This is a genomic window from Aeriscardovia aeriphila (assembly GCF_002259595.1).
Classification (GTDB): Bacteria; Actinomycetota; Actinomycetes; order Actinomycetales; family Bifidobacteriaceae; genus Aeriscardovia; species Aeriscardovia aeriphila.
Window position 1 is genome coordinate 576,714 of the sequence record NZ_MWWU01000002.1, and the last position, 115,343, is coordinate 692,056.

At 54.6% G+C, this 115,343-nt stretch carries 86 protein-coding genes, 2 tRNA genes, 1 other RNA gene and 4 pseudogenes (2 of these 93 cut by a window edge); 26 read left to right on the plus strand and 67 right to left on the minus strand.

Annotated elements, in window-relative coordinates:
• Both AEAE_RS03505 and AEAE_RS07055 read left to right on the plus strand, forming a co-directional pair.
• Positions 1-707 carry the 3' portion of an aldose 1-epimerase family protein gene (locus AEAE_RS03505; protein ID WP_094689744.1) on the plus strand. 253 nt of this gene lie to the left of the window's left edge, so only the last 707 of its 960 coding nucleotides appear in the window; its start codon lies off the left edge, out of view; the stop codon is at positions 705-707.
• A gap of 75 nt (positions 708-782) precedes the next feature.
• On the plus strand, positions 783-857 hold the full coding sequence (locus AEAE_RS07055) for a 50S ribosomal protein bL37 (protein WP_420835605.1): 75 nt from the start codon (positions 783-785) through the stop codon (positions 855-857).
• 204 nt (positions 858-1,061) lie between these two features.
• Here the strand turns inward: AEAE_RS07055 and AEAE_RS03510 are convergent, their stop codons facing one another.
• The 4 genes from AEAE_RS03510 to AEAE_RS03525 are packed head-to-tail and all read right to left on the minus strand — an operon-like array spanning position 1,062 to position 7,166.
• Positions 1,062-1,394, minus strand: coding sequence for a hypothetical protein (locus AEAE_RS03510; protein ID WP_094689745.1), 333 nt, complete (start codon positions 1,392-1,394; stop codon positions 1,062-1,064).
• A gap of 15 nt (positions 1,395-1,409) precedes the next feature.
• Positions 1,410-2,048 (minus strand): sigma-70 family RNA polymerase sigma factor, encoded by a 639-nt coding sequence (locus tag AEAE_RS03515; RefSeq protein ID WP_244569608.1) that lies wholly within the window; start codon positions 2,046-2,048, stop codon positions 1,410-1,412.
• A gap of 25 nt (positions 2,049-2,073) precedes the next feature.
• Positions 2,074-5,712, minus strand: a complete 3,639-nt coding sequence (smc, locus tag AEAE_RS03520) for a chromosome segregation protein SMC (protein ID WP_158520485.1) — start codon at positions 5,710-5,712, stop codon at positions 2,074-2,076.
• Positions 5,713-5,741: 29 nt separating this feature from the next.
• Positions 5,742-7,166 carry a bifunctional folylpolyglutamate synthase/dihydrofolate synthase gene (locus AEAE_RS03525; RefSeq protein ID WP_094689748.1) on the minus strand — a complete coding sequence of 475 codons (1,425 nt, stop codon included), beginning with the start codon at positions 7,164-7,166 and terminating at the stop codon, positions 5,742-5,744.
• A gap of 318 nt (positions 7,167-7,484) precedes the next feature.
• On the opposite strand from AEAE_RS03525, the gene AEAE_RS03530 reads away from it, so the two are divergent.
• The 3 genes from AEAE_RS03530 to AEAE_RS03540 all read left to right on the plus strand — a co-directional run bounded on the left by AEAE_RS03530 (position 7,485) and on the right by AEAE_RS03540 (position 10,392).
• Positions 7,485-8,057: a GNAT family N-acetyltransferase gene (locus tag AEAE_RS03530; RefSeq protein ID WP_094689749.1), complete on the plus strand. Its 573-nt coding sequence runs from the start codon at positions 7,485-7,487 to the stop codon at positions 8,055-8,057.
• 168 nt (positions 8,058-8,225) lie between these two features.
• Entirely contained in the window at positions 8,226-9,782 is a 1,557-nt protein-coding gene (locus AEAE_RS03535; protein ID WP_094689750.1) for an aminopeptidase P family protein, read from the plus strand.
• Positions 9,783-9,882: 100 nt separating this feature from the next.
• The gene (locus AEAE_RS03540) at positions 9,883-10,392 is read left to right on the plus strand and encodes an NUDIX hydrolase (RefSeq protein WP_094689751.1); all 510 of its coding nucleotides are present in this window, start codon (positions 9,883-9,885) and stop codon (positions 10,390-10,392) included.
• 14 nt (positions 10,393-10,406) lie between these two features.
• Here the strand turns inward: AEAE_RS03540 and AEAE_RS03545 are convergent, their stop codons facing one another.
• Positions 10,407-11,657 (minus strand): ROK family protein, encoded by a 1,251-nt coding sequence (locus tag AEAE_RS03545; protein ID WP_094689752.1) that lies wholly within the window; start codon positions 11,655-11,657, stop codon positions 10,407-10,409.
• Positions 11,658-11,984: 327 nt separating this feature from the next.
• On the opposite strand from AEAE_RS03545, the gene AEAE_RS03550 reads away from it, so the two are divergent.
• Positions 11,985-13,562: a xylulokinase gene (locus tag AEAE_RS03550; RefSeq protein ID WP_094689753.1), complete on the plus strand. Its 1,578-nt coding sequence runs from the start codon at positions 11,985-11,987 to the stop codon at positions 13,560-13,562.
• 261 nt (positions 13,563-13,823) lie between these two features.
• On the opposite strand, the gene xylA is transcribed toward AEAE_RS03550, so the two are convergent.
• Positions 13,824-15,170: a xylose isomerase gene (gene xylA, locus AEAE_RS03555; RefSeq protein WP_094689754.1), complete on the minus strand. Its 1,347-nt coding sequence runs from the start codon at positions 15,168-15,170 to the stop codon at positions 13,824-13,826.
• Positions 15,171-15,712: 542 nt separating this feature from the next.
• On the opposite strand from xylA, the gene AEAE_RS03560 reads away from it, so the two are divergent.
• The 3 genes from AEAE_RS03560 to AEAE_RS03570 all read left to right on the plus strand — a co-directional run bounded on the left by AEAE_RS03560 (position 15,713) and on the right by AEAE_RS03570 (position 19,087).
• Positions 15,713-16,627 carry a carbohydrate kinase family protein gene (locus AEAE_RS03560; RefSeq protein WP_094689755.1) on the plus strand — a complete coding sequence of 305 codons (915 nt, stop codon included), beginning with the start codon at positions 15,713-15,715 and terminating at the stop codon, positions 16,625-16,627.
• Positions 16,628-17,054: 427 nt separating this feature from the next.
• Entirely contained in the window at positions 17,055-18,263 is a 1,209-nt protein-coding gene (locus AEAE_RS03565) for an Nramp family divalent metal transporter (RefSeq protein WP_094689756.1), read from the plus strand.
• 80 nt (positions 18,264-18,343) lie between these two features.
• Complete coding sequence (locus AEAE_RS03570) at positions 18,344-19,087, plus strand: SGNH/GDSL hydrolase family protein (protein WP_094689757.1); 744 nt, start codon at positions 18,344-18,346, stop codon at positions 19,085-19,087.
• A gap of 59 nt (positions 19,088-19,146) precedes the next feature.
• On the opposite strand, the gene AEAE_RS03575 is transcribed toward AEAE_RS03570, so the two are convergent.
• The 4 genes from AEAE_RS03575 to AEAE_RS03590 all read right to left on the minus strand — a co-directional run bounded on the left by AEAE_RS03575 (position 19,147) and on the right by AEAE_RS03590 (position 26,596).
• Positions 19,147-21,930, minus strand: a complete 2,784-nt coding sequence (locus AEAE_RS03575) for a DNA methyltransferase (RefSeq protein ID WP_094689758.1) — start codon at positions 21,928-21,930, stop codon at positions 19,147-19,149.
• Between the two features lie 170 nt (positions 21,931-22,100).
• Positions 22,101-22,814, minus strand: a complete 714-nt coding sequence (locus AEAE_RS03580; protein ID WP_094689759.1) for an MIP family channel protein — start codon at positions 22,812-22,814, stop codon at positions 22,101-22,103.
• 138 nt (positions 22,815-22,952) lie between these two features.
• The gene (locus AEAE_RS03585; protein ID WP_094689760.1) at positions 22,953-24,812 is read right to left on the minus strand and encodes a sulfatase-like hydrolase/transferase; all 1,860 of its coding nucleotides are present in this window, start codon (positions 24,810-24,812) and stop codon (positions 22,953-22,955) included.
• A gap of 260 nt (positions 24,813-25,072) precedes the next feature.
• The gene (locus tag AEAE_RS03590; RefSeq protein WP_094689761.1) at positions 25,073-26,596 is read right to left on the minus strand and encodes a THUMP-like domain-containing protein; all 1,524 of its coding nucleotides are present in this window, start codon (positions 26,594-26,596) and stop codon (positions 25,073-25,075) included.
• A gap of 213 nt (positions 26,597-26,809) precedes the next feature.
• Here AEAE_RS03590 and AEAE_RS03595 point away from each other — a divergent pair, with 213 nt between their 5' ends.
• A complete protein-coding gene (locus AEAE_RS03595) occupies positions 26,810-27,901 on the plus strand; it encodes a YeiH family protein (RefSeq protein ID WP_094689762.1) in 1,092 nt (363 codons plus the stop codon).
• 176 nt (positions 27,902-28,077) lie between these two features.
• On the opposite strand, the gene AEAE_RS03600 is transcribed toward AEAE_RS03595, so the two are convergent.
• From AEAE_RS03600 to ssrA, 3 genes are all read right to left on the minus strand, one after another.
• Positions 28,078-29,619 carry an amino acid permease gene (locus AEAE_RS03600; RefSeq protein WP_094689763.1) on the minus strand — a complete coding sequence of 514 codons (1,542 nt, stop codon included), beginning with the start codon at positions 29,617-29,619 and terminating at the stop codon, positions 28,078-28,080.
• A 1,043-nt stretch (positions 29,620-30,662) separates the two neighbouring features.
• On the minus strand, positions 30,663-30,914 hold the full coding sequence (locus tag AEAE_RS03615; protein ID WP_094689766.1) for a hypothetical protein: 252 nt from the start codon (positions 30,912-30,914) through the stop codon (positions 30,663-30,665).
• Positions 30,915-31,287: 373 nt separating this feature from the next.
• Positions 31,288-31,688, minus strand: a transfer-messenger RNA (tmRNA) gene (gene ssrA, locus AEAE_RS03620).
• Positions 31,689-31,771: 83 nt separating this feature from the next.
• Here ssrA and AEAE_RS03625 point away from each other — a divergent pair.
• From AEAE_RS03625 to AEAE_RS03635, 3 genes are all read left to right on the plus strand, one after another.
• On the plus strand, positions 31,772-32,776 hold the full coding sequence (locus AEAE_RS03625) for an ElyC/SanA/YdcF family protein (protein ID WP_094689767.1): 1,005 nt from the start codon (positions 31,772-31,774) through the stop codon (positions 32,774-32,776).
• Positions 32,777-33,052: 276 nt separating this feature from the next.
• The gene (locus AEAE_RS03630) at positions 33,053-33,991 is read left to right on the plus strand and encodes a DMT family transporter (RefSeq protein WP_094690099.1); all 939 of its coding nucleotides are present in this window, start codon (positions 33,053-33,055) and stop codon (positions 33,989-33,991) included.
• 176 nt (positions 33,992-34,167) lie between these two features.
• Positions 34,168-34,998: an aldo/keto reductase gene (locus AEAE_RS03635; protein ID WP_158520486.1), complete on the plus strand. Its 831-nt coding sequence runs from the start codon at positions 34,168-34,170 to the stop codon at positions 34,996-34,998.
• 180 nt (positions 34,999-35,178) lie between these two features.
• Here AEAE_RS03635 and AEAE_RS06710 read toward each other — a convergent pair whose 3' ends face one another.
• A complete protein-coding gene (locus AEAE_RS06710; RefSeq protein WP_158520487.1) occupies positions 35,179-36,360 on the minus strand; it encodes a DUF4190 domain-containing protein in 1,182 nt (393 codons plus the stop codon).
• Positions 36,361-36,476: 116 nt separating this feature from the next.
• On the opposite strand from AEAE_RS06710, the gene AEAE_RS03645 reads away from it, so the two are divergent.
• Positions 36,477-37,304, plus strand: coding sequence for a DUF4234 domain-containing protein (locus AEAE_RS03645; protein ID WP_244569609.1), 828 nt, complete (start codon positions 36,477-36,479; stop codon positions 37,302-37,304).
• A gap of 42 nt (positions 37,305-37,346) precedes the next feature.
• On the opposite strand, the gene AEAE_RS03650 is transcribed toward AEAE_RS03645, so the two are convergent.
• From AEAE_RS03650 to mraZ, 12 genes are all read right to left on the minus strand, one after another.
• Positions 37,347-38,417: a cell division protein FtsQ/DivIB gene (locus AEAE_RS03650; RefSeq protein ID WP_094689768.1), complete on the minus strand. Its 1,071-nt coding sequence runs from the start codon at positions 38,415-38,417 to the stop codon at positions 37,347-37,349.
• Positions 38,418-38,448: 31 nt separating this feature from the next.
• Positions 38,449-40,065, minus strand: a complete 1,617-nt coding sequence (locus AEAE_RS03655) for a UDP-N-acetylmuramate--L-alanine ligase (protein WP_094689769.1) — start codon at positions 40,063-40,065, stop codon at positions 38,449-38,451.
• A gap of 58 nt (positions 40,066-40,123) precedes the next feature.
• On the minus strand, positions 40,124-41,491 hold the full coding sequence (locus AEAE_RS03660; RefSeq protein ID WP_094689770.1) for a UDP-N-acetylglucosamine--N-acetylmuramyl-(pentapeptide) pyrophosphoryl-undecaprenol N-acetylglucosamine transferase: 1,368 nt from the start codon (positions 41,489-41,491) through the stop codon (positions 40,124-40,126).
• 109 nt (positions 41,492-41,600) lie between these two features.
• Complete coding sequence (locus AEAE_RS03665) at positions 41,601-43,217, minus strand: FtsW/RodA/SpoVE family cell cycle protein (protein WP_094689771.1); 1,617 nt, start codon at positions 43,215-43,217, stop codon at positions 41,601-41,603.
• A gap of 149 nt (positions 43,218-43,366) precedes the next feature.
• A complete protein-coding gene (murD, locus tag AEAE_RS03670) occupies positions 43,367-44,845 on the minus strand; it encodes a UDP-N-acetylmuramoyl-L-alanine--D-glutamate ligase (protein ID WP_244569610.1) in 1,479 nt (492 codons plus the stop codon).
• Positions 44,846-45,020: 175 nt separating this feature from the next.
• Entirely contained in the window at positions 45,021-46,124 is a 1,104-nt protein-coding gene (gene mraY, locus AEAE_RS03675) for a phospho-N-acetylmuramoyl-pentapeptide-transferase (RefSeq protein ID WP_094689772.1), read from the minus strand.
• A 10-nt stretch (positions 46,125-46,134) separates the two neighbouring features.
• Positions 46,135-47,775, minus strand: coding sequence for a UDP-N-acetylmuramoyl-tripeptide--D-alanyl-D-alanine ligase (locus tag AEAE_RS03680; RefSeq protein WP_094689773.1), 1,641 nt, complete (start codon positions 47,773-47,775; stop codon positions 46,135-46,137).
• 72 nt (positions 47,776-47,847) lie between these two features.
• Positions 47,848-48,690, minus strand: coding sequence for a hypothetical protein (locus AEAE_RS03685; RefSeq protein ID WP_094689774.1), 843 nt, complete (start codon positions 48,688-48,690; stop codon positions 47,848-47,850).
• Positions 48,691-48,715: 25 nt separating this feature from the next.
• Positions 48,716-50,518: a peptidoglycan D,D-transpeptidase FtsI family protein gene (locus AEAE_RS03690; protein ID WP_094689775.1), complete on the minus strand. Its 1,803-nt coding sequence runs from the start codon at positions 50,516-50,518 to the stop codon at positions 48,716-48,718.
• On the minus strand, positions 50,518-50,847 hold the full coding sequence (gene ftsL, locus AEAE_RS03695) for a cell division protein FtsL (RefSeq protein WP_094689776.1): 330 nt from the start codon (positions 50,845-50,847) through the stop codon (positions 50,518-50,520). The genes AEAE_RS03690 and ftsL overlap by 1 nt, the downstream gene beginning before the upstream one ends.
• On the minus strand, positions 50,844-52,082 hold the full coding sequence (rsmH, locus tag AEAE_RS03700; protein ID WP_244569611.1) for a 16S rRNA (cytosine(1402)-N(4))-methyltransferase RsmH: 1,239 nt from the start codon (positions 52,080-52,082) through the stop codon (positions 50,844-50,846). Before rsmH ends, ftsL begins: the two co-directional genes overlap by 4 nt.
• Positions 52,082-52,612, minus strand: a complete 531-nt coding sequence (gene mraZ / locus AEAE_RS03705) for a division/cell wall cluster transcriptional repressor MraZ (RefSeq protein ID WP_094690104.1) — start codon at positions 52,610-52,612, stop codon at positions 52,082-52,084. The genes rsmH and mraZ overlap by 1 nt, the downstream gene beginning before the upstream one ends.
• A 400-nt stretch (positions 52,613-53,012) precedes the next feature.
• Between mraZ and AEAE_RS03710 the strand changes: the two genes are divergently transcribed.
• On the plus strand, positions 53,013-55,295 hold the full coding sequence (locus tag AEAE_RS03710) for a HelD family protein (RefSeq protein WP_094689777.1): 2,283 nt from the start codon (positions 53,013-53,015) through the stop codon (positions 55,293-55,295).
• A 205-nt stretch (positions 55,296-55,500) separates the two neighbouring features.
• On the opposite strand, the pseudogene nrdR reads toward AEAE_RS03710, so the two are convergent.
• Positions 55,501-55,944 (minus strand): annotated as a pseudogene (nrdR, locus tag AEAE_RS03715) (transcriptional regulator NrdR); the annotation flags it as partial.
• 110 nt (positions 55,945-56,054) lie between these two features.
• A complete protein-coding gene (locus AEAE_RS03720; protein ID WP_158520488.1) occupies positions 56,055-56,393 on the minus strand; it encodes a LysM peptidoglycan-binding domain-containing protein in 339 nt (112 codons plus the stop codon).
• 159 nt (positions 56,394-56,552) lie between these two features.
• Here AEAE_RS03720 and lexA point away from each other — a divergent pair, with 159 nt between their 5' ends.
• Entirely contained in the window at positions 56,553-57,371 is an 819-nt protein-coding gene (lexA, locus tag AEAE_RS03725; RefSeq protein WP_094689779.1) for a transcriptional repressor LexA, read from the plus strand.
• A 33-nt stretch (positions 57,372-57,404) separates the two neighbouring features.
• Here the strand turns inward: lexA and fni are convergent, their stop codons facing one another.
• From fni to hflX, 6 genes are all read right to left on the minus strand, one after another.
• On the minus strand, positions 57,405-58,478 hold the full coding sequence (fni, locus tag AEAE_RS03730; RefSeq protein WP_094689780.1) for a type 2 isopentenyl-diphosphate Delta-isomerase: 1,074 nt from the start codon (positions 58,476-58,478) through the stop codon (positions 57,405-57,407).
• Positions 58,468-59,814 carry a GHMP family kinase ATP-binding protein gene (locus AEAE_RS03735; RefSeq protein ID WP_094689781.1) on the minus strand — a complete coding sequence of 449 codons (1,347 nt, stop codon included), beginning with the start codon at positions 59,812-59,814 and terminating at the stop codon, positions 58,468-58,470. The genes fni and AEAE_RS03735 overlap by 11 nt, the downstream gene beginning before the upstream one ends.
• A 23-nt stretch (positions 59,815-59,837) precedes the next feature.
• Positions 59,838-60,875 carry a diphosphomevalonate decarboxylase gene (gene mvaD, locus AEAE_RS03740; protein ID WP_094689782.1) on the minus strand — a complete coding sequence of 346 codons (1,038 nt, stop codon included), beginning with the start codon at positions 60,873-60,875 and terminating at the stop codon, positions 59,838-59,840.
• 8 nt (positions 60,876-60,883) lie between these two features.
• The gene (gene mvk / locus AEAE_RS03745) at positions 60,884-61,795 is read right to left on the minus strand and encodes a mevalonate kinase (RefSeq protein ID WP_094689783.1); all 912 of its coding nucleotides are present in this window, start codon (positions 61,793-61,795) and stop codon (positions 60,884-60,886) included.
• Positions 61,796-62,185: 390 nt separating this feature from the next.
• Positions 62,186-63,151 (minus strand): L-lactate dehydrogenase, encoded by a 966-nt coding sequence (locus AEAE_RS03750; RefSeq protein WP_094689784.1) that lies wholly within the window; start codon positions 63,149-63,151, stop codon positions 62,186-62,188.
• 136 nt (positions 63,152-63,287) lie between these two features.
• Positions 63,288-64,766, minus strand: coding sequence for a GTPase HflX (gene hflX, locus AEAE_RS03755; RefSeq protein ID WP_094689785.1), 1,479 nt, complete (start codon positions 64,764-64,766; stop codon positions 63,288-63,290).
• Positions 64,767-64,862: 96 nt separating this feature from the next.
• Here hflX and AEAE_RS03760 point away from each other — a divergent pair, with 96 nt between their 5' ends.
• Positions 64,863-65,588, plus strand: coding sequence for a class I SAM-dependent methyltransferase (locus AEAE_RS03760; RefSeq protein ID WP_094689786.1), 726 nt, complete (start codon positions 64,863-64,865; stop codon positions 65,586-65,588).
• Positions 65,589-65,764: 176 nt separating this feature from the next.
• On the plus strand, positions 65,765-66,493 hold the full coding sequence (locus tag AEAE_RS03765) for a deoxynucleoside kinase (protein ID WP_244569612.1): 729 nt from the start codon (positions 65,765-65,767) through the stop codon (positions 66,491-66,493).
• A gap of 158 nt (positions 66,494-66,651) precedes the next feature.
• On the opposite strand, the gene AEAE_RS03770 is transcribed toward AEAE_RS03765, so the two are convergent.
• Entirely contained in the window at positions 66,652-68,019 is a 1,368-nt protein-coding gene (locus AEAE_RS03770; protein ID WP_094689787.1) for a NupC/NupG family nucleoside CNT transporter, read from the minus strand.
• Between the two features lie 196 nt (positions 68,020-68,215).
• Between AEAE_RS03770 and AEAE_RS03775 the strand changes: the two genes are divergently transcribed.
• On the plus strand, positions 68,216-68,785 hold the full coding sequence (locus tag AEAE_RS03775) for a thymidine kinase (protein ID WP_094689788.1): 570 nt from the start codon (positions 68,216-68,218) through the stop codon (positions 68,783-68,785).
• 353 nt (positions 68,786-69,138) lie between these two features.
• On the opposite strand, the gene AEAE_RS03780 is transcribed toward AEAE_RS03775, so the two are convergent.
• A complete protein-coding gene (locus tag AEAE_RS03780; RefSeq protein WP_094689789.1) occupies positions 69,139-69,363 on the minus strand; it encodes a hypothetical protein in 225 nt (74 codons plus the stop codon).
• Positions 69,364-69,545: 182 nt separating this feature from the next.
• Between AEAE_RS03780 and AEAE_RS03785 the strand changes: the two genes are divergently transcribed.
• Both AEAE_RS03785 and AEAE_RS03790 read left to right on the plus strand, forming a co-directional pair.
• Positions 69,546-69,902, plus strand: coding sequence for a hypothetical protein (locus tag AEAE_RS03785; RefSeq protein ID WP_148139957.1), 357 nt, complete (start codon positions 69,546-69,548; stop codon positions 69,900-69,902).
• A 54-nt stretch (positions 69,903-69,956) separates the two neighbouring features.
• The gene (locus AEAE_RS03790; protein ID WP_094690107.1) at positions 69,957-74,048 is read left to right on the plus strand and encodes a DUF3418 domain-containing protein; all 4,092 of its coding nucleotides are present in this window, start codon (positions 69,957-69,959) and stop codon (positions 74,046-74,048) included.
• 202 nt (positions 74,049-74,250) lie between these two features.
• Here the strand turns inward: AEAE_RS03790 and glnA are convergent, their stop codons facing one another.
• The 16 genes from glnA to AEAE_RS03870 all read right to left on the minus strand — a co-directional run bounded on the left by glnA (position 74,251) and on the right by AEAE_RS03870 (position 95,288).
• Entirely contained in the window at positions 74,251-75,582 is a 1,332-nt protein-coding gene (gene glnA / locus AEAE_RS03795) for a type I glutamate--ammonia ligase (protein WP_094689791.1), read from the minus strand.
• Positions 75,583-75,729: 147 nt separating this feature from the next.
• Positions 75,730-76,386 carry a hypothetical protein gene (locus AEAE_RS03800; RefSeq protein WP_094689792.1) on the minus strand — a complete coding sequence of 219 codons (657 nt, stop codon included), beginning with the start codon at positions 76,384-76,386 and terminating at the stop codon, positions 75,730-75,732.
• A gap of 2 nt (positions 76,387-76,388) precedes the next feature.
• Positions 76,389-79,985, minus strand: a complete 3,597-nt coding sequence (gene dnaE / locus AEAE_RS03805) for a DNA polymerase III subunit alpha (protein ID WP_094689793.1) — start codon at positions 79,983-79,985, stop codon at positions 76,389-76,391.
• Between the two features lie 101 nt (positions 79,986-80,086).
• Positions 80,087-81,043: an RluA family pseudouridine synthase gene (locus tag AEAE_RS03810; protein ID WP_094689794.1), complete on the minus strand. Its 957-nt coding sequence runs from the start codon at positions 81,041-81,043 to the stop codon at positions 80,087-80,089.
• Complete coding sequence (locus tag AEAE_RS03815; protein WP_094689795.1) at positions 81,036-81,557, minus strand: signal peptidase II; 522 nt, start codon at positions 81,555-81,557, stop codon at positions 81,036-81,038. The genes AEAE_RS03810 and AEAE_RS03815 overlap by 8 nt, the downstream gene beginning before the upstream one ends.
• A 204-nt stretch (positions 81,558-81,761) precedes the next feature.
• Positions 81,762-83,075 carry a DivIVA domain-containing protein gene (locus tag AEAE_RS03820; RefSeq protein ID WP_094689796.1) on the minus strand — a complete coding sequence of 438 codons (1,314 nt, stop codon included), beginning with the start codon at positions 83,073-83,075 and terminating at the stop codon, positions 81,762-81,764.
• 138 nt (positions 83,076-83,213) lie between these two features.
• Positions 83,214-83,537 (minus strand): YggT family protein, encoded by a 324-nt coding sequence (locus tag AEAE_RS03825; RefSeq protein ID WP_094689797.1) that lies wholly within the window; start codon positions 83,535-83,537, stop codon positions 83,214-83,216.
• Between the two features lie 14 nt (positions 83,538-83,551).
• A complete protein-coding gene (locus AEAE_RS03830) occupies positions 83,552-84,037 on the minus strand; it encodes a cell division protein SepF (RefSeq protein ID WP_094689798.1) in 486 nt (161 codons plus the stop codon).
• 21 nt (positions 84,038-84,058) lie between these two features.
• Positions 84,059-85,372 (minus strand): cell division protein FtsZ, encoded by a 1,314-nt coding sequence (ftsZ, locus tag AEAE_RS03835; RefSeq protein ID WP_094689799.1) that lies wholly within the window; start codon positions 85,370-85,372, stop codon positions 84,059-84,061.
• Between the two features lie 135 nt (positions 85,373-85,507).
• On the minus strand, positions 85,508-86,686 hold the full coding sequence (dusB, locus tag AEAE_RS03840; protein WP_094690108.1) for a tRNA dihydrouridine synthase DusB: 1,179 nt from the start codon (positions 86,684-86,686) through the stop codon (positions 85,508-85,510).
• A 255-nt stretch (positions 86,687-86,941) separates the two neighbouring features.
• Positions 86,942-88,456: a glycine--tRNA ligase gene (locus AEAE_RS03845; RefSeq protein ID WP_094690109.1), complete on the minus strand. Its 1,515-nt coding sequence runs from the start codon at positions 88,454-88,456 to the stop codon at positions 86,942-86,944.
• Between the two features lie 205 nt (positions 88,457-88,661).
• Positions 88,662-90,221, minus strand: coding sequence for a S10 family peptidase (locus tag AEAE_RS03850; RefSeq protein WP_094689800.1), 1,560 nt, complete (start codon positions 90,219-90,221; stop codon positions 88,662-88,664).
• Between the two features lie 120 nt (positions 90,222-90,341).
• Positions 90,342-91,133 (minus strand): isoprenyl transferase, encoded by a 792-nt coding sequence (locus AEAE_RS03855; RefSeq protein WP_094689801.1) that lies wholly within the window; start codon positions 91,131-91,133, stop codon positions 90,342-90,344.
• Positions 91,123-91,866 (minus strand): DNA repair protein RecO, encoded by a 744-nt coding sequence (recO, locus tag AEAE_RS03860; protein WP_094689802.1) that lies wholly within the window; start codon positions 91,864-91,866, stop codon positions 91,123-91,125. Before recO ends, AEAE_RS03855 begins: the two co-directional genes overlap by 11 nt.
• Before the next feature lie 3 nt (positions 91,867-91,869).
• Complete coding sequence (locus AEAE_RS03865; RefSeq protein ID WP_158520489.1) at positions 91,870-93,699, minus strand: alpha/beta hydrolase family protein; 1,830 nt, start codon at positions 93,697-93,699, stop codon at positions 91,870-91,872.
• Between the two features lie 188 nt (positions 93,700-93,887).
• Positions 93,888-95,288, minus strand: coding sequence for a hypothetical protein (locus AEAE_RS03870; RefSeq protein ID WP_158520490.1), 1,401 nt, complete (start codon positions 95,286-95,288; stop codon positions 93,888-93,890).
• 263 nt (positions 95,289-95,551) lie between these two features.
• On the opposite strand from AEAE_RS03870, the gene AEAE_RS03875 reads away from it, so the two are divergent.
• Positions 95,552-95,624 (plus strand) — tRNA-Arg (locus AEAE_RS03875).
• Between the two features lie 108 nt (positions 95,625-95,732).
• Positions 95,733-95,819: transfer RNA gene (locus AEAE_RS03880), tRNA-Leu, on the plus strand.
• A gap of 105 nt (positions 95,820-95,924) precedes the next feature.
• On the opposite strand, the gene AEAE_RS03885 is transcribed toward AEAE_RS03880, so the two are convergent.
• The 12 genes and pseudogenes from AEAE_RS03885 to AEAE_RS03940 form a co-directional block, all read right to left on the minus strand.
• A complete protein-coding gene (locus AEAE_RS03885; protein ID WP_148139958.1) occupies positions 95,925-96,209 on the minus strand; it encodes a hypothetical protein in 285 nt (94 codons plus the stop codon).
• A gap of 89 nt (positions 96,210-96,298) precedes the next feature.
• Positions 96,299-97,006, minus strand: a complete 708-nt coding sequence (locus AEAE_RS03890; protein WP_094689806.1) for a PIN domain-containing protein — start codon at positions 97,004-97,006, stop codon at positions 96,299-96,301.
• A 71-nt stretch (positions 97,007-97,077) separates the two neighbouring features.
• Complete coding sequence (locus tag AEAE_RS03895) at positions 97,078-98,424, minus strand: pyridoxal phosphate-dependent aminotransferase (RefSeq protein WP_094689807.1); 1,347 nt, start codon at positions 98,422-98,424, stop codon at positions 97,078-97,080.
• Between the two features lie 395 nt (positions 98,425-98,819).
• Positions 98,820-99,566: pseudogene (gene ppgK, locus AEAE_RS03900) on the minus strand (polyphosphate--glucose phosphotransferase); the annotation flags it as partial.
• A gap of 126 nt (positions 99,567-99,692) precedes the next feature.
• The gene (locus AEAE_RS03905) at positions 99,693-100,811 is read right to left on the minus strand and encodes a glycosyltransferase (protein WP_244569613.1); all 1,119 of its coding nucleotides are present in this window, start codon (positions 100,809-100,811) and stop codon (positions 99,693-99,695) included.
• Between the two features lie 106 nt (positions 100,812-100,917).
• Positions 100,918-102,477, minus strand: a complete 1,560-nt coding sequence (locus tag AEAE_RS03910) for an MFS transporter (RefSeq protein WP_094689810.1) — start codon at positions 102,475-102,477, stop codon at positions 100,918-100,920.
• A 654-nt stretch (positions 102,478-103,131) separates the two neighbouring features.
• Positions 103,132-105,615: pseudogene (locus AEAE_RS03915) on the minus strand (ATP-dependent Clp protease ATP-binding subunit); the annotation flags it as partial.
• 230 nt (positions 105,616-105,845) lie between these two features.
• Positions 105,846-106,754 (minus strand): DUF3027 domain-containing protein, encoded by a 909-nt coding sequence (locus AEAE_RS03920; RefSeq protein WP_158520491.1) that lies wholly within the window; start codon positions 106,752-106,754, stop codon positions 105,846-105,848.
• Between the two features lie 62 nt (positions 106,755-106,816).
• Positions 106,817-107,206, minus strand: coding sequence for a cold-shock protein (locus tag AEAE_RS03925; protein WP_094690110.1), 390 nt, complete (start codon positions 107,204-107,206; stop codon positions 106,817-106,819).
• A gap of 64 nt (positions 107,207-107,270) precedes the next feature.
• Entirely contained in the window at positions 107,271-109,025 is a 1,755-nt protein-coding gene (locus AEAE_RS03930; protein WP_094689813.1) for a sensor histidine kinase, read from the minus strand.
• The gene (locus AEAE_RS03935) at positions 109,025-109,768 is read right to left on the minus strand and encodes a response regulator transcription factor (protein WP_094689814.1); all 744 of its coding nucleotides are present in this window, start codon (positions 109,766-109,768) and stop codon (positions 109,025-109,027) included. Before AEAE_RS03935 ends, AEAE_RS03930 begins: the two co-directional genes overlap by 1 nt.
• A 372-nt stretch (positions 109,769-110,140) precedes the next feature.
• Complete coding sequence (locus tag AEAE_RS03940) at positions 110,141-110,995, minus strand: TPM domain-containing protein (protein ID WP_094689815.1); 855 nt, start codon at positions 110,993-110,995, stop codon at positions 110,141-110,143.
• Between the two features lie 74 nt (positions 110,996-111,069).
• On the opposite strand from AEAE_RS03940, the gene AEAE_RS03945 reads away from it, so the two are divergent.
• The 3 genes and pseudogenes from AEAE_RS03945 (at position 111,070) to AEAE_RS03950 (ending at position 112,255) form a co-directional block, all read left to right on the plus strand.
• Complete coding sequence (locus AEAE_RS03945; protein ID WP_094689816.1) at positions 111,070-111,360, plus strand: WXG100 family type VII secretion target; 291 nt, start codon at positions 111,070-111,072, stop codon at positions 111,358-111,360.
• 208 nt (positions 111,361-111,568) lie between these two features.
• Positions 111,569-111,736: pseudogene (locus AEAE_RS07060) on the plus strand (transposase); the annotation flags it as partial.
• Between the two features lie 24 nt (positions 111,737-111,760).
• Entirely contained in the window at positions 111,761-112,255 is a 495-nt protein-coding gene (locus tag AEAE_RS03950; protein ID WP_244569614.1) for a hypothetical protein, read from the plus strand.
• 175 nt (positions 112,256-112,430) lie between these two features.
• Here AEAE_RS03950 and groL read toward each other — a convergent pair whose 3' ends face one another.
• The 3 genes from groL to AEAE_RS03965 form a co-directional block, all read right to left on the minus strand.
• Positions 112,431-114,047 carry a chaperonin GroEL gene (groL, locus tag AEAE_RS03955; RefSeq protein ID WP_094689818.1) on the minus strand — a complete coding sequence of 539 codons (1,617 nt, stop codon included), beginning with the start codon at positions 114,045-114,047 and terminating at the stop codon, positions 112,431-112,433.
• 275 nt (positions 114,048-114,322) lie between these two features.
• Positions 114,323-114,529: a cold-shock protein gene (locus AEAE_RS03960; protein ID WP_094689819.1), complete on the minus strand. Its 207-nt coding sequence runs from the start codon at positions 114,527-114,529 to the stop codon at positions 114,323-114,325.
• Positions 114,530-114,772: 243 nt separating this feature from the next.
• A protein-coding gene (locus tag AEAE_RS03965; RefSeq protein WP_094689820.1) for a LytR C-terminal domain-containing protein crosses the window boundary here: on the minus strand, positions 114,773-115,343 show its 3' portion. The gene runs 110 nt beyond the window's last position; 571 of the gene's 681 nt are visible here — the last part of the coding sequence; its start codon lies off the right edge, out of view; the stop codon is at positions 114,773-114,775.

Here is a 115,343-nt window from a genome sequence, read left to right on the forward strand (position 1 = left end):
TGACTCGCCACAATGCCATCCACGGCTTGGGCTATCGCTCGATGTGGAGCCTGGTTGCTCTGCGCGATGACGCTGTGGAGTTGGAGTGGCGTAACTCGGCTGCTCTGGAATCCTACCCATTCGCCGTGAGCGCAACGATAACCTACCGCATGAGCGACGAGGGATTGAGTTTGACGATGACCGTTCACAATAACGGTGATGTTGACGCTCCATGGGCTTTCGGCATCCACCCATGGATTTCCAACGGTAAGGACCTTTACGGTAACGATCCGATTATGGCTCAGGATGACTTGTGCTCGCTCAAGCTGGGTGCTCGCAAGCGCGTTCTGGTCAATGAAAACCTCATCCCCACCGGTGAGAGCGTGGATGTTGCTGGTAGCGAGTACGACTTCTTGGAGTTGACGAGCTTGAAGGGCAAGGTGTTGGATGACGCCTTTGAGGATGTGGTGCGTGATGAGCGCGGCCACTCTCAGGCTGTTTTCACTCGCCCTGACGGCATTTCTGTCACTCTCGACGGCGATGAGACTGTCACTTCCTGGCAGGTGTGCAATGGCTTCGGCTTCCCTGCAGATAAGCACCCATCTGGTGTGGCTATTGAGCCGATGACCGGTTATGCGAATGCTTTCAAGACGGGTAAGAACCTCGTGGTGGTGAAGCCTTCGGAGAGCTTTGCTACGACGATTACCTTCTCCGCCGAGCAAAACTGAAGCTGTGAGACTGGTCAGTCCCGGCCGAGTGGGATACTATGGACGTTTGGAGTTCCCAGAATAAAGGAGATGGACATGGGTAAGCGCGGTCGTATGCGTCGTGACGCTCGTAAGAAGAAGGCTAATCACGGCAAGAAGCCAACCGCATGAGTTGTGGTTGCTTGCTTGTAAGAGGTAAGGCCTGAACTTACTGATGACAAACGAGAGTGGGGACGGTACCTGCAGTTGCATGAAGCAGTGCAGATGCCGTCCCCACTTTGTATTTCCGTTTTGATTATCACCGCGGATTTTCATCGTCGATACTCGCCGCGGATACTCACCGTCTCTCGGTGAAAACGTTCAGCCTATAAAGCCTCAGGCTTCGCTTTCCTCCAAGCTCTTGAGGCAACGCGCCTTGAGAGATTGTGGGCAATGAACTTTCTGATATTCCGGGCGAACACGATCAGAGAGCATGCAGAAGCGAATCATGTTAATCATGTTCTTCTCTTGCTCATCACATAAAGCTTGGTCGAAGCATAAATCGGCGGAATACTGCGTTACTTCAGTATGTTCAGTAAAATCAACGCCGTAATGTTCCACGCTATACTCAGCTGTCATCGTGACAGTTTGGACGGTCGATCCAGCAATGAGTCCAGCACTCTGGCCAGCACACTCGCCTACACTCAGGCTGCTACCTTCTTCGTTCATTTCACACCCACTTCCTTACTTATCACGTTTATTAACACTGTGTGCATTCTTACTATTCCTGCCTGTGCTATAGGCGGAATGTCCATCCTGGCCACCTGAACTCGTGATATAGCCAGCCAGCTCCTTCTTCAGCTGTGTCCTCGCCCTATTCAACCGGCTCATCACAGTGCCAATCTTGATGCCCTCATCGGCTGCAATATCCTTGTAACTCTTGCCCTCAATAGCAGCAGCAACAAACACGCGACGGCGCTCCGGCGGCAGATTTTTCAGCGCAGTGATAATCTCTTGAGGCTGAAGCTGGTCGATATACGTCTCCTCGGCCGATTTCATGCCTTCGCCCGTATGGTCAGCAGCCTCGTACAAATCCCAATCGTTAAACTCGCCCGTCTCCTCATTAGCTCGCTGAGGACGACGCTTATTCTTGGCATACAGGTTGAAGTACGTGTTGCGCAAAATGGTGGAAAGCCAAGCAGAGATATTGGTTCCCGGCGTAAAACTATCAAAAGCTTTGTACCCTCGCTCAAAGGCGTCCTGAACGAGATCCTCAGCATCATCAGGGTTCCCCGTATACTTGAGCGCCTGGCGATACAAGCTGTCCAACACTGGCACAGCAATCTTGGAGAAAGCCTCGCGTTTCTCGGAATTTGTGCTCACAGTTGCCTCCCTTCTCCCCCTCATGCTAGTCCCCACTCGCTTCTGACACGAGTCGAGGGCTTAGGAACGCTCCAGGTTCACTGCTGTTTTCTCGCTGCCTGCTAATCTCCTCCAATGATTGGGAAATCACTGCCGTCACACCATCCGCGCGCATCGTCACACCGTAGAGGACGTCGGCGATGGACATGGTGCGTTGCTGGTGAGTGATAATCAGAAGCTGCGCCGACTCTCGCAAATGCTTCAACGCGGCCAGAAGACGCGTCAAGTTGAGGTCGTCGAGGGCTGCTTCCACCTCGTCCATAATGCAAAACGGGCTCGGGCGCGCTTCAAATATAGCCAAAAGCAAGGCCAAAGCAGTCAGCGACTTTTCACCGCCAGAAAGCAGGGACAAGGCCTTCACGCGCTTGCCAGCAGGGCTCGCCTCCACCACAACGCCCGTGGTGAGCGGGTGATCTGGGTCCTCCAAGCGAAGCCTGCCCGTGCCACCAGGGAAGAGTTCGGCGAAAATCTCGGTGAATTTGCGCGAAATATCAGTGAAAGCCTGCTGGAAGACGTCGACCATCGTCGAATCGAGATTTCCCACCACGCTATGAAGGTCCTTGACCGACTGAGCGACATCGTTGCGCTGAGTTTTCAGGTGGTCGAGACGCTCGTTGAGCGCGTCATACTCTTCTCGCGCGAGCGGGTTCACAGCACCCAAGCGCTGATACTTGCGCTGCAAAGCTTCGAGTTCTTCTTGTACGGCCGCGCGGTCGAAAGGCTGCTGGGCGGCTGACTGTTCCTGGGTGTTCTTGCGCAGCTGCTCGAGCGAATAGCCCAACTCTGAGCGCACCGAATCGCCAATATTTGTGAGCTGAATGCTCAAGCGCTCGCGAGCGAGATCAGCATCATGCTCGCTCTTCTCCAGCTGAGCAACCTGAGGTTCGAGTTCACGACGACGTGCACGCAGCTCGCTGACCTGATTGTCACGCTGTTGGGCAAGCTTACTGGCCTGCTCATGCTGAGATTGGACCGCAGCTAAACGGTGGGTGACAAAATCGGCAAGCGTTTGAACCTTCTCATGCGCCTGCTGCAGCAGCGACAAACGGTAAGTCAGAGTTGCGCGCTGGCGAGCAGTCTGTTGGGCTTGCTTATCGGCTTGAAGTGCCTGGTCGGTGAGCATTTGCGCTTGACGCTTCAAACTTTGCGTGCGCCTACCCTGCTCGGCAAGCTTTTGCGTGGCGATCATATGCTCGCGCTGGGCGTCGGTCACGCTCACTTCAAGCTCGCGCTCTTGCTTTTCCGCGTCCTCAATCGTGCTCATGCTCTGCGCAGCAAGCCTCGCCTGGTTGAGCGAATGCGTGAGCTCCTCCAGCTCACTCACACCCTGGGAAAGCTCGTGCTTTTCCTGCTCTTTCTGCTTTTCCAGCCGCTCGACCAAGCGCTCCTGTTCAGCAACCTGCTGATTGGCCTGCTTAAGCCGCTCTTGACGACGGCCTGCCTCCAGTTGGGCTTGATGAAGCTGCTCTTGCGCGTGGTTGAGTTGCTGGCGAAGACTTTCTTGCTGGCGACTCAGCTCGTCGGCGTGTTGCTCGAGATTGTCACGCTGCTGTTGCGCTTCCTTGGCTTGTGCACGCGCCTGGTTTCGTCGGGACACCAGTGCGAGGTCACTTGGGGCTTCGGTGGAGCGGGTGACACCGCCAAAGTGGGTGAGCAACTCCCCTGTTTTCACCATGACCGCGCGAAGAGTTGGTTCAACCTGCAGCAAGTGTTGCGCTTCGTCAATGGTTTCGGCTGCTGCAATGCCGTCCAGCGCACGGTGGACGTTCGCGAGAACGGCGGAAGCGTGGGCATCGTCGTGTGTCGAATCGGCGTGGACTTTGCTGGCAAGCAAGGTTACATCAGAGGAACCAGACCGCGCCGAACTAGACACTGCCGAACCACTGGCAACTGAGCTTGTGGAACGTGAACCGCTAGCGCTGGCCAGCAAGAAGGCTTGCTTCACACCCGAATGCTGCGCTGCCTGGTCAAGCGCCTCCCCCAAAGTCGAAGGATCAGCCAGCACGAGGGAATCGGCCCACTGGGCGAGTGCGCGGGACACCGCGTCCTCCCAGCCGGTGTCCACATTAATCCATTCGGCGAGTGCACCGAGAGTGGCAATCTTGGGAGCTGAAGAGCGAGAAGAAGTGTGGTGACGAGACGTGAGAGTGTCAGAAACGGCGTCGGCGCGCGCGGTGAAACGAATACGACGCGCTTCAGCCTCCTGCACCTGCTGCCCGGCCGCCTGAAGCGCATCAGAAAGCTCAGCCAAGGACGCCGAAAGCTGCTGCACCTGAGCAGCCAAAGCGTCACTCTGCTCCTGGCTCGCCTCCTCATCGATCTGCGACGCCGAAGTGTGAGCCTCGGAAAGCTTTACACGCGCCTGCACCAGCTGATCAGACAACTCCGTGAGTCTCGCCTGCGAGGCCTGATTCATCGCCTGACGGCCGGCAACCAGCTGAACGAGTTTGGTGAGCGCACCTTGTTTTCTGCGCGCCGACTCGCGCAATTCAGTTAAGGTTCGCCTCGTAGAAACCAGCTGCTTTTCCAGCTCCTCGCGATGGCTTCGGGCCGCTTCCACCTCTTCTTGGGCTTGCTTTTCCGCCTGCTCGCTGGCGGTTGCGTCACTTATTGTTTCTGCTGCACGAGCGCGCAGAATTCCCCCCGAATGGTTTTCTTCAGGAAGGCTTTCCAAGCGGCCAGTGAGCGCTCGCACACGTTCAGAAGTGAGCACATCCAAGGATTCGAGGCGAGAGCTGAGCTGCTGGTAGGAGTTCAGCGTTGCTGCCAGTTCGCGAATCTGAGGGTCAGAAGCTTGAGAAGTGAGCTCTTGAGCTTCTACCTCGCTTTTCACCTGTGCAAGCTCGCGGCGGAAGCTTTTTAGCTGAGTGCGAATAGTGGTGAGCTGCTCGAGGGTGGAATGGTAAGCCGTTTCCACGCTTCGCAACTGGTCGGCGAAAAGCAGCGCCTTGTGTTGGGCTATTGCCTCGCTGAGCTCTCCTGCTTTGCGCGCTGCTCGCGATTGGCGTTCGAGCGGTCCTAACTGTTTGCTCAGCTGGGCGATGATGTCATCCAAGCGTTGCAGATTGCGCTGGGTGGAATCGAGGCGGCGCAGCGAGCGTTCCTTGCGCTTTCTATGCTTGAGCACGCCGGCAGCTTCGTCGATGATGGCTCGATGGCCTTGAGGGTCGGCGTTGAGAATGCGCGAGAGCTGGCCTTGGCCGATGATGACGTGCATTTGCGAGCCTAAACCGGCGTCAGAGAGAAGGTCTTGCACGTCGAGAAGGCGGGCGGGCTGGCCGTTGATAGAATACTCGGAACCACCGTTGCGGTAAATTGTTCTCGAGATTGTCACCTCGGAGTACTCAATGTTGAGAGCATGGTCGGAATTGTCAATCGTCAGACTCACCTGTGCGCGGCCGAGGGATGACCTGGTTGCGGTGCCGGCGAAAATGACATCTTGCATGCTCGAACCGCGCAATTGCCTAGCCGCCTGCTCTCCCATCACCCAAGCAAGTGCGTCAACAATATTCGATTTGCCTGAACCATTCGGGCCCACCACTGCGGTGATTCCCGGTTGGAAGCGCAGTGTGGTGGGCAGGGCGAATGATTTGAAACCGCGCAGAGTCAGTTCTTTGAGATACACGAGGTAACCTACTTTGCTCAGTTACGAGCTCAGTTACGAGCGCGTTCACTCTTCGGCTTCAACAAGTCAGCATTCTGGCGAGGCTTCAATAGTTCTCGCGCATCGCCAACAGTGACGAAGGAGCCGGTGACGAGAACGCCATGGCCGTAACCCACACCGATTTCATCATGCGAATCAACCAGGTCAACAGCCTTTTGCAAAGCGTTAGTCATGAGAGGTTCGCGGTAGACGCGATCCTCGCCAAACACAGAGCAGGCCACATTATACAAGTCATCGACAGGCATCACTCTGTTAATCTCGGAGTTTTGAGTGACAACAATTTGGCTGAGCAATGGTTCCAAAATGCCCAACACGGTTTCGACTTGCTTGTCCTTCATCATCGAGACGACGCCGACGAGCTGAGTGAAGTCGAAGTTTTCTTCAATCGCCTTGCGCAATGCGGTGACGGCCTGCGGGTTGTGGCCTCCGTCGAGCATGATGGTTGGCGAATGCCTGATAATCTCCATGCGTCCAGGAATCGAGACGGTAGAGAAGGCTTGTTCCACCACTGAACCGTCCAAAGCGCCGTTGACCGGCAACACCACCTCGCATGCGGCGAGAGCGGCCAGCGCATTATGGGCCTGGTGCTCGCCAAACATTTTGATCGGAACGTCAGCATACGTGCCGTTGGGCGTTTCCAAAGTGGCGACCTGGCCACCGACGGCAGGAAGGCGGGAAATAACCTTCAGCTGCTCGCCATCCTCCAGCAAGCTTGCGCCAGGCTGGGAGGCTGCAGCGTTACGGATGATCTCGCGCACCGATTCCTTGGTTTGCGGGCCCATAATGGCCACCGAGCCGGGCTTGATGATGCCGGCCTTTTCGGTGGCGATTTTCTCGACGGTGTCACCCAGCCATTGCATGTGGTCCATGCCGACAGGGCCGATGATGCTGGCTGCTCCATCCATCACGTTGGTGGCATCCCACAGGCCACCCATACCCACTTCGATGACGGCGACGTCGACAGGAGCGTCGGCGAAGGCCCAGATCGCCATGATGGTCAGCACTTCGAAGAAGCTCATGCGAGCGCCAAATTCTTGCTTTTTCGACCATTCGTCGGTCATGTTGATGAAGTCGCGCACTTGCAGCCACAGGTCGACGAAGCGCTCGTCAGAGACTGGCTCGCCATCGATGCGGATGCGTTCGGTCACCTTTTCCAGGTGTGGGGAGGTGTACAAGCCAGTGCGCATGCCATAGGCACGAAGCAGTGCTTCAGCCAGTGCTGATGTGGAGCCTTTGCCATTGGTTCCGGTGATGTGGATGACGCGGAAGCTCTTTTCGGGGTTGCCCATGAGGTCGAGGCAGTAGCGCATGCGCTCGAGGCTGGGTTGTGGCTTGTGTTCTGGTGCTCGAGAAAGAATTTCTTCATAGACGTCACGAAGGGTGAGACCGTTGTTGCTCGGGTGTTCGAGTGACACTGTTGCTTTCTCCTGTCCCTAACACAGCGATAATAGAGTGCTGCTAAGTAAGTCTGCTGATAACTGCACTTATCTTACCTGTTGAGGCAGTCGAAGCAGGTTTTGCACTACTGGCGTGCCCAAGCCCGCGCTCCCGCCAGAGCCTAGCCGCGCGCTGCGGTGTACTGTATGAAGCGTATTCTGAATGTAACGTTCAGGCATGACACTGAAGCTTCACAAAAGCGCAGCGATAAACTGGAGACGTGCGCCAGGCAAGCACAAAAGTGCAGGCTGACAATTATAGCCGCCAGCTGCGTAACCGTTGAGGAAAGGACGACTATGACACTCGTGCCATCAGAACCACAACACGAAAAGTTCTCTGGCGTGCTCCGTCTCGTCGAAGTCAGCGACTCTCCTACCGACATCGAAAAGCTCCAAGAGATCAGCCGCGTCACTTTCCAAGACACTTTCGAGCGCATCACCGAGCCTGACGACATGGCCGCCTTCCTGCGCTCTGCCTACTCCACCGAGGAACTCACCCGCCAGCTCCACCTCATCGGCTCTCGCTTCTTCTTCCTCTACGCCGATGGCCAGCTCGCCGGCTATTTGAAGACCAATGTCGACGACGCGCAGTCGGATGATTCGATGGCGAAAAGCTCCTCCTTCGAGGTCGAGCGCCTCTACATTCTGCCTGCTTTCAAACATCGCGGCTTGGGTACCTACCTCATGGCGCAAGCTGAGAATATGGCTCGCGAAGCTGGTAAGACTTCGATGTGGTTGGGCGTGTGGGAAGGCAATAAGCCCGCTCAAGCCCTCTACAAAAAGCAGGGTTTCGAGTTCGTCGGCAAGCATGTGTACCCGGTCGGCTCTGACCCGCAAATTGACTTGTTGATGTCGCGCAAGCTCTCCTAAAGCTCGCACCTGCCGACCACAACACCGCTCGCACACATCAGATTATCAGCGCGATCCATCGCCTGCACAGTGCAGCCCTCACCTGCGCAACACTCCCGAGCAAGCTCGACGCTGAATTATTATCCCCTCTCGCTAGCATAGAGGCACAACTAGTAAGAAGGGATTGACATGGCCGAAAACACGTCCAAGGACAATCTGCCCGTTTCCGAAAGGGTGAACAATCGTTCTCTTCGCCCGAATTCGAGCACTTTCAAAGAGTTCATGACCCAAGGTTGGCAAGCTGAAACCCCTCAGGCCAGCCCTCTGGAGTCCAGCAAGTACACTCCAGCTCGTCTGCTCAAGCTCTCTCAGGCTTTCCCTGGCGAGCGACTGGTGATTCCTGCCGGCGTTGCCAAGGTTCGCAACAATGATTGCGACTTCCGCTTCCGCCCAGACACCACTTTTGCTTACTACACCGGTTTGGGTGAGGATTACGAGCCAGGCGCTGTTCTCGTGCTCGACCCTCAAGAGCAGGCCTCTTCCACCGGCATGCTTCACCAGCCAATCCTGTTTGTGCACGCCCGTTATGATTACCACACTCCAGAGTTCTTCCGCTCCGCTTCTTACGGCGAGTATTGGACGGGTGCACGCCCTGGCATCGCCGAATTCGGTGTGATGACCGGCCTGGAATCTCGCGACGTCAGGGAACTGGCAAGCCTGCTGGCAAAGAACGTTGGCAGCGAAGCTCATGACGTCAAGCTGCGCGTGGTGAAGGAAGCTGACCCTCAGGTCACCGAGCTTGTGGAAAGCATCCGCGTTCACGCTGGCTTCACCGACCATGCCACCAACCAGGCAGCTGATGACGAACTGCACCAGTTCGCTGCTGAGGCTCGTATGTTCAAGGACGAGTGGGAGATTTCCGAAATGGATTCTGCCATTCATGCCACCCGCCACGGTTTCGACAACATCCTTCGCCACCTCGACAAGGCTGAGGGCAAGGAAAACGGCGAGCGCATTTTGGAAGCTGCCTTCGACTCCATCTCTCGCATTGAGGGTAACGACGTCGGCTACGGCACCATCGTCGCTTCTGGCGATGACGCTCCAACCCTCCACTGGATGCGCAACACCCACGCCGTTCAAAGCCAGGACATGCTTCTCATCGACGCTGGCATTGAGTCCAAGGGCCTCTACACTGCTGATATCACTCGTACCTTCCCAGTCTCGGGTAAGTTCTCCCCTGTTCAGAGGAAGCTGTACGAAGCCGTTTACAAGGCTCAGCTCGCTGGCTTCGAAGCCGTTCACATCGGCGGCACTTACTCGGACATCCATCATGCTTGCATGCGCTCGCTGTGCGAGAGCTTGGCCGAGTGGGGTGTTCTGCCCGTTTCCGTTGAGGAAGCTTTGAGCCCTGAAGGCCAGCAGCATCGTCGTTGGCATGCCTGCGGTGTGGCTCACCACCTGGGTTTGGATGTGCATGATTGCGCTGAGGCTCGCTTCTCCGAGTACCAGGGTGGCACTTTTAAGCCAGGTATGATCTTCACCATCGAGCCAGGCCTTTACTTCCGTCGCAACGACCTTCTCGTTCCTGAAGAGTTCCGTGGCATTGGTATCCGCATTGAGGATGACGTTCTCATCACTGAGGATGGCCCGGTGTGGATGTCGAAGAAGTACCTGCCTTCCGCTCCTGATGATGTGGAAGCATGGATGGCTGAGCAGCGTAAGCTCGCTGGCCAGGATGTCGACTGACACTCGCTTCTTTTCACTACCTTAAGATTTTCACTGCGCGCTCGTCGAGGAATTTCCTGTCGGGCGCGCTTTTGTATACCCGCCCGTTCAGACTGAAAGTATGGCAACTCCACAATTTATTCTTGATTTACGCGAAAAAATCGGCCACGCTCCCCTGTGGCTGATGGGTATTACCGCTGTGGTGCGCGATGAGCAAGGCCGCTACCTTTTGGGCAGGCGTGCCGACACGGGTGAATGGGCTTTCACCTATGGCATTATTGAGCCGGCCGAAGAGCCTGCAATTACTGCCATTCGCGAAGTGAAGGAAGAGACCGGCCTCGACGTTGAGGTCACCGCGCTCGTGGCTGTCACCTCGTCTTCTCGTATGCTGACCTACGCCAATGGTGACAAGGCGCAATATATGGACCACATGTTTGAAGCTCGCCTCGCTCCTGGCTCCTCGCATCTGGCTTCCACACCTGATGGAGAAAACCTGAATTCGGGCTGGTTTGCGCAAGAGAGCTTCCCTGATAATCTTGCGGCATCGACCAAGGAAAGATTAGCACTTTACAAGCGCTGGCTTGCTCAAGGAGAAGACCTCTCCCACCGCCCGGCACTGTTCAGAAGCTGAAGGCAGGGCGGCAATTACTCAGCTTTGCGCTCGGCCTGCGGCAAGAACTGGCGAGGGTGATCAATAAACTGGCGCAAACCCACCTGGGCTGCACCCACCAGCGCCGAATGCTCCGGGACAGCCGAAGTGAGAACGCGAACCTTCACGCTCGCGCTGCCGATAATCTGGTCTTGAATGCCAGCTTGCAAGCGAGGGGCGAGGGAACCGGAAAGCTCGGACCACAAGCCGCCCAGAACAATCGTGTCAATGTCGACAACATTCACCACAGACGCGAGCACCGAAGTCAGCGCGTTGAGGCCTGCGTAGATGGCTGCCGCAGCCTGAGAATCTCCCTGCTGCCAGCGAGAAATGAGGTCGAGGGCGAAAGCGCGCTCCGCAGAATGCTCGTGCGTCGTGATGCCCGCAGCCTCTACCAGCGCGCGGCGGCCCGCAAGCGTTTCCAAGCAGCCGGTACGCCCACACGTGCAGTGAACGCCATGAGGGTCGACTTGCATGTGGCCAATCTCACCTGCGAAACCATGCTGGCCAGCTTCCAAATGCCCATCGCGAACCAGAGCGCCACCAATGCCAACGTCGGTTGAGATGAAAATAAACGAGTCACTCGGGCCGAGCTGGTCGGAGTCAGGGTCGTGAACCGTTGCAAAACCAGGGATTTGGGCGATGGCAGCAACATTAGCCTCGTTATAGGCGTGAGCGTGGAGGCGGCGGACCACGGCAAACTGGCTCAAGTCGAGGTCAGTCCAGCCGAGGTTGCGGGCAAAGAGAAGCTTGTTCTCCCCCTCCACCAAGCCAGGCAATGCCAAGCCTGCTCCACACAACTGATAGCCTTCGTCCTTGAGGAAGGCTTCGGCGGGGCGAACCATACGGTCAAGTTCGGCGAAGATGGTGGCCGGGTCAGTGTCGATCATGGCTTTGCTGATCCACTCGGAACGCACGATGGTGCCGGAAATGTCGAGAATCAGGTAGCCGTAACCGTCGGTGTTAATCTGAAGGCCAATTCCAGCCCAACGGTGAGGCACGAAGGCGAGAGGTGTTGCCGGGCGGCCGAAGCCACTATTGGGCTCGGAGGTGGGTGTCATTTGTTGCAACACTTGGGCTTGAATGAGCATGTCGGTCAGCAGCGACATGGCGGCTTTCGTCAGCCCGGTTTTTTGAGCGAGTTGAGCGCGCGAGAGTGGTGAGCCGTGGCCTAACAGGGTTTGCATCACAATCGAGAGATTATGTTCACGCAGGTTGTCCTGGTTAATCGTTTTCATCCGTGCCATATCTGCCCTACTCGTGTGTGGTTGGTTGCGTGCGTTACTCGCATTTCCGGTTGCTCGTGCCGCCGCTCGACTGGACTTAGTTCAGTGCTTTAACTATTATGGTATCAGCATGGAACCAAGGGTTCCACGCCATACAACTAGCTTTTAGCTCAAGTATAGGTGCGCATTTTAACTAAGTCGAATGCCTGTCAGTGCTGCTCGACAGGGTTGCCGAGCCCAGTGGTAGCGCAACGGTATTCCCAGTGAGGTATCGCTTCAGCGTTGACCTTCTGGGTGGGCTGAAGCGCTTGACTGGCAAGGCCAGCCTACTTGAGGGAAAGGATTGCTATGAGCAGTGAGAAAGTGCTCGTTGCGGGCGTAGATACGTCGACACAATCATGCAAGGTGCGCGTGAGCGATGCTGCTACCGGCGCTCTCGTACGCATGGGCGTTGCCAAGCATCCCGATGGAACATCGGTAAATCCGCAAGCATGGTGGGATGCCTACCAGGAGGCTGTAGCTCAGATTGGTGGGCTCGATGATGTTGCCGCTCTTTCGGTAGGCGGCCAGCAGCATGGCATGGTATTGCTCGATGACCATGGCCGTGTGATTCGTGATGCTCTGCTGTGGAATGACACTCGTTCGGCCGAACAGGCTGAAAAGCTCATCGTTGAGCTCGGTGAAGAGGCTCTGGCTACAGAAGGTAAGGCAGACGAAGCCCCAGCCGACTCCGACACCAACACCCCAGCCGACCCCGACGCTGTTCATGCTCGCGGCATCCGCGAATGGGTTCACGCCGTAGGCACCTCACTCATCGCCTCCATCACCATCACTAAGGTGCGCTGGGTAGCAGAAAACGAGCCAGAAAATGCTCGCCGTATCGCCGCCATCTGCCTGCCTCATGATTGGCTGACCTGGCGTATCGCTGGTTACGGCCCACAAGCAAGCGCTGAGGAAGGCTTGAAGGCGCTCTCTCACCTCACCACCGACCGTTCTGACGCTTCTGGCACCGGCTACTTTGACCCTGCTACCAATCAGTACCGTCGCGACTTGCTCGCTAAGGCACTTCTCGGCACGGTTGACGCGCAGAAGGTGATCCTTCCTGAAGTGATCTCCCCTGCTGGTATTGCTGGCACAGCCGATCCTGCTCAGGCGGGCAAGAACGTCGAGGGCGGCTGCGTGCTCGGCGCTGGCGGTGGCGATAACGCCATGGCAAGCTTCGGCCTGTCGATGGGCGCTGGCGATGTGAGCATTTCGCTGGGCACCTCTGGTGTTGCTGCAGCCGTGAGCCCAACGCCAGCCTATGATGACACGGGCGCCGTGAACGGTTTTGCTGACGCTTCCGGCCAGTTCCTGCCTCTGGCCTGCACGATCAACGCTTCTCGTATTACCAACGCTGGCTGCCAGATGCTGGGCACAAGCTTTGATGAGTTTGCTGAGCTCGCTTTTCAGGCTCAGCCTGGTGCTCAAGGTGTGACGCTGGTGCCGTTCTTCGATGGTGAGCGCACTCCGAACCGTCCGACGGCTTCTGCTCGTTTGGAGGGTATGAACCTTGCCAACACCACTCGTGAGAATATTGCTCGCGCCTTCGTGGAGGCCCTGCTGTGCACGCAGCGCGATTGCTTGGAGGATGTGCGCGCGCTGGGCGTTCCAGTTCGCCGTTTGCTCCTGATCGGTGGTGGCGCCCGTTCCGCTGCCGTTCGTAAGCTGGGCCCGTCGATTTTGGGTATGGAGGTTTCCGTTCCCCACACTGATGAGTACGTCGCTATTGGTGCTGCTCGTCAGGCTGCTTGGGCTCTGGCAACTTCTTCTGATCCCAAGGCTCAGGCTCCTGCTTGGCCAGTGGAAATCGACGAGGTCTACCCTGCTACTGATGTTGAGGTTGGCGAGAAGGTATATCGCCAGTACGTCTCTCATCGTGGCTAAGCGCTTAAGATTATCACTGCGCTGAACACTGTCCATACTGATAATCTCGTGCTACTTATTCCGCCCGGAGTTCCTCCGGGCTTTTTTGTTGCCACAAAGCTAGCGCTCGCCGAAGCGAAAGGCGCGATGGCTGTTGTAACACGGAAACTATTCCAGCGCAGTGAAAATCTGGGTATAAAAAAGCTCCCAACCCCTCGCACATAGGGTTGAGAGCTAAAGCCTAAGAATTTAGGCTTGGTATTTCAGGAGAAAGAGTAAAACTCAGGCTTCGCGAAGAGCATCGATCATGTAGTTATTGATCGTTGCCATCACGGACTCGAGGTGATCAGACTTGTTACCTGCAACAAGCTGCTCTTCAGTCATGTCGAGAACACGAGACTCGAGGGACTCCAAGGTCTCCTTGTGCTCTTCGATAGCCTTGCCTTCTGGAGTGTTCCACGAAGCATAGCGATCGTCGAGGAGGTTCTCGATGAAGTGATCCTGGTGCATCTTGTCAGCAACCAGCAGGCCAGCTGCGTAAGAATCCATACCAGCGATGTGAGAGCGGAACAGATCCTCTGGGTCGAAGGAGGTACGACGTGGCTTTGCATCGAAGTTCAGGCCACCCTTTGGACCGATGGAGCCAGCGCGCATAACCTCCCACATCACCTGAGTGGTGTCGTAGAGGTCAACGGGGAACTCATCCATATCCCAACCGACGAACTTGTTGCCCTGGTTGGCGTCGAGAGAGCCGAGCTTGTCAGCGTCGACGGCGGTACGAACTTCCTCACCATAGGAGTGGCGAGCGAGGTTGGCGTGGTTGCCCTCGATGTTCATACGGAAGAAGTCGAGGTCGTAAGTCTTGATGAAGTTGAGAGCCGCAGCCACATCCCAATCGTACTGGTGGGTGGTTGGCTCCTGTGGCTTTGGCTCGATCAGGAACTGAGCGTCCAGGCCGATCTTCTCAGCATATTCGTGGCACATGCGGAACCACTCAGCCATGTGGTCCTGCTCGCGCTTAACGTCGGTATTCCACAGGGATTCCCAACCTTCGCGGCCGCCCCAGAACACGTAGTTCTCAGCACCGAGGCGCTTAGCGATTTCGAGGGACTTACGCTGCTGGCCGGCAACATACTCGAAGATGTGACGGTTTGGAGCAGTGGAAGCGCCACGAACGAAGCGCTTGTCGGTGAAGGTATCGCAGGTGTTCCACAGCAGCTTGATGCCGGTGGCCTTCATGTTCTCTTCGATCTTGTCGATCACTGCGTCGAGGTTCTTGTCGGTCTCGCGCAGGGTATCGCCTTCTGGAGCAACGTTGCGATCATGGAAGCAGAAGTACTCAACGCCGAGCTTGCTCATAAACTCGAAGGCGTAATCAACGAGAGCCAAGGAAGCATCCAGTGGCTTGGAATAAGTGTTCTTATGCCATGGACGAATAGCGGTTGGGTCACCGAAGTTATCGTTGAGCTGAGCGTTGAAGGTGTGCCAGTACGCAACAGCGAAACGCAGCCAGTCCTTCATCTTCTTGCCGGCGACAACGCGCTCTGGGTCATAGTAATGGAAGCCGAGGCCTTCTGCTGGGTTCTCGGTGCCAACAAATGGAATCTTATCAACGTTCCACAGATCCATAATTCTGCCCTTCGTAGTGTTGGAGTCTGCTTTGACTTCAACAAGCTTTCCTGTGTGCTTCGCCTTGGAAGCTTGGACATCTCCTATTGTGGAGTCAGGCCTCGACTTTGTCAAGTGTTTTAACTTAATCACCTCTTCAGGCGTTTCCCTACCCAGATTTCCACTGCAATTACAAGCTTTCCCGACATAGTTAGTTGCTTGTACTATATGGCGGGATTATCACTGCGCACTCCTCGATCATTGCGTGCGAGGCCTTCGCCCGCCACTGCACGCAAGCCAGCGCGAGCGGGCAATGCTTAAGCTGCGCGTGACACAGCGTGACAATCTCGAGGTGTACAGAGCCCTACAAAAGGGGTGAGAAAGGAGAAACTTGGGCAAAAAGTGAGGTTTTCTGCGGTGTTTTGGGTTGAAAGTAAAAGTTTTGCGCGGAATAATGGGAAACGCCGATCCTTAAACCAGCTGATTGGGCGGTTGCGTCGTAAGGAGTCAGCGCCAGTGCACAAATGCTTGCAATAGGGCAAGCCTTTTATAGAGGAGATTCTATGAAACAGAAGCCGATTGTCCTCAGCGTTGGTGAGATCCTGTGGGATATGCTCCCAGCGGGTAAGAGGGCTGGCGGTGCGCCGACGAACTTCGTATACCACGCCACAATGAACGGTGGTGACGGCTATGCGATTTCCGCAGTCGGCAACGATCAGCTCGGCGATGAGCTCGCTGGTGAAGTCCACTCCCACCACATTTCCGCTATTTTGCAGCACAACTCCTACCCAACCGGCACCACTCATGCCAAGCTGGATAAGGAAGGCGTGCCACAGTGGAGCATCACCCAGAACGTAGCATGGGACCACATTCGCTTGAACCATGACCTCTCCGACATGGTGTCCGGCGCCGATGCCGTGTGCTTCGGCACTCTCGCACTGCGCAACCCAGAGAGCCGTGAGACTATCCTCTCCCTGCTGCACGATTGCAAGCCAAGCGCCATCCGCTACTTCGACATCAACATTCGTGAGCAGTACTACTCCAAGGAACTCATCCAGGAGCTTCTCGAGCTGTCCTCCGTCTTCAAGATCAACGACGACGAGCTTGAAATTCTTCGCCCAATGTTCAACCTGCCAGAGGGCGACGAGGAAGCTTGCAAGTGGTTCATCAACACCTACTCTCTCGACTATGTGATCCTGACCGCAGGTGCAAAGTACTCCATCGTCGCTTCCAAGACGGAGTTGAGCAAGTTCTACACTCCTAAGGTTCCTGTCGTCGACACCGTCGGCGCTGGCGATGCCTTCTCTGGCGTGTTCACCATGGGCATTTTGGAAGGCCGCTCCCTGCGTGAAGCTCACCGTGCTGCTGTCAACACTGCAGCTTACGTGTGCACCCAGAATGGCGCTTGGCCAGATTACCCAGAGGAGATTCCTGACTACGCTGCTTCCGTTCCTGAGAACGAGCTGCCACAGGAGTGAGGAGAAATAACTCCTTCCAAGTTTTCATTCGTTGTTGAATGAAGCAGAAATAGGGCTTTATCGCTGCACTGAGCGGCGGTGAAGCCCTTTCATTTACCTTTTATCAATTTATCTCTCATCTTTTTTGATTTATCTTTTCATTTCTATTTTCAGTAATCTTTTTGTAAGGTTTGCGTGAAGTGTGGAGGCCAGGAATGACACTCGCATGACCTGGCCTACACATGCTCTTAACACAGTCGGGTTAGCATCGGAGACTAAACAGTTAACCATGAAAGAAGAAACGACTAACCGACTTCCTCCCCCTGCTTCCGAGACACGTTGACATGACGCCGACCTCGCGCTATTACCGCGCGGATAGATGTGCCTCGGACGTGGGTGAAGTGCGCCTATTGGCACCTGAAGCCTGGCATGGTCGAATGAGGACAAGATGAGAACACTTCGCCGCATACTGCACAAACTCAGTTTCCTTGGCCCGAGCTTCGTCGCCGCAGTCGCCTACCTTGACCCCGGCAATTTCGCAACCAACTTCTCTGCCGGCTCAACCTACGGCTACATGCTTATCTGGGTGGTCGTCGTGGCCAACCTCATGGCCATGCTCATCCAATACCTCGCCGCCCGCATCGGTATTCTCACCGGCAAAACGCTCGCCGAACTCATCGCTGAACGCACGAGCCGGCCGATGCGCTTGCTCTACTGGCTACAAGCCCAGATTGTCACTATCGCAACCGACATGGCTGAAGTAGTGGGCGGTGCCGTAGCTCTCTACATTCTTTTCCGCATGCCCATCGTCATCGGTGCTCTCGTCACAGTGGCAATCTCCACGCTCATTTTGTTGCTGCAAAATAGGTCGTGGCAGCAGCTTTTCGAGTGGGCGATTATTGCGATGGTTCTCGCCATCACGGGACTCATTTTTTGGGATCTCGCCGCTTCCCACCCGCAAGCCCTCCCCTTGCTCGCCGGTTTGCAGCCGAAATTTGACGGTAAGGAAAGCCTCGTTTTGGCGGCAGGCATTCTGGGCGCTACCGTCATGCCCCACGCAATTTACGCCCACTCGGCTCTCGTTCGCGACCGTTTCGGCGTGATCGGTGAACACAAGCACAACGCGATGCTCAAAGCGACCGCTCTCGACATTGTTCTTTCCATGCTCATCGCAGGCGCGGTGAATGGTGCGATGGTGGTGATCGCTGCTGCCGCATTCCACGGCATGCCGGGCGGTGACACTTTGGAAGGTGCGCATCACCTCATCTCTTCGGTGCTCGGCGCTGGCCCTGCTCTCGCGTTTGCTTTGGCACTCTTCATTGCTGGCCTTGCTTCAACGACGGTCGGCTCCTACTCAGGCTCGGTGGTGATGAACGGCCTGCTGACCATTGAAGTCACGCCTTTGGTGTCCCGCTTGGTGACCGCGATTCCAGCGGTGGTGATTTTGGCGCTCGGCGTTGATCCAACCCGCACTTTGGTGATTTCACAGGTAGTGTTGAGCTTTGGCATTCCTTTTGTTCTGATCCCACTGCTCACTTTGACGGCTCGTCGCTCGGTGGTTGCACGCCCGTTGCCCAAGCTCGTCTACTGGCTGGCAGTGGTGTGCACTGCGCTCATCATTGCGTTGAACATTGCTCTGCTTATCTCCTTGGTTTGAGATTATCAGTGCTCACCACAGCCTTGCTAGTAAGCTTAAATTCATCTGCGCATGCTCGTGTGCGTCACGTTCAAGGAGGAATGATGAGTGTCATGGATGATAAAAATGCTGCATTACCAGGCAACGCTTCCGCGTATGATCTTGCAAACCTGCCTGCTGCTGAGCCTTCTGTACTCACCGGCAAACGCATTCTGTTCCTTGGCAGTTCCGTGACCTATGGAGCTGCTTCGCAAGGGCAATCTTTCGTTGACCTCTTCGCCGCTCTGGACAGTGTTCAGGCGACGAAAGAAGCGATTTCCGGTACAACATTAGTTGACCGGCCTTCTACTTGGGCTGAGCAGATGTTTGGTAACGGGGATAGTTACGTTACCCGCTTGCAAAAGTATGATTCTCACACGGATTTTGACGCTATTGTGTTCCAGCTTTCCACAAATGATGCCACCACGCATCAGCCGCTCGGCGAAATCAGCTCCTCATTCGACCCGTCAGATTTCGATGTGCTCACCATCACGGGTGCGCTCGAGTTTATAGCGAGCTATTGCGCTCACCACTGGGCTGCTCCCCTGGTTTTCTACACGGGTTCGTACTACGAGAGCCCCGAATATTCAGACATGGTGACGAGGCTTCGTGAGCTCGCCGAGAAATGGCATTTCGCTGTGATTGACCTCTTCAGCGACAGCGCCTTCAATGCCATTCCTCGCGCAGACTACACACTCTTCATGGCCGACCCCATCCACCCCACCAAAGCCGGCTACCTGCGCTGGTGGTACCCCGAGATGAAAGCACAATTGATCTCAACCTTGAGCACAGTTTCTCAGGCCTAGCAGCTCAATACACAAAATGGGTGAGAGGGATCTTGCTCCCCCTCACCCATTCATGATTATCACTTCTCGTTCTTGGTCATTTCTGCGTAGTTATTGAAGAGGATCTGCAATCGCTCTTCATTCGTTGCACACGGCTTTGATGCTCCAAAGGCGAGGTCCACCACCTTATCCAACGCAATGTGTGCTTTTCGCAGGTCAATAGGCATGTAGGCTGGATCATACAAGTCAGCCAGCGACTGCCCTTGATAATTAGCGCGAGCTTCCAATACAGCTTTGCCTGCTGCAATCACCTTTTGGCGAAGCTCCTCGGATACTTGCAGTAGTGGCAGATTATTCCACACCACAGTATTGGAAAAGCTACAACTGATTCCTAGTCTTCCACCAATAGCCTTTTGCCACGTCATAAACATTGATGATTCGATGATTGCAAAATTGAAACCGTAAGGATCAGAACATGTGTAGACCTTATCACCTGCGATAATACTCGGATCATAATAGTCACAAGTCGCATATTCACGTCTCTCGCTGAATACACGCGGAATGGCAAGATATGCGACACTAGGCTGATGATTTTCATCAAAAAGCCAAGCGGTGGCAGCTTTTTCTCTCGTCGGTTTTTTCTTACTAGAAAGTCTAAACTCACGTACGGCAGCAACACGATGTGATATGAAAGAAGATCGCCTCATCTCACCAGGCGTAGCATCTTGAAGCCACAGGCACCAGCGATCAGTGTTATTAATCAGTTCTTTTCCCATTCGGAATGGTCGAACATATTTTGATGCAACGGGATCAGCCATTGCCTCATCATATTCTTCGCGAGAATTGATGATCAAATGGCCACCATCTGTAGGCTTCGATCCAAACCTCGCTTCAGCAAGTCCTGGCAACGGCTTCATTCTCTTTTCAACGAAGACATTGGGAGCATCAATCAAATATCCGTTAATATTCTGGGCAGTTCTTCCTACTGGTTCACCCGTAATATCCGGATATTCAAAGAGAACAGGAGAAACAGCACCCTTACTCATACCGATAATCTCGACGTGAACATGAGCAATATCCGTGCTTTGCGCATTCCACGAAAAAGTCTGATGAGCAAACGAAATCTTCCAGCCCATACCAAACAACGGTTTGAACAGAGCAGGAACTGGCTGACCTTGAGTAATTGAGTTCGTAGAAACGAACGCGAACTGAGCGCCAGGAACTTCATTCAAATAATGCGCTGCCTTATAATGCCAGCCTGTGGAATAATCCAAGTAACCGTCATAATCCTTGCCCATGAGCTCTTGCAAGTCAGCCTTCTGGTCTCCGCTCTTCAAGTACTGACCCACAAACGGAGGGTTACCCATCACATAATTGCACTCAGAAGCAGGGAGCAATTCATTCCAGTCGTAGCGCAAAGCATTCGCTTGAACGATGTTGCCGGAATCATGCAAAGGCAGGTGTGGGAGAGCCTGACTAGCAATAATCTCCGTATCGTCGAGTGCCTGCTGCTCGGCAATCCACAGGGCAGTTTTCGCCACGGCCACTGCGAAGTCGTTAATCTCAATGCCATGCATCTGGTCAATAGAAACCTTGACCAGCGAGTTGTCACCACCCAAGTCAATGAAGCCTTGACCGTTCAGCATGTCAGCGAGAGCTTGGTTCTCGAGTTCACGCAACCTCAAGAAGGTTTCCGTCAGGAAGTTACCTGAGCCACAGGCAGGGTCAAGGAACTGAAGGCTAGCCAGTTTATCTTGATACGCTACCAGACGGTTCTTCCTCTTGATTTCTGTAAGGTGAGGATCATTCTCAATAGAAGCCAATTCAGCTTTCAAACGGTCCAAGAAGAGCGGGTCGATTACTCGGTGAATATTCTTCACCGTGGTGTAATGCATACCACCCTGTCGGCGTTGATCATGGCTCAACGTCTCTTCCATCAAAGAGCCGAAAATAACCGGAGAAATATCCTTCCAGGTGAAATTCTCACCGGCGTTGATCAGAGCGTCGCGAATTTCCTCACTAAACTGTGGGATCTCAATTTTCCCGCGGAAAAGGCCACCGTTGACGTACGGGAAATCTCGCAGGTCCCTCTCCAAATACGGGTCGCGCTCGCTCTCCTTCGTGTCCAGAACTTCGAAAAGTTCGACAATAGCGCGGCGCAAATGCTCAGCATCCGTTGCCTTCACATAGTTAGTGAAAGCGTTCGGCGTAAACAGGTTGGCATCCTCGGCATACAAGCAGAAGACGAAACGAACAGTCAACACTGCCAAAGCATGGTGGCTGGCTTCGTTATCAGGGTCAACATACTGTTTTGCCAAAGCATTATGAAGGTTCGCCACCAGCAAGCCAGCCTTCTCGGAGAGTTGCTGTTGGATAACAATACGCGAGTGGTTGGGAGAGAAAATCTGACGGAACGTATCCAAATGCTCAGGAAGCTCTGTAAGGTCAAACTCATCAACCGGTGTGCCTTGAGCTTGTGGGTCAGTTTCAAGGTCATAGAATCGGAAATGCTTGAAGTTGCAGGTGCAAATAACACTTGGCTTCTTACTGAAAGGCAGACCGGACACATAGCGCACCGCCTGTTGCGCAGGGGTAACAGGAGTCCCCTGGCGCATTTCTGGCTTATCCAAGTCAACAGAAGCGCTCTTTTGTTCAACCAGGAAACGAGCATCAGGGAAAAGCGCATCAATATAGCCATTTCCTGCGGTTCGCTCCTCGAAACTGACCTCAGCAGTGGGGTTTGGCCGGTGAAGAACATTCTCCAGCAAGTCGATCCAGAAGCATTGTGTTTCCTGCTTCTCATCGCCATGGCCTTCCCAGCGCTCAATGAAATCAAGCGTCGTCTGTTCCACCATCGATGCCATATGCCACTCCTCAACCTCGTACCCACATTCGTGAATTCTCTTAACAGTTTACAAGTTCATGCGCATCCAGCGGCTACGAGTTTTGGGCAACAAAAAAGCCGGCAGGAACTGCCGGCTAGTAAGCACAGAACATCAGAACGCTGAGAGATGAAGCGTGCTGATAATCTCAGTTAGGCCTCGAGAGCTGGACGAACCAGGAAACGATGCACGCAAGCGGCCAGAGCACCACCGACCAGTGGAGCCACAATAAACAGCCACACCTGCGACAAAGCTTCACCACCGGCCAGCAGAGCCGGACCCAAAGAACGAGCAGGGTTCACAGAAGTGCCCGTGAAAGGCAGGCCCGTGAGCACGATAGCCATCAAAGAGACGCCGATAACCAGGCCAGCAATCTTGGAGTACTCAGCCTTAGCAGTAACGCCCAAGATTACCAGAACGAAGAAGAAGGTGAGCACCGTCTCAACCAGGAAAGCCTGACCCATGCCAGTGTGCAGTGCGGAAGCGTCACCATAGCCGTTCGTACCCAGCGAAGCATTGGAACCAGTGAAGGCAACGAGCAGGCCAGCGGCAGCAGTTGCGCCGAGAACCTGAGCGACCACGTAGCCGACGAAATCAGCAACGCTCATGCGGCCATCAATGAGCATGGCCAGGGAAACTGCTGGGTTCAGGTGAGCACCAGAAACATTACCCACAGAGTAAGCAGCAATGATAATCGAGATGCCGAAGGCCAGAGCGATGATCACCGAGCTCACGGCCAGAGGCGAACCCTCAAGCTTCACCTGGCCGACCAGAGTGTTAGCACCCACAACGGTGCCGCAACCCAAAGTCACCAGGATCAGAGTGCCGACGAACTCTGCGACATACTTACGAAAGTTCATAGTCATCCTTTCTTCCTCTACACGTCATACGCTTGCTGGAGTGCGAACATACCAGCAAGCTGACGTCTCCCATTGTCCTTTGTTGAGGAACAGTTATCAAGTTTTCAGCGCTGAGGTTGACACCCGACGCAACTGTGTCGCGAACTACTCCGCAGAGTGAACCGTGCGGCCTGAAGCGTCGTGAGGAGCGTTCTTCATCTCCAGAATGTTCGTCGCATAGAACTTGGAGTAGTACGACAATTCCTCGTCCACATGAGCCAGACCATCCTTCTCGATCAAGGTCTTATGCGAGGAGGCGAGGTTCGTACCCAAGCCCAACCTCTCGCCTGGAATCTTGATTCCCAACGAGTTGACAATGGTTGGCATGTAGTCGAATGGAGCGTACTGACGGTTATGCGTCTTGAAGTCCTTATTGGTGAAGGCCGGGTTCAAGAACAGGTTGTACGTCGTGCGCTCGTAGTGAGGATCCCAATTCTTAAAGAAGTTCGGGTCCATGGACAGGTGGTCGCCAGTCACCACAATGGTCGTGTTCTGGTAGAACGGCTGGGCTTGAATCCAGCGGATGAAGTCATACACCTGCTTTTGCGAGTGGAAGATCACGTCAGCATACTGGTTGCCAAACAGACGCTGCGTCTCTGGCTCTAGGTAACCGTCTGGGAAGTGCGTATCCGCGTTTTCCATCACAAAGTGGAATGGCTTACCCAGAGTCGACAAGCGGGTGATCTCTTCCTTGGCGTAGTTGTACAGCTTGTTATCCTCAAAGCCCCACCACACCTTGTAGTTCTCAGGGATCAAGTGCTGAGCCTTCGCATACTTCCAATCGAAGATCTTCAGATGCCCATGCTCAGTGAACATAGTAGTCAAACCGCCGAAATCAGCGTCGGCGCCAAACATTACCGTCTGGTTGTAACCGCGCTTGGCGAGCAGGTCGATTGTTCCCGTAGCACCAGGCATGAAGTTTCCTTGCAAGCCATAGGAGTTTCCATCGGTAGGAACCTTCATCGGGATGCCGAAAGTCATGTTGACCATGCCAGCCACCGACCAGCTGGAACCATAGGTTTGGTGTGGGCCGCCCCAGGTGGAACGGTTCGAGAAGTGAACAGCGTCCTTCTCCTCGCTCAACTTCATCATGTCCGGGATGAGGTTGTGCTCCATATAGCCGCCATGAGCCTTATCCAAGTAAGAGTTTTCAAAGCTCTCAAAGTAAATATGAATGAGGTTGCGCTGCTTTTCAGGGTATTGCAAGCGTGCGGTCGCTGGATTCACATAGTTGTTGGCAATGAACTCAGACTTGACGGTGTAAGCCTTGATAATCTTGTCCAAATGGACTGTCGTGTAGGCGTACGTAGTGCCACCGATGAGCAAGAGAACACTCACCACCCAGGCAGCAATTTTCACTACCTTATTGTGCAGAACAATGCGACCTTGCTTCGACAGTGCCAATGGCATAAACATGATGAGCAGCAGAACAAAAATGATGCTCACTGCAAGGAAGACAGGGCGAGTTACGACATCAGTAATGCCATCGCCAACTGCTCCTGTCACCGGTGAGAAGAAGTTATAGATCATCTGCTCAGGCGTCATTCCTCCAAAGAAGGAATTAAACCACCATGCTGCACACCAAATAACCGTTCCCACCACAGCAAAGATGATCGCCACAACAGTGATGGTGATGGTTAGTGGTGTGAAATGGAACTTTTCCTTCTCCAGCTTGAGCTCTCCGTAAGCAAACGCCTTGAAGAAGGCGAATGCAACACCGAAGAGAAGAGCAAAGATGATGTACCGAACATCAAATCGTCCGTAATAAGCAGCAGGTTCGAAAATGTAAGCGCGATGCCTAATGAAGCGAATTGTCAACAGTGTCACAAGATTAACAACAGCGATATCCAGAAGTACCGTTGCTATACCGTTCCATACTGATTTCGGGCGACGTAAGAGGAGGTCAACTCCTCCTGTCAATAGGCCGACCAGCAGCCAGATTCCCACCATAACGACAGTTTGCATAGATTCCTACAATCTCTTTATTGATACTCCTGGTTGGGTGCTCGTCAGCTGAGTACTCATCAGTTGAGTACTCCGAATTGGGTACCCAAGTTCAGTACTGGGGTGAGGTGCACCTTTGCCACTCCTGAAGTGTACCGTGCCATATACACCTTAGATGACGTAACAAGCGCACGTGCGGTTATGTTAGCTTTTGTTTCATAATGTTTCGTATTGTGAGTTTCTTCTGCTCTACGACTACTCTCGTTATCAGACGCCTTACCTTAGCCCCATGGGATGTTCAGATTGTCACTGACCAAGGGCTCTGAACTCGCAATTCTTTTTGCGCGAATGAGCACATGTTCACCATGGGCATTTGTCGTCGCAAAAACAGTGATATCCGATCCATCCTTGAGTTTCAACTTTTTTCGTAAACTCACTGGGGTGAAGGGAGCATTGCGAACCACAATGTTGGCATGCGTCAGCTGGCTTGTCAGCTGGCGCAAGTCCTTCTTTGCAAAGCCACTCACCTGTTCAATAACAAAGCCCTTGGCTGGAATCGTGCTGGCAATCTCGAGGCGGCCGCCCACAAAAAGGTGCGAGTTCTCCTCCAACGCTTCCAAGCTAAAAGCCTGAGCAAAAGCTCCAAAACAGCCGGCCTTCATCACGCTGGCGTTTGGCTCCCAGAGCAACTGCCCCTCCAGATTATCAGTCTGCTTTCTCACTGGCGTAACTGTTTTCATCTGCGTCGATCCCTTCACCGTGAAAATGCGCGCAAAAGAGGAAGGACTGCCCGTCAGCGCGAAATCCGCCTTCTGGGCGAACTGCTGGCACGTACCACCTTCACGTGTCAGTGGCTGCTGGGATTGATCAGTGAGATCAGCGCACACGAGGCGGTCGAGGTGCTCGCGCTGATAATCATGAGTAGTACGGCGCATATCGAGCACCACAAGCAGCTCTTTACACTCGCCTTTCACCGAAACGATATGAACCTCAGTTGCGAAGGGCGCAAGATCATCGACAGTTTTGTGCCAGTCGAGCATGGGGGACAGCTTGAGAAGTACGAAATGGGCCTTCTGCGCCAAATTTTCCAGCAAGTTGAGAACATTGGGCTCGCAATCAGCGAGAGCATAGGTGCGGTTTCCGTGAGCGTCACGACGCGCTGGATCCAGCATGATGACGTCAACAGCGGGCATGGCGGCCAGGAAATCCTTCGCATTACGATGATGAACTTCAACGCGATCAGAAATGCCAAGCTGCTGGAGATTATGACTGACAATTGTGCACAGCTGCTCGTTGCGCTCGACATAATAAGCATGGTGGGCTTTCTGCGCGATAGTGGCGAAATCAACACCAAAACCGCCAGTGAGGTCAGCGAAAGTAAATGATTCGCTAGCATTTCTCGTATCAGTAGCATTTCTCGCATCGCTCAGTTGGCCAACAAGTGTGCATACCAGGTGGGCCTTGTATTCTGCGGCCTGTTGTGATGAGCATTGTTCCATAGGAACGCGAGAAGGATAGAGCAGGTGCGGGGTGGCTGCCCAGGAAGGAAGTTTGCGAGTGGCAATCTGACGTCCTGAAATTTGCTGGAGAACCCAGGCCAGGTCAGGACAACGAGGAGTTTTCACAGCAGCGTTGCTCTCCCCAGTGCCTTGCTTCCAAGGAAGTTTTGCATGCAATGCCAAGCTGTCAATGTCATCGTCAGCATGGTCGTCTAGGTACTTCCACACTGTCGAATTGACAATCACATTATCGACGATTGTGGCACCTGCTTTCAGGTGCTCACTCTTTGTGTTGTCAACATTCATACTCTGCCTCATTCTTCGCTTGTTTCCTGCATGCTCATCTCAGGCTGCTGGGGATTGCTGCGCTCGCCACAACTTTCCTGGCCTGTTTTCCTGGCCTGTTGCGTTTGCTCATCTCAGACCCATACTATTCTCACTGCACTGATAAGATTGAACGATTCTGTACAAGTTCACTGACGACTTGCTTGCGTCATGACGACCCAAGGAGAACAGACCATGAAACAGTTCATCAGCACTTGGTGGCAGCGTATCGCTACCCCATCGATGCTCGTGGCCGTAACCTTATGCCTGCTCGCATCACTGGCCGGCGCATACCTCAAACAACTTCCTGTACTCAACCTTTTCGGCGCGCTCATTATCGCACTCCTCATCGGAATGCTAGCGCAATGGCCAGTTCAGAAGCTATGGAGCAACACCTCAGAAGACAGGCGGAATGGACTTTCTAGCGCTGCTGGGCTCATTGCTAACAAGCTGTTGCGTTTGGGCATTATTTTGCTCGGCTTCAAGCTCAACCTCGAGCTTCTCTTTACTCAAGGTGTGAAAAGCCTGCCTCTTGCTGCCCTCGTCGTTACTCTGACGATTCTGGGTACCTATGCTTTAGCTCGCGCGCTCAAAGTTTCGCCTCATTTGGCAATGCTCACCGCAGGCGGTACGGGCATTTGTGGTGCAGCAGCCGTAATGGCAATCTCAGGCTCTATGAACTCCACAGACGCCGAGATTATCAGTGACGAAGAAAAGCAAGAACGCGCCAACAACGAGGTGATGGCTGTAGCAACCGTGGCTGTAATGGGAACGATTTTCGCTCTCATCGACATCGCGCTCTTACCTGCACTTCCTCTCAGCACAGCTCAACGAGGGATTGTTGCCGGTGCTTCTCTGCATGAGATTGCCCATGCCGTCGCTGCTGGTGACGCTCTCGGTGCTGTTGATGTTGCTACGATTATGAAGCTCTCCCGCGTCCTCATGCTCATCGTCGCTGCAGTCGTCATTGCAGTATGGTGGTCACGCAGAAATCAGAAGGCATCAGCCTCTGGTTCGACTGGCCCGAAGAAGCTCCCGATCCCCTGGTTCATGCTGGGCTTTATCGCAGCTTCTGTTCTCGGAACTATTGTCCCTGTTTTCCACGCTTGGGCACCACATTTGGTTGACGCTGGCTACATTTTCCTGGGCATGGCGATGGCAGCTTTAGGCCTGAACGTGAACTTTAAGGCGATGCTTTCTCACGGGCGCAACGCTGTTATTGCGAGCTTTATCGCTTCGGTGTGCTTGCTCGCGTTCAGCATTGGTGCTGCTGCCCTTTTCTTCTGAGGTTTACTTAAGATTATCAGCGTAAGATACCCCTCAGAAAATCTCTCTGCATCTACTTGGTAGCAACTGACCTTGAATGACACACTGAGAGTGAGTTACTGGTAGGGATTAATCAGGAGTGGCAATCTCACGATGTCAATTTCACGATGTCAACCTGGTAGTGGCAATCTGAAGGCCTACTCGCCAAGATTCGCTGACTCAGGCTTGACGGCTGGGGCGTGAGTGATGAGCTTATGCCCCCACCACAAAGCCAGGAAGAATGGAATACCAATAAAAGGTGACAGCACCTCAGAGATCGGCTCACCCTGGGTGAGAGGCTCATAAGCTTGGCCCACCATGATGAGAAAACAAGTCACAAGAGAGACTATCGAGCCAGCTGGGAAGAAGCGTGAGCGATACGGTAGCTTACTCAGAGGAATTCCTTGAGCCTTCAAAGCCTTACGGAACTTCCAATGGCACCACGCGATACCGGCCCAGGTAATGAAACCTGCCATCGCGGAGAGCGTGAGCAGGAATTCGTAAGCTTTACCATCACCAATCAGGGAGGTAATAAAGCCGGCCAAGCCTACCAAAGTCGTAGCAACGAGGGCGTTGAAAGGAACTTGATGGTGAGATAGCTTCTTCAGGATTCGAGGAGCTTGCCCGTTTTCAGCGAGAGCAAAGAGCATACGAGTAGAAGCGTAAAGCCCGGAAGTTCCAGCAGAGAGAACAGAGGTGAGAATGACGGCATTCATCAGCGATGCAGCCCCTAAAATTCCTGCCTTTTCAAAGACAAGAGTGAAAGGAGATATTGCGATATTCGTCTCCGAGGCGCGAAGAAGCGAAGGGTCAGTGTAAGGAATGAGGAAGCCGATCACTGCAATCGCACCAATATAGAAGAGCACAATGCGCCAGAAAATAGTACGAATTGCGCGAGGAATGGAGCGGGAAGGATCTTCAGCTTCGCCAGCTGCCGTACCGATCAACTCTGTGCCTTGGAAAGAGTACCCCGCGACGAGGAGGACGAGGATGACGCCTTTGTACCCTCCTACAAAAGGCGCTTGGCCTGCGGTCCAGTTTCTGGTACCAGGAGAGTCACCAAGAATTCCAGCGATCATTGCGATTCCCAGAATAAGAAATACGAGAACCGCTGCAACTTTGATAGCTGCAAACCAAAACTCACTTTCCCCGTAAGCCTTCGCGGAAAGAGCGTTAATGATGAACAAGATTGCCAGGAACAATGCTGACCATACGATTGAAGGCGTGTGAGGGAACCAATATTTCATCACGAGAGCTGCAGCAACAAGTTCAGCTGCAACCGTAATTGCCCAGTTAAACCAGTAATTCCACCCGATCGCGAAACCAAAGGACGGGGAAACAAAACGCGTTCCATATTCGCCAAAGCTGCCAGCAAGTGGCAGAAAAGCAGCCATTTCGCCGAGAGCTTGCATGATCAACCACACCATGATGCCAATGAGCGCATAAGCGACAAGCGCGCCACCAGGGCCGGCTTGAGCAATCGTTGCACCTGATGCGACAAACAGACCCGTGCCAATAGCGCCACCGATTGCGATCATGGTCAGGTGGCGTTGGCGCAAAGAGCGACGAAGAGTTGTTTGTGTTTGGGAAGGCTCGGCCGAGAGCTGTGACTGAGAGGAATCAGGAGCGTATACTTGCCGAGATTGTGGTTGGGAAGGCTTGCTGCTCGTTGAATCCAGTACTTTCTTATCTGTTTTCATAGTGCTCCTTCCTGTGAAACATTATCTCGTGACTGGTACCTACCTGTAGTTATTTGTCCGCTGCTCATCGACTCGTGTGCGTCTGCGCACGATTGTAGCGTGGCAACAGTCCTCGTGCCGTGCTGGTACAAATAATGCTCACCGGCAATCTTGAAGAATTGGGGGGTGCTTCATGGATTTCAGGCAGACCCCCGCACAGCTCTCAGACGCGTACAGACGGGCGAAGAGCGGCAGCGGTGATATTTTTAAGGACAGGTCAACACGGTAAGAGGCACATCCCACCGCGTAAAACACCCCCGAGCGTGCAGCAAAGAAAAAGCCCCGCCGCGTGAGCGGTAGGGCTTGCAGAATGGTCTTCACTTATTTTTACTCTGTCGGTCATCGTGCGACGGCTGCGAATGTGTTGGAGTCGTCCCCCAGTCATGACAGAAAGAGTAGACCGCGGCGATGGCCGCCGCCGGAATCGCTAGAGTACAGATCCCCTGTCCGAGACTTACAAGCCAGTGAGGCCCTCCCCACTGGTCGGCCGTCATCATGAAATAGAGCAAACCACCGAGAGCGATATAGTAGCCCATAAGATCACCCCTCACACGCATCATAATTGTGTGCTCTTTTAGCTTATTACGTTTTTGACGGTTGCGAGATGTTTCCGCAACATGGTGCCCCACCAATGGCCGGGCACCATGCAACGAAAAAGTCAGAAGTGTATACGATTAGGATACGTCATCCGGTACAGTCCAATGTTCGTAGTCAATCCACCGTGACTCAACCAAATTAGCACCAATAGTCCCCGTGAGCGCGGTCGCATAATAACAGTTCTTCATATTAAGGCCCTTTTCACATTCGTCAAAGCCGAAACAGATAATCAACGGAGCCGCGATGAGCGGCAACCCGGCGACAAATGCCAGAAAATCTCGCATCGCTCAGCCCACCAAACCGGAAGAGCCAGTAAGGTTTTCGGGTAAAACTGTGAGCCATGAGGGCATAAGAAAAGGGCGCTCACCATTGAACGCCCTCAAACAAATCGGTAGTTGTTATTAGTACTACTTTTCCCTATTTATTGCTAAATATTGCGAATACTCTTCACGATCCTCAGGTTCAAGAAGCGGGAAGAACTGAAGTGCATACTCATCACCCTTCTCGGTGATTGCATAATCCATAAGCATGAGAAAGGCTGAATACGGCTCATTTGCTTCCACATCATCTTCAACCCATTCCCGCGCCTCAGGTGGCATTACCGGCTTCAACAAGCTATACATCTGGTCGACCACCATATCAAGATCAAGCAGAGCCATTATTACTTCTCCATTCATCTGAGGAGAGCTTACGATAGCCACTGATTACTCGCCATAGTTTTTCCGGTAGGATGATTTTACCTCAACCAAAGCTCCTGCAATTCTTTTTCCCAGATACTTTAAGTTCCTCAAGGAACTTGGTAACTGTTCATCATCGGGATTGACAATCGTTTCCATTATGGCGTACTTGATTTAGATGTGGTTCGTGAGCGTTTGGATGGGCTTCTCCGTGCCCACACCGTGCCCACATTTTTTCAAAAACATAGTGAAAAAGACTAAAAAAGACTCAAACAGGATAAAGAAGTCGAGAGGCTGAAACGCTAGTATTGCAATAAAAAACCGGCTAGCGCTTGGTTTTGCGTTAGCCGGTGAAAAGTGGAGTCGCCGGGAATTGAACCCGGGTCCGATAACCGAACTCTCAGCCTTCTACGTGCGTAGTCATCATGCCCAAACGGGAATTTCTCAGCCCCAATGAATAGCGATGACGCCTCTTGCGGGCTCAGTTACAGTGGAAGTCCCTCACATCCCCTGCAACGCAGGCTGTAAGGCAAGCCTTCGTAATGACGCTCGACCATTCCGCGAAGGCGGCAGAATGGGGAACGGAGACGCATCTCGCGGATTAAACCCTGAGGCTAAACTCAGGCAGCGAGTGCGAACTCAGTGCTGTTATGTTTGGCACTTAATTCTTCGCGTGAGGACATTTACGTGTGGACCCACGCCTTCACGGCACGCTTCTCTGCGACGGACAGGTTACCGTCGAAACCGATCGACCCCTCTCTAGTTATCAAGCACGCTGAAAATCAGCATTCTTAAGATTAACACACAACACCAGTATTCCCAACTGATAATCTGAAAGCATGAAAATCTTGGGGCCACTCATCGTTTACTCGCCAAGCATCGCCTTGGCCATCGCCTTTGGTCTGTGCTATCGAAAAGAGCCGCGACAGTTCAAGAATGCTGTGCTGCTCGGCTTTTTCCTCATCACTTTCTTACCGACCCTTCTGATGAGCTTTGGCCACGTAAGCATGGTGGCGCCCCTGTTTTTCGCTATTTTGCTTGCTCCTGTTATTACCATCGCTTTCCTTTTCATGAATACCTTTGTTGTCGTCAGGCATGAAGGTTTTCACCTCTCCACCATCCTGCCCGCTCTCCTCGTGCTCGCCATCATTGGCTGGTTTAGCCTGTTTCCCGTGCTGATAATCTTGAGAGCTCCGGCTTGGCTGATGGGCATCGCCTCTCTGATTACTGCCGAAGGCTTGTGGTTTTTCTTCACTTTTGTGGCTCTCCTGCTTTACAGCACGCTCTACCGGCTTCTGCCTCGCAAGCGCGTGTACAACTACATCATTATTCACGGCGCCGGGCTGATCGACGGCAAGCCTACTCCCCTGTTGCGCGGGCGTATTGAGAAGGCGTATAGCCTGTGGCTGCACCAGAATAAGCAGGGCAAGTTTGTCGCTTCTGGCGGCCAGGGTAGCGATGAGGCAGTTTCTGAGGCGCAAGCTATTGCAACGTATTTGATGCGGGTTCGCGATGTTCCTGCTGAGCAGATCTTGCTGGAGGACAAGTCGACGACGACGTTTGAGAATCTCTCCTATTCCAGGGAGATTATCAGTGCGGATTGGTCGAGTGACGAACCCTACCGCACTGCGCTTGTCACCAGCGATTATCACGTTTTCCGCGCGAGCGAGTACGCCCACCAGTTGGGAATGAAGGCTGATGGCGTGGGTAGCCATACGCGCGCCTACTATTGGCCGACGGCGTTTATCCGCGAGTTCATCGCCATCACCAAAGCTCATTGGATGCCTTACCTTGTGATCGCCATTCTCTCTCTTATTCCAATGGCAATCTCGCTGATACGCTAGCTGCTGGGAAGACTAAACCTCACCACAAGCCTCTGGCCCAGTAATAATCTCGCTGATACGCTCGTTGCGGGGCGGGCGTGACGCGCCTCCGCTTTGTACCCTTCTGACATCAGATTGTCATTGCTGCAAAGTAGGCACAGGATAAGCACAAATTCTCCGGTGATTCTGAGCAAAAAAGCGTATAGAATCGCGCGGGTGAGAACAGTGAACCGTGTGGGATGGAAGAGTGCCTCCCCAGTTGACCCCCTTAGCTTAAACTCTGCCACACCAGTGGGCATGCTGGGAAATATGCCAGGGAAAAACCCACGACGTCGTCGAATTCGCCTGTTCGCACAAACCCCTCGAACCCTACTCATCGGCATGGGCGTCACCCTCCTGGGCGGCTGCTTGTGGGGTATGAATGCGACCGTGTCCAAAATTTTGATGAACACCTATCACGCAACCCCACTCTGGATTGCCAGTATTCGCGAAATCTTCGCCGGATTGCTTTTCCTCGCCTGCGCCGGTTTTTCGGAACCACGCCAGCTGCTCGGGGTAGTTAAGGATCTGAAGTTCTACCCCACGTATATCCTGGGTGCTTTCTTCTGCGTGATGGCAACGCAGGTGACCTACTTGCAGGCAATTGACTGGACGAATTCAGGAACGGCCACAGTTCTGCAAACGCTCAACTTGCTCTTCGTTCTCGCCATAGTGTGCATTCGCGACCGCCGAGCACCAGGTGTGAGAGAGTCGATCGGCATTCTTCTCGCTTTCTCGGGTACGTGCTTGATTGCCACGAATGGTGATTTCACTACCCTTACCCTTCCTTTGGCCGGACTGTTGTGGGGTTTGGCTGATGCTGCTTCTACCGCTTCTATGTCGGTGATTCCGGTGAAGGCCATGCAAAAATATGGCAATTTTGCGATCAACGGCATCATGTTCCTCATTTCTGGCATTGGCGTCTCCGCCTTCGTCCAGCCGTGGAAGAACCCTCCTCATTTCGATGCTCTGGGTATTTTCCTCATGTGCTTCACGGTGATTGGTGGCACTTTTGCCGCTTATTGGCTGTACATGTCGGGTGTGATGCGCATTGGTGCGATGCGAGCGACTATGCTGGGAACTTCGGAGCCGGTGATGGCCACGATTTCTGCCGTGTTCTTGACTGCCTCCGTGTTCACTCCTGTGGACTTGGTTGGCTTCGCTCTGATCCTTACCATGGTTTTTTTGGTGAAGTAGTCTTCTGGCCACCCTCCAAGCCGTGGGGCTCGCCCCTTTCGCCGGCCAGTCACCAGGACGCAGGGGCTCTCAGTCCTACTCTTCCTTGGTTTCGCTCTCAGAGTTGGAACTTTTTCACCAGCATGCCGTCTTTATACTGAAACTGTTGGAATAACAAGATCTTGCGAAGGAGCAGTATGATCACCAATCCTTTGATGATTCCGCTGAACAACGGCACGAGCATCCCGCAGGTTGGCCTGGGCGTTTACCAGACTCCTGACGGCGAGACCACGGTGAACGCCGTGCGCGCAGCTTTGCAGGCTGGCTATCGTCATATCGACACTGCAGCGCTGTATGGCAACGAGGTTTCCGTGGGCCAGGGTGTTCGCGAATCGGGTGTTGCTCGTGAGGACGTTTTCGTCACCACTAAGCTGTGGAATGACGACATTCGCGCTGGCAAGACGGCTGAGGCTTTCCAGGCCTCTTTGGATCGTTTGAACTTAGGTTATGTTGACCTGTACCTCATCCACTGGCCAGCTGAGGGTTGGCAGCAGGCTTGGCGCGACATGGAGAAGCTCTACCAGCAGGGTGTGGTCAAGGCTATCGGCGTCTCTAACTTCCAGCAGCATCATTTGGAGGAGCTGATGAGCTTCGCCACCGTAAAGCCTGTGGTTGACCAGATTGAGGAATCTCCTCGTTTTGCTAATCAGGAGCTGACCGACTTCTGCTTGAAGAACGATATTGCTGTTGAGGCATGGAGCCCTCTGGGTGGTACTGGCGGCAACTTGCTGCAAGACCCTGTTCTGGCTCAGGTCGCTGCTGAGGTGGGCAAGTCCCCTGCTCAGGTGGTGATTCGTTGGTTCATTCAGCGTGGCGTTGTCGTTTTGCCGAAGAGTACGCATAAGGAGCGCATCAAGCAGAACTTTGACGTGTTTGACTTTGAATTGAGCGATGAGCAGATGGCGAAGGTGAGCTCTTTGGAAACTGGCGTTCGCCCAGGCGCTGACCCTGATAACTTCAATTTCTAAAGATTATCAGCCTGCTTCCTCACCTGTGAAACGCTCTTCGCCTCCAATTCGTCCGTTCGCAGCAGAGAGCGGGTAGGTACGAATAAAGCCCAACAGTGCTTTCGCATTGTTGGGCTTTTTCTTTGTCGAGCTCTTCCGACCGCGGTCTTATAGATTACTGAAGTACATGAGCTACGGCAATTAGCTATCCGTACCAGAAGTGGTGTTGGTTATCATATCTTCCGCGATTTTGCTCAAAGTCTCATCCAAGGTCGAGCCTTCCGACATTCCCAAGCCTTGTGCGAGGTTGTTGAGTTCATCATCGCTCATATCAGAGTCACTACCCGGAATCTGGGTGGAAATATAGGTTTTGATCATCTTCTTGAGAAGTTGCTTCATCACCGGAACGTCCTTCTTCGTCAAGGACGAGCAGTAGACGTAATTTGTCGGAGAAGAGATACGCGAAGTGGTAATCTCATGCTCCTCTTCTTTCAAAGAGCAACCAAGAGAGAAGTTGATGCTGCCGTTTTGAATGGCCGAAGGGTCAGCGATGGCGATGACAGCGTAATGGTTGTTGCCGTCGTCAGCGAAATGGCGGGTCCACTTGCCTTTTTCCTGCATGGTGTACGAGCCGACATTCTCGCCATCAGTCCAGAAGATCATGGCCGGGTGTGTGGTTTTCACCTCAGCGCTGATGCTCTTGGTCGTATCCAAGAAGCTGTAAGGCTGGGTGAAGCGGGTGTCTGCGCCGGACAGGCTGGCAACGACCATAATGAGGAGCATCACGTCCATGCATGCGGCGAAAAAGATCGAGTAGGCGCCCAAAGCGACAGAAGTTCCTGCCATCTCACGGCCGCGCGGGAATGGTGGCCTACTGGTCTCTTGCATCGCCTGCTTGCCCAGAACGATGGCGATAATCGCGCAGATGATAGAGATGATGTTGAAGAGTGGCAGCCAGCAAATGAGCAGGGAGATAATCATCAGCACCAGCGCCGCAATGGCCTTGCTGGAGTGAGGAAGCGGCTGATAGGGCTGCCGGTATGGCTGTTGATTACCAGTGTACGGCTGCTGGTAAGTATTCTGGTACGGCTGTTGGTAACCCGGCTGATATTGCTGTTGGTAGCCCGCATACTGCTGCTGATACTGCTGCTGGTACTGAGCCTGATAGGGCTGCTGGTATTGGCCCTGATCAGTCTGTTGGTTTTGACCCTGATATGGGCCTTGATACTGACCTTGGTATTGTGCGCCGTATTGCTGCTGGTACGCTTGTTGCTGCTCATAGGCTTGAGGATGCTCGCCCAAGTTCTGCTGCTCGTTAGGGTTCTGCTGCTCGTTAGGGTTCGGCTGCTCGCTTGGGTTTGGCTGCGGATTAGGAGTGCTCATGGTAGCTCCTCTCAGAGCTTGTTCAGTAATTTCCTTCAGTTTACTCACTTCTCTATGCTGATGCACGAGATTGGCCATACAATTGAAGAAATTCGCTCAGAGGACGAAGGATGATTATGAGCACTCCAAACCCAACACCTCAAATGCCAGGGCCAAACGACCAGACTCCAGGCCCGCAGAACCCAACGCCTGCTCCTACAGGACAGCAAACTAACGCTCAGCAGCAGACTAACGCTCAGCAGACTAACGCTGAGGCAAATACTCAGCAGCAGCCTGCAGCTGACGCTACCCAGCCGAACTCCACGAACCCTGCTGGCACGTATGCCACGGCGAACGGGTACGCGAACGGCACGTATTTCAATGCGAGCTATACCAATACCAACGGGTATGCGAATGCGAGTTTCCAATCTGGCCCTGCCTACCAGCAAGGTACCAGCTATCAGCAAGGTACGTGCTACCAAACTGGCGCAGGCTACCCAAACTACCAGCAAGGCGCAGGCTTCCAGGCAGCACCACCCTACTCGAATAACGGTGGCCAAATTCGACGCTTCTTCAAGCAAGACCGCAGCTTCGTCGCCTGGTTCTTCTTGAACCTCATCACCGGTGGAATCTATGCCCTCGTCGTCATGTACTTCATCGTCGATGACGTCAACGAGATCTGCAGCCCGCGCGACGGCAAGAAAACCCACAGCTACCTGCTCATGGTATTCCTCTTCAGCTGGCTGACCCTGGGCATCTACCCTCTGGTGTGGTGGCATGGCTTCAGCAATCGCGTCGGTGATGCGTTGCAAAGCCGCGGCTACCCTCGCATGCTTTCCGCAGGCACTTTCTGGGGCTGGCACGTTTTGGGAAGCCTCATTCTCGTTGGCCCATGGATCTTCGACTACAAGATGCTTCAAGCCGTCAACACGCTGGCAGCCGATGCGAATAACAGAGGAATTTGAGCAGTAGTAATCTCATGAATTTCTTAAGATTACCAGCCAACTTTAGGACTTCAAAATGGGGCGATCGGGCGCTGACACATCGATGATAGTGTTGGTACCCATTGCCCCTTCGTTTCCCAGAAGGTGCTTTACTTCATCGATTTTCAGTGGCATTTGCGAAGCGTCACCCCACACAATGGTGAAGTTATCCTTCGTTTTCGTACTGATCGAATCGCGCGTAGCCGCACTCACTTCGCTCATAGTGGCGCGCAGTTCAGGGTTCATAGCCGACAGCACTTTCAACGTTTGCTGAATAGCATCCGTACGCAGCGCTTGGTTCACTTCGTTGACGCTGATCACTGGAGCGTTGCTCATCGGCTGCTTAACCTGGCCCATAATCACCGAGTTCTTGTCGACAACGGTGAGCTTGCCAGAAACATCCTTGAGCACAGCTTGCGGAGTGCGGGTCACCACATGAATAGTGATGTGGTGAGGCAAAGTGCGCTCAATTTTTACTTCATCAACCGTGCGAATCTGCTCAATCGGCTCTTTCAATTCCTTGTTCGGAATGAGAATCAGAGAACGGTCAAGACGGTCCTTAATGGCTGTGCGCACCTGCTGTTCGCTCACCCACTGGTTCGTTCCCCTCACCGTAACGTCTTTCATGCTCACCTGAAGTGCGGGGGAAAAGGCGAGAACCCACGCAATGAAAAGCAGGAGAACTGCTCCAGCAACCACGAGAGCCGCACGTTTGAAGGAGGTCTTTCGCCTCTCGATGGCCAACTGTTCGGCTTCACTGAGCTCCTCACGGTGTGCAGACGGGGTAAAAATCCCCGTTTTTCCGTGAGCTTGCTCGGCCAGGGTTTGCATAATGCCGTCAGAATGGGCGAGCTCGCGCGGGTCACCAAAGCCGGTGAGCGAACGGGAATGGCGCGATGCGGCGAATGCAGGAGCCGAATGCTCTTCCCCGTGCTGCGAAGCCGCACTCAGCCTGCGTGCCGAGGAGCTGATGCGGCCTGCAGCCTGAATGGAGTGCTCAGTGGTCTGATCCTCTTCGGTGATTGCAGAGCGTGCAGCAGGTGAAGACGTAATCTGCCTCTTCACTCCTGCATGACCTGTAATTTCCCGCGCCATGGGCACTCCTTCTCTTCAGCTGCTTTCGAGTCTATCGATCCAGTGTGTGCAAAGCGTCAAGAATAGTAGGATTCACCAAATTGATATCTCCTCCACCCACTGTGGAGAGAATATCGCCCGGGTGGCTTGCATGAGCCATGGCAATACCCGCTTCATACATGTCGTCAATGTAGTGGAACTTCGCATCAATACCGCGCTTCTTGGCTTCATCAATGAGCGTTTGCGTGCTAATCCCTGGGTAGTCGCTGGCCAGCTCGCGCGCTGCAAACAGATGCGAAAGGTACACGTCATCAGCAATATCGAGAGCATCCACCAACTCCTTGGTGAAAGTCTGCGTACGCGAATAGGTGTGCGGTTGGAAGAGCACGCGCAAAGTGGAGTGCGGGAAGCGACGGCGCGCAGCCTGCAAGAAGGTGGCAACTTCAGTAGGGTGATGGCCGTAATCGTTGTACAAGCTCACACCGTTAACCTCGCCTTGGAAGTCGAAGCGGCGGGCAGCACCCAAGAAGCTCTCCAAACCATGCACCACACCCGGAAGGCTCACTCCCGCCAGCAGAGCTGCGGTGAGAGCAGCGGTGGCGTTGCGCGCGTTATGAATGCCAGGCACGTGCAGGCCAATGCTCACCTGCGCTCCCCCATCAACCAAAGAGCTCGGGATGCGAACCGTGAGCGTTTCCTCGACTCCGCCATGCTCGGTTGGTTTGTCGGCAACCATTTCCTGCGAAGTGACAATCTGAACAAAATTCTTCTCACTCAAACCAGGCAAGCCGAGTTTCTCGAGATTATCAGTGGAATACACCCACACCTGCTGTTGAATGCGAGGCTCGAGTGAGTTATACACTTCGCGCGCGCCTTCGTCGTCGCCGCACAGCACGACGACACGCTGAATATGGCCAATGTAGGCTGCGAATGCGGAACGATAGTGGGCCACCGTGCCGTAGTGGTCAAGGTGGTCGCCCTCGGCATTCGTCACCACGCCGATGAGCGGACGATACTTTTCAAACGAGCCATCGGACTCATCTGCTTCAGCAACCATCCACGAGCCGGTGCCGACGTGGCCGCCAGGAATGGTGCCATGCGCGGTTTTCACCGAGCCGCCGATTGCGAAGCTCGGGTCAGCAAAAGCAGCATCTCCAGCTGCGCAAGCCTCACCAGCCGCTGCAGCATCCTCAGTCGCTGACACTTCACCAGCAGCATGCGCGTTAGCAAAAATCGTGGCGAGCATGGAGCTCGTCGTGGTCTTACCATGCGTACCAGCTACAGCGATCGAATTGCGCGTGCGCAGGAAGAGCGCCAAAATGTCGGAACGATGAGCGAGCAACAAACCTTGACGACGCGCCTCGAGCATCTCCGGAGCATCCGCGCTGATAGCCGAGCTCCACACCACGGTATCTACATCGTGAATATTCTCAGGCTTTTGGCCGATGGTGACAGGAATCCCAATGCTTTCCAAATGCTCAGTGTAATGGGAAGCGATACGGTCAGAACCAGAAACCGGAACTCCTGCTTCGTGCAACATTTGGGCGAGAACGGACATTCCCGAACCACCGATACCGATGAACCAGACGCGGCCCAAATCAGCAAAACTTTTCACCTGTGCCAAAGAATCATCCGCAGGAAGAGGACGTGCTTCAACCTCATCAACCATAATACCGTTCCTTGCTCGAAAACCGCTTGAAAACCGCTTATAAACCCGTCGAATCCGCTCACTTCGCTGCATTTGCTGAAGCGTGCAGCTGAGCGTAATGCTCATCGGCAATTGCTAAAATGGTCGACGCCATCACTTGGGCCGCATTGCGCACACCCCAGCTGGCAGCGGCCTGACGCATGCGCTGCAAACGCGCGGAATCAGCCAACAGTTCCATCAAATTCTTCGACACCCACTGCGAGGTGAAATCTTTATCGTCAACGAGCATGCCACCGCCCGCCTCAACAACAGGCTCGGCGTTGAACTTCTGCTCGCCGTTGCCAATTGGCAGCGGCACGTAGACGGCTGGGATTCCCAGTGCTGCAATCTCCGACACCGTACCCGCACCCGAGCGGCAGACCACGAGATCAGCGCACAGGAACGCCAATTCGATGTGCTCGAGGTATTCGGCAGCGTGGTAATCTCCCTGGCCAGCTTGGTCCTCGCCAAGCCCAGCCAGATGCTGACGGCCGATGATGCGCGTGACTGTTTCGCGAACCTGGGCGAGCTTGCCCTTACCGGTCAGGTGGATCACTTGGGCGTGCTCGAGCAAGGCGTCGCAAGCCCCGGCGATGGCCTCGTTCAGCGACAGGGCTCCCAGCGAGCCGCCGGTCACCAGAACGATCGGGCGGTGTGGGTCAAGGCCGAGCGCGCGAGCAGACTCTTCGCGGGCAGCTTGCGGGTTGGTCTCGATTTCCTCGCAGGCCTGGGCGATGGCTTGGCGCAGAGGAAGGCCGACACGGTGGACGCCGTGCACAGAGGCGGGAGAAGCCGGGGAAGTTTGAGTGCCCTGGGAAGCTTCAGTCGACTGGCCAGCTTGCGCAGCCGAGGAAGCTTGAGCATCCGAAGATTCAGGCTGCTGTGGTAATCCTGTGTCGTCATAGACCGTACCGACGAATTGAGCCCAGCGAGCGCCCAACTTATTCGCCATGCCAGCGCGCGCGTTCTGCTCGTGAATGACCAGCGGCAAACCTGCACGATGAGCGGCAACATAAGCAGGAGCCGCCGCATAACCACCGACTCCGACCACCACATCGGCATTGCTTGAGCTGAGCAGGTGGGAGACGGCCTTGCGCTCCTTAATCCAGCGGTATGGGAATTTCAGCGCATCAAGATTAACACTGCGCGGGAAAGGCACCTTTTCAATAGTCGTGAGCTCAAAACCGGCCGCCGGAACCAGGCGGGCTTCCAAGCCCACGGACGTGCCCAAAATGGAGATATGTGCTTGAGGACGCTGGGCGCGAATGGCTTGAGCGATCGACAGCAGAGGGTTGACGTGGCCTGCAGTGCCGCCACCAGCTAAGACGAGTGAAACAGGATAATCATTGCCAGCTTGAGCCTGAGAGGCCGTGCCGTTCGTGCTGTTGTCCTTTTCCTGAGTTTTCATGCGTCCTCCTTCTGCTTTGATAGTAGGCAGGCGCAAGTGCAAACGCGATGCTATCGTTGGCAATTTAACAGAATCGCCAAATACGAAGGCCTTTATCTCCTCAAGATTATCAGCGCTGGCGATTCGCCCGCTCTTGCGTGCTCGAGCTGCTCACCACTCTCCTCGTCTGTTTGCGCTCAGAGCTTCCTTCGCCGTTTGACTTCGCAGAGCGCTCTGGCGTGCGGCGCGAAGAGGCCATGCGCGCGGAAGCTGTGCGAGCGGAACGCTTGTCAGCCGAAGCGCGCCACGAGAATTTACGCTGAGCTGGGCGGCCTGCGCGCTCAGAGCGCTGAATCGAGCGAGCCTGACGAGAGGAATCCTTGCGAGAAGCAGACTTAGCGTCAGCAGACTTGCTGGCAGAAGACTTGCGTGGGCGCAGCACCTGCGCATGAGCGAAAATGCCTTCGCCCTCCGGGTTGTCGTCCAGCGACGACATCATCATGCGCGAGCACGCACCAATCGCCGTCAAGCACACCACCATGGACGTTCCACCCGAGGAAACAAACGGCAGAGGCACACCCATCACTGGGAAGAGCTTGAGCACCACGAGAATATTCACCAAAGCCTGCACGCTGATCCAACTGACCACACACAAGAGCACCAAGCGTTGATAATCTAAGCGCTCGAGCAGTAAAGACGAGCGGATCATCGAGGCGATCAGCACGGCAAAAAGCAACAGCACCGAGATGGCGCCTAAGAAGCCAGCTTCCTCACCAATAATGGCGAAAATGAAGTCGTTCGTGGCCTCCGGCAGGTAGCTCCACTTCTCACGAGAGTTACCCAAACCCAGGCCGAACAGGCCGCCCGAGGAAATAGCGAACAGGCCATGGTTCGTTTGGTAACACACGGCTTTACCCGATTTCGGCGAGCAGGACAGGAAGGAGAACACGCGGTTCATACGGTTGGACGATGTGAAAACGCCTGCCGCACCGACGACCAGGGCGAGGCCTCCCATCACGTAGAACACGGACATCGGCATGCCACCGAAGAGCAGCGCTGCCAAGCCAATGATCACCACGACACTAGCCGTACCCATATCGTGGCCCAAAGCAATCGAGCCGACGCTGACCAAAAGCGCAACAGCCGCAATGCCGTAGCGCTTCCACAAAGTCTTTTCTTTACGCGAGTTGATAATCGTGACCGGAAGCCACAAGCACAGTGCCAGCTTGATCAGCTCAGCAGGCTGGAAGCTGATCGGACCCAGCGCGATCCAACCCACGTTACCACCTGCAGCGCGGCCCAGTTTCGTGAGGGTGAGCAGCTGGAAGAAGATGGAGAGGGCAAGAAGCCACGGTGATAATCTTTTGATAGCCTTGACGCTTAAACGCGAGGCTAAAACTGCGCCAACGACGCCGATCACCACGAACATCAACTGGCGAACCACCATCGACCACGGCTTCAAGCCCAGCGCCACGAGGTCCACCGAAGAGGCGGAGAAGACCATCACCAGGCCGAAACCGACCAAGATTATCACGCTGGCGAGCATCATGGCATGCTGAAACTCGATGCTTTGGAAGAGCATGCGCATGGTACGCCGTCCCGCATTGCGTTCTGCTCGGCGTTGAGCGCGTTGGAAAGCGTCATAATGGGGCTCTTGGTTGCCCGTCACACCGATGATGGTGCGATGTTCCTGCTCGCGGCGAGATGCGTGATCTTGGCGTCTCGTCGGCTTTTGAAATGTCGGCATGCCTCACTCCTTCTCGCCGTTATGCCACTTCCCTACTGGCTAGGTGTCAGCTGCTGTTCCGTCACGAAGACCAACCCCACCGACAGGCTTGCGGTGACCGGCCAACAGCCTGTCAGAAACCTACTAGTAACGAGCCAGTGTAGTGGTAATCAGGAGCGCTGAGCAACCCACGCTTGAGCTGCATGAGCAAACTGATTGCCACGGTCCACGTAATTCAAAAACTCATCCATCGAGGCGGCCGCAGGTGCCAGCAAAACGACATCCCCCGGCTGGGCAAGCTTACCAGCCTCTTCCACAACTCTGGCCATCACCTCAGCACCACCCTGGCTGCGGTCAGGGTTAGCCGAAGGATCAACCTCCTCATACGGAATATGCGAATGCTGCAAAGCCTCAGTAAACGGAGCCTTATCGCGGCCCAGCACCAAAGCCTTCTTCATCTTGGGCGCGAACTGAGCCACCAACTGTTCGAAGGTAGCACCCTTCGCCAAACCACCGCACACCCAAATCACTGACTTATCAGGGAAGGCAGCGAGTGAAGCTTGAGCCGCGAGAATATCGGTGGCCTTCGAGTCGTCAATAAAACGAATCGCACGCTGAGCCTCCACACCTTCAGGAACGTAACTGGCCACGAGCTCAATGCGGTGAGGGTCGAGGGTGAAGCTTGCCAAAGCGTGGCGAATAGCTTCCAGCGACACATGCTGAGCGAGAGCGGCACCAATAGCTGCCAAAGCATCTTCCAAAAGGTGGGTGTACACGCTTCCATCCGCGCGCTTCAACTGGTCAGCGAAGCTCGACAAGCGGATAATGCGGCCATCTTCCGCGCCTTCAATGCCCTCGTGCAGCGAGGAGCGGTCAACAACCCAACCGCCTTTCACGCCGATCTGGTTGGCACCCGGAGCCTTCGTGGTGAAACCAACCCTCACGCAACCGGCGGCCACTTCGGCCTTCGATGCGTAGGCGGAAACAACTGGGTCTTCGGCGTTAAAGATGATGGCGTGACGAGCGCGCTGGAAAACAGTGGACTTATCGTGTGCGTAGTTTTCGAAGCCACCATGCCAATCGAGGTGGTCTTGCGACACATTCGTCCACACGGCGACGTCCAGCTGCAGGCTCTTGGTGTAATGCAGGGCGAAGCTCGACAGCTCCACAACAAAGTGATCGGCGCTGGCATCCTGAACCGACTGGGAAACCGGGACGCCGATATTACCGACTGCTGGAGCGTTGAAGCCGTTGGCTTGCAAGATGGCGTGAATCATTTCGGTGGTGGTTGTCTTGCCATCCGTACCGGTGATGCCGATCCAGGGGGCTGGGGCGGAAAGCTGAGTGCTTTCTGTACGGGTATTCCATGCAAACTCGACTTCCGACCAGATTGGCAGGCTGCGACGAGCCGCTTCTTGCAAGAAATCGGAGGATGGTGGGAATGCAGGAGAGGTGACGACGAGGGTGATCTTCTCCCATGGGATTTCGGCGGCGCTGCTCACGTCGGCAGTTGGCTTCTTTTGATCGTAGGTTGTGACAGCCACATGCGCGTGGCGCAACAGCTGAGCAACAGATTCACCCGACTTACCAAGGCCAGCAACCAGCACGTGCTGACCGGAGAAATCGTAACCACCAATCATCTGCTCCATAATTCCTTCTTTCCTGCAGAATCGGAGATTACCACTACAAGCTTAACCTCAGGCGCGGGCCTCATGCGTACGAGCGCGCGTGAGAGCGACGCACTGAGCGCAGTCAGCGCATTACGGCGCCGTTTGTCGCGCGCCGCCCAGAGCCGAACGCCACGTGCGTCCGCTCCCCTCGCTCTTAGCCCAACTGGCCCGAGCGAATCAGCCAATCGAGGTAGAACAGGATCACGCCAGCGAGCATGAACACTGCTTCCACCATCCAGAAGCGGATCACCACAGTGACTTCCGACCAGCCAGACAGCTCGAAATGATGGTGCAGAGGAGCCATCTTGAACACACGACGGTGCCAGCCGTGGAAGGCAGCAATCTGAATGACATCGGAGAGGGTTTCCAACACGAAGAGACCACCGACGACGACAGCGAGAATCTCAATATGCATATTCACGCTCATCGCAGCGAACAAGCCACCGAGAGCCAGAGAACCAGTATCACCCATGAAAATCTTGGCCGGGTTAGCGTTGTACCACAGGAAGCCGAAGCAAGACGCGCACACGCATACGGCGATAATAGCGAGATCCTGAGGGTCAGAAACCGAGTACGTCAAGCCAACATCTTGCAAACCAGTGACGTGGTAGCTCTGCCAGAAAGCCATCAAACCCAAGCCGATGAACGCGATCATCGTCGAGCCAGCAGCCAAACCATCCAAACCGTCGGTCAAGTTAATGGCATTCGTCCATGCGGCGAAGAGGAAGTTCATCCACACCACGAAGAGAATCACGCCAAGCACGCGGCCGGCGAAATCCAAATGCAGCAGCGGATGCTCAATCCAAGCGATCGCCATATTGGCCGTCGGGAAACGCGAATTCGTCGGCAGCAAAATGGCGGCCACAGCATAAGTGGTGGCGATCACAATTTGGAAGATGAGCTTGGCATGAATGGTCAAACCCAGGTTCCTCTTCTTAGCCACCTTCAAAAAGTCATCGACAAAACCGATCAGGCCAAAGCCCACCATGCAGCCCAACGTCAACAATGCCGAGGTGGACGGCAGAGAGTTGAAGCTCAGATAGCGGAAGAGCGCGCTCGCACCCCAGCCGATGAGGATGGAGAGGATGATTGCCACTCCGCCGAAGGTGGGAGTTCCGCGCTTTTCCAAATGCGACTTTGGTCCATCCTGGCGAATGTACTGGCCCAGATGGTGACCAGCGACGAACTCAATGGTGAGCTTCGTTAAGACGAAGGAACAGAGAGTCGATACAGCGAGGGCGATGATCAGAGCTTTCATCCTGTTCCTTTCAGGCTTGGTTCACACCAGCGGCTGGTGTGGCAGAAGAATCAGCAGAAGTGACAGTATGGCGAAGCAGGCGATCAGCGAGTGCTGATAATCCTGCGGCATGCGAACCTTTCAGCAAAAACAGCGCATGAGGATGCTTTTCCAACACATACATCATCTGCGCGTACGCTTCGTCGGCATCCTTGACGCGAGTCAGCGAGAACGGGCCATGACGGCGAGCCTTCGTCGGGTTCACTGGGATGTCAGTAGCGTGAGCAGCTTGGTGGACGCCTTCCACATAGGCGTCGGCCAAATGGTCAGCTTCCGGCAAGCTTGGCGTACCGACCGCAATGAGATTATCAATGCCATCGAAGTACACGCGAGAAGCAACCTCATGGTGCAACTCGTCGCTCTCCTCACCCAGCTCGAGCATCGGGCCCAGCACGGCAACACGGTAAGAATTCTCGTCGCCCAAGGAAGCCAGACCTTCAATACCGCCCCTCATCGAATCAGGGTTCGCGTTGAAAGTATCATCCAAAACGGTGAAACGCTGCGAGTTCACCTCGACCTCGCGCACACACATGCGATGTGGGGACAGCGGAATATGCGAGTTGAGAACGCGCACAATCTGCTCATCTGGCAAGCCCAGGCAGTGAGCGATGCTCACGGCGGCCAGCGCATTCATCACATGATGCTTGCCCGAAAGTTGCAGGTGCACGTCTCCGGCGAGCTTTCCTTCGATGATAAGCTGGAAGCTGGGACGGTCAATATTATCAACGCTGATGTTGCGCGCAGTGACATCCAATTGAGCCTGGTGCGTGGCATTCGTGATACCAAACCACAGCACGTGAGCTGCCTGCGTCTTATCCTGCATGCGAGCGACGTTCTCATCGTCAGCGTTCAAAATAGCGATGCCGCTTTCTTGTGGCAAAGCTTCCACGAGCTCACTCTTAGCGAGGAAAATATTCTCCACTGAGCCGAACTCACCCACATGAGCTGTGCCAACGCGCAGCTCTGCACCCACATCCGGACGTGCAATAGCGGTCAAGCGAGCGATGTCGCCAATACCCGAAGCACCCATCTCGGCCACGAAGTAACGAGTGCGCTCATCCACCGTAGTTGCGGTCAGCGGCAGGCCAATATCGTTGTTAAACGAGCCTTGAGGAGCCACTGTGTTGTCGCGGCTTGCCAGAAGAGCACGAGTGAGATCCTTCGTAGTGGTCTTGCCCACCGAACCGGTGATTCCGATGATGGTGAAGGGCGAGTGCAGAGCACGGCGATGCTCCAAGTTCAGGTGAGCCACCTGGCCCAACGCTTTCACCGTGTCAGGAACGAGAATCTGCAGAATCTGCGGGTTATCCTCGCGCTGCAGCCCCTGATCCATTTCGTGCTGAGAATCTGAAGGTGTGTCGTGAGCCTCCGGCAACTTGACCTCATGGTCAACGAGAGCCGCCACATAGCCGTGACGGGCGGCCGACTGCAAGAAGTCGTGACCATCGACGTGCTCACCCTTGATTGCTACAAACAGGCCATGGTCGCTCGTCACACGAGAATCGGTCGAAACGGATGTCACATACATTTGGGAGATGTCTACTGGTTCACGGCCGGTAACAAAGGTGCCGTCCAGCGCCTGTGCGATCTCCTCAATGTGAAGAGCGAGCATATGTCCTCCTTGCCCCAGCCTGAGGCTGGTTCACACTGGTGTGCGAAAGTCTGGTTTTCAGCCCTTACGATTTTAGTTCAACTCTTGAGAAACCCACGCCGCTTGGGAGATGGAATCGGGCGTAATTCCAGCTGCGAGAGCCATCGACACGGCTTGACGCGCCGCCTCATCCCTCACATTCGCGCCGTCGGATTGCACGAGAACTTGCGTGATCTGCCTCTCCGAAGCAGCAGCAACATGCGTTTCCTCGGAGAAAGTGGCACCGTAGAGCTGCGTGACGCTATCCTGGCCAGACACCACGTCGATTGCAGTACCGACGAGCGCCCACGGAGCCAAAGTAGCCTCATCGGCGGCGATCACAGCTGCTGTAGCGCCGTCCTCGACCATGATCTGCATCTGCTGCTGCAGGTGAACAGCGTTGAGCGGGTAGGGAACTTCCAGCTCACGGGAGAGTGAGAGGGACGAGCCTTCCACCACGGTTCCTACCGGGTTGCCCAGCATGTGCAAAATATCGCTGAGCTTGCGAGCAACAGAGTGGCAGCGCATACCGTAGACCACGAAGATGGCGAGCTGCTGGGACGGTTCTCCGTACAAATGTGCGGCAATAAGCCCCAGCTTCTTGTCAATCTCATCGCTAAAGAGAACCGGGATGCCGAGGTCGTCGGTACTCGCCCTCCCCCGCCACACCTGCGGCAGAAGGATGGCGTAGCAGCCGCTCGTCACCGCGTCGCGAAGATGCTCCTCGTCGCGCTCAGCTGCTGGTGGAATGTAGAGGCAGCCCGGCTTGATTTCGTTACTCGTGCAGGCAAGGTCCGTGATTGTCACTGCGCGAGCATCGTCAGCACATTCGATGGAGAAAAGAGTTTGCAGATCCCCCACAGTCATCCTGCGCATCAACATATCAGCAACACTCATTGTTCTCCCTTCGTCCCAACCTATTTCACCACGTCGTTGGGATCGACGACGTGCGAGCTGGAGAGTTCGGCGTCTGGTTCTTCTGCATCAAGAACTGGCCAATCTGCGACATCACTGGGCCGGCAACCCAACCACCAGAAGCAAAGGACGGATCCATATAGATCACCATGATGGTGTACTGCGGCTTCTCCGCTGGGATAATACCAATCCAGTCGGCGATGATGTGGCTGAGCCTGTGCGTCTCAGGGTCAGCGACTTCTGCAGTACCAGACTTACCGGCGATGCGGTAACCGGCGAGCTTCACCTTCGTAGCCTCGAGGCCGTCGGTGACGCTCTCCATCATGTCCATCAACTGCGAGGACGTCTTCTCGGAAAGCACCCTCGTGCCGTTCTTCCTGATGTTGGACACAGTGGTTCCCTGCGGACTCGTGGAGGATTCCACCAAGCTCTGCTGCATGCGCACACCACCATTGGCGATCGTGGAATAGGCGTTGACCATCTGCAATGCGGTGGTCGCGTAGCCCTGGCCGAACACCACCGTGTTCTCCTGGCGGCCATCCCACTGCTTCCAGTTGGACAGCAGGCCGGAAGATTCACCGGGGAAGCCGATACCGGAGTAGGTTCCGATACCCATTTTCCTCAAGAACTCGTAACGCTCTTGAGCACTCGTGTTGGCGCTCGCCTCGAGGGTGCCGACGTTCGAGGAAATTTGCAGAATGCCGGCGATAGTGAGCTGACGGGTGCTGTGCTGTGTTGCATCGTGGTACTGCTGGCCGTTGATGTCAATGGCGTTCGGCACGACGAAGTGCTGGTCTGGCTGGATCTTGTTGTTTTCCAGCAGGCCTGCAACGGTGAGCACCTTTCCAGTAGAGCCCGGCTCGAAGGTGGAGGTCATCACGCGAGAAGTTTGCAGCGCGGCCTTGTGGTCGCTCGGGTCGACAACATCCGTGTCGGCGACGGCAACGAGCTTACCGGTCTTGACTTCCTGGACGACGGCGATACCCCACTTGGCATTCCACTGCTTTTGACCGTCACGCAATGCCTTTTCGACGTACCATTGCGTATCCGCGTCGATGGTGAGCTTGACCTTGCCGCCGTTGATAGCGGGGCGAGCGACCGTCTGCGTGCCCGGGATCATCTCTCCCGAGCCGCCGCGCTGGTAGGTTTGAGCGCCGTTCGTGCCGGAAAGCAGCGAGTTTTCCATGCTCTCTACGCCGGACACACCCTCGTCGGCGTCGTTGACCGAGCCGATCACCGAGCCCAGCAGCGTGCCGTATGGGTACGAGCGCGTGGTGGTCAGTTCCGTACCAATGACAGAGGAAATGTTCAGATTATCAATGTTGCGTTTAATGCGTGGCACCACATTCTTCTTGAGCACTTGGTAGCGGTTCGTGCCCTTGAGTTCGCCTTCGAGGCTCTGCTCATCCATGCCAAGCACTGGCGCGAGCATCTTCGCGACCGCCTGCGCACCCTTTCCTGGCACTGGCTTGCCATTGATCTGGTGGCACACTCCCTCGTTGTTGCCGGTGCACTTGACTGGCTTGAAGGAGGCGATAGCAACCTGGTCGGCGAATACAGTATATCGCTGTACGGATTGGGCGAGAATCTTGCCATTCGCGTCGACGATAGTTCCTCGTTGGGCTGGCAACACCTTGGAAATAGTGCGCTGGCTCGTTGCAGCTTGTGCGTAGCCGCCGTTAGAGAACAGCTGAAGATTAACAAGCTGCGCGACGCACATGCCGAACACTGCGGCGACGATGACAGCAGTCCACCTCACCCTGCGTGCGAAGTTGTAGCCTTGCTTGTTGTTATTCTGTGCGTTTCTCATCACTGCGCCTCCGTGCCAAAGGTCGGCTTGCTGTTGAGATCGATAGTTGTGGATGTGTCTGCTGGCTTCATTCCGAGCTTCTGTGCGCGGTCGGGCAGCTGGGCGTTGAGCTGGTCAAGCCTGGTTTGCCTTTCCTGAACGTCTTGAGTCAGAGTGCCAATCTTGTTGTTTAACGAGCTGATTTCAAAGGAATCCTGCACCATTTGCGTGCGCATGGTGAGGTTCGCGGTGATCAGTACAAAGGCAAGAAGGATGCAGGAGATGAGCAGGATGAGAGGATGGCCCTTCTGTGCGAGGGCGGTCTGTGCTTCAACCGGACGCTTGCTCATCTTCCCCTCCTTTGCTTGCTCGTTGCTTGTGCTGATGTGTTTTCTCGTCTGCGACCTGTGGTGCTGCTGTGCTGGCCACCAGGTGCGCGGCTTGCCGACTTGCGAGCTGACGAATTTCGTAGCGATGACTTGCGAGGTGCAGTAGGCTTGAGGCCTAAACCTTTTCCTTCCAACCACTGCTCGAAGTCAGCATGCGCATGCTCGGGGATTTCGCGAATAAGCTCAGTGGCGCGCAGTCGAACGGAGGCAGAGCGAGGATTAATGGTAATCTCGCGCTCATCGGCCAGTTGTGCACCATGGGTGAGATCAGTGAAATACGGCTGATACTCCTCAGGAACGATCGGCAAGCCAGCCGGCGCATCGATAATCTGGCCCATGCGGAAGAAGGACTTGGTGATGCGGTCCTCCAAGGAGTGGTAGCTTTCTACGACGATTGCTCCGCCGATATTCAAACGACGAGCAATCTGAGGCAGCGTGGAGGCCAGCTGCTCGAGCTCACCGTTTACTTCGATGCGCAAGGCTTGGAATACGCGCTTGGCCGGGTTTCCTGCAGGCCGGTTGCGACGAGGTACAACGTGGTCCACTAATTCGACCAATTGCGATGTGCGTTCAATGGGTGCACTCTCCCTTAGCTCGACGATTGCTCGGGCGATGCGGTAGGCGAACTTTTCCTGGCCGTATATGGTGAAGATTTGTGCGAGCTGGTCAACGCTGTAAGTGGCCACGATGTCGGCCGCAGTGAGCTTTTGCTCCACGTCCATGCGCATATCCAGCGGTGCGTCTGCTGAATAGGTGAAGCCGCGGTCACGCTCGTCGATTTGCAAGCTGGACAAACCAAGGTCAAGGAATGCAGCATCCACCTTGTCGATGCCTAATTCGTCAAGTACTTCTTCAAAGTGCATGAACGAGTTGTGCACGAGGGTGAAGCGGCCAGCGAATGGCTCGAGGCGGCGGGCGGCGAGGCGCAAGGCTTCTTCATCGCGGTCGATTCCTACGAGGTGAAAATCTGGGTTCGCCCTCAAGAAGGCTTCTGCATGACCTGCCAGGCCGAGTGTGCAATCGACGATGACCTTGCCGGGGCCCATGTGAGGCACGAGCAAGTCGACGCACTCGTTGAGCAGGACGGGGGCGTGAATGCTGTCAGCGACGTTTTCTGCTTGTTGCGCATGCTCGAGAGCTGCGGGGGCGAGAGTTTGTTGGGCGCGAATCGCTGCCATGCTCTTTTTCACTGCCATTACCAACTCACCTGCGTCAAAACATCATCTGCCAGCTCGGAGTAACCCTCCTCTTGGCCGGCTAGGTAGTCGTTCCAGGTTTGCAAATCCCAAATTTCTGCGCGCGTACCTACACCGATAACCGCCACTTGCTTGTCGAGCTTGGCATAGGTGCGCAGCATCGGAGGGATGACGACGCGGCCCTGGTTGTCGGTGGTCTCTTCGACGGCACCGGAGAGGAAGACGCGCAGGTAATCACGAGCAGCTTTGTTGCCGAGGGGCGCTTGCTGAATTTTCAGTGCCATGCGGCGGAATTCGTCAGCAGGAAGCAAGTAAATGCAGCGTTCTTGGCCACGGGAGAGAACGAAGGTGCCGTTGAGAATTTGGCGGAAGCGTGCGGGGAGAGCGACGCGGCCTTTGGCATCCATCTTGGGAGTAAAGGTGCCGAGCAAAAGTGCCGGAAGTGGAGCTGACGCTTGCTCGGTGGCCGAAGCTTGCTGTGCGGACTGCGGGCACGACGAAGAGGGCTGTGGCGTGATTGGATCAGCCATATTCTCCCCCTTCTCCTCAGCTGCTTCCTCCACTTTACCCCACTCTCCCCCATTTTTCACCCCTTAGGCCTGAAAACTCGCGGATCTTTTCGCGTAAATCAACGAGCAGGTAACGCTCGATCTGAGCCTCGATAGCTTGCAATTTCTTGTGTTTACACATACAGCGCTGCAGTGGTGGTGAAGTGGGGAATATGGACCGCTCGGTGGAGACCTTGGTGGAGACCTTGGTGGAGGCTCAGCGGCGAATCAGGCAGCTCTGCCCTGCTGTTTGTGCGTGACACTCACAACATGCCCACAGCTCAACCCATTTCCAGCACGATGAGCTAAAATAAGATGCTTTAAAATACGACCACAACTCGTTGGCACCTCGCGTGCGCATGCGAGCTTTAAGGGAGGATGCATGAGCGATTACGCTTCGCAGATCGAAGAAGAACAAGCTCACGTTGATGCTATCTACAACAGGCTTGACGATCTGGCTGCGCAGACGAAAAGTCGTCTTCATGGTGTTCGCGCTCAAGGCGGCAAGGGCTCACCTACTCATATGGCCGAGCGTGACTCATTTAACGCCATGTATGAGGATCGTCTCACTCAGCTTCGTGCCGTGCAAGATCGCCTTGTTTTCGGCAAGCTCGACACTGACGAGGGCGATTCACGCTATATCGGGCGTATCGGTATTTCCTCCGAAGAGCACGAACCGATGCTGACCGACTGGCGCGCTGAAGCTGCTCGCCCCTTCTATGAGGCAACCGCTCAGGAGCGTATGGGAATTATCCAGCGTCGCCATATCGCGTTGAAGTTCCGCGATGTGGTGGGCATTGAGGATGAGGTTCTCAACGTGCATTCTGAGCGCGCAACTCAGGCTTCCCGCGAGGGCACACTGACTGGTGAAGGCGCTCTTCTCACTTCCTTGGCCAGCCGACGTACTGGTTTCATGACGGATATTGTGGCCACTATTCAGGCTGAGCAGGATCGCATTATTCGTCAGCCTCTCAACCAGGTGGTAGTAGTGCAAGGTGGCCCTGGTACGGGTAAGACTGCTGTTGCCTTGCATCGAGCCGCCTACCTTCTTTACACTCATCGTGAGCGTTTGGCGCATTCTGGCGTGCTCATCGTTGGCCCGTCGTCAAACTTCCTGCATTATATTGGCCAGGTTTTGCCGTCTTTGGGCGAAACTGGCGTGCTTTCTCGCACGATGGCCACTCTCCTTCCTGGGGTGACGGTCAGTGCTGAGGAAGAACCTCATGTTGCTCAGCTCAAGGGTGATGCTCGCATGGCCCGCATGATTGACAATGCGGTGAAGGCGTGCGTGCGTGTTCCTTCTCAGCTGCCGACTATCTCGGTTCGCGGTACGCGCATTGCTGTGACTGCTGAGGATATTATTTCGGCGCAGAATGCAGCTCGTCATTCTCATGCTCCGCACAATAAGGCTCGTGTGACTTTTATTGAGCGCATGATGGAGCTGCTTGTTGCTCGTTATCAGCGTGCTGTGGAGTATCAGCCGAGCGCTACTGAGTTGGATCAGGTTCGTGAATCTTTGCGAATGGATCAGGCGGTGCAGCGCACGTTGAATTTAGCGTGGCTTCCTCTTACTGCTCAGTGGTTGTTGGAGACGTTATGGGCTCGCCCGCAGCGTTTGAAGCGTGCTGCTCCGTGGCTTTCTGATGAGCAGTTGCGTTTGCTGTACCGTGAGAAGGGCAGCGGTTGGACTGTTTCTGATATTCCTCTGTTGGATGAGGCGATGGAGCTGATTGGCCCTGACCCGAATAAGGCTGCTGCGCTCAACCAGAAGAAGGGCCCAAGCGCTGAGGAGCGTTATGCTCAGGAGACTTTGGAGTCGATGGGCTTGGCGAAGTCGGGTTTGGTGAATGCTGCCGACCTTGCTGCTCAGATGAATGGCACGGCAGATGGTGAGTCGTTGATTTCTCATGCTGCTCGTGACCGTGAGTGGACTTTCGGCCATATTGTTGTCGATGAGGCTCAAGAGTTGAGTGCCATGGATTGGCGTATGTTGTTGCGCCGTTGCCCGTCTCGTTCTTTCACCATTGTGGGAGATGTGGCTCAGACTTCTGCTTTGGGTGGTACTCGCCATTGGCAGGATACGATGAACCCGCTGTTTGGTGAGGATCGTTGGAATATGTGCGAGTTGACTATCGATTATCGTAACCCTCAGGAAGTGGCGACTTTGGCTGATGAGTATGCCCGTTCTCGTGGTTTGTATATTTCGACCGTTCATTCGGTACGTCAGATTCCTGATTCGGTTCGCCGTGTGACGGTGGAGAATTCGAATGACTTGGTGCCTTCTGCTTTGACGCAGATTATCGAGATGGTGAAGCGTTATGTTTCTGACGATGGTACCGGCCGTGTTGCGGTGATTGCTGACACTTCGATTCTCACTTTGTTGCGTCAACCGTTGTGGAAGGCGATTCGTGAGCAGTTGGGTGAGCAGGAGGAGCAGCGTCTGCGTAACCAGGATGATTGGGATGATCAGATTGATCTGATTGATCCTCATGGTTCTAAGGGTTTGGAGTATGACGCTGTTGTGGTGATCGAGCCTGGCTTGATTGAGGAGAACGGTGCGTCGCGCTTGTCGGCTGCTGCTGATTTGTATGTGGCGATGACTCGTCCTACTCAACAGTTGGTGATTGTTCGTACTCGCTCGGATGCTGAGCAGGTGAACCTCTGAGATGCGCTGAGCATTCAAATAACTTCAATACGACAGAAGGGCTTCCTAGAGGGAAGCCCTTCTTAGTAAGTGCGGCATTCAGGCTGAGAAGCTACGCTGCTTCTTTTCCGAGTTCTTTTCCTGTTTCTTTACCTGCTGCTGCAGGGTCGGATGCATCTGCTGTCGCAGTGTCAGCGCCAGCAGTTAGCGTCGTGTTCTTATCCTTCTCGTATTGACGCAGCTCTTCGATTGCTGCTTCGAAGTCGGAGAGGTCTTTAAAGTCGCGGTACACGGAAGCAAAGCGCATGTAGGCAACGAGGTCGAGGTCACGCAAAGGCTTGAGGATTACCTTTCCGACTTCAGCACTCGGGATTTGCGCTTGTCCGCTGGCACGCAGCTCTTCTTCAACCTTACGACCGAGCTCTTTGAGTTGGTCTTGGGTGATAGGACGAGATTGGCAGGCTTTGCCAACTCCCACAATCACCTTGTTGCGATCGAAGCGTTCGGTGTGTCCATCACGTTTCACTACGGTGAGTTCGCATGATTCCATGGTGGTGAAACGACGATGGCATCTCATGCACTCGCGACGGCGGCGAATGGCAACTCCGTCTTCGTCGGCACGAGAATCGAGGACCTTAGTGTCCGCATTATGACAAAATGGGCAATGCATATATTCGAGAGTACACGACATCGGCACAGTCAGTCCCCTTGACACTTCACTAGGAGAGAAAATTGACACGAATTCTCAATATTCCAGCCTCCTAGTGATATGGGAATTCATTATTCTTGAGGAATTCTGAGTGTTTGGCCTGCAATCAATGTGCTGTTGTGCATGTTGTTGAGCAGCATAATGCGCTGTGTACGCTCGGTGATTGACGGGATCGACTGCATGTAGTGTTGCGCAATGCTGCTGAGAGTATCCCCTTGCTGAACAGTAATCGTCACCGTAGGTTCTTGTTGCAGTTGAGCGACAAAGTCGGGCTGGCTGGCTTGTACTGAAGGAGTGACGAAAGCCAGCACACTGACGAGAAAAACAGCGGCAAGACCTACCCAATAACTGCCCTGCAGATGATGACGGAAATCGTTTTCATCTGCGATGTTCTGAACTCGATCCATCATTTGCTCCTTACTAGCGCACAGCTTGTTCGCACACTTACGTTCGAACATTTGTTCTTTCGAACGTATGTTCTATTTTCCTCGCGTCTTGATTTTTGTCAAGTCGAACATCTGTTTGATTTACGAACACTTGTGCGATACCATATTGGTAAGGAGGCGAGTATGAATACACCACAGAGGAATACAAATACGACAAGCAACCGTCAGAAGCAGACACCAACTTCTGCTACCACGGGTGCGGGTTCTACTCGCCGCAAGCAACTCAGCGACTTGACTGCTCGCCAACAGCAGATTTATAAGTCGATCACCACGCGCATGCAGCGCAATGGTTTCCCACCCTCTATTCGGGAGATCGCCAGTGATGCAGGGCTGAAGTCAACATCATCGGTGAAGCATCAGCTCGATCAACTTGCTAAGGATGGTTTCATTCGTCTCCACCCGAATATGGGACGAGCAATTGAAGTTCTGGATCTCACTAATAACCAGAGCATTACTCCAACGGAGGCACAGAGGCTCTCCTCATCTACTTATGGCAATGTGAAAACCACCAGCGCAGAAGGCATCTATGGTGGTAGCCCACAAATGCCATCGAACGACTTCGACTCCATTGAAGTCCCGCTTGTCGGACGCATCGCAGCAGGTAAGCCGATTACCGCAGAAGAACATGTTGAAGACACCATGCGCCTACCACAACAACTCGTGGGCAAGGGTGACTTCTTCATGCTCGAGGTCCATGGCGACTCTATGATCGATGCAGCAATCTGTGATGGAGACTACGTCGTTATCCGCAAGCAAAACAACGCTGAAAACGGGCAAATGGTTGCCGCTCTTCTCGACGACGAAGCAACAGTGAAAACCTACAAGCGCGATAACAACGGTCACGTGTGGCTACTGCCCCACAACCCAGCCTACAAGCCCATCGATGGCACACATGCCAGCATCATGGGAATCGTCGCAACCGTCGTGCGCAAAGTCGCCTAAACCCTGGAAGATATGCTGATCAGCGCCAATCAATTAGCGCTGATCACCCTGCACAATCTGACGAACATAGGCCTCCAACCGCGGTTCCAACCAGTACGGAACCGATGAAAGGTGCTGATAATCTGGAGCGCCATACAGAGCAAAAAGACCAGCAAGCTGAAGCTTCCACGTCGAAACAAGCTCCCGCAAACCCTCAGCACCACAATTCACCAAAGTGTGCAGCATCACACCCGACACACCCACAGCACGAGCGCCCAACACCAAGCACTTCAACACATCCAACGGGTGACGCACACCACCAGAGCCAAACACCGTCAAACCCGCCACCTGCTGTGCATTCACCAAAGACTGGACCGTCGACAAGCCAGAATCCTCCAGCCACGAATAATCCACCGAATCCGAAGCATCCTGCTCACGACGCAAACGCTCAATCACCGCAAAATTCGTGCCACCACTACCAGCAACATCCACCACATCAGCACCCAAACGCTGAGCCAAACGCAAAGAAGCAACATCCCAGCCAAAACCAACTTCCTTCACCACCACAGGAAGCTGATACGAATCATGCACCCGATCAATAATCGCAGCAAGAGGCTCAGCCCAGTGAAAATCACGATCCCCCTCGCGCATCACCAACTCCTGCACCACATTCACATGCACCTGCACAGCGCTCGGCTCCAACGCCTCCACCAACTGAGAAACAACAGAAAGCGGCGTACCCGGATTCACATTGATCAACACCGGCACATCAGCAGCCTGCTCGCGCGCCGCAACAAAACCCGCCAAAGCTTGCGGCTCATGGCCCACAATACTCGCCGAGCCGAAAGCAACCGCAATCCCCTCCTGCTGCGCGACACCAGCCAGCGCAGTGTTAATCTCAGTGGCGTGAGCGGTACCACCCGTCATCGCATTAATGAAAAACGGCGCAGAAACAGGCTTATCAAACAAGGTCGTCGCCAGATTATCACTGTTCACACTCGTCTGCGGCAAAGTAGGACGCACCAAATGCAGCTCGTCAAAATCATTGTGACGATGGTCGCGGAAACTCTGCTCAGCAAAACGCAGATGATCTTCCTTACGCTGCGCGCGGAGAGAATCAGGCATCATAAACCTCGCCTTCTGCAGAAAAATCGGAAGAAGATGCTGCTGTTGTGTGAGCAGGGCTCAGTGACAACGCGAGCGGCGTAATTCCCGCTTCCAGCCACGCCTCGCGCAAACTGTGAGAATAGGCGGTGACGTTGTGGTCCGTGGCGAGTGCGGCAGGATTGACGCGCAAAGCAATCAGGCAATCGCCGCCGCCAGCTCCGGAAGACTTTGCAGCGAAACCATGCGCCAAAGCAATCTCGATGCCCCGACGCAATTCATCAGTTTCCACCGGAACATCGCGCAAAGCGGACAGCTCATTCAACTGGGCGCGAAGCTCAGCCACCACAGAAGCGAGCTCTCCAGCAGGAGCCCTCACGGCAGCGCCAGTCGGAGCACTCACCAGGGCACGCAAAGCGTCAACACTGCGGGCAGAAGCATGCAAGAAAGCCTGATATTTCGCAGGTTCCACCGGCTTTGCAGCCTTCTTCACAAGCGCCTTCGTCGAAGCCGGCTTACCCGTCCATCCCACTTCAATCTCGAGATTTGCTGCCTCACTCACCTGCTCAATCACGAGATCGGGCCATGCCTGCTCAACGAGAGCAACAGTGTCCAAACGCGAAAGAGTGCCGTAAAGAGAATTCTCATAGTCAAAGTCTGCGGTAGCAGAAGCGAACTGGTCAGGAGAGCCAGCGAGCTTGGAGTCTGAAGAGCGATGGAGACCAGAAGCACCAGCGTCCACGTCGAGAGCATGCTGAACCGCCGGAGTAGTGCGTGTATTGATGGAAGCACGCCCCTGGGCAGGGGCAGTGTGCGCGTCGACGAAAGAGCGCAACCACTCGCGGTCCGGCGAGCGATAATACACGAGCCCGCCCATGCTACTCGCCGCAACATCGCCTAAGGAACCATTGCCTTGAACGAGAAAATGCGCAGTCGCAGCCAACTTAAACACCGTAACAGGCGAAGCCTGAACACCATAAGCCGCAAGAACCGCGCGAACAACGGCCACACACACGGCTGCCGACGAACCTAAACCGAGCTTCGTCCCATCATCCGACTGAAGGTGAGAATCAATATGCACATGGCCGCACACTTCTCGCTCGCTCACCTTCGAGGCATAGTTTCTGGCAATCTCCAGCGCCGCGCTAGCAAAACTGAGATTATCAGGGACGTAACCTCCCACAACGACTTGCGAGCCGGAGAACTGATCTGAAGTGACCAGCCAACGCTCAGAGCTACTGACGCGAGCCTCAACATAACGGTTGACTGCCATGAGCAGAGACGGGTTGCCAGGGTTGACCACCGCATACTCCCCCGCCAAGTACAGCTTGCCTGGGGCTTGAGCCTCACAAATCAGCATGTTGTTCCTCACAGAGTTGTTCCTCACAGAGTCGTCATCACCAAACCAGAGCCAGCACCCGTCGAAGTGATCGGCGCTTGCGGCAACACCTCATAAATACGAGCGCGCACACGAGCCTCATTGCCAGACTGGACGAGAACCTTCACATTCGAACCGGCGTCCATCGTTGAATAGCATTCCACGCCGTTATGGCGAAGCTCATCCACCAGCTGCAACACCAGCAAGGTTTGAGGCTGGAAGTACGTAAATCCAGGGCGAGCCGTCAAGTTGAGAGCGTGCATATCGAGAGCGTTCTGCTGAGCAATCTCACCAATAGCAGTGAAATCGCGGCGCTCAATGGCCTTCTCCATCTCATCGCAGGCTTTACTCGTCTGCTCCACCCACACCGGGAAATACGGCGAAGTCTCCACCACGCGGCGCATACCCTGAGTTGAAGGAACCGACTTCGGGCTCACATCCACCTGAACGGCCAACAGGCGAATATCGAGGTCAGGGTTCTCATCAAGAGCGACTGCGCGCGAGGTGGCATCATCGTGGCCAGCAATCCAGCGCGAAAAACCGCCATACACCGAGCGAGACGCCGAACCCGAGCCCAAGCGAGCCATGCGCGACAGCTCCTCGCGGTCCACATTGAGCTCATAGGCTGCAGCAAAAGCGCCAGCCAAAGCGGCAAAAGCAGACGAGCTCGAGGCAAGCCCTGCGCTCATCGGCACATGATTAGCAGTAGAAATATCCAGCGTTCCCGAAACACCAAAACGACGCTGCAAACGCTCAATATACTTCCACACGCGCTCAGCTGCTGGGCCGTTGACCTCTTGCCCCGACAAACGGAAGCGGCGAGGTGCACCGTCATCGCGCACCACAACCTGCGTAGTCGTATAAAAATCATTCACCGTCAGCGAGAGGGAGTCAGTGAAAGGAAGACGCAGCTTTTCATCCTTCTTGCCCCAATACTTGACCAAGGCAATATTGGTATGGGCCGTCGCTAATCCAGCACGAGGATGCTCGTCAAAAAAAGATTGCTCATCGAGAAGCTGAGGTCGCACACATGTTTCGCTCATATCACTCCTCACAACTGTTCAACCCACACGCCGTGAGCATGCGGGCGTAAAGCCTGCGCCACATTGTGAGCCAATTCTCGAGTATTCGCCAATGCGATTACCACACCACCTAAACCAGAACCTGAAAGCTTCGCACCTAAAGCTCCCGCATCACGAGCAACATCAACAAGCTTGTCAATCGTCGACGTGGAAATACCAAAACTAACCAAAATTTCCTGAGCCGCATCAAAAATAGTGCCCAGTTGCAGCGAATCCTTCTGGTTCCACGCCTGCTTGGCCCGCCGGGAGAGAGTTCCTAGCTCGTCAAGCCGGTGGCGCATCAGCGGCGAACTGTCACGCTGGTCCCTCACCATTGCAACAGCTTCCTTGGTACTTCCCTCAACGCCCGTGTCGGCAATAACAAGCCAAGCATCCAGATTACCAGGAATATGAGTGAAACCACTTTCCTTGTTAAAGCTCACCAGTTGGTCGGAATTCACGGTTTGCAAGTCGAGGCCCGAAGCCTTGCCATGAACAATGTCCTCGGCACGATTACCCAGACTGATAATCTCAGGCTCGCTCAAATTTAAGCCATAGTAGCTGTTGAGCGCGCGAATCGTAGCCAAAGCAGAAGCTGCCGACGAGCCCAAGCCGCGAGCCATAGGAATATGAGAGTCGAAAGTTAAACGAACGCGCGTATCCCGCCCTGGCTTTTCCACGAGCTCAGTAAAAAGGAAGCGAATGCCGGAAAACAGTTGAGGCGCCTCGTCAAAATCACCGCAATAGCCTTCAGTGTTGAGCGTCGGGCCGGCGGGATCAGCTTCTACGCGCGCGGTCAAGGTCAAGCTTGTCAGAGGTACAGAGAGGGCGTCGGCACCGTAAACGACAGCATGCTCGCCAATTAAGATAGCTTTGGCGTGGGCAGTAAAGTCGCTGGACATCCGAGCCTCCTTCGTTCGATCAAATTTTATTGTCACGCCAAATATGTGCAGACTTGGAGAAAACCAGCGATTTTGTGAAAAATAAATACAATTTACCCATATTTTCGGGTACTTACTGCCTTGTGGCGCGCGCCAGCCTGATGAAAAGGCCGCTCCCTCCCCTCGGCTCGCGGTTCACGGGTCACGACTCACGGCGCAAGTTAGCAGCGAACGAGCCTACGGCCCGTGTGGCGCATAAAAAAGCGGACGGTACTGAACATACCGTCCGCAGGACACACCGTCTATAGGAAAGCGCCCGAAATGCTCGAGATTATCAGCATAGTGATAATCACACGGAGAATCGTAGTGATAATCGTAGTGATAATCTCAAGGGCTTGTCAGAGGGGCTTATCAGAAGCCGAACTTGTGAGCGTTTGCCTTCAAGGTCTCAGCAGACTTCTTGAGTGCAGCAAGCTCGCCCTCGGAGACTGGAGTCTGGAAGACGGCGCCAACACCGTTGCGGTTGATCTCGCGTGGCACAGACATGCACACGTCGGAGATGCCGTGGAAGTCGTCGATCATGGAGGAAACTGGAAGCACGCGATGAGAATCGGTGACAATAGCCTCGATGATATCGCAAGAAGACTGAGCGATAGCGAAGTTAGTTGCGCCCTTACCCTCGATGATCTCGTAAGCGGCATTCACAGTGTCCTTGTGAAGCTGCTCGCGAACCTCAGCGGTGAGTGGCTCGTGGCCTGGCAGTGGCTTCCAGTCGAGCAGCGGGACACCAGCGATGTTAGCTGCGGTCCACAGAGCGACCTCGGAATCGCCGTGCTCACCAGCGATGTAAGCGTTGATGTCCTTGACATTGACGCCGGTCTGCTTTGCGAGCAGCAGGCGCAGACGTGCGGAGTCGAGGTTGGTGCCGGAGCCGAAGAGCTGCTGTGGGTCCAGGCCAGAGAGCTGCTGGGAAACGTACGTGGTGATGTCAACAGGGTTGGTCACCAACAGGTAAATAGCGTTTGGAGCAACCTTAATAACGTTAGGAATAATGCTCTTGAGCATGTTAATGGTCTTGCCAGCGAGGTCGAGACGGCTCTCACCTGGCTGCTGACGAGCACCAGCAGTAATGACGACGATATCTGCATCGCGGCAGATCTCAACATCGTCAGAACCAGCAAAGTCAACTGGGGTACGGTAGAACTCGGAACCCTGCTCGAGATCGAGAGCCTGAGCCTTCACACCCTTGAGGTAAATGTCCTCGAGAACGATGTGACGAGCCAAACCACGAGTCGCGGCAGCAGATGCAAGAGTGGAACCAACAGCACCAGCACCGATGATAGCGAGCTTCGTTGGCTTAACAGTGGAAGTAGCCATGCAGCAATCTCCTTATATGGAGGCAAAAACACCTCAAACAATCTTTGTTTGCACTTTACAGTTTAATCTGGCGAGACGACGCAAACTCGCTTACCGCGCGCCGAGGAGCAAGCCCCAACTTTAGCCCCGCTGCGCATCACTGCGAGGCTGCCAGCAGCTTTGCCGCCAACGAGTCACCCACGAAAGCTTGCAAGTGAATGCCTTCATCCTCATAATCGAGCTGCTCGATCTGGCCTGCCATGCGCACCTGAGCCACCAGAGCACCAGCGTCATAAGGCAACAGCACGTCCACGCGCACATGCGGACGGGGCAACAGCGCTTCAACTGCGTGTTGCAGCTGCTCGATTCCCACGCCAGAAGTCGCAGAAACAAAGGCCGCATCCGGGTATAGCTCCTTCAAACGGTGCAACTGCGCTTGGGTGATCAAGTCCACCTTGTTAAAAGCCAGAAGCCGCGGGATCTGCTCAACTCCATCAATGTCAGCGAGGATCTCGTTAACCGTTGAGATATGCGCATCCACATCAAGGCTGCTCGCGTCCACCACGTGGAGGATCACATCTGAACTGCTAATCTCTTCAAGTGTTGACTTAAACGCTTCCACCAGCTGGGTAGGAAGGTCAGAGACGAAACCCACCGTATCGGCATAAGCATATGTGCGACCACTGCGCGTTTTTGCCGAGCGCACGGCCGTGTCCAGGGTGGCGAAGAGCGCGTTGCGCACGAGTTCTTGCGAACCAGTGAGCGCGTTGGTCAAACTCGACTTACCCGCGTTCGTATACCCCACAACGGAAACGGTCGGAATGTCGTTGCGCCTCCTCGAATCACGCTTGGTACGACGTGTGGGTTCCATGGCTGCAATATCGGCCTTGAGCTTGGAGATTCGCTTGTGAATCACGCGTCTATTCATCTCCAGCTTAGTTTCGCCAGGGCCGCGCGAGCCGATACCGCCCATTTGCCCGGCACTTTGGCCACCCGCCTGACGCGACAGAGTTTGGCCCCAACCACGAAGGCGAGGCAGCATGTATTGCAGTTGGGCGAGCTCGACTTGGGCTTTACCCTCACGCGAAGTGGCGTGCTGGGCGAAAATGTCGAGAATGACGGCGGTTCTGTCGATAACGTGAATTCCGGTCAGCTTCTCCAGCGCACGTCTTTGGCTTGGTGGCAGGTCAGCATTGACGATGATCGTGTCAGCGTCGTTGCTTTCCACCATTTGGGCGAGCTCTTTGGCTTTTCCCGAGCCAATGTAGGTTGCAGCGTCGGGGTGGTCGCGCCTTTGCAACAGCCCGTCTACCACTTCAGCTCCAGCAGTGTCAGCAAGTGCAGCAAGCTCTCTCAAGCTCTCTTCCGCTTGGGTTTGCGTTGTTTCGTAGCTGCTCCACACGCCCACGAGGATGACGCGCTCAAGCCTTGCCTTCTGGTATTCCACATCGGTGCGATCGGCATGGTTTCCCACAAGATTAGCAACATGACGCATGGCATTGCGCTCAACGCGATTCTGCCAATCTTGTTGCTCGAGTTCTCTGTCGCTGGCCTGCTCACTCTGCTCTTCCAAAACGGCAGACTGGCGCTCAAAAACGTCGAATTGTTCAGAAGCCTTGTTTTCAGTTTCAGCCATTATCCCCCACAGCTCACGTCTCAGGCTACAATTATTCAGTTCCTTTAATCCTAATGGTTTTCTTAGCTTGCGTCATGAGGCGAAGGAAAGGCTTGTATGAACCGAGATTATCAGCGCTGTAACTCTTCCACGGCTCGTCAGGGCGGAGAACAGTATTTCGCCGCCACACCAACCACTGAAGATATTCGTCAGTCTTTCGATATTTCACCTCGCTGCCACCATTTTTCTGTGGAAACAAGCCGTTCCGTCTTCTCTGGTTCTCGACTGGATTTGGGCACGTCTGTGCTGCTGTCGAAGGCTCCTGAACTGCCTCAAGAGGGTAATTTCTTGGATATTGGGTGCGGTTGGGGCCCTATCGCTTTAACGATGGCAGCTGAGAGCCCTCAGGCGCAGGTTTATGCGGTGGATGTGAATGAGCGTGCTGTCGCACTGACGTCGAGCAATGCAAAGCGCAACGGCATTCACAATGTGCAGGCCATGCTCACTTCTCAGTTGGATGAGAATCTGCGTTTTGATGTGATGTGGTCGAACCCTCCTATTCGTGTCGGCAAGCAGGAACTGCATTCCTTGCTGATGACCTACCTTCCTCGTTTGAATGTAGATGGCGTGGCATACCTGGTTGTTCAGAAGAATTTGGGAGCGGATTCATTGATTCCTTGGCTGCAAAATGCTCTCGATGAATGGTGCGCAAGCCATCGTGTGAACACCTCGCAAACCCAGAGGGGCGATGTGATTCCTGCTATTCCTGTTCATTTTTCTGTGTCAAAGGCAGCCTCTCAGAAAGGCTATCGCATCATCGAAGTGTTGCGCGACGACGAGTAACGGCGAGAACTTCACCGAGCGAGAAACCGAGGAAGTCTCATCAAGTCCACGTCACGTCAGATACTGACTCACTCTTCGAGTTGTGCATCGGACAAAGCAACGTGAAAAACGTCGTGAAAAGGTAGAGCGCCCTGCTAGAGTGTTCATGTTTTTCGAAAAAATGTTTGTGAGATGAGGTGAGCCACATTTTGTTAACATGTGCAGGAGTCATTTCCGCCGGTAAGAGCACTTTGACTCAGATTCTGGCCGATGAGTTAGGAACAAAACCGTTCTTCGAACCTGTGGATGATAACCCTGTTCTTCCTCTCTTCTACCGTGGCAATCAGTTAGTGGAAGAGGGCAAAGCGCAAACTAACCCCTATACCTTCCTGTTGCAGGTGTACTTTTTGAACCGTCGCTTTGCCATGATCAAGAAGGCAATGCAAGAGGATAACAATATTCTCGATCGCTCCATCTATGAAGATTCCATTTTCATGAAGATGAACACTGACCAGGGCCACGCTACGCAAGAAGAATGGGAGATTTACCAGTCTTTGTTGAAAAACATGCTGGAGGAACTTCCCTACGCTGCTCATAAGAAGTCCCCTGATCTGATGATCTTTGTCGACGTGAACTTGGAGACGATGCTCGCCAGAGTCAAAAAGCGCGGCCGTCCTTTCGAACAGGTGGAAAATGATCCTTCGCTGCTCTCCTACTACAAAACATTGATCGAGTACTACGCGCAATGGCAAAAAACCTATAATGCTTCTGCTCTCCTTACCATTGATGGCAACAAGTACGATTTTGCAGGAAATGCTGATGATCGCAACAGCGTTTTGGATCAAATTGAATCAGCGATGGTTGATGTGGGAACACTGAGCCCTGGCAAGTTTGAAGAGCTCAAAGAAAAACGGTACAACAAGTAGTCCTGACTATTGTTGAAACCTGATACGTCGGGAACGAAAAACTCGTTCACAGCATACTTAGCTGTGAACGAGTTTTTTCATGTTCTTTCAGGTGTGCAGGAAGTGCATACCAACTATATCCGGGAAATGTGAGGTGATCTCACCACACAGAGGTAATCTCACCACACAAACAGGCCAACCATTCCTGCAGACAAAAGGGAAACGAGGATTCCGGAGAGAATGAGCCGTCCCACATTGCGAGCAATCAGATCATTCTTCTCTTTGTCAACCAGGCCTTTAAAGCAACCCGTCACCATTCCCACAGTGCTGAAGTTAGCAAACGAAGTAATAAAGACGATGAGCACTGCCTGATAATGCTGCGCAAAGCTTGCCACTGTACTGGTAATCTGGGTCATCACCACAAATTCGTTCGTTACCAGCTTCATACCCATGAAACCAGCCATATCCCAGGCTGTTGATGGGTCAAGGCCGAGCAGCAGGGATGGAATGTAGAGGAAGACACCCAAAATGTGTGCCAAAGTCAACTGTGGGTTGATCAAGCTCAACACTTTATCAATCAAAGCAGCGAGAGCAACAAAGGCAATGACGTTTGCACCAATGATGAGAATCAGGCGGCCAGCACCCAAAATGGAGTCGCCCAGGAAGGAGAAGAAGGGCTCGCGCTGAGGTTTCTCGACAGGCTTCTGCTGTGCGGAAGACTTGTTCTCGACAGGCTTCTCCTCCTCGTCGGCAGCTGGAGACTTTTCAGCGACAGCAGGCTGCACCTCTTCAGTAGCGGCAGGCTGCACCTCAGTTGCGGCAGTCTGAACGCTCTCAACAGCCTGAGTGTCAGCCAAAGTGGCAATCGTATCCTCCGCTTCATCCACATGAACCGGGTAGAGCAAGTTGACCACAATCAGAGCATTAATGCAGTTCAGCGGCACAGCAGTCAACACGTACTGGGCAGGAACCAACTGAATATACGACGCCAAAATCGAGGCGGTCACGCAGCTCATCGACATCATAGCCAGCGTCAGGTTTCTCGCCGGCTTCATCCTCTTGAGCTGCAGCTGAGAAACAGCAAGAGCCTCAGTATTGCCCAAGAACATCATTTCCACGGCGAAAAACGACTCGAACTTCGGCTGGCGAGTGATGAAACTCAAGCCGCGGCCAATCCATTTGATAATCCAGGGCAGCACGCCAATATACGTCAAAATGTCAAACATCGGCACCACAAGAAGGATCGGCAACAGAGCTGAGGCGATAAAATTCACCGGAGCGGGGTTGATACCTTCTGGGCCCACCCAATTGGCAAAGGCAAAATTAATACCTTTATACGCAACCTTGACCAGCTCGTTGAAACCAGTGGCTGCACCTTGCACAATGCTTCGCCCCACACTAAAGGAAGTGAGGAACCATGCGATGAAAATGTTGAACACCATCATGATGCCGACGGACAACCACTGAATATGTTTCTTATCGTGGGAAAACAGCCATCCTATACCCACAAAAACGAGAATTCCCAGAACATTGAGGGCAAGATACATTCTCTACTCCATCTCCTTATGCGTAAGTCTTTGGGATTGTCTCATAAATGCCTCCCAACAACACTCCCCAGTGAAATTCAGTTTTGGGTTTCAGATTGTCAGGACAAGGAAAACGCGCAGTGGCAATCTCAAGCGTTCTGCACTATGAGCTATGATGCACTGCGTTTGTGAAAGCGAGCAGAAGCTTAGGGGAAAGATGGCTCAGCTGTATTACCGGTACGGAACGATGAATTCTGGCAAAAGCATCGAAATTCTCAAAGTTGCCCACAATTATGAGGAACAAGGGAAGTCTATTGTTCTCATGACCTCTTCCCTCGACACCCGAGAAGGCTATGGAATCATTGCTTCGCGCATCGGGCTGAAGCGTGAAGCTGTCGCGATCACCCCTCAGATGGACGTTTTTGAATATGTGCACGCACTCTCCTTCCACCCTGATTGTGTTCTCGTCGACGAATGCCAGTTTTTGACGAAAAGCAACGTGTATGAGCTCGCGGCCGTGGTCGATGAGCTGGGCATCCCCGTGATGTGCTTCGGCTTGAAGAATGATTTCAGCAATCACCTGTTTGAAGGCTCTTACCATCTGCTGTGCATGGCAGACAAGATTGAGGAAATTAAGACGATCTGCCAATTTTGCGAACATAAAGCAACCATGGTGTTACGCACAGATAATGGCAAACCAGTGTATGAAGGTGAACAGATTCAGATCGGCGGGAATGAAACCTATATCCCCGTGTGCCGCCGCCATTGGTTCCATCCGCTGCTGTAAGGGTGGCCAGCTGCGCTAACTACACCCTTGACGGCAAAAACTTTCACAATTCTTGAGTTGTGAACCATTACACTTCAGCCCTAGCAAGAGTACGCTTTTCTTAACCCCATCCGGGGTAATACTCTGAGCAAAGGAGCTGAGATGAAAGAAAAGAATACCCTTATCATCCACGCAGAGAATCTCAGTTTCAGAAGGCATCGCAACCTCACGCATCCGCAAGACTTAGCATGGCTCACTCTCAGCGCCGCTGCCCTCATTTTGTTGGGTTACACCATCAATAACCACATCATTCTTGCGACGGCAAAACCAGCAGCTTCCCTGAGCAACTTTCCCGGAATCATTCCTGAAAATATTCACTGGGCGACCGTCATCTTGACGCTTTTCCTCGTCCCCACCCTGTGTGCGGTAGCGAGTTTCTGGCTCTTTTCCCGCATTCCATCGGCGGTAACGCTGCTCTTCCTGTCAATCCCTGTGGCGGCATCGCTCCTTATCGAGCTCTTCTGGATTATCACCACCGAGATCACAAGAACGAATATATGGGCGATAACCCACCTTCTCCTCCCCTCCTTCGTGACCATTCTGAGTGATGTTGTCCTGGTGATGCTGCTTGTTCTGAGCGTTTTTCCTCGCTCTTCACAGCTACACCCACAGAGAGTTTCCACAACTACAGAGCAATATCAATCCCATCGATCAAGCTGGCAAACACACTCAAGCCCACAGCAAGAAAACACCTGCAGTGGCACATCTTCTCGCTGGCGTTATGAGTATTGCACTGCTTCTCGAGCTCTATTCTCTGGCACGAAACTTCCCTGCCATCGTGAGTACAGCACCGACTGTGGCGAACAGTTTTGCTGGCCAAACCGTCACGCTCGGGTGGATTGGTATTCCTCTTCTCCTCGCGATGACATTGATTGCTGCTCATACTGACGTGCACAAAACGGCTTTAGGTTGCGTGCTCCTCGTCTTTTATGCCTCTGCAATCGTCACTTTCCTGGTGAGAAGCCACACTCTCACCTCACCATTCACTTGGTGGAGATCGGCACTGCTGATTATCGCAGGGGCGGAAGTAATTCTGCTGTCCGCTGTCACACTCATGCGCAGTAGAAAAACTCAGTGAGCGATTTCACCGGGGAGGCCCTGCTTAGTAGACTGTTTTATTACTATGTCTTTTATGAAATTCACGTACCCCACAGAGCTGCCGATTTGCGCGGCCAAAGACGACATCATCGCAGCCATTCAGCGCTCCCAGGTCGTGATAATCCAAGGCCAAACCGGCTCGGGTAAAACAACCCAAATCCCTAAAATGCTGCTCGAAATGGGAAGAGGCAGCCATGGCCACCGCATTGCACACACCCAGCCTCGCCGCATCGCAGCACGCGCAGTAGCCGAACGCCTCTGCCAAGAAACTCAAACCCGATTGGGCGATGACATCGGCTACCAGGTGCGCTTTACGGATGAATCCTCTCCCTCCACCCGTCTGGTGATTATGACGGATGGTATTTTGCTCGCCCAAATTCAGCGCGACCCACTGCTCAGCCGCTACGACACGATCGTCATTGATGAGGCTCATGAGCGCAGTTTGAACATCGACTTCCTGCTCGGTTACCTGACTGCTCTGTTACCCAAGCGTCGCGATCTCAAGTTGATTGTCACCTCAGCAACAATCGATGCGGAGAAATTCCGCACGCACTTTGAGCAAGCTCTGCACCACAGCGTTCCCGTCATCGAAGTGTCAGGACGCACCTACCCAGTGAAAATCGTGTACGAGCCAGCCGGAATGCCTCCTGCCTTAACACTGGCCTACGGTTCAGTGGATTCTGCGACAGCACAGAAAGCCAATTCCGCCTGGCGCAATGCCAACATAAGCGGCGGTAATGACGACGATTTTGACGATGCGCTCGACATGCCCAGCCAAGTGGCCCGCGCCTGCCAAGAGTTGATTGCCGTATCCCGCCATGAACGTGGGGCTCGCGATATTCTGGTTTTCGCATCCGGCGAGCGCGACATTCGCGAATTCGAACAAGCTATTCGCCATGCGTTGCCCTCGCGCACCTCTGATCCTCGAGCAGGCGGCTATATTGAGATCATCCCGCTCTTTGCTCGCCTTTCCGCTGCTGAACAACATAAGATTTTTGATAATCACAGCCATCAGCGAATTGTGATTGCCACCAATGTTGCGGAAACCTCGCTGACCGTACCTGGCATCCGCTACGTCGTCGACCCGGGTACTGCCCGCATTTCACGTTATTCGAAAACTGCGAAAGTGCAGCGCTTACCTATCGAGCCGATTTCGCAAGCCTCTGCCAACCAGCGCGCTGGTCGAACAGGCCGTGTGGCAGATGGTATCTGCATTCGCCTGTACTCCAAGGAAGATTTCGACTCTCGCCCCGAGTTTACCGACCCAGAAATTCTCCGCACCTCACTGGGCGCAGTAGTGCTACACATGCTCTCCGTCGGTGTCGCCCACACGGCAGAAGACGTCACGAACTTCGGCTTCATCGACCCGCCCGACACGCGCTCTGTTTCCGACGGTGTAACCGAGCTCAACGAGCTGGGAGCCATCACCCGCAACCACGGGCAAATGCGCCTCACCCGGGTAGGAAAGCTGCTCGCTAAACTTCCCATCGACGTGCGTCTAGGCCGCATGATCGTTCAAGCAGGCTTACACTCTACCCCGCGCACTCTGGCAGCCATCGTCGTTATCACCGCATTCCTCTCCTTGCAAGACCCTCGAGAGCGCCCAGAGGAGAAGCGTGAGGAAGCAGACCGCATTCACAATAGGTATGCCGACCCCGATTCTGACTTCCTGACAATCTTGAACATCTGGTATGCTTTCCTGGCCAATGAGCCGAGCAACAGGCAGCTGCGCAAAAAGTGCGAGGCCGAGTACATGAGTTTCCTGCGCATGCGCCAGTGGAAGGACCTTGTCGAACAGCTGAACCATATGTGTGCTGGCCTGCATTGGAAGGTTGCCGACGCCTCGCCTAACGCTGAACCTGCCGGGTATGAGGAGACGGCCAGTAAGCCTCTGAATCAGCAGGCTGTGCACTCCTTGGTAGCCAGTTGGGATGGCGACGATATTCACCGTTGTATGCTCTCCGGCTTGCTCTCTAATTTGGGTATGCAGGTTGTTCGCGAGCCGAAAGCCTCTGATTTCAACGGTTTGAATGGTGCTGCTCGAGCGAAAGCACTCAGGAGGGCGCAAAAGCAGGCGAAGAATAACTATCAGGGTGCGCGCGGTACTCGTTTCGCGCTCTTCCCCGCTTCTGCCCTGTTTAAGTCGACTCCTGCCTGGGTGATGGCCGCCGATTTGACGGAGACCAGCCGCTTGTGGGCGCGTATGGCCGCGAAAATCGACCCTTCTTGGGCTGAAGAGCTGGCTGGCGAGCTCACGAAAACGACGTATGTTGAGCCGCATTGGTCGGCGAATCGTGGTGCTGCGGTGGCCACGAGCCGCGTGCTGCTTTACGGTTTGCCTATTGTTGCGGATCGCACTATTTTGTGGGGGCGTATCAACCCGTTTGAGGCTCGCTCTATGCTGCTGCGCAACGGATTGGTTGAAGGCCAGGTGACGCGCCGCTTTGCCCATGATGAGTTTATTGAGCGCAACCGTGAGCTCATTGAGCAAGGCCATGAGGATGCTGCGCGTACTCGCCATGTGGTGGATACAGCCAATGATGAGGATCTCTACCAGTTCTACGACCGTTCTATTCCGCAGAATGTGACAAGTATTGTCGACCTCGCCAAGTGGCTCAAGAGCGTTGATAATGCTCATATTCTCGACTTTGACCCTGCTCGTGACGTGGCTCGTTTGGACTCTGGCCCCGGCTTCTCCTACGAGGATTTCCCCAATGTGTGGCAGGCTCAGGGAACTGACTCGCGCGAGATTGACCTGCGTTTGACCTACGCTTTCCATCCTGGCCTTGCTGACGATGGTGTGAGCGTTCACATTCCGCTGCGCTATCTCTCCCGCCTCTCGCCTCGCGAGTTCACGTGGCTGGTTCCGGGCATGCGTCGTGACCTGATCACCGCGTATATTAAGGCTCTTCCCAAGCAGTTGCGCGTCCAGTTTGTGCCGGCCCCTCAGTCCGCCCAGACTATCGCTACCTGGATTGGCGAGCATGAAAATGATCTCGCTTCTGTGCCGTTTGTGGAGGCGTTTATGCGCGCTTCTGTGGCCACGATTGGCGCTCAAATTCATCCGTCTGTTTTTGACGACTCGAGATTAGCAAAGCTGCCTGCTCACCTGAAAATCACTTTCGTGGTGGAAAAGGATGCCCCAGGTAAGGACGAGGTCAAGAAGGCGGAGAAGAAGGCCGGCTTGGTGGCAAGCTTTGGTGACTCGGCGAAGAATACTGTTCGTCGCACCCGCTTTGTTCCTGAGGTTTTGGCTTGCGGTAAGGACTTGCTTGCTTTGCAATCTGAGCTTTCTGATCAGGCTCGCAAGGCTGCCCAGAAGGATATTGGCCGTACGGCTCGTAAGGCTGGCGCTCAAGGTAAGGCGGTGACGCAAGCCACCATTTTGCATCAGTCTGGCGCTTCCGCCCTGCCTCGCGAAGAGATGTTGTGGAAGGCAGCGCTTAAGCAGCTTCACCTTCCTGATGCTCGCATTTCGAGTCGGTGGCTGGGTCACGAAGCCCTCATCCTCGCTTCTGCTCCCTACTCCTCCACCGATGCGCTGGTGGAAGATTTACAGTACGCTGCAATCAAGCGCTTGCTTCCTTCTATCGCTGATATCTCCTCTGATGAACAGTTGGATGCTGCCATCCACGAGTGTGAAAACACTTTTGAGGACGCCGTGTACGACATTGCTCACGATGTGATGGCGATCATCCAAGCTCAGGGTGAAGTGGAGAGTAAGGTTTCGGGCACTGCTGAACTTCCACTGTTGGCCGTGTTGCAAGGCATTCGCTCGCATGTGGCTGATTTGACGTCGACGGGCTTCATCGCCCGTACCCCTGCCGCGAATTTGCCGGAAATTCCGCGCTATTTGCAAGCGGATATGAAGCGCTTGGAGAAGGCGAAGCTCGACAAGTCGCGCGATGTGAATTGGGCTTGGCAGGCCAAGGAAGCGCAGGATATTGTCGACCAGGCGAAGAAGGCGTGGGATGTGACTCCTGCGGGCCCTGCTCGTGACCTTGCCTGGAAGAAGTACGTGGATGTGAAGTGGATGCGCGAAGAGTTCCTGGTCTCCTTGTGGGCTCAGGAGCTTGGTGTGAAGCAGCATCCGAGCATCCAGCGCATGCGCAAGCTGCTGAGCTAGCACGATTCCGTCGCTCAACTCTTGGCGCGGTGGAATCTCAGGGCGGTTGCCTCTCAGCGCGATTGCCCCTCAGCGATCGAGCCACCTCGACACTCGGCGACCACGGTACGCGACAGCAACGATATGCAAAGGGGCTGTGCTCGTGCACAGCCCCATTTTCGCGCGGGAAAGAGCGCGGTGATAATCTTGAGAAATTCTGGCGTTACAGGCGACGCAGGAAGTGCTGCATCTCGTAAGCCGTCACCTGATGCGAATAGTCAGCCCACTCCTGACGCTTATTCGACACGAAGTAGCTAAACACATCCTCACCCAAATTCTGCGCCACAAACTCGGAATTCTCCAAGTAGCTCAACGCAGAATCCAAAGAAGCGGGAAGCGGCTTAATACCCATCGCGCGCCTCTCGGCATTAGTGAGATCCCACACGTCATCGCTCGTCGGCTCGTCCAGCTCCAGCTCGCGGTCAATGCCATCCAAGCCAGCCGCCAAGAGCAGGGAGAAAGCGATATAGGGGTTGGCCACTGGGTCGAGAGCGCGGTATTCCATACGCGCCGAATCACCCTTACCTGGCTTGTACTGTGGAATGCGCAGCAGTGCGGAACGGTTGTTATGACCCCAGCACACGTAGCTCGGAGCCTCAGAACCACCCCACAGGCGCTTATACGAGTTCACGAACTGATTCGTCACTGCGGAAATCTCGACGGCGTGGTCCAAGATGCCAGCAGCGAACTGGCGTGCCGTCTTTGACATGTTGAACTCTTCGCCGGGCTCGTAGAAAGCGTTGTTATCGCCGTAGAACAAGCTCATATGCGTGTGCATACCCGAACCTGGCTCATCGGCTAAAGGCTTGGGCATAAAGCTTGCCAGCAGGCCTCGCTCCTGGCCAATCTCCTTGACGATAGTGCGGAAAGTCATGATGTTATCAGCTGTGGAGAGAGCGTCGGCGTAACGCAGATCAATCTCCTGCTGGCCGGGGCCCGACTCGTGATGCGAGTACTCGACGGTGATGCCCATCTGCTCGAGCATGGTGATGGAGGCTTTTCTAAAGTCCATGCCAGCTCCGAGCGGAACATCATCGAAATAGCCACCCTGGTCGATAGGAACTGGCGGCTGCGAGTAATCTTGCTGCTGCTTGAACAGGTAGAATTCGATTTCTGGATGCAGGTAGAAGGTGAAGCCCTTCTCCCTCGCTTTAGCAAGATTGCGCTTCAAAATATAACGCGGATCGCCCATGCTGGGCTTTCCTTCAGGGGTGAGAACATCGCAGAACATGCGCGCCGAACCCTCATCATCCCACGGCAAGGGCTCGAAGGTGGAAGCGTCGGGGCGCACGATCATATCGTCCTCAGAAATGCGGGTGAGGCCTTCGATTGCCGAACCGTCGAAACCAATCCCCTCTTCAAAGGCGGATTCGAGTTCAGCTGGTGCGATAGCGACCGACTTGAGCATTCCTAAAACGTCGGTAAACCATAAGCGAATGAAGTGGATATCGCGTTCTTCAACGGTTCGCAACACGTATTCTTGCTGGCTGTCCATAAAACCTCCCCGGTGAGCGTAGTTCCACTCTAGCGAAGCTAGGAATGCACAATGTAACGGCAAGATTGCTAGGCGTTAACAATTGAAGAGTGAGCAATTCAAGAGTTAACAATTCAAGCGTTAACAATTGCCACAGTGGCCGCTGACTTACTTTTCCGCGCCGCCCTTCTTACGCCTGTTCCACCAGTGCTGTGGCTTCTGATCGCGCTCCACAAACACCGAATTGCCGCTATCCTTCATGTAATCCAGCGCATCCTGCTTGTCAAAATCGGCGCTATCCAGCACACCCTCGTGATGCACCATCTGCTGAGTGGTGGTCATGCCGATGGCGTAATCCTCCACTTCTTCGGGCAGCTGCTCGAAAAGCAGTGGCGGCGGCAACTTCTCCCCGCTCTTCTTGCCGTTGACCCACAAGGCGACTTCCAGCTTGTCGGCGCGCTTAACCACCGAATACAGCGGCAGCGGGCGGATGAGCTGGGACAGCGCTTGGGCGGCATCCTCCGGCTTTTGCCCGTCGAGAGCCTTGAGGTAGATGAAACTCGTGTCGTTGAGCACCTCAGCCCAGCCCTCAACATCCTTATATTTGAGCAGGCTCAGGCTCAGTTTCGCGTCAGAAAACGGCACAACCAACATGGCAAGCTGGGCTTTATTTCCCAAAAGCCCGTCGAGCTGCTCGTCGAAATCGCTCAGCCTGAGGTCGTTCTCGAGATTATCAGTGCTCAGGCTCTCCTCGCCCTGCGCGGGCAGGTCATCCGGCATGCTGAAGTCGTCGAAAAGGTGCTTGATATCGTCATCATCTGCCATAGTTAACCCCTGAAGTTTGGTGCGGTATCGTTGAGCTGGCGACGCGGCTTCTCTCGAATGGCTTGGACGCCAAACTGCGACTTAATTTCGGCAAACAGAGACGTATCTCTCTTCACGCGGAACTTATCACCGCATTCAATCTCCACTATAGAACCATCCTGCTTGCACACCTTCAACACCAGAGGCGACAAGCCCGGGAAGGTTGCCGCAATATGGCTCAAATGGTTCATTCGGTGCATATCCAGCTGGTTAGGAGCCAGGTAGATTTCCACTGGACGAGAATCCTCAGAGCTGACATCGACGACCTGTAAATCTTGAGCGCGAAGAGAGACAGACTCGTCACGAACGTCCGGCATGCCGAGGATCTGCACAATTTCATCGACGCGCAAGTCTTGAGCGCACTTTTCGTAAGCTTTACCGAAGAAGAGGCACTCCAGCGACGACTCCAAGTCCTCAATGGAGACGATCGCCCAAGGATTACCACTCTTCGAAATTCGCCGATCGACACTCGTCACCATGCCAGCGACGCGCAACTGCGTGCGATCGGCCATGCCTGAAGCCTTCTCCTGCAACTCAGCGATGCTCATATCACGCAAACCAGCCAAAACAGAAGCCATGCCCGAAAGCGGATGGTCGGAAACGTAAAGGCCGAGCATCTCGCGCTCAAAGTCGAGCTTCGTCTTCTTATCCCATTCGGCAACATCAGGAATAACAATCGTGGCATCACCCAAAGCGTCGTCACCAGCGTCATCAGCGTCAGCGAAGAGGTCAAACTGACCCTCCGCCTGCTTGCGACGAATCGGGATGACCTGGTCCAAAGCAGACTCATAGATCAAGAAGAGCGCGTGACGGTTCGGCGAAATCGAGTCGAAAGCGCCACCCTTAATCAGCGATTCGAGGGCACGACGGTTCAACACTTCGAGAGGAACGCGACGAATGAAGTCGAGGAAGTCAGTGTACAAGCCCTCCTTACGCTCCTCGACGATGCCTTCCACCACCTTCTCGCCCACATTGCGCACTGCTGCGAGGCCGAAACGCACGATCCGGCCGACTGCGGAGTAAGCAGCCACAGACTCGTTGACGTCTGGCGGCAAAATCTTGATGTTCATGCGGCGAGCTTCGCTCAAGTAAATAGCTGTCTTCGTCTTATTCGCAGCTTCACCTTGCAGCAATGCTGCCATGAACTCGACAGGGTAATTTGCCTTCAGCCAGGCCGTCCAATAGGACACCAAAGCGTAGCAAGCCGAATGCGCTTTATTAAACGCATAGCCAGAGAATGGAACCAGAATATCCCACACCGCTTGAGCGGCTTCCTTGGAATAGCCATGTTCCTTCATACCTTCGAAGAACGGCACCTGCTCGTGGGCCAGAACCTCGGGCTTCTTCTTACCCATTGCACGACGCAGAACATCTGCCTCACCCAGCGAGTAGCCAGCCAAGATTCGAGCGGCAGACTGCACCTGCTCCTGGTAGACGATCAAACCATACGTCTCATCCAGCACCGGAGCCAACGGTTCAGCAACCTCGGGGTGAATTGGGGTGATCTCCTGCAAACCGTTCTTACGACGCGCATAGTTCACATGCGAGTTCATATCCATTGGGCCTGGGCGGTACAGGGCGATCAATGCCGAAATATCGTTAAAGTTATTCGGCTTCATCTGGCGCAGCAGCGAACGCATACCATCCGAATCGAGCTGGAACACGCCCAGAGTATCGCCGTTGGAGAGAAGGTCGAAGGTCTTCTTATCGTCCAGCGGCACATCCTCAATGGTGAGCTTCGGGCCACCATTCGCCTCAATATTGGCGATGGCGTCGTGAATGGTCGTCAAGTTGGACAAGCCCAAGAAGTCGTTCTTCACCAAGCCCAAAGTTTCGCACGTATGGTATTCGAAAACGGTGGTAATCGTGCCATCCGAGCGTTCCATCAAAGGAGAAACATCCGTGATGGAAATATCCGCCATGATGGTCGCGCAGGCGTGAACACCCGTCTGGCGGATCAAACCTTCGAGGCCGCGAGCGCGGTCGATAATCGCTTTCGCATCGGGATTCGTGTTGTACAAGTCGCGGAAAGGCGCACCTTCGGCATAATGCTTGCTCTGCGGGTCGAAAAGCTCCTTCAAGCTCGGGTCTTTACCGTTCTTACCGCTCGGCAGCGCTTTGGTCAGCGTATCGCCCATGGAGAACGGATAACCCATAATACGAGCGGCATCCTTCAAGGCCTGCTTGGTTTTAATCGTTCCGTAAATCGTGCACTGAGCAACATTCGTGCCGCCATACTTGTCGTTGACGTATTGCAGCACGCGCATGCGGCCCACTGGGTCGAAATCGATATCGATATCCGGCAGGGACACACGTTCTGGGTTCAAGAACCTCTCGAAGATCAGGCCGTGGCGCATCGGATCGATTTCGGTAATGCCCAAGGCGTAGGCGACCATAGCACCACCTGCAGAACCACGGCCAGGGCCGACCTGGATGCCGTTATTCTTCGCCCAGTTCACGTAGTCTGCCACGACGAGGAAGTAGCCTGGGAACTGCATCTGGCAGATCACACCGCACTCATAATCTGACTGCTTGGCCACATCCTCCGGCACGCCTTCGGGGTAACGCCTTTCCAAACCCTTCTGCACATTATGTAGGAAGAGCGAGGTTTCATCCCAGCCGTTCGGGCAATCATACTTTGGCATGTACGCGCCATCCGTATGGTCGTCGAACATCACGTTGCACCGCTCGGCAATTTCGAGCGTGTTATCGCAGGCATCCGGGAATTCCTTGAACAGCGAGCGCATTTGCTCAGCGCTCTTGATGTAATAGCCGGAACCGTCAAACTTGAAGCGGTTCGGGTCATCCAAGCGTGCACCGGAGTTGATGGCGAGCAAAGAATCCTGTGCGTCTGCATCCTCTTCAGCAACGTAGTGAGAATCATTGGTGGCCAACAGTGGAGCGTTAATATCGTGCGCGATGCGCAGCAGGTCTTTGGTCACGCGCTTTTCGATGCTCAGGCCATGGTCCATGAGCTCGATGTAGAAGTTCTCTTTGCCGAAAATATCCTGCATGAGGCGAGCCCAGCGCAAAGCTTCGTCATACTGGCCGAGCCTCAAACGAGTTTGAATAATTCCCGAAGGGCAGCCAGAAGAGGCAATAACACCCTCATGGTAGGTTTCGAGAACCTCTTGGTCCATACGAGGCCACTTACCCAAGCGACCCTCCAAACTGGCCACCGAGCTTGCCTTAATGAGGTTGCGCAAGCCTGTGTCGTTTTCTGCCCACATCGTCATGTGGGTGATGGCACCACCACCGGAAACGTCGTCACCGGCGGCAATCTGTTCAGCGGTTCCCCAATGCACACGAGTGGTGTCCTGACGGGCTGTTTCTGGGGTCACATAGGCCTCAATGCCGATGATCGGCTTAACTCCCATATCCACGGCCGTGCGCCACATTTCGTAAGCGCCGTGCATATTACCGTGGTCAGTTATTGCCACAGCAGGCTGACCGAGGCTCTTGACGCGAGCCACGAGGTCAGGAACCTTCGACGCACCATCGAGTGTCGAATAGTGCGTGTGGTTGTGCAAATGTACAAAACTGGAGCCAGATTCAGACATAGTCACTACTTTAGTTTTCTCTCTTCCTCGGCCAGCTGAACAGCGGTGAAAATCTTCAGCAATAGCGGGTATAACCGGCGTGCCTTACTTGCTGGCGTGCCTTACTTACCCATCGCGTAGTCGCGAGCAAGCTTGGCCTCATGGTCCTTCTTCAGCGTTTCCAGCGCCTTCTCCAGGTCAAGCGGGTAGTGCGACCTCACCGTCATCCACACTCTCGTGCGCGGGTGGCGGAAGGTCAGGCTCATAGCTTGCAACCATTGGCGTTCCAAGCCCAAATGCTCGCTCATCTGCGGGTTAGCGCCGTAGAGAGGGTCGCCGACAAGAGGGTGACCAATCGAGCTGAAATGCACGCGGATCTGGTGGGTACGGCCCGTCTCCAAGTTCACTTTCACATGGGTTGCGTTGCCAAAACGCTCAAGCACGTCGTAATGGGTAATCGCTTCCTTACCCACCGGCGACACGGAGAAGCGGAAAGTCGAGGTTTTATCGCGGGCAATGGGCGCCTCGATGGTGGCGTGGTCCTGCTTGAGGTTACCTTGGCATACGGCCTCATAAATTTTTGTCACTTCGTGAGTGGCAAACTGACGGCGCATCTCAATATAAGCAACATCAGATTTGCACACCAGCATGACGCCGCTCGTACCCACGTCCAAACGAGAAACAATTCCTCGACGTTCAGCGGCTCCCAGGTGTGTAATGGGCACTCCCCTGCGCAGAAGCGAACCCAACACGGTTGGGCCAGTCCACCCAGCGGATGCGTGCGCGGCAACACCGACAGGCTTGTCGACCACGATAACATCCTCATCTTCGTAGAGAATATCCATTTCACTGGCTAATGGCTCTTCTGGCTTCTCCTGTTCTTCTTTCAAGGAGAGGATGAGAATATCCTCGGCCATGAGGCGCGTTGACTTCGTCAAACGCGGTTTATCCATGCTAATCTGGCCGTCAGTGATGAGCTGATCCGCCTGAGCGCGGGAAATGCCGAGCATTTTAGCAGCGGCAACGTCAAAGCGAGAGCCAACCAAGCCATCAGGAACAGGAATCAGCTTCTCACTCATGAGCCTGCTCCCCGTCCTGTTGCGAATGGGAGAAGGCATCCGTGCTAATCAGAATGACAATCAGGATGGCGGCGAGAGTGAGGTAGATATCAGCGACGTTACCCACCGACCAGCCGTAATCAATCATGTCGACGACTTTACCGTCAAACACGTGCTCGGCGCGGAATACACGATCAATAATATTGCCCAAGTCGCCAGCAAAAGCCAAAATGAGCGCAACCCTCCACGCGGGCTTTTTCGCTGACAAACCGTAGTAGAGAATCACTCCCGCAGCGATGAGGGCGATGAGAGTGATAATCCAGGTGGCTGCTGAGCCAATTCCCAAAGTTGCGCCCGGGTTGAAAAGCAAGCGCAAGCCGGGCAGGTGCTCGCCGAAAGGCTTGAGAGTGTACGTGAGCGAGAGATGGCGAATGGCCAGGAATTTTACGATTTGATCGGCTAACACCAGAACGGCAGACCAGAGAATAAAAGGTAGTGCAGTTCTCAGTGTTATGGCGTTGGTTTTTTTCGTCATTCGTCCTCCTCTACTACCTCGTCCTATCCTAGCCAGAGGAAGGGCAAAAGAAAAAGCGAGGAAACAACATTTCCTCGCTTTAACCGTATTCACACTGCTTCAGCAGGTTTGCCGTCGTCGTAAGCCTCAGATGTGTGTCGGCTTTCCTGGACGTCAGCGACAAACTGAACTGTTAGGACGAGCTTCAGAGCGGAAAGCTGAGCCTCAGGCCTGCTGCTTGTTCTCCGCCTGTGGGTCATGCTCCTCATCGTAGTTGTTGGAAACAGAAACCTGATCCATCAACTGACCCAAGAAGTCCTTCAGGCGAGAGCGATACTCGTTCTCAAACTTCTTGAGGCTGGTGATGTTGCCCTGGATAACCTGAGAATCTTCGTAGAGCTTGGCCTTGACGTTCTTGGAGTATTCGTCGGCGTCGGTACGAGTCTTGTGGTCGTAAGCCTGAGCGTCCTGGCGGATCTCTTGGACATAAGCTTCGGCGTCGGCGCGCTGCTGACGGGTTTCCTCGTCGGCCTGAGCGCGCACACGCTGAGAGTACTGGTCAGCGTTACTACGAGTGCGCTGCGAGTAATCATCAGCCTGAGCAATAGTCTCGTCATGCTTCTTCTGAGCTTCGTCGATGAGCGACTGGCGAGTGGACTCACCCTCGGCAACAAGCTGTGCCTTCTGAGCCTTGCCCTTGTCGACATACTGATCGTGCAGCTGCATAGCCAAAGCGAGCATGGCAGTTGCCTTCTCTGGCTCGGACTCTGCCTTGCTGCCCACTGCGGTGATCTTCTGCAAAGAATCCGTCTTCGGGCTTGGCTCGTTCTTCTCGAGTTGAGAACGATAATTCTCTTCACGCTGGCGAGATTCAGCAAGCTGCTTCTTGAGCTCCTCGACCTGAGCACGAGCGCTGGCTTCGTCCTGACGCAGAGCGTCGAACTGGGCGAGCTTGGTATCAGCTTCCTGTGCCTTGCGCTGTGCGGCCTCCAGCTGAGCGGTAGTCTCAGAGTGTTCTGCAACCAGCTGCTGACGCTCAGTGTTTGCCTTCTCCAACTGCTCACGCAGAGAGCGGATCTGGTTGGTGAGAGTCTGCGTGCCTTCCTGGCCCTTAGCAGCCTGGTCGGTCAGCTCGTCCAGCTGAGAGTTGAGCTGGGTAACCTGAGAATTGAGCTGATTCACCTGGTCCTGCAGACGAGTGCGCTCACCAGTGAGGTCGGCAATCCGCTTCTGTGCGGACTGCAACTCATCGGAGGAGCCAGATTCCTGAGCCTGGCTTGCCTTGCTCTGTGCTTCCTGCAACTGCTTTTCCAAGCGGGCGTTTCGCTCAGTGAGCTGACCGATCTTGGCGTTGAGCTCAGCAGTCTGAGGAGACAGACGGCTGGTATTGTGTTCATTCAGCGCATTCTGAGAAAGAGCGTCGACAGTTTGGGTCACTTCATCGAGGAAAGTATCCACCTCATCGATGTCATAACCCTCGCGGAACCTCGTCGTATTGAACCTGTGGTTCCTAATGTCGTTCGGAGTCAGCAATGCCATGTGCTTCCCACCTTCCGTAGCCTGTAAATCCCTTGGTCATGTGACAAAGGAACCTATTCACTAAGGCCTAATTTAACACGAGAGCACGTAAAATGTGCGATTTCGTGCGTGAAAACCCAATAAATCACTTATCCCATTCTAGAAAAGCAAGCCGAAGAGCAGTGAGCCTGCCATATTCCACAGCCACTGTCCTGCACCCACAGCAATCCACCACACGAGGTAAGCGAGGTCCAGGTACATCCCGCCCAGAGGAAGGGAAGGAATGAAGCGGCGCAGAAGGCGAACTGGCGGCTCGGTGAGCTTGTAGAGCACACGGATGATTTTCACCATGAAAGGTGGGAAGACGGGACGTGCGAAGAAGACGATCCAGTCGATCACCACTCGTGCCACCAGCACGAAATAGTAGAGCGAGAATACAGCGTTACCTAAACGCAGGATCCTCGAAAAAACAAAGGGAAGCATGTGCTACTTTCAGCTCACTCAGCGTCGAAAAGGCCCATGTTCTTATCATGAGCAGTGGAATCAGAAACGGAAACCTGAATGCCATGAGGGCTCAACAGGAATACGCGGTCCGTCACCCTCTCAATGGAACCTTGCAGGCCGAAGACCACACCCGAGGAGAAATCCACAATGCGGAAAGCCAAGGTGTTGTTGAGCTTCGTCAGGTTCATAATCACGGGGATACCCTGGCGAATTGCCATGCCAATCTTTTGAGCGTCGTCAAAAGAGTTCGGCGTGATCGCGGCAATCTGGGCCGTAGGCGTTGCAGCGGGCTGGTAATCCATATCAGGCTTCTCCTCAGAACTTACAGATGGAAGGGCGGCTTGAGTTTGCGAGTAGGAAGTAGTGAAGTCAGGCTCCTGGTAATCGGAGTAATCCTGCTCCTGCTCTTGTGGCTCGTCATCTGCCTCGCTCACATCGGCGAGGCCCATCATCGAGAGTGCTTTCTTAAAACCGCCCATGTTCTCACCTCAGTTCATCATTCAGCGCAGGAATGGAGGGATGTCGATATCACCCGTGGTGTCAGCAGCTGGCTCAGTATGCTGTGCTGGCATCTGCACCGAAGAAGGAGCAGACTGATAACCTGCCTGCTGAGCAGAAGCCGAAGAAGCAGAAGTGCTCGACGAAACTGCAGAGTTCTCGTCGCCGCCCAGCTGAATTGGCTTGATGCTCGGCACCTCAGGAGAAGAAATTGCGGAGTCGGGCTGGGTCGTTGCAGCGCTGCTTGGCTTCTCCCCTGCGATCAGAGGCTGATCGGCGTCCTCCTGAGGAGTCTCCGAGTCGAAACCAGCAGCGATGACGGACACGCGAATCACATCGCCCATATCAGGGTCGAAGGTCAAGCCCCAAATAATCTGAGCTTCTGGGCTGGCCTTCTTACGAACCAGGTCCACCGCTTCGTATACTTCCGGCAGCTGCATATCCTCAGAACCAGCGATGTTAATCAGGATGCCATGAGCACCGTCAATGCTGGCTTCGAGCAGAGGCGAAGTGACGGCGATTTCGGAGGCGTGAATGGCGCGATCCGAACCCTTGGACTGGCCGATACCGAAGAGTGCGGTACCAGAATCCTTGAGAATGGTCGTCACATCGTTGAAGTCGACATGAATGTAGGCGTTGGAGTTGATGAGCTCGGTCACCGACTGAATGCCGGAGAGCAGAGCGCCGTCAGCAGCCTTGAAAGCGTTCAAAATGGTGATGTTCTTATCGGCCAGCGAGCTCAGGCGGTCGTTAGGAATGACGATGAGAGCATCCACTTCCTTGCGCAGAGCTTCGATACCGCGGTCAGCAGATTCGGCACGACGCTCGCCCTCGAACTTGAATGGACGAGTGACAACACCGACAGTCAAAGCACCCTGGCTGCGGGCTGCGCGAGCAACCACTGGAGATGCTCCGGTACCCGTGCCACCGCCCTCGCCGCAGGTGACGAACACCATATCGGCACCCTGCAAAGCTTGGCGAATGTCGCTCTCGTGGTTCAGCGCTGCCTGGCGGCCCTTCTCTGGGTCAGCGCCAGCGCCCAAGCCTCGCGACGTCTCATCAGAAAGGCTGATCTTGACGGTTGCCTCATTGCGCAACAGATCGCGAGCATCCGTGTTGATGGCGACGAACTCGACGTTCTGCCATCCCTCCTCGACCATGCGGTTGATAGCGTTACCGCCACCGCCGCCCACGCCAACTACCTTGATAATCGTCTTATCGTTGAGTTCTTTATTATCAAGATCCTGGGTGCTGATGCTGTCATCTGTCAGATCGCTGGGGGTGAATCCCTCTTCCTGGATGTCCTCGCTCACCATTCGCTCCTGTCCTCGGCAGACACTACTAAGCTCAACTGTAACGCAATATCAGGCCTTTATGCGCCGCAAATCGCTCAGTTTCTTATAATTCTCAGTTAGCTTTCAGTTTTGTGCGTTTCGCTGGTATCGCTCGTGTCAGTAGCTCGCGTCCAGAGGGTCCTCGCCAAACAAAATTTCTCGCTCTTGCTTGGTGGTGAACCTCGAATCGAGCCATCCTTGAGGCAAATGAACTTTCTTTTGGTAACGAATACGGCCTCGAGGAGCATCCTTGAGCTGCTCGGCCATTTCGATGCTCGGGTCAAGCTCGTCCAAAACGGCATTCAGCTGGGCCACATTTTCGCATTTCATAAGATTGACACGAACGGCAGAACCCACCGCATAACCCTTGAAATACCACGCGATATGCTTGCGAATATCGCGCACGGCCATGCTTTCATCACCGTTGTAAAACTTAACGAGCATCTGCACATGGCGCTTGATCACATTCACCACATACCCCAAATTCGGGTTAACGCGCTCATCTGAGCCGGCGAAGGCGTGACGAATATCTTCAAACAACCATGGCCTGCCTTGGCAGCCGCGGCCGATAGCAACACCGTCACAACCGGTGTAGGAGACCATATCCAAAGCGTCTTGCGCAGAGAAAATATCACCATTACCGAAAACAGGAATGCTCAACTCTTGCTTAAGCGCAGCAATATCATCCCAGTTGGAGTGGCCACCATAATACTCAGCAGTGGTGCGCGCATGCAAAGTGACTGCCGCAGCGCCTTCCTCTTGGGCGATATGACCTGCTTGCATGAAAGTGAGGTGGTCGGCGTCAATTCCCACACGAATCTTCGCCGTCACAGGAATACCTTCTGGCTCGCAAGCCTTCACGACGCGGCGAATATCCTCGCGGAACAGATCCTGCTTCCACGGCAGTGCCGAACCGCCACCGTGACGGGTGATCTTAGGCACGGGGCAACCGTAGTTGAGGTCGATATGGTCAGGGTGCACCTTATCAATAACCAGCTGTACGGCCTTCTCCACCCAATCCGGGTTCACACCGTAGAGCTGCAGGGAGCGCACCTTCTCGCTGGGAGCGAAGGTGGCGAGCCTCCACGCCTTGTCATTATTGGCAACGAGTGCGCGTGCGGTGATCATCTCATCGACGTACAACCCGTCTGGGCCATACTCTTCGCACAGTACGCGGAAAGGCCAGTTCGTCACTCCTGCCATTGGAGAGAGAATAACAGGTTGGTTGATGGTCAAGTTCCCCAACTGCACGGGCTTGAGTTGAGGGGCAGCCTGAGAGGCATGAGAAGTCTGCATGGCGTCTACATCGAAATTGCCGCGCTCAAACTGTGCTCTGGCGTGGCTGGGCAGCTTTTCCTTGACGACTGACTCTTCCTTCCGCAGTTTGCGCAGCATCTTCTTACGAGCCAGTTCGTCCTGTTCATTTTCGAAGCTCATGATTCTCCCTTATGCGTCAACGTCCCTATTGTACGGAAAAACGAGAAAAGGCTTTGCCCAAAGCAAAGCCTTTTCGTTCACCGTACTGACAATCTTGTGAGATTATCAGCCCGATTATTCGCCCTTGACTTCCGTAACCTGGACAGGTGTGGACTCATCCACACCAGCCTCAGCGTTGACATCGCTCGAGCCGTCAGCACCAGCATTGCCAGTGATGTCGAATGGGCCCTGAGGAATGCGAACACGCTTCTCGGAAATACGGTCGCGCACATAGTCAACAACCGCATCAATGTTGATACGACGCTGTTCCATGGTGTCGCGATCGCGGACGGTCACGCAATGGTCGTTTGGAGTATCAAAGTCAACAGTGATGCACACCGGAGTGCCAATCTCATCTTGACGACGGTAACGACGGCCGATAGCGCCAGCCACGTCGAAGTCGATATTCCAATCGTTTTGACGCAGGTCAGCAGCCAGATCCTCAGACAGGGAGAGCAGAGGCTCCTTCTTGGACAGTGGCAGAACGGCGGCCTTCACAGGAGCGAGACGAGGGTCGAGGTGCAGCACGGTGCGCTCATCAACACCACCCTTGGTGTTTGGTGCCTCATCGACGTCATACGCATCGACAAGGAAGGCCATCAGGGAGCGGGTCAGGCCGGCAGCTGGCTCGATAACGTACGGCGTGTAACGCTCACCAGTCTTCGAATCGAAGTAGCTCAGATCCTTACCCGAATGCTCGGAATGCGCCTTGAGGTCGAAGTCCGTACGGTTAGCAATACCTTCCAGCTCTCCCCAATCCGAACCGGTGAAACCGAACTTGTATTCGATATCCACGGTGCGCTTGGAATAGTGGGCGAGCTTGGCCTTCGGATGCTCGTAATGACGCAGATGAGCAGGGTTAATGCCCAGGTCGGTGTACCAGCGAGTACGGGTGTCGATCCAGTACTGATGCCACTCTTCATCGGTGCCCGGAGTGACGAAGAATTCCATCTCCATCTGTTCGAACTCACGGGTACGGAAGATGAAGTTGCCTGGGGTGATCTCATTGCGGAAAGACTTACCGATGTTGGCGATACCAAACGGCGGCTTTTCACGGCTGGACTGCTGAACTTGCAGGAAGTCCACGAAAATGCCCTGAGCGGTTTCTGGACGAAGATAGTGCAAAGAGTGCTCATCTTCGACAGGGCCCAGATTGGTGCGCAGCATCATGTTGAAGTCGCGAGGCTCCGTCCAGTTGCCGACAACACCGCAGTTCGGGCAGGAAATATCCTTCAAACCGTTCTCAGGCTCGTGGCCGTGCTTGTTGGCATAGGCTTCTTCCATGGTGTCCGCACGGAAGCGCTTGTGGCACGAGAGGCATTCGATCAGTGGATCGTTGAAAACTTTGACGTGGCCCGAGGCAACCCAGACGTCTGGCGGCAGGATGATGGAGGTGTCCACACCTTCCACATCACCGCGCGTGGTCACCATAGAGTGCCACCACTCATGCTTGATATTGTCCTTCAAGGCGACGCCCAGAGGGCCGTAATCCCAAGCAGAACGGGTACCACCGTAAATTTCACCTGCTGGGAACACAAATCCGCGACGCTTCGCGAGAGAGACTACTGCATCCAGTTTTGATTCAGCCACAGTACATCCTTTGTTCTGGTGGAAAACCACCTGCGGGTTAACGGCCTCGCCGGATGCGAGGCGCCAGAGCACCGCTCGACTCAGTTAGACTAACGCCCAGAGAAGACGGACTCCCCTGGGCGTAGAAATCAACACGAGTAGGGCCTAAGGTACAGCCTAAGGTACGACCTCAGGTTCAGCCTTCCGTACGGCCTTCCGTACGGCCTCACTTCAGTGGAAGCTCTGGCCTCTCATTGAGTGCACTCACATCTCCTGGAGCAGCCGCATAGAACTTCTCCATCGTCTCGTACAGGTGTGGAAGCGCCTGAGGAGCGGTGTAGAGCATGTGGCCTGCTGGGTAGTAGCTAAAGGCAACATTGTGACGCAATGGGCGCGGCAACTGCAGGTGGTCAATGTCAAACTCAGTTTGGAACATCGGCGTGCACAGGTCGTAATAACCGTTGCCGATCATCACCTTCAAACCTGGCTCATGCACAATGGCAGTAGCGAGGTCTTCGATAACGCGCGGGAAGGGGAAGTAATCCCAATCACCATACACGCCGTATGGCTTCTTATGGTGCCAATCCCAGCTCTTGCCTGGCTCGCGAGATTCGAGGTCGAGGTCAGCAAAGTCGCGACGCAAATCGCTGGACTGCCAGCCCAACTCTTCCTTCAAGTACTGCTCGCACAGGGCAACATAGTGAGGAGTAATGAAAGCGTCATCAGCCAAGAAAGTCTCTTCACTAGCAGCTTGATCGAGGTCATAACCCGTGACGCGCGAATCATAGAGGCCGACAACCTGCGAGCTTTCGCGCAGAAGCTCCTTGCTGAAGCGCTCTACACCCACCCTGAGGTTGGACTTGCGGACATAGTCAGCAGACAAGCCAGTCAGGTGAGCATATTCACTGGCCACAGCGTTGAACTGTTCCTCGGAAAGCGAATCGCCCATAGCCAAGGCTGCTCGGTACGCGCCGTTGGCGAATTCACGAGCGCGCTGAGCTTGTTGCTCAACCGTCAAGCCCCTTCCTGCCAGGCCGTGGTAGAAGGCGGTAGTGGCATAGGTCGGGAAGTAGCCGATGTAGAGCTGGTCGTCGTTGCTGAAGGTGTGTGCGTAGTCGAGAATATTGGAAATAAGTGTCACACCACTGAGTGCGCAACCGTCTTCCTGCAACTTCAAGCTCAGGGCTGCACCGCGTACAGTACCGTAGGATTCGCCGAAGAGGTATTTCGGAGAGTTCCAGCGATTGTATTTGCTGGCCCAGCGGCGAATGAACTGGCTGAAGGCAGCTACATCGCCGTCTACACTCCACAATTCTTTCTTTGCGGCCGGGGCAATGCGCGAGAAGCCAGCACCCGGAGCATCGATAAAGACGAGATCGGTAAACGGCAGAAGCGTGTACTTGTTGTCCACCAGCGAGTAGGGAGCTCCATGGCCGCTCACCACTTCGCCGGTGTCGATGCGGCGTGGGGCGAAGGAACCCATGAGCAGGAAGGTCGTTGCCGAACCTGGGCCGCCGTTAAAGATGAAGGTCACGGGGCGCGTAGGGTCAGGGCTACCCTGCTCGTCGAGCTTGAGGAAGTCGACGTGGAACATAGAGGCTGCTGGTGCAACGCTCTTGGTTTCGATGCTCAGCGTTCCTGCGGTTGCACGGTAGCGGTAGCCGGCGAGTTCGTGCTCACTGGTGACGTCCTTGTCGGCTGGCAGAGGGCGATCTTCTGGCTTGACGTTCTTCTTCTCGTCTTCCTTCTTTTCCTCTTGCTTCTTCAGCTCTTCGCTTTCAGCCATACTTTCTCTTTTCTCCTGGTCAGAGCAGTTCTGTCGCTTGAGATTATCACTGCTCTCGCTATTGTGTTGTGACAATTTCACCGCGGCTGTGTTTTCACGAGATTACACCCGTGCGTGTCGTCAAGCTTTTCCGAAACGACGGTGGCGATGTGTGTAATCCTCAATGCAACGCCAGAACACTTCCCTATTGCAATCAGGGAAAAGCTCGGGGACAAATTCGAACTCAGCGTACGCTGCTTCCCAGGCGAGGAAGTTCGACACGCGCTGCTCCCCCGAGGTGCGAATCACCAAGTCGCAGTCAGGAATATCGGGATTGTACAGGTGTTCGGCGATCATCTTTTCGCTCACGCGGTCGCCTTTGAGCTTGCCGGCAGCAACTTGGCGGGCAATGGCGCTCGCTGCATCAGCAATTTCTGCGCGTCCGCCATAGTTGATGCAGAAAACCACGTCGATAGTCTTATTGTTTTTGGTAATCTCTTCGGCTCTTTCGAGCTCATCGATCACCGACTTCCACAAGCGCGGCCTTCTGCCCGACCAGCGCACGCGCACTCCCCACTCGTTCATCTGATCGACGCGACGGTGAATAATATCGCGCGAAAAGCCCATCAGAAAGCGCACTTCGGAAGGCGAACGGTTCCAGTTTTCCGTGGAGAAGGTGTAGAGCGTGAGGTAGCGCACACCCGCTTCGATAGCTGCGGCAATGATGTCGAACACGACGGGTTCGGCGTGGCGATGGCCTTCCGTTCTCACCCAGCCGCGCTCTTTCGCCCATCGGCCGTTACCGTCCATAATCACACCGACGTGACGCGGGACGCTGCCCTTCTCAAAATGAGGAATGATGGAGGGATCCGAAAACGGAGCGGCAGGGATGCTCAGCGAAGTCGGGTCATACTGGGAGAAATCAATGCTCATATGACGAATGTAACAAGTTCGCCGAATGAAGTGACTGCTCGAGGTAATACTGTGCCCAATTCTCCACGATCTGCAACACCGGCTTCATCGGCTGGGGCTTCAACTGCTCCCAATCACCTAAACTGAGTGCGCGCAACTGTGACAGCTGCTCGGCGCTGATCGGCACTGAGGCGGGGCTCTGGTCGTCCGCACATACGCATCCGCCGTCGGGAATGGAGAAGAAGGCGAGATCGCACTGGTTCGAGTTTCGCGAGCAGACCACGCAGGTGGAGACGCTCGCCCTCCAGCCTGCTTCAGCGAGGGCGCGCAGCACATACGAGTAGGAGATTTGCCAGGCAGGATGCTGGTAGGTTGCCAACGCGTGGATCGCGGAAAGCAGCAGGTTGTATTGGCCTGGCAGGGCGTCCCCGTCGTCGGCGATGAGCTTGTCGGCCGTTTCCACCATCAAGTTCGCTGCTTGGTAGGCCTCGTAGTCGCTGACAATCGCCGTTGCGTAAGGCGCTGTACACACGGCTTGGGAGACGACTTGCAAGCTTGATTTGCCTTGGTAAAGCTGAAGATTATCACGCATGAAAGGTTCGAGGCGGGCGCCGAATCGCGATTTTTCGCGTCGGATTCCCTTCGCAACCGCACGCACTTTGCCGTGGTTTTTGGTCAGCAAAGTGATAATTCTGTCAGCCTCGCCCAGTTTCGCCGTCCTGAGCACCAGAGCTTCATCGTTATACGCAGGCATAGCTCACCAAATATAAATTCCGAGGAGTGCAAAAAGCACCAAGATTGCCACCATGGTGACAATAACCAGCAGGGCATACCAGAAACCAGTGCGGTTGAGGCAAGCGATCGGGCCTTCTTCGAAACGCGGATCGTCGTCGGAAGAATCGTCGAGCTGAGTGTGCCTTTCTTTGTTGTGTTCGCGCTTGGCAGCTTCTTCCACGGGGCGAATAACCATATTGCGTTGGGCGAGCCAAGCTTGCAATTTGGCGAATCGACGCTGCTCGAAGCGGCTTCTTTGGCGGGTGACTATAGCCCACAAATGCGGAAGATGACCGTGGCGCATGGCTGTTTCCAACAAGGCTGCGAAGAACACTGCCCAGGCGGCGAGCAGAATCAAGCCCAGAATTTGGCTGTTTTCCCACGAGTTCCACAGCGATTCAGGGTCCTTGGGCGGTGCTGCTCCCCAATCGAGGTAGACGACTGCGGAAATTACTTCTGCTAAGCCCGAGCCGAAGAGAGCCAGTGCGCCAACGGTGGCCAAGGAGAGCAGGGCAAGGGCCCGGCCAAAGCCGGGCACGAAGAGGTGCTGCACTTCTGTGCCTCGCAGGCGGCGGATGAGACGCGCAATGATAATCTCAAGCGTGAAGGCTAGGGAAACCACAAAGCCGACGAGGAAAACGACGAGAGCAGTGAGCAGAAGGCCGGTGAAGAAAGGCCTGGCATGAGCCGAGCGCGGAAGGGCGATCGCCTGGTAAATATCCTCGCCAGCGATATGCGGATTGACCTGCTTCTCGCCTTTCACCACGCCAGTCGTCCACGCCAGAATGTCGCGGATGAAGTTGTCGGTGAGCTTCGTGTTGCCGTCGCGCTCATTGCCGATGCGCAGAACGTGGTTGGCCAGAGGGTAATTGCGGATCACATAGTTGGAATTATGCGATTCGCGAGCCAATTCCATGAGCTTAACCGCGCCGTCAACCTGAGGGGTCATCACATCCTTCGAACCGTAGGCGAGGAAGGTTGGGATGGCGTAGGAATTGGTGTTGTACGGGTCAAAGTCAGCAATGGTGGAGTCGATGAAGCGGTAGTCCAGCGAGAAAATGCGATGGACGATGCCCTGGTAGCCGGGGTGGGCGCCGACGATAGAGAAATCAGCGTTGACGAAGTAGCCCAATGCTTGGCGGGGGCTGAAGGACATCGTGCTCATGAGCACTTGGAAGGCGATGTGCTTGTCCTTGTTGAGCATGACGGGGAAAATCCAGCCGGCTTCGGAGCTCGCGTAAATACCGACTTTGCTTGGGTTGACGCCCGGGTCTGCACGCAGAAAGTGGAGTGCTTTCAGGTAGGCATCTGCGCTTGCCTCGTAGTCGCGGTTAATGGCGGTGGTGTCCCACAACGGTTTGTCGATGTTGAGAGTGTAATAGCCTGCCGAGGCGTACCACGTCATGAGGTCGGCGAAGGAATCGTCCGTGGTGAAAGTGCCAGCACCGTGCATGAAGAGAATGCCGGGAGCTTTGCCCGGGAAGTTTTTCGGGTAGCGAATGAGCATGTTGATTCGCTGCTTCTTGCCAGTGCTGGGCTGGGTGGCGATGAAACTGCTGCGTTTTTCTACTACTTTGTAGCGGCCGGTATGAGAGGACAGTGCGCACAGGCCTGTGGTGTCAGCGTTCTGAGTTGTGCTGGAGTTCGCTGTAGCGTTGGCGTTCGCGGGGGTGTCAGCGTTTTGAGCCCTCTCACTTTCCCCACTGCAGCGCACGGATTTTTTCGTCGGCTCCATTTTCACCGCAGTATCGAATGTGGTGGCCGCAATCGTTCTGTTAATCGGGTTGATGTCCCACGTCGATTGAGCTGTCATCGAAAAAGTGCTCAGAACGAGGAAAAGCACAAGGAATACGGGCAGAGTGGCGACAATCCAACCTCGCCACGTCCAGTGGAGATTTCTGAAAAGTGTATGTTGGGGTCTGCGCAAAGCAAACCAGCCTGCTCTCTTCACAGAAGGGGCAGGCTGGTGCTGGCCGTCATGAATTCTGGCCATTCGTCCTCTCACTCAGATGTGTGTGGCTGCTGCGAACCGCCAAAGGTCAAGGAAGGAATTTCGAAGCTTCCCGTCGAGCTGACCGAAGAGTTCATCACTTCGTCAAAGTAGGAGTCGACAGGCTGATCCTTCTTGTCATCATCATCGCCGCTGGCATGATCAGTACCGTTATGCTCAGTGCTGTTGTTTTTAGCACTGTTGAGTTCAGCGCTGTTATGTTCAGCGCTGGCAGAGGTCGTATCAGAAGCAACAGAAGCAGAGGCCGCGGAAGCATTCTGTTCAATGCGTGGTGCAGCAGGTGCCGGCGGGAGCGGCTCATTCTGCTCGCCTGCCTGCCCGGTATACGCAGGTGCTTCATCGTAGTGAGAATCCTGGGAAGTACCGTGCAACAAAGAAGAAACACCAGAGGTTTCCGGCTCCTCAGAAGCAGCGACTGGAGCGGCCGAAGATGCTGGAGCTGCAGAAGTTGCAGGCGCGGCCGGAGCTGGAGGAAGAGGTCCTTTTCCATTCGCCTCAGCTGCGTCATTCGCCTGCTTGTGGGCAAAGTCGAAGGCGAAACCCTCATCCTTTTGCTCAAGAGGTTCGAGAACCTGAGTTTCCTTAGCAGCCTCAGCGCCTGCTTGCTCGCGAGCGTGAGAATCTGAAGAAACATTGGCTGCGGAATCAGCACCACCGACTTCCTCGCCACCTGCGTGAGAAGCGGCAGAGGATGCGGAAGGAGCCACCAAACCGGCTAAGCTCTCCTGAGAGGTCATCGGCACGGAAGAAATGTGAGTATCCAAGCCCATGCGCTCCACCGACTCGACGCGAGTGAGCACCTGAATGGCGCGGTTCAAATAAGCGTCCACAGAAGATTCGTCGTAACCGTGATGTGCATTGCGCTGGGTAAAGATGGCGTTCGCCACACGCGAGGAGGTAATGAGATCGGCGTTACGCACTTCATCCAAAGTGTTCGGAATACCCAGCAGCTGAGTGATGCGAGTCCAAGTTTGCATGACGAGCAGATCAACCTGCTTACGGTCATAGGAAGGATGATGGCGCAGGCCTGGCTTGAAGCGCTGACGGTTAGGCGCCTCGGCGCGCTGCTGGAGGGTTTGTGCCAAGCCGAGGGTTTCTTGATCCCACTGGCGGCGTCCCTCTTCGGCGATCTGTGTTTGAGTGTTCTTGTCGACGATGGCGCGTTCCAAGCGGATGAGCGTGGCATCGACTTGACCGATCACATAGCCATTGCGTTCCAGGTCGAAGCTGGTCAGCTGAATTTCTTCTTGGCTGAGCTGTGGGTCATTGTTTTCGTACATTTCGTGCGCGCGCTCAAGAAATTCATCAACTTGAGCGACGTTGTAGCCCCACTTGCGCTTCCCTGCTCGATCGAGAGCAGACGTCTTTTCTTCGCTCTGCTGACTGGTCATCAACGGCCTCCTCATAGTTACTCTGAGAACAGATTACGCCACTTGAAAGACTCACGCACAGTTAAGCGAAACTTTTAGCCGAAATCTTCCCAAATGCACTGCTCAGGCAGGCTCATAGCACAAGCTCGTCGGGAAGGCTCGTCAGGCAGGCTCATCGCACAGGCTTTCCTCAACGCGGCACACCTGTTCATCGCGCACACTTGCCTCGACGCGGCACACCTGTTGCATGTTCGACGATTGAGAGGTGTATAGTAGCAGGGTTAGGCCCGGTAGCTCAGGGGATAGAGCGCCACTCTCCTAAAGTGGGCGTCGTGTGTTCGAATCACATCCGGGCCACTCGTGTTGTGTTGAGCAAATATCTTGAGATTATCACTGCTCCAACACGCCCAACACGCAGATAACTTGCGAAGTGTGCTTCATGCTCATATAGTTATCACTGTTCTTGCGAACGTGGCGGAATGGTAGACGCGCTGGCTTCAGGTGCCAGTGACCGCTAAGGTCGTGAGGGTTCAACTCCCTCCGTTCGCACCATGTAACCGGGTCGAGAGATCCGGTTTTTTGTTTAATGGCCGCCCGAGCAGCCTCTAGCCCTCTAACCTTAACTCCACGATTGAGCAAAGAAAACTATAAAGCCAATCACTTGTGGCAGTAATAGGCAATCAGTATGGAGGCTATCAACATGACTATAGTTGCTGCAGTGGTAAGTGTAATAGTCATCCAGCGAGGAACATCGCTAGCTTTCAGCGCACCAAGCATTGAACTAAAAGTTCCCCAAGTCACATAGAAACCAGGAAGCAGGAACTTTTCAATGGGAAAGCTTCTGCTGGTGATAAGCCAGAACTCAAAAACCGCTCCAACGAGAAGAAAAGCCTCTCCAGTCCACATGAAGCCTTTCCATTGTTTCTTTGTTATTTTTAACATACTGCAACCCCCGCATAACCTATTATGGCACCAGTAACACGAAAACATAAAAACGTGAGAAAGGCTAACACGCCGACGAGCATGAGAAGTTAGAAACCTCCCGCCTCATGCATAAAGGTAGCCAAAGTCACTTCATTATCATGAGGGCGCTCGAGAACAATCGCGCGCGGTGTGGTGGATGGATCCGCAGATGTGAAGTCGGTCGGCGGAATGAAGATGCCGTGCTGAAAATCTTGAGCGCTAAATTCAGAAGACCAGTACAGCTGGAGGCTCCTCACCCACTGGCCCAACGGCGAATCGTGAGTGGCAAGGTCAACGGCGACGAAACGCGGCAAAGCGACATGCGACAAGCGGATCAGCTGCGCCAGCCTCGACCAAAAGAGGAAAGCGACACGGAAATCGAAGTCGAACTGACCACGCGCTGCCGCCACCAAAACCTCAGATGTAAGCACCCAGCGAGCGTGCCGCACAGCGGAGCCCTTCACAGAGTCAGCCACAGAAGAGCCTGACGCAGCAAACAGCGTGCCTTGCAGCTTATCCTGCTCAGAGGCAAAACGGTCGTCGTCAAAGACAGCCGCGTCACTGAATTCGGCGGAATCGTCACGGGCGTGCACGTCCTCGAGGGGTAAGAGCGCCGGCTGGTCAGCGCGATCGGCAACTGCGCGTGAGGCGCGTGAGGAAATACTCGCCGTAGGTGGGCTCACGCGAGCTGATAATCTGTGGCCAGGCTGGGAAGCCTTGGCAAGACGAACCTCAGGGCCAAAAAGAGCCCCTTGAACAGCAGAATCGACTTGCATACGCGCCTCCTTACCTCGAGCTTAGCTCACTTCGCAGCTCTTGAGATTAACAGCGCGCAAAATGCAAGCCTTTACGCAATCAGCTCATCAATGGTGGCCAGAAGCGTGCGAATACTGGAATCGAAAAGCTCAGGCTCAGGCAAGAGCGAAACGCACACGTAACCGTTAGACGGCATATCGAAGAAGTAGCCTGGCTGTGCAGTGAGCTGGTGGCGCGAAATCAGCGTCGTGACCAGCTCAGATTCGTCGATAACCGAAGGGAAGCGCAGAATTACGTTCCAGCCTCCCTCAGAGCGCAGCAGGCTGACAACTCCCGTTTCACTGGTGGCAAGCAGCTTTTCGAGGTGCTCCAGATTAGCATGCGTGCGAGCACTCACCCGCTCCACTTGCTCCCCCACATGCGTGAGCAATTCAGGAATGCGCTCAGCAATCAGCGAGGACATCGGCAGGAAATCGTCTGCGATAACATCTAAGCGCTTTTGAGCTTGCTCTACCTCAGCGCTTGGGCCAGAAACTTGAATCCAGCCCACCTTGGCGTGAGGGGCCGCGAGAAGCTTGGAGAAACCGTCGAGAGCAAAAGTGAGAACGCGCTGCTCGCCTGCAATGCGATGGGGAGTGTTGAGAGGCTTCAACACATAGTCGAAGAACACTTCGTCGACGATGAGCGGAAGATCATAGCGCTGGCAGATGTCAATGAGCTGCTCGTAGTCGTCTTCACGCACGTAAGAGCCGCTCGGGTTATTGGGGTTGATGAGAATCAGCGCGCGGATCGGTGGAATATCGCCCGTGTCTTCACTGTCTGCGGCGAATGCGGAGGTTCGCTGCTCCTGCTCGCTTTCGCCCGTTTGCTGGGACAAACTGGCACGGACGAGCCTTTCAACTTCGGGAACATCGATCACCCACGAACCGTCATAGCGCAAAGGGTAGGTGATTGCTTCCACATTTTCCAGGCGTCCCAGCGAGGAGATCAACGGGTAGCCTGGCGTGGAGCACAGCACAGCGTCACCAGGGTCACACAGCAGTTTCATCAGCCATGAATAGGCTTCCGAGGTGGAGGAAGCAAGGTAGAGCTGGTCGGGTTCGACTGAGGAAGCAGCATGCTCCCGATTATCAGCGTGCTCAATTCGAGTGTTCTCGCTCACGCTTTTTCGAGCAATAGCGCGAACCACGTCGCTATCGAAACCACCATGAGCTAAACGTTTCGTGAGAAATTTGGCCAGAGCAACGCGAGCTTCCTCTGGCCCGCGCGGCTCGGCTGTATAGGTTTGTGGTAATCCTGCGAGAGTGAGATTATGATGCGTCGGATTGGAATCGTTGAGCTGGTGGAGCGCCACACCCTCAGCCTTCATCTTCCTTTGCAAGGCGATAATTGGGTTGGCTTCGCTCACATCTACGCGCGATGAAAAATAAACGCTCATATTCTCCCCTTTACTGACCTTCTCAGTATAGAGAGCCGCCCGCCAGCACAGGTGAAGTGACCAGCAAGATTATCACCGCGAAGATTATCAGCGCGAAATGGTGGCGCGATGTCACTGCGAGGATTATCACCGCAAAACAAAAGCCGCCAGAGAGTGACCTCTCCAGCGGCTTAGACAACGATTGTGCCTCAACTACTCCACCAGCGTTCACCGTTTCGGAGAGCGTCAGCAATTGCGCAGTGCGCTCAGGCAGGAAGGATTGCCGTATCCTCCGGCAAAGCCTCACCCTCCGCTACTGGCTTGCTGGGCACAGCTGCGGAAGCAGGATACTTTTCCTCTTCCTTGCTGGCAACCTCAGCATTAGCCTGAGCCTTCTCCTCCAGCTCAAGCTGGTGAGCTGCATAATAGGCAGAACCCACGATGCCAGCGTCATTGAGCAGCTTGGCAGGAACCATAGGAGTGGTGACATCGATATACGGGAAGAACTTCTCCGACTTCTTCGACACGCCGCCACCCACAACGAACAGATCAGGGTTGAAGTACTTTTCAAGCAAGCGATAGTACTTCGTCAAACGCTTGCCCCACTTCTTCCAGTTAAGGTCCTTACGCGAGCGAGCACCATCCGAAGCGTAATGCTCAGCATCCTTGCCTTCGAGGTCCAGGTGACCCAGCTCAGTGTTTGGCACCAACACGCCGTCAACAATGAGAGCAGTACCAATGCCAGTGCCCAAAGTCGTGGCAATCACGAGGCCAGGAACATTCTGAGCAGCACCATAATGCACTTCTGCTAATCCTGCTGCATCAGCGTCGTTGACCACGTGGATCGTGCGGCCCGTCTTGGTGGACAAGAAGCGAGCAACGTCAAGACCAACCCAACCCTGGTCAAGATTTGCCATGAAGTCCAAAGTCTTACCTGGCTTGACAGGTGCTGGGAATGCAACGCCGATTGGGGTGCCATCTTCGACTTCGAAGTGGTCGAGAATTTCCTTCACTACTTCCGCAACGGCATCTGGGGTACCTGGCTGCGGAGTGGGAATCCTCAGTCGATCTTGCGCGAAGCGTCCCGCATTCAGGTCGACGGGTGCGCCCTTGATACCCGAACCACCGATGTCGATTCCAAAAGCCTGAGCCGTAGGAATCATTTTTCCTCCTCCGTTGAGCTTGCGCGGCGAATTGCCACTGCTACCAATGTACCCCCAAAATGCCAGACACGTGTTTCTCACACATTTCTTTTTGAGATTATCAGCGCAGTGAAGGAAGGCTGGCACTTACTCTTTATTCGCTTTGCTGTCCTCGTCAGAACTGCCACTGGTCGCACTTTCACCGTCGGCACTAGCCTTGCCACCCCACGGGTGCGAGCCCTCAGCCATGGTCAAACGGTCAAAACCAGGCTGAACAGCGTTTTCCTCCAACGCAGGCATCGGCTGCCAAGAAGAATCGTGGAAAATTGCATGAGAATCACGCCAACCACGCACCAGTGCAGGAAGGCCCGTCTTGAAATGCCTGTCCACAGCAGCGATGCGAATCACCTCTTTAGCAAAGGTGAGAGCAGTTCCGAAGGCGAATGCAGCAGAGTGATAATCTCCATGAACCATGAAATAACGAGCCATAAAGCCGCGGTTACGCATGATGTAATAGCGCGTCATATCCGAAGTAGAGTTGAGCCTGCGCACCGTGCCCAAATGAACGTTGTTGAGCGTGCGAGTGCGGCGCATCACGAAATCCGGGATCAAAATCGGGTTGCACAACGTCGAAGCGAGGTAACCGTACATCGTGTCATCCCAGTAGATGAAGAAACGCGGGTCCGGGAAGCCAATCTTGCTGATAATCTCGCGCGAAAACAGGCCGCCCTCAAAGCAAGCGGTATTCATCACGCGGTACGGCTTGTTCTCAAACGCCGACGGAGCGATAGGATCTGGAATGCCCAAGCTCGTCAGGAAGTGATACTGCCAGTAGAAAGGCTTACCGTCAAAATTCCTGCGCTGGCCCTGGATGACTGGGTAGCCCTTATCAGCCCAAACCGAGAGTTTTTCCATACCGTCGGGAAGGATGGCAACATCGTCATCCATCAGCCAAAACCACTGCGCACCCAACTCGTAGGCCGTGCGCGTGCCGGCTGCGAAACCGCCAGAACCGCCAACATTACCCGTCATCTGCTGGAAGACCACGCGAGAGGTGTTGTTCCAGTTATCCACCCCGGTGTCGCCCCACTTGTCACGAACCTGAGAGCGGAATGTGTCGACGATGGAGCGAGTGGCGTCGCTATTTTCATTGTCGGTAATCACGATGCGCCAAGGAGCCATGCTCGATTCCAGGATGGAATCAAAAAGCGTGCGCAAGAGCTCTTGACGTTTGAAAGTCACGATGACAATTGCCAGTTTCTGCATAGTCTCTACCCTACTCGCACTGGCTGAGTTCTGGCACCAGGCTGCTGGTAACAAAAACGGGATGGCCGAAACCATCCCGTAGTGATAATCTCAAGAACCTTTGAGCTTAAGCTTCCTGGCGAGGCTCGCGCACCATCAGCCAAGCCACAATAATGCCCAGCAAGAAGACGATGGCGAGTACCAGCGAGTGGCTAGCAAATGCCGAAAGATTATCAGCAGGAGCAGGATGAGCGCTGAACTTCGCCAAAGCATTGGCGTACAAGGCCATCGCGATCGTGCCAGAAAGCGAGCCAGCAACCTGCATCGAAGTTTGAATAGCCGAAGAGACGTCCGGCACCGACTCGGCAGGAACCAGCGAATACATGCGCGCCTCAATGGTCGGGTTAGCGAATGCCACACCGCAGAAGGCCAGCAGCGCGCCGATAAACATGAGCGCCAGAGTGGCGTTCTTGCCCACGATGGCGAAGAGCAAATAGCCCAGCGACACGAGCACCAAGCCGCCCACCACAGTCACCGTTGCGCCCATACGGTCGAAGAGGTGACCAGCCCACACGGCGAAGAGCTGCGAAAGGACGAGCGGGACCATCATCAACAGCGAGTTGGCGGTTGCCGTGAGCTTGAGGCCCTGCTGCATAGCCATCGGGAAGACGGAGGTGAGGTCGATGTTGACGATCATGAGCAGCATGAGCAGCACAATGCCCGAGACCATCGGCGTGCTCTTGAGCAGAGACAAGGCGATAATCGGCTTGTAACCTTTGGCCTGGGCGTCCTTGCTTTCCAGCCAGAACTGGCGACGGCCGGCGAAAACCAGCAGCACCAGGCCCACCACAAAGGTGAGCCACGATTGCCAGGCGGTGAGAGTCGAACCGAGCATATTGATGCCGAAGATGAAGATCAGGAAGCCGACAGAGCCCAGCACTGCGGACAGCCAATCGACTTTCGCACCGCGGTGTTCGGAGACGTCAGGGACAACGGCGAGGGCGACGAGGAAGAGAATCGCCACACATACGGCCGGAACAATAAAGAGAACATGCCAATTGAAGCCGCGGTCGAGCATAATACCGGCGAAGAGTGGGGCGAAGCTCGGCCCCAAGCCCATCATCACGCCGCACAGAGCAGTGATCAGACCATGACGAGCCGGCTTGGTAATCTTCAAGGCCACGGAGAAGAGCATCGTCGGGATCAAGCCTCCGGCGAAGCCTTCCAGCACGCGTCCTGCGATCAGCACACCAAAATTCGGGCTGATAGCGTCGACGACGAGACCGACCACCACGAGGGCGAGAGAGCTCAAAAACAGGGTGCGCGTTGAGGTGCGGCGAACAATAAAGGCGGAAATAGGAACAGAGATTGCCATGGCTGCAATGAAGGCCGTCATGGTCCACTGCACTGTTTGCAAGTCAAGCTTCCAGTCGGCCATCACTTGGTTGTTCGCCACGGAAAGCAGGGTTTCATTAAAGGAGAGGAAGAAGGCGGCCAGCATGAAAAGGGCGAGCACTCCCCCGACATTTTTCACTACGGTTGCTGGCTGTTGCTGTTGTTCATTGGGATTGGGCTGGTGTTCCTTGGTGGAACTGGGCTGGTGTTCGTTATTGGAATGAGTGCGAGCCGCTTCTGAGGTCTTCTGTGACTTCAGGAGAGTTGAGCTCTCGTGTCTTTCGTCCGACATATCTCTCTCAATCTGTTATTGCTAAGGGCTTCTTCGATTCCTCAGCAGTGGGCATTGCCACAGCAATTATGAAACAGCACACAACGTATTCCCAACTTTCGACGCTGAGAGAGAACAAACGAAGGGAATTTGCCTAGATTATCAATAACGCGATATTAGGCGCTCACGTTTGTGGCGGCCGCGCTGCGGGGTGGCGGCCGCGCTGCCAACGACTCTGTGTTTGGACCGCGCTTAAGCCCAGCCAACGGGCCGTTTAGTTGCACGAAAAAGGGTGCTCCCTCGCGGAAGCACCCTTACGCTGCGATGTCAGCCGCTGCTCACATCACAACGAATTCATATCACAGCGAGCTCACATCACAGTGAACTTACATCGCCGTCCGAGGAGCTGTCAGCACCGTGGCCGCTCTGACCATCCTCATTCTGCGAGCCATCAGCCTGCTGCGATCCTGCTTCATCAGAGGAGTTGGCTGGCTGCTGTGCTGGGCCATCATCGACGGTACGCGGCTGAGCATCAGACTGCGAAGAACTATCATCCGAGTTCTGGGAAGAACCCGAATTGTTGGAATCCTCAGCATTCTTCGGTGGGTCCACCGAAATAATGTCGAGAGTCTTCTCAGGCTGCTCATTCGCCTTCTCGATGGCACTCTTCTCGTCCTCGTTGAGCGGCTGGCCAGTGAAGGTGAAGTCTGCGGCATCGCCTTGACCATCCACGCCCACAAGAACAGCCTCGCGGTCATGCAAATCTTCCATCAGAATGCGCTCGGAAATGGCATCCTCGATGTCGGACTGGATCACACGACGCAGTGGACGAGCGCCCATTGCTGGGTCGAAGCCACGAGTAGTGAGCAAGTCCTTCGCTGCATCGGTGAGTTCGACAGCCATGTTGCGAGCGAACATGCGCTTGTTGAGGCCTTCGATCTGCAAGTCAACGATCTGGCGCACCTGATCCTTGGACAGCTGCTGGAAGACGATAATGTCATCCAAGCGGTTCAAGAACTCTGGGCGGAAGTTCTGCTTGAGGTCAGTCACCACCTGAGCACGCATATTCCTGTAGTCGCGCTCCACGCTGTTTTGCAGAGCAAAACCAGTGTTCTGCGACTGAGTGATGTTAACCGTACCGATGTTGGTGGTCATGATGATGATCGTGTTCTTGAAGTCCACGGTCCTGCCCTGGCCATCCGTCAGGCGGCCATCATCCAACACCTGCAACAGCGAGTTGAAGATATCCGGATGTGCCTTCTCGATCTCGTCGAAGAGGATGACAGAGAACGGACGACGACGCACCTTTTCGGTCAGCTCGCCGCCCTCGTCGTAACCGACATATCCCGGAGGTGCACCGAAGAGACGGGAGGCCGAGTACTTCTCGCCAAATTCGGACATATCCACACGGATCAGCGCGTTCTCATCGTTGAAGAGGAACTGTGCCAATGCCTTGGCGAGCTCCGTCTTACCCACACCGGTTGGACCGGCGAAGATGAACGAACCCGTTGGACGGTTTGGATCCTTCAAGCCCACGCGAGCACGACGAATAGAACGCGAAATGGCCGAAATGGCTTCATCCTGGCCAATCACGCGCTCATGGAGAACCTTCTCCATATTCATCAGCTTGTGAGCTTCCTGCTCGGTCAGCTTGTTGACAGGAATGCCGGTGGCATCGGAGACGACCTCGGCGATGATCTGGTCGGTGACAACCATTTCCTGGTTATCCTCGCCCTTACGCCACGATTCTTCCTTTTCCTTACGCTGCTTGGTGAGCTTATCCTCACGGTCACGCAAGTCGGCAGCCGTCTCGAAGTCTTGAGCTTCAACAGCCTTCTGCTTCTTGGCCTGAACCTCGGCGAGCTCCTTATCGAGCTGCTTGAGCTCTGGCGGGGCGGTCAGGCGGCGAATGCGCAGGCGTGCACCAGCCTCATCGATCATATCGATAGCCTTATCAGGAAGCTTACGATCCTGAATATAGCGTGCCGACAGCTCAGCCGCTGCCTGCAAAGCAGCGTTGGTGTAGCTCACGCGATGGTGGTTCTCATAGCGAGACTTCAAACCTTGCAAGATTTCCACCGTGTCAGCAACCGAAGGTTCCTTGACATCGATAGGCTGGAAGCGGCGTTCCAAAGCCGCATCCTTTTCGATGTACTTACGGTATTCATCCGTCGTGGTAGCGCCGATAGTCTGCAGCTCGCCGCGAGCCAAAGCTGGCTTAAGCAAGTCGCCGGCACCCATAGAGCCACCTTCCGACGAGCCTGCGCCCACAATCTGGTGGATCTCATCGATGAAGAGGATGATGTTGCCGCGGGTTTGAACTTCCTTGACAACCTTCTTGAGCTTCTCTTCGAAGTCGCCGCGGTAGCGAGTACCGGAGACCACAGAACCCAAATCCAGGGTGTAAATCTGCTTGCCCTTCAAGGTTTCTGGCACATCTTGATTAACAATCTTCTGAGCCAAGCCTTCAACAACAGCAGTCTTACCCACGCCTGGGTCGCCGATGAGCACAGGGTTGTTCTTGGTACGACGCGACAACACCGTCATCACGCGCAGAATTTCCGTGCTACGGCCCACCACAGGGTCAAGCTTGCCTTCTGCTGCCAGGGCGGTGAGGTTACGGCCAAACTGGTTGAGCAAAGTGGAGCCAGTCTGCTGTGCCTTCGGGGTAACACCGCCAGCCAAAGCTGCACGGTCCTTCTCCTCTTGGCTTTGGTCTTCATTATTACCACGAATAAGCTTGATAACGGTCGAGCGCAACTCGCTCAAATCGACGTCCATCTTGGCCAGAACCTGTGGGCCCACGCCTTCGCCTTCGCGAATAAGGCCCAGAAGAATGTGCTCCGTGCCAATGTAGTTGTGACCCAGCTGCAGAGCTTCCCTCAAGCTCAATTCCAACACTTGGCGAGCGTGAGGAGTGAAGGGGATGTGTCCGTCTTCACTTGCAGTTCCCTCGCCGATCATGGCAACAATCTGCTGGCGAACGCCTTCCGGATTCACGCCGTGCAAGGACAGCGCCTTAGCAGCAACTCCGTCACTTTCCTTCACCAGGCCGAGCAGGAGGTGCTCGGTGCCGATGTAGTTGTGATGAAGGCTACGTGCTTCGGACTGCGCCAAGACGATCACTCGGCGAGCTCGGTCAGTAAACCGTTCGAACATGTATTTTCCTTCCGACTTCGCCTGTCACCTTCAGGCGAAGACTGTCACCTTCTGTTCTGCCGTTCTCCCTGCCCTGGCGCTAACGTCTGGGAGGCGAGGCAACCAACATTTCAGAAGTTGAGTCGTTTACTATCAACTTTTATACAACGATCTGTAGCCAGCTGGCGAGCATTCAGCTCCTGGCGCTATGGAATAAAGGTTATCAACACTCCTCAGGATTATCAGCGCGCTCAATCAGTTGACGCGTCGCGAAGAGTATTCTGATCCTCTTCCTCCAAATTCTCAATCACATCAGCTGCAGGCGGATCCACACGCGCAGTGCGCGCCAGAATATCAATATGCTGGTCGTCATAAATCGGCTGATTCTCCGGCCACAAGCCCTCCTGCTGCTCGGGTTCAATATCCGAGTGCTGACCGCAACCATGATCAATAGAGACCACTTTGCCATCATCAGGGCTCCAGCGGTTTGCGCACACGCCAAAGTAGCGACCCAGCGAGCCGGAGAGTGGAATGAAGAATGCGCACGAATCGCAGTGATGACCTTGAGCCGTCTGTGTCGACAGGGACTTTGGCCCGTGCGAGCCCTCATACCAGCGCTTTGCCACTTCTTGCAAAGCTGGGCCGGTGAGCACACGACGACGCGTCAAGCGGAAGGTTTCCACCGCTTCCTTTACATCATCGGGAGAGTCAGCAGGGTCCAGAGGCTGATGCTCAGCATCAAGCATCTGGCCACCATCCGCTTCCTCGCTCATGCCTTCTTCGAGGCGCTCATCATTTTTCGCTGTACCCAAGCGGTCATCAGGGTTGATGTCCTGCGGCTCGAGCCTCTCACGGAAAGGCACCCATTGAGGTGCTACAAGCGAAGCAGATGTTGGTAGCAAAGCTGTTTCGTTGATGGTCCACTCGTCAAATTCGACGTCGTGGAACATGCTGACTGCCCACACCCAATGCTCGTATCCGCGCAGCTGGGAGTCGAAGCGGAAGTCGTAAACATTGTCATCTACTTCGCTTCTTTCGAGGAATTCTCCCACGGCCTGCTCATCTTGAGCGTACTCGACTGCAGCTGCTCGCGCCTTCTGAACCAGCTGTGGGATGTCACTGGTATGGCCAGCGAGATTATCACCGTGTTCTTCGTTCACTGCTTTCACTTTCCTCGAATTGTTCCGCGTATGGAGTATCTGCGATCCTTGATAAGCGTTACTCACTCAGGAACGTCAAAGTTATCAGCAACTGCGCGCAGTAACTTCGCCATCTGGCGAGATTCCTGCTCCGATGGGTAATGCTTCCTGCGCAGCTCACCGCCCGCCTTGTTCAAAACGTTGATCAAGTCCTCCACAATGGCGGCCATATCTTCTGGGTTTGGCCTCGTCGCGGCAACGATAGACTGGCGGGTTCCCACAATCTTGAGGTCCATCACTTCGGGCCCCTTACGGGAATCGACAACAGAAAACTCGACGCGCGTACCCTTCTTCAGCGTGTGCACGCCTGCTGGCAAAGCTTGCTTTGACAGATGCACGTCCTTGCCATTGTCATCGATGACAAACCCATAACCGCGGTCAGTGTCAAACCACTTTACTCTTCCCGTAGGCATATGCATCCTTTCTCACGTATCACTGCCTCACAATTCTAGACGAAAAGCGCGAGCTCGTGCGAAATTATGCCTCATGCGTGTTCAGATTACCAGAACTGCTCATCTCCTGCGTCGGAAGATAAATGGTGTGTGTTAATCCTCCGCCATCGGTTGTGGACGCGACGATCGCCCCAGAATGAGCCTTGACCACCGACAGAGCAATAGCCATACCCAAGCCGGTGCCGCCCCTTTCGCGGGCGCGCGAGGCATCAGCAGTGTAGAAACGCTCGTACAACTTGCTCAGCGAGTCCTCGCTCACACCAGGGCCATGGTCGCTAATACGGATCACAGCGTAAGGGTGAATGCTTGCCGGATCAGCCTGCGGGTTCGTCGCCATAGCGATCGCGTATTCCATCTGCTGGGTCGTGCTCGCCTGAGGCTGCAACTTCTTGACCACCTGCGGCTCAATTTGAGCGCTGACGTGGCCCAAAGCGATCTCTACCGGAGAGTCAGACGGCGTGTAGCGGTGGATATTACCCACAATATTGGTAATCACTTGCCTCAAACGCTGCGAGTCACCGCGAAGAGTGATCTCAGAAAGCTTGCCTTCGCTAAACTGAGGCTCGGCAGTAGGAATATAAACAGGGGCTTGCTTTTTCTTCTTGCCGCTTGCCTGCTCATTCCCCGTTTGCGCAGGAAGCATGCGTCCGCCCATCTTGTAGGTGAGCTCGCCGACGCGAATGTGGCGGCTCGGGTCCAAAGCATGAAGGTCTTCAGCGCTATCCAAGAGCAGTTCATCGAGGCGAACCTGCTGGTTGCGGTCGACTCCCCTGCCCTCATCCATACGCGCCAAACTGAGAAGGTCCTCAACCAGCAAGGTCATACGTGAGGCAGAGCGCTCAATATTATCCAGCGACTTTTCAGCCACTTCGATACGCTCTTCCACCGGAAGGCCAGCGTGCATATGGTAAAGCTCCGCGTTGCCATGAATGACGGCGAGCGGCGTACGCAACTCGTGGGAAGCGTCGGAAACAAACTGCTTCATCTTCGCGTTTGTACGCTCTTCTTCCTGGAAACTCTCCTCAATTCGCGAGAGCATCGTGTTCAGCGATGCAGAAAGCGAACCGATTTCCGTACTCACCGGAGCGGAAGGAACGCGCTGGGAAAGGTCGCCTGCAGCAATGGCGGCAGCGGTTTTCTCGATCTTTTTCAGCGGTTGCAAGGTTCGCGAAATAACGGCGGTGCCCAAGCCCATGGCAATGATGAGAATGGCGAAAACCACCAAAATAAAGTAGCGCGAAATTGCTGAGGAGGTATCCAATGCGTCAGCCAAGCTCAAACCGAGGTAGGCGATACCCGATGTGTCATTTTCGGTATCGACCCATTTGAGTTTTATCACACGCCAGCTGGCCGCATCTTGCACACTCAACGTTCCTGAACCGCGCTTGATCAGCTGCGCGGAGACGGTGACGGGCTGGCCAAAACCGAAGGATGCAGAAGAACCGCTGGCGGGCAACGAAGGCCAGATCACAGCGCCGTCATGAGTCGAAGGTGACAAAGGCGTACTGATAATCTTATTGCTGCCGTCGCGAATTTGCAGGAAATACTCCGTCAGAGCGTGGTTTGCGGGGTCCGAGGAGCTGAGCTGTGAAACCGAGGAGATGACAAGAGAAGCCTGCCTTTCCAGCTGCTGATCCGTCCTTTCAAGCATGTAGCCCCACACCATTTGACGAGTGGCCACCCCGGCTGCTGACAGGCCCACCGAGAGCAGGAAAAGAAGCAAGCAGATAAGCTGGGTAGACAGGCTAATCGAATCGAGATGAAGAGCCTTACGCAGCATTAGCGACGACCCTGTTGAGGTTCACGAATCATATAGCCAATGCCACGCTTGGTTTGGATGAGCGGGACGACCTGCTGTTCTTCACCGTTTTCATCCTTGTAGGTGACGCCGTCGATCTTCTTGCGCAGGTAGGAAATGTAGGATTCGACGATGGCTGCGTCACCACCCCAGTCGTACTGCCAAACGTGGTCGAGAATCTGGGCCTTGGAGAGCACGCGGCCCGAGTTGTCCATCAGATAGCGCAAAAGCTTGTATTCCGTGGGGCTCAGGTCCACCGGGACGCCGTGACGCGAGACGTCATGGGAGTCCTCGTTAATCTCCAAGTCAGCCACCGAGATGACCGGGCCGTCTTCTTCATCTTGGCGGGTGCGGCGCAAGATGGCGCGAATACGGGCGACTACTTCCTCCAGGCTGAATGGCTTGGTCACGTAGTCGTCACCGCCGACCGTCAGGCCCATCACTTTATCTTGCGTGTCGTCGCGCGCGGTGAGGAAGAGGACCGGTGCGGTAATGCCGTCGTTGCGGATACGGCGTGTTACCGTAAAGCCGTCAATATCTGGGAGCATGACGTCCAGAATGATGAGGTCAGGACGCGACTTCTCGATGACGTTGATGGCCTCGGTGCCGTTTGCTGCGGAAACGACGTCAAAACCGGAGAAGTGCAAAGATGCGGTGAGAAGGTCGCGGATGGATGGTTCGTCGTCTACTACTGCGATCGTTGCTTCTACTCGTCTGTCAGCCATGGTGCCTCCTCGTTTTCGCTTCCGTCGCTGCTCGTGTTGCGTGTTCTTTGATGCCGGTTTGTGGCGCTGCATTATGTGCGACGGAAGGTGATTCGACCTGTTGTTTTTAATGGTATGTCAGATCGAGTCGGTTTTAGCTAAGAAACAGAAGGCTTTACGCAAATTCACAGAAAGTATCCAGATTAGCAGTACGAGGAAGCTTCTCCCCCTCCTCTTATACCGACGACCTGCGGTCTGCGGCCTGCGACCTGCAGATGTGAGACTTGCGACCTGCAGACTGCGAGACTTGCGACCTGCAGACTGCGACCTGCGGCTTGTGGTTTGATACCTGCGGCCGAGCGGCTGAGCGGCCGGTGTCAGTTGGTAGAAGCGTCAGCGGAACCGTCGGGCAGAATCAGTGGCAGCGTCAGTAGAATCAGTAGCGGCGTCAGTCTTTTCCGCCTCCTGTTGCGAGCTGCCTTCAACCGCGGAATCGGCAGAAGCATTGACAGAAGTTTCGGCCGAGGTACCTGCAGAAACAGGCTGGCCAGAGTGGCGACCCGCGTGCTGCTTAGAGAACACACCGCGAGACGCAAGCCAGACCACAAAGGCAACCACAGCAAGGCCCAACAGCACCAGCAGAACAACACCGGCGATCTTCAGCGCCTTCCACATGGGGGCAGAATCACTGGCCTTCTTCTGCGCAATCACTTCGTTAGCCAAAGCAGTTGCAGCACCTGGCCAATCAGGAGTTTTATGCGCAACCAACGGATGCGCAGCAGCGTTCGAAAGAGCAGCGATAGTCTTTTTGTCCTTGAGCCACGCTTGAGAGTTGTCTGAAGCTACGACGGCGAGCTTGCCATCCTGGGAGGCAAGAGCCAGAAGAACGGTGTTGGGCTTGGGCTTTGCCTGGTTCAACTGATCATGAGCCCAGTCGACCGCTGATTTCTTCGTGTTGAAAGTACCCAAGTACATCAGAAGGATGGTGACTCCTGTTTCCTTCTTCGCCTTCTTCACGGCATCGGTCACTTGGGACATTGCTGAGCCGAGCAGATTTTGCGTATCCACAATGGAGGATGTGCTAATCAGGCTGGTGTCCTCTTGAGAGTCGGCTTCATCATCAGCAAAAGCGGGAGTAATAGCGAAGGCGACAAGCGCTACCAGGGCAAGAAAAGCTGCCACAATGCGGCGGAATGCCAAATTATCCACAGGAGAAGAAAAAACATGTTCGCGCTTGTTCTTGTTCATACGCTCAGTGTACCGGCAAATGTGACAACCGTCATACCGGCGAAATACGAAAACCTCGACGAGAAAGGATTATCATGACGAGTTTTCAGGTTGATTCTGCGCAGATCGCCTCGAGTTCTGCGGCTGTGAGCGCTTCTATCGGTCAAATTCGCTCGGCTGTATCAGCCATGTATGCGAACCTTCAGCAACTGCAAAGTGTGTGGACAGGCTCGGCTGCCACCCAGTTTGGTGCTGTTGCTCAGCAGTGGAGAGCGGCGCAAACGCAGATGGAGGCTTCGCTGGAGTCGATTCAGAACTCGCTGTCGCAGGCGTCGATGCTGTATGAGGAGACGGAGAATCAGGCGAGCAGGTTGTTCGCTCAGTGATGACACTCCCGGATTTTGCAGGAGGTGAACTATGTTTTGTATTTTTCTCGCAATCAGGGATAAGCCTTGATTAGCAACGATTTGCGATGACGAACGAGGTGTGAATACGGCAACAGCTCCATTGTTCATGTTACCGCCCGGCTTGTATAGGCGTAGAGTGAAGGTGACTCTTAGTCGTCATTAACTTAGAACCTAAGGTGGCGTGGCAATGGAGCCAGTCGCAGAGAGCAGTTCTCGTTCACATCGCAGCTATACTCGTGCGTTCAAATTGCATGTGGTCGCCGAGTATTTCCACTCTGACGAGAGCTATCGAGAAGTAGCACAACGCAATCATATTTCTTCAGCGAATACGGTTCGCCATTGGTGTTCGCAGTATCACCGTGTGATCGAAGATGCAGATATGATGCGTGCAAATCAAGAAGGTAACGCTGCACTCGACGCCGCTCATCTCAGCGATGCTGAGCTTAAGCTTGTTGCTTGCGAAGCGATGAAGATGAGCGTGTATAACCTCTCTCGGCAATGTTTGCAACAGTTCATTGCTTTTGGACAGATGGAAAGCCCTACCGAGGCATCACCCAGTGCTATCAGCCAATTGTGGCGTTGTTCCGCACGCAGTAAGGATATCGAGTCGATCAACGGGATTTTCAAAACCTACCTTGTTTTTGATAGGTTGATGACCTGCGAACTGAACAATGTGTTGCTCGACCCTAGCCAGGAGAAGCTACGCTTCGAATGGGAACTCGACAATTGGTCGCACCATATTTGGGAGGACGACGAGAACGAAAGCGAGTCTGACGAGCCAGATGCTTCTGACGAGCAAGATGCCTCCGACGAGCAAGATGGTGAGCGAGAAGGCGAGTCAGACGAGCCAGACGAAAGAAGCTGCGACGAGTAACCATCCACGCCGCAGATCCGCGCGCTTCAGCTTCTCCCCTTGTGCTGATGGTGTTGCGTGACGTTCTTCGGTGAGTGTGTAAGAAAACGAAAGGGAGAAACGAGTTCCCTCGTTTCTCCCTTGTCATTGTGGGAATGAAGCGTCCCTACGTTATATGAACCTCGGTGGGTTCAGATCAGTAACCCATCTGGTTCTGAGCTGGCTGAGCCTGCTTTGGTTCTGGCTTGTTAGCAACCACAGCTTCGGTGGTCAGGAACAGGCCAGCAATGGAAGCAGCGTTCTGCAGAGCAGAGCGAGTCACCTTGACTGGGTCAGCAACGCCAGCGGTGAGCAGGTTCTCATACTCGCCAGTCTCAGCGTTGAAGCCTTCGTTCTTGCCCATGCTACGAACCTTGTTGATCACCACGTCACCGGAAACACCGGAGTTCTCAGCGATCTGCTTGATTGGAGCCTGGACGGCGCGCAGAACGATCTGTGCACCAGTGAGCTCGTCGCCCTCGAGCTTCTCAAGCTCAGCTTCAGCTTCCTGAGCAGCTGCAACGAGTGCAACACCGCCGCCTGGGACCAAGCCCTCTTCGATAGCGGCCTTAGCGTTGCGGACAGCATCTTCAATGCGATGCTTACGCTCGCGAGCTTCGGTCTCGGTAGCTGCGCCTACCTTGATGACGGCAACGCCACCGGCGAGCTTTGCCAGGCGCTCCTGCAGCTTCTCACGGTCGTAGTCAGAATCGGTGCGCTCGATGTCGCCACGGATCTGCTCAACGCGTGCGTGGACATCATCCTTGGAGCCGCCGCCGTTGACGATGGTGGTCTCTTCCTTGGAGATGATGACCTTGTCGGCGGTACCGAGAACGTCGTTGGTGATGGAGTCGAGCTTCAGGCCCAGCTCATCAGAGACGACCTGACCACCGGTGAGGATGGCCATATCCTGCAGCATAGCCTTACGACGATCGCCGAAGCCTGGAGCCTTGACGGCGACGGAGTTGAAGGTGCCACGAATCTTGTTGAGAATCAGGGTTGCGAGAGCCTCGCCATCAACATCCTCAGCAACGATGAGCAGTGGCTTGCCAGACTTCATCACGAGGTCAGCGATGTGGATGACATCCTGCTGGCTGGAAACCTTGTTGGAGGTCAGGAGGATGTATGGGTGGTCGAGAACTGCAGTCTGCTCGTCTGGGTTGGTGACGAAGTAGCTGGAGATGTAACCACGGTCGAAGCGCATACCCTCGGTGAACTCGAGGTCGAGGCCGAACTTGTTGTTGTCCTCAACGGTAACAACGCCGTCCTCACCGACCTTGTCGAGTGCTTCAGCGATCTTGTCGCCGATCTCTGGGTCACCAGCGGAAATGGTTGCGGTTGCAGCAATCTGCTGCTTGGTCTCCACTTCCTCAGCGTTGGCCACGAGCTTGTTCACGATGGCCTGTGCGCCCTTCTCAATGCCGCGACGCAGGGCGATTGGGTTGGAGCCTGCGGTCACGTTCTTGAGGCCTTCGTGCACGAGAGCCTGTGCGAGAACGGTTGCGGTGGTGGTGCCGTCACCTGCGACGTCATCAGTCTTCTTAGCAACTTCCTTGACCAGCTCGGCGCCGACAGACTCGAGTGGATCCTCGAGCTCGACTTCGTTAGCAATGGAAACACCATCGTTGGTAATGGTCGGTGCGCCATAAGAACGGTCGAGAACGACGTTGCGGCCCTTTGGTCCCAGGGTGACCTTCACGGTGTTGGCGAGCTTATCGAGGCCATTGAGCATAGCCTGACGAGCATCATCATCAAAAGCAATAATCTTTGCCATGTTCCCTCCAATGACAAATGTGGAACGTGCCTCAACGGGTGTGAGTACTACGCCGTCAGCTGCGTAATTATCACTCGCACCCCGCGAGTGCTAAAAGAGAGATTAGCACTCCCGGGCTACGAGTGCCAAATTTCGGCGTTCTTTCTCCCAGAACAAAAAAGCCCACACGCATGTGTGGGCTCAATCACTGATTTTCCACTATTTTCGTCAGTGTTATCTTCAGTTTTCTTTCTTCGTTAGCGCGCGCAGGCGGCTGACTATACCCAGAGCTGAATTCAGTTCAACTTCGTGCATGTTGTAGCTTGAAGGCCCTTCGGTCCGCGTTCAGCCTCGAAGCTGACCTTGTCACCCTCATCCAGTGTGCGGTAACCGTCGGCCTGAATCACAGAGTAATGAACGAAAACGTCGTCACCGCCCTCATCAGGAGTGATGAAACCGAAGCCCTTGGTCGCGTTAAAGAATTTGACGGTACCAGTTGCCATGAAATACTTCCTTAATATCAGCGTACCGGGAATTGCTACTGCACTTCGTGAACCTGTAGAGCTGATACATCTACTCTAGTCGCACAGATGACTATGTGGTGGAAAGAAAAATACCCTGGCTCGCAATTCCTTGGAAGAACTGTAAACCAGGGCGAAAGTCATCACTCACAACTGACCCTGATTACCAGTGCGGCTCTCATCAACACCGTTGAGGACCACCGTACGCAAACCTCAGAGTCACGCTCACATCGACACGAACACAACCTCAATCGGGTAATCCAGCGCGGTATCGACCTTCTGAACAGCGGTGATACCAAACTTTGCGGCGACATCCTCAGCAGTGGACTTATCTGCATCGTTGGAATACCACACCGTGTTAGCGGTTGGAGCGGTAGTCTGCAAGTTGCCCGTGCTGACGTTGGTATAACCGGCGTTCCTGAGCACCTGAGCCTGACGACCAGCGTAACCATTGCGCTGAGCACCATACTGAGCGCCCAAAGCGTTATACACGCCCACCTGAGCACCCTGATTCACAGGCTGTGCAGCTGGCTGGTTCTGCTGGTCTTGATTCTGCGAATCGTCCTTCTTCTGGTCGTCCTTCTGATCAGAGTTGGAGGAGCTCGAGGACTGCGAGCTGGCAGTATCCTTCTTTGCACTCTTCTCGTTGTCAATCTTGCGAGATTCCTTGCTCGAGCTTGCCGACGAGGAGGTTGTCACCTGCGGACGACTCAAGAAGGAGAACTTACCAGAAACCCAAGCGTATGTGCACAAGCCCAGCAAAACGGCGATGACCAGCGTCAGAACGTAGGGGCGA

Bases quoted from the DNA above. Each gene is read 5' to 3' on its own strand.
- mraZ (WP_094690104.1), bottom strand. From the start codon at position 52,612: ATGGCTGATCCAATCACGCCACAGCCCTCTTCGTCGTGCCCGCAGTCC.
- AEAE_RS03960 (WP_094689819.1), bottom strand. From the start codon at position 114,529: ATGGCAACTGGTACCGTCAAATTCTTTAACGCGACCAAGGGCTTCGGT.
- AEAE_RS03530 (WP_094689749.1), top strand. From the start codon at position 7,485: ATGACACTCGTGCCATCAGAACCACAACACGAAAAGTTCTCTGGCGTG.
- dnaE (WP_094689793.1), bottom strand. From the start codon at position 79,985: ATGTCTGAATCTGGCTCCAGTTTTGTACATTTGCACAACCACACGCAC.
- AEAE_RS03625 (WP_094689767.1), top strand. From the start codon at position 31,772: ATGAAAATCTTGGGGCCACTCATCGTTTACTCGCCAAGCATCGCCTTG.
- AEAE_RS03855 (WP_094689801.1), bottom strand. From the start codon at position 91,133: ATGAGCATTGATTTCTCCCAGTATGACCCGACTTCGCTGAGCATCCCT.
- AEAE_RS03820 (WP_094689796.1), bottom strand. From the start codon at position 83,075: ATGGCATTGCTGACTCCGAACGACATTAGGAACCACAGGTTCAATACG.
- glnA (WP_094689791.1), bottom strand. From the start codon at position 75,582: ATGGACAGCCAGCAAGAATACGTGTTGCGAACCGTTGAAGAACGCGAT.
- AEAE_RS03690 (WP_094689775.1), bottom strand. From the start codon at position 50,518: ATGAGAAACGCACAGAATAACAACAAGCAAGGCTACAACTTCGCACGC.
- mraY (WP_094689772.1), bottom strand. From the start codon at position 46,124: ATGAAAGCTCTGATCATCGCCCTCGCTGTATCGACTCTCTGTTCCTTC.
- AEAE_RS03710 (WP_094689777.1), top strand. From the start codon at position 53,013: ATGAGCGATTACGCTTCGCAGATCGAAGAAGAACAAGCTCACGTTGAT.
- AEAE_RS03945 (WP_094689816.1), top strand. From the start codon at position 111,070: ATGACGAGTTTTCAGGTTGATTCTGCGCAGATCGCCTCGAGTTCTGCG.
- AEAE_RS03595 (WP_094689762.1), top strand. From the start codon at position 26,810: ATGAAACAGTTCATCAGCACTTGGTGGCAGCGTATCGCTACCCCATCG.
- AEAE_RS03905 (WP_244569613.1), bottom strand. From the start codon at position 100,811: ATGCAGAAACTGGCAATTGTCATCGTGACTTTCAAACGTCAAGAGCTC.
- AEAE_RS03565 (WP_094689756.1), top strand. From the start codon at position 17,055: ATGAGAACACTTCGCCGCATACTGCACAAACTCAGTTTCCTTGGCCCG.
- recO (WP_094689802.1), bottom strand. From the start codon at position 91,866: ATGCCTGCGTATAACGATGAAGCTCTGGTGCTCAGGACGGCGAAACTG.
- AEAE_RS03600 (WP_094689763.1), bottom strand. From the start codon at position 29,619: ATGAAAACAGATAAGAAAGTACTGGATTCAACGAGCAGCAAGCCTTCC.
- fni (WP_094689780.1), bottom strand. From the start codon at position 58,478: ATGATGCCTGATTCTCTCCGCGCGCAGCGTAAGGAAGATCATCTGCGT.
- AEAE_RS03940 (WP_094689815.1), bottom strand. From the start codon at position 110,995: ATGAACAAGAACAAGCGCGAACATGTTTTTTCTTCTCCTGTGGATAAT.
- AEAE_RS03775 (WP_094689788.1), top strand. From the start codon at position 68,216: ATGGCTCAGCTGTATTACCGGTACGGAACGATGAATTCTGGCAAAAGC.
- AEAE_RS03535 (WP_094689750.1), top strand. From the start codon at position 8,226: ATGGCCGAAAACACGTCCAAGGACAATCTGCCCGTTTCCGAAAGGGTG.
- AEAE_RS03760 (WP_094689786.1), top strand. From the start codon at position 64,863: ATGAACCGAGATTATCAGCGCTGTAACTCTTCCACGGCTCGTCAGGGC.
- AEAE_RS03665 (WP_094689771.1), bottom strand. From the start codon at position 43,217: ATGCCGACATTTCAAAAGCCGACGAGACGCCAAGATCACGCATCTCGC.
- AEAE_RS03800 (WP_094689792.1), bottom strand. From the start codon at position 76,386: ATGGCAGATGATGACGATATCAAGCACCTTTTCGACGACTTCAGCATG.
- ftsZ (WP_094689799.1), bottom strand. From the start codon at position 85,372: ATGGTGAGCGAGGACATCCAGGAAGAGGGATTCACCCCCAGCGATCTG.
- rsmH (WP_244569611.1), bottom strand. From the start codon at position 52,082: ATGGCAGTGAAAAAGAGCATGGCAGCGATTCGCGCCCAACAAACTCTC.
- hflX (WP_094689785.1), bottom strand. From the start codon at position 64,766: ATGGCTGAAACTGAAAACAAGGCTTCTGAACAATTCGACGTTTTTGAG.
- AEAE_RS03910 (WP_094689810.1), bottom strand. From the start codon at position 102,477: ATGTCGGACGAAAGACACGAGAGCTCAACTCTCCTGAAGTCACAGAAG.
- AEAE_RS03950 (WP_244569614.1), top strand. From the start codon at position 111,761: ATGATGCGTGCAAATCAAGAAGGTAACGCTGCACTCGACGCCGCTCAT.
- groL (WP_094689818.1), bottom strand. From the start codon at position 114,047: ATGGCAAAGATTATTGCTTTTGATGATGATGCTCGTCAGGCTATGCTC.
- AEAE_RS03545 (WP_094689752.1), bottom strand. From the start codon at position 11,657: ATGGCACGGATGAAAACGATTAACCAGGACAACCTGCGTGAACATAAT.
- AEAE_RS03790 (WP_094690107.1), top strand. From the start codon at position 69,957: ATGAAATTCACGTACCCCACAGAGCTGCCGATTTGCGCGGCCAAAGAC.
- AEAE_RS03635 (WP_158520486.1), top strand. From the start codon at position 34,168: ATGATCACCAATCCTTTGATGATTCCGCTGAACAACGGCACGAGCATC.
- AEAE_RS03850 (WP_094689800.1), bottom strand. From the start codon at position 90,221: ATGGCTGAAAGCGAAGAGCTGAAGAAGCAAGAGGAAAAGAAGGAAGAC.
- ftsL (WP_094689776.1), bottom strand. From the start codon at position 50,847: ATGAGCAAGCGTCCGGTTGAAGCACAGACCGCCCTCGCACAGAAGGGC.
- lexA (WP_094689779.1), top strand. From the start codon at position 56,553: ATGAATACACCACAGAGGAATACAAATACGACAAGCAACCGTCAGAAG.
- AEAE_RS03645 (WP_244569609.1), top strand. From the start codon at position 36,477: ATGAGCACTCCAAACCCAACACCTCAAATGCCAGGGCCAAACGACCAG.
- AEAE_RS03590 (WP_094689761.1), bottom strand. From the start codon at position 26,596: ATGAATGTTGACAACACAAAGAGTGAGCACCTGAAAGCAGGTGCCACA.
- AEAE_RS03785 (WP_148139957.1), top strand. From the start codon at position 69,546: ATGAGTATTGCACTGCTTCTCGAGCTCTATTCTCTGGCACGAAACTTC.
- dusB (WP_094690108.1), bottom strand. From the start codon at position 86,686: ATGCAGACTTCTCATGCCTCTCAGGCTGCCCCTCAACTCAAGCCCGTG.
- AEAE_RS03815 (WP_094689795.1), bottom strand. From the start codon at position 81,557: ATGACGAAAAAAACCAACGCCATAACACTGAGAACTGCACTACCTTTT.
- AEAE_RS03655 (WP_094689769.1), bottom strand. From the start codon at position 40,065: ATGGTTGATGAGGTTGAAGCACGTCCTCTTCCTGCGGATGATTCTTTG.
- AEAE_RS03550 (WP_094689753.1), top strand. From the start codon at position 11,985: ATGAGCAGTGAGAAAGTGCTCGTTGCGGGCGTAGATACGTCGACACAA.
- AEAE_RS03780 (WP_094689789.1), bottom strand. From the start codon at position 69,363: ATGGTCACGAAGGAGGGGAGGAGAAGGTGGGTTATCGCCCATATATTC.
- AEAE_RS03930 (WP_094689813.1), bottom strand. From the start codon at position 109,025: ATGCTGCGTAAGGCTCTTCATCTCGATTCGATTAGCCTGTCTACCCAG.
- AEAE_RS03585 (WP_094689760.1), bottom strand. From the start codon at position 24,812: ATGCAAACTGTCGTTATGGTGGGAATCTGGCTGCTGGTCGGCCTATTG.
- AEAE_RS03540 (WP_094689751.1), top strand. From the start codon at position 9,883: ATGGCAACTCCACAATTTATTCTTGATTTACGCGAAAAAATCGGCCAC.
- AEAE_RS03870 (WP_158520490.1), bottom strand. From the start codon at position 95,288: ATGACCAGTCAGCAGAGCGAAGAAAAGACGTCTGCTCTCGATCGAGCA.
- AEAE_RS03735 (WP_094689781.1), bottom strand. From the start codon at position 59,814: ATGCTGATTTGTGAGGCTCAAGCCCCAGGCAAGCTGTACTTGGCGGGG.
- AEAE_RS03660 (WP_094689770.1), bottom strand. From the start codon at position 41,491: ATGAAAACTCAGGAAAAGGACAACAGCACGAACGGCACGGCCTCTCAG.
- AEAE_RS03890 (WP_094689806.1), bottom strand. From the start codon at position 97,006: ATGCAAGTCGATTCTGCTGTTCAAGGGGCTCTTTTTGGCCCTGAGGTT.
- AEAE_RS03830 (WP_094689798.1), bottom strand. From the start codon at position 84,037: ATGGGCGGTTTTAAGAAAGCACTCTCGATGATGGGCCTCGCCGATGTG.
- AEAE_RS03810 (WP_094689794.1), bottom strand. From the start codon at position 81,043: ATGAGTGAGAAGCTGATTCCTGTTCCTGATGGCTTGGTTGGCTCTCGC.
- AEAE_RS03685 (WP_094689774.1), bottom strand. From the start codon at position 48,690: ATGAGTGTTGCTGATATGTTGATGCGCAGGATGACTGTGGGGGATCTG.
- AEAE_RS03895 (WP_094689807.1), bottom strand. From the start codon at position 98,424: ATGAGCGTTTATTTTTCATCGCGCGTAGATGTGAGCGAAGCCAACCCA.
- AEAE_RS03560 (WP_094689755.1), top strand. From the start codon at position 15,713: ATGAAACAGAAGCCGATTGTCCTCAGCGTTGGTGAGATCCTGTGGGAT.
- mvaD (WP_094689782.1), bottom strand. From the start codon at position 60,875: ATGAGCGAAACATGTGTGCGACCTCAGCTTCTCGATGAGCAATCTTTT.
- AEAE_RS06710 (WP_158520487.1), bottom strand. From the start codon at position 36,360: ATGAGCACTCCTAATCCGCAGCCAAACCCAAGCGAGCAGCCGAACCCT.
- xylA (WP_094689754.1), bottom strand. From the start codon at position 15,170: ATGGATCTGTGGAACGTTGATAAGATTCCATTTGTTGGCACCGAGAAC.
- AEAE_RS03720 (WP_158520488.1), bottom strand. From the start codon at position 56,393: ATGATGGATCGAGTTCAGAACATCGCAGATGAAAACGATTTCCGTCAT.
- murD (WP_244569610.1), bottom strand. From the start codon at position 44,845: ATGGAGCAGATGATTGGTGGTTACGATTTCTCCGGTCAGCACGTGCTG.
- mvk (WP_094689783.1), bottom strand. From the start codon at position 61,795: ATGTCCAGCGACTTTACTGCCCACGCCAAAGCTATCTTAATTGGCGAG.
- AEAE_RS03825 (WP_094689797.1), bottom strand. From the start codon at position 83,537: ATGCTTCCCTTTGTTTTTTCGAGGATCCTGCGTTTAGGTAACGCTGTA.
- AEAE_RS03885 (WP_148139958.1), bottom strand. From the start codon at position 96,209: ATGTTAAAAATAACAAAGAAACAATGGAAAGGCTTCATGTGGACTGGA.
- AEAE_RS03615 (WP_094689766.1), bottom strand. From the start codon at position 30,914: ATGGCTCTGCTTGATCTTGATATGGTGGTCGACCAGATGTATAGCTTG.
- AEAE_RS03865 (WP_158520489.1), bottom strand. From the start codon at position 93,699: ATGACAGCTCAATCGACGTGGGACATCAACCCGATTAACAGAACGATT.
- AEAE_RS03925 (WP_094690110.1), bottom strand. From the start codon at position 107,206: ATGCCTACGGGAAGAGTAAAGTGGTTTGACACTGACCGCGGTTATGGG.
- AEAE_RS03570 (WP_094689757.1), top strand. From the start codon at position 18,344: ATGATGAGTGTCATGGATGATAAAAATGCTGCATTACCAGGCAACGCT.
- AEAE_RS03650 (WP_094689768.1), bottom strand. From the start codon at position 38,417: ATGGCGCGGGAAATTACAGGTCATGCAGGAGTGAAGAGGCAGATTACG.
- AEAE_RS03630 (WP_094690099.1), top strand. From the start codon at position 33,053: ATGCTGGGAAATATGCCAGGGAAAAACCCACGACGTCGTCGAATTCGC.
- AEAE_RS03580 (WP_094689759.1), bottom strand. From the start codon at position 22,814: ATGACTATGAACTTTCGTAAGTATGTCGCAGAGTTCGTCGGCACTCTG.
- AEAE_RS03575 (WP_094689758.1), bottom strand. From the start codon at position 21,930: ATGGCATCGATGGTGGAACAGACGACGCTTGATTTCATTGAGCGCTGG.
- AEAE_RS03680 (WP_094689773.1), bottom strand. From the start codon at position 47,775: ATGCTCGCTCTTCACATTGAGGAGATCGCACAGGCGCTGGACGGCACC.
- AEAE_RS03935 (WP_094689814.1), bottom strand. From the start codon at position 109,768: ATGGCTGACAGACGAGTAGAAGCAACGATCGCAGTAGTAGACGACGAA.
- AEAE_RS03510 (WP_094689745.1), bottom strand. From the start codon at position 1,394: ATGAACGAAGAAGGTAGCAGCCTGAGTGTAGGCGAGTGTGCTGGCCAG.
- AEAE_RS03750 (WP_094689784.1), bottom strand. From the start codon at position 63,151: ATGGCTACTTCCACTGTTAAGCCAACGAAGCTCGCTATCATCGGTGCT.
- AEAE_RS03770 (WP_094689787.1), bottom strand. From the start codon at position 68,019: ATGTATCTTGCCCTCAATGTTCTGGGAATTCTCGTTTTTGTGGGTATA.